The sequence below is a fragment of the Bradyrhizobium sp. CSA112 genome (assembly GCF_029051645.1).
Classification (GTDB): domain Bacteria; phylum Pseudomonadota; class Alphaproteobacteria; order Rhizobiales; family Xanthobacteraceae; genus Bradyrhizobium.
This window is the reverse complement of record NZ_JAACFS010000001.1, coordinates 225,742-335,839: the sequence shown is the minus strand read 5'-3', so window position 1 is coordinate 335,839 and position 110,098 is coordinate 225,742. Positions and strand designations below refer to the sequence as shown.

Genomic DNA, 110,098 nt, shown 5'->3' with positions numbered 1-110,098 from the left:
GGTGATACAAAAGCAGTGTCGGATTTCCTAAAAGGGCCCGACTTTTCCATTGCGGCGTTCAAGGGCCGGCGGTTGACGCTGCGGAACTGGAATCTGCAGCTTCGTCAACCGATCCTGCTGGTCGATGGACGCATGGTGGTCTCGGTTTCGCCGCAGGAGGGATTCCTGCACCAGGTGTCGGAGCTTGACACGCTTGGCGCCGATCGGCCGGAAACCAAATGCAAGCTACGTTGAACGAGGAGAAATTGCGCATGTGGCGGTGGTGCCTGATTTTCGGAATGACTGCCTGGCTTGCGACGGCGACCCCTGCCTTGGCCTTCATCGCCTATGTCTCCAACGAGAAGAGCAACACCGTATCTGTGATCGATACCAACAGTTGGACCGTCACCAAGACGATCAAGGTCGGCCAGCGGCCGCGTGGCATCGAATTCACGAGAGACGGCAAGTTTGTGTTCGTGGCCGTCGGCGACGACGACAGCATTCAGGTCATCGACGTTGCCAAGCAGGAGGTCGTCGACACCCTGCCCTCCGGCCCGGATCCCGAACTGTTCGCCCTCGATGCTGACGGCAAGATCCTCTACGTCGCCAACGAAAACGACAACACGGTGACCATCATCGACGTCGAGAAGCGTACGCGTCTCGGCGAAATTCAGGTCGGCGTCGAGCCGGAGGGCATGGCGATCAGCCCGGATGGCGCAATCCTGATCAATACGTCCGAGACGACCAACATGGCGCATTTTATCGATACCAAGACGCACCAGATCGTCGCCAACGTGCTGGTCGATGCGCGCCCGCGCTTCGCCGAGTTCAAGCGTGACAATTCCGAAGTGTGGGTATCCTCGGAGATCGGCGGCACCGTTTCGGTGATCGATCCGGTCAAGCGGGAGGTGATGAAAAAGATTGAATTCGAGATTCCCGGCTTGCGGAGCGAGGCCATCCAGCCGGTCGGCATCGGCATGACCAAGGACGGCAAGACCGCTTTCGTCGCGCTCGGCCCTGCCAATCGCGTCGCGGTCGTCGATGCCACCAGCCACAAGGTCACCAAATATCTGCTGGTGGGGCAACGGGTGTGGCACATGGCATTCACCCCGGACGAGAAATATCTGATGGTTACCAATGGCGTTTCGAACGACGTCTCGGTGATCGACGTCGCCGCGCAAAAGGTCATCAAGACGATCCAGGTCGGTGAACTGCCCTGGGGTATCACGATTGCACAACCATGACGGCCACTGACGCATTTTCCGCCGGTCAGAACATGCAGGACATCCCTTCCCGGCCCGCAGCCGCGGAGATGCCTGCATTGTCGATCGACGGCGTCAGCCATTCCTATGGCGCGCGGCATGCGCTGATCGACATCGGCTTCACCGTCGCACCGGCAAGTTTCACGGCGCTGCTTGGCCTGAATGGCGCCGGCAAGAGCACCCTCTTCTCGCTGATCACGCGGCTGTTCGGAATCCAGCGCGGACATATCGGAATTTTCGGCCACGACGTCGCGCATGCGCCCGGCGAAGCATTACGGTTGCTCGGCGTGGTGTTTCAGCCCCGCACGCTCGATCTCGATCTTTCGGTGACGCAGAACCTGCTTTATCACGCCGCCTTGCATGGCATCGCCAGGCGCGATGCCCGCGTACGCAGCCGCGAGGTGCTGGCGCGCATCGGCCTTGACGACCGCGCCGGCAGCAAGGTGCGCGACCTCTCCGGCGGCCAGATGCGACGATTGGAAATCGCGCGGGCGCTGCTGCATCGCCCGCGCCTGCTCCTGCTCGACGAGGCGACAGTCGGCCTCGACGTCAAGGCACGCGCCGACATCCTCAACCACGTCCGCCAACTGGTTACCGAACAGGGAATAAGCGTGTTGTGGGCGACGCATCTGTTCGACGAGATCGGCTCGAATGACGATCTGGTGGTTCTGCATCAGGGCCGGGTACTGGCCCAGGGCAAGGTGGCGCAGGTCATCGCCGATGCCGGCGGCAGCGATATCAACACGGCGTTCATGCGGCTGACCGGCTCCACCGCACCAAGCGGGAGCCCAACATCATGACTTCCGCAACCACCATAAGGCCAATCCGAAGCGGCTTCTCGCTCGCCGAATATCTCACCTGCCTGAACGGCATTGTGTGGCGCGAGGCGCTTCGTTTCCTGCATCAGCGTGAACGCTTCGTCTCGGCGCTGGTGCGGCCGTTGGTATGGCTGTTCATCTTCGCCGCCGGCTTCCGTCAGGTGCTCGGCCTTTCCATCATCCCGCCGTACGAGACCTACATTCTGTACGAGGTCTACATCGCGCCCGGCCTGATGGCGATGATCCAGCTCTTCAACGGCATGCAGTCCTCGCTCTCCATGGTCTATGACCGCGAGATGGGCAATATGCGGACCTTGCTTGTCAGCCCGCTGCCGCGATGGTTTCTCTTGTCCTGCAAGCTTCTGGCGGGAACCGCGGTCTCGCTGCTCCAGGTGTATGCTTTTCTGCTGATCGCCTGGTTCTGGGATATCGCGCCGCCGCCGGCCGGCTATCTCACGGTGCTACCGGCGCTGGTCCTGTCCGGCCTGATGCTCGGCGCCTTGGGAATGCTGATCTCTTCCGGCATCAAGCAGCTTGAGAATTTTGCGGGCGTGATGAACTTTGTCATCTTTCCGATGTTCTTTGCTTCCTCAGCGCTCTATCCGCTGTGGCGTATCCTGGAGAGCAGCCCGATGCTCTACTATGTCTGCCTGTTCAATCCATTCACGCACGCCGTGGAGCTGATACGTTTCGCGCTGTACGGACAACTGAACTGGATCGCGCTCGCGGTCGTCGGCGGCTGCACGATCGCCTTCATGATCGGCGCAATTTACGCATACGATCCGTCGCGCGGCTTGATCCGCCGCGGACCGGCTGGAGGCGAGGCATGAAATATCGGGTCGCGATCGCAGCATGGCTTGCCGTTACGGCGACGGCCACGCTCGGCCATGCGGCCGATCCCCGCTATCCGGACTGGCCGTGCACCCAAGCCAAGGTGCCCGAGATTTCCCTTGCCGCGGTGTGGGCAGGCCCGCCGCTCGACGATATCTCCGGCAAATGGAAGGACGATGCCACGGTCAGCGCGCTGGTCGCCAAGTTGGCGGCAAGGCGGACCCCGCTCGAGGAAGCACAAAAGGCGATTGCGGAGTATCTGAGCGGTGCCGCCGACAAGACCGCAAGCGGAAAACTGCTGTTTGCCGGTCTGTTCGAATCCCTCAATGCCCAACGCTCCCAGGTTATGAACGGGCTGGAGCGCGTCACCCGCAAACAGCGCGAGGCGGCGGACAAGATCCGCGCCGACACGCTTGCCTTGCAGGCGTTGCAGAGTGAAACGCCGCCCGACCAGGCGAAAATCGACGACCTCGGCAACCAGCTTGTTTGGCAGACGCGCATCTTCGAAGACCGGCGCAATGTCATCAAATTCGTCTGCGAAGTTCCAACGGCGATCGACCAGCGCCTGTTCGCTCTCGGAAGAACGATTCAGCAAGAGATGGAATAGTTGCTAACGCGGCGATGAAGCCTCCTCGACCGTCCGCGGCTCCGGTAGCGACTCGGCTAAATCCAAGCCGGCGCGCTCCCAGCCATCGGTTCCTTCGGGGTACCACGCCACATTGGAATAGCCGTATGTCAGGATTCGCTTTGCCGCGTTCCAGGACATCCAGCAATCGGCCTGACAGTAAATTACCACCAGCGCGTTATCGTTGCCCGCCGTCGCGCGGACGAGCCCGCGCCGCAGATAATCTTCCGTCGCCGCTGCGAGCTTGCCGTAGCCGGTGTCCGGTAGCCACATGCTGCCGGGAATGTTGAGTCGCGGCTGGTCGCGCCAGACGGTGCCTTGAGGAAGATTTTGCGGCTTCGGCGCGCGAGGCATTACGTCGATAAATACGCCCGCCTTGGCTCGCCAGATCGAGGCGGCCTCCGCGGTCGTCAGAACGCGCGCACCGGCAAGCGTCGCGGGAACCGGCGCGCGGTAATCTTCCATGCGGTACCCGTCGGGCTCGGAAGGCCCTTCCTGCGCTGATGCCGGGACAATGAATGTGAGTGCCGCAAGGACCAGGCCTGCGAGCGCTTCCTTCATGGCGCTTTCGTTGCCGTCTCTGCGCCGATCGGCCGGTCGTTGTCGTCCAGCAAGGGAACGCCGTAGTCCAGCAATATCTTGTTGATGGCGGTCTGGTTCTCCTGGATCACGCGGTTGAGCTGCCGCTTCCAGTTCTGGTCGGCGGCACGCACTCCCATGCCGATACGGTACGCCAATCGTGGGCCTGTCTTTTCCTTCACCAGAGGCGTGACGTGAAGCGGCGGGTTCGCCTTTTTCGCATAGAAGCCCGCCATCGGTCCCCAGAGAATGCCGGCGTCGATCTTGCCGGACATCAGGTCGGCGATCATGGCCTCCGCCGACGAGTCCAGTCGGGTATCGACCATCAACTGATATGGTTTGGCATTCGCCATCAGGCCGTTGACCGCCATGTTCGTGGCAGGCGGCGTGCCGGCCACGATGCCAATATGCTTGCCCTTCAGGCGCTCGTCTTCCAGCGTCGTCACTTCCTCGAGGCCGCTGCCTTTCTTAGCGACCAGCGCGTAGGCGGTGCGGTAATAGGGATTGGTGCCTTGAACCAAGTCGTCGCCCTGCGGGAAGCCCATGATGACGTCGCAACGATGGGCGCCAAGCGTCATCCGGACGAAACCGGTCGCCTGCGGGAAATACATGTAATCGAGCTTTTTGTGCAGCTTCTCGGCGAACAGTTCTGCGACCTTGTTCTCGAATCCCTCACCCTTGTCGTTGGAGAACGGCAAATTGTGCGGGTCGGCGCAGACGCGCAGCACCTTGGGATCGACGAGCTCGATCGACAAATCGCCGCCTTCTTTGATCTGGGCGCGAGCGTCATCTCGCCCGAGGAGTACGGCGATGATCGCCAATGTTGCAATCGCCAGCCAGCGCTTACGTCCGGCATATATCATCGAAAGCTGCTGCACTTCCGGCCCGCCATGGTTGCCAATTCGGAGAAATATCGGCAACCTCGACGAACGGAGTTCCGTTGAAGCCGCAGACAGGCAAAATGCTATGCTTGTCAATTGGAGCGTGCAACAGGAATAATCCCCGGAGCGGACTCGCCGCCTGTGCTGCGACGCAAACGTAGGCGCGATGAAACATGGGATTGCCGATAGCGCTTCTTGGTGAGACGGAGGCCAAAATATGGCTCATCCCGCATTGATCCTTGCCGCGCTGGCGATGCTCGCTCCGGCAATGGCCGCGTTCGCGCAGCAACAGGAGTTGCGCGTCAACTCCGTCGCCGATGGCATATTTGTGCATAACGGCCAAATCGCGCAGATGACGCGCGAGAACGAGGGCGCGATTGCGAATGTCAGTTTCATCGTTGGCGAGGACGCGGTCGCGGTGATCGATACCGGCGGCAGCCTTCGCGAGGGACGACAACTGATGGCAGCTATTCGTGCCCGAACCGACAAGCCGATCCGGTACGTCATCAACACGCACGGCCACCCCGATCACGTTTTCGGCAACGGCGCGTTCGTGCAGGATGGCACGACCTTCATCGGCCACGCGAACCTGCCACGCGCGCTGGCCGCGCGCGGACAATTCTATCTCGATGCATTTCGCCGTACCATGGGCGATCAGTTGATCGACGAGATACGCATCGTGCCGCCAACGCTGCTCGTCAGCGGCACGCTCAATCTGGATCTCGGACGACGGCCCCTCGTCGTGCGGGCATGGCCTGCCGCGCATAGTGATTGCGATCTCACGGTACTTGACGAAAAAACCGGAACTCTGTTCGCGGGCGATCTGGTGTTTCTGGCCCACACGCCCGTGCTGGACGGCAGCCTCCGCGGCTGGCTGGCCGCAATCGGTGAGCTCAGCGCGCTGCCCGCACAGCGCGTGGTTCCTGGTCACGGTCCTGTGAGCGGGTGGCCGGTCGCCCTTGCCGACCAGCGCCGCTATCTCCAAACGCTGGCCTCAGACGTACGTGGGCTCATCGCCCGCGGCCAGCCGATCGCGGCCGCCGGCACGGCAGCGAGCTCCGAGCGATCCCGATGGGAATTGTTCGACGACTTCAACGCCCGCAACGCAACCGCAGCATTTTCGGAAATTGAATGGGAATGACGCGGGCGTTGCCCTATATTGCGTTCGTTTATTGCGTTCGTTGCCTCCATCCGTTGCGAAGGTGGTGCATGCCCGGATATCTTTTTCGCCTGCTCGGCGTCGCTGGCTTGCTGCTGTTCGGCGCGCCGCTGACGCTTGCGGCAACGCCAGACCCCTGGCCCGGCCTGGTCCAGGACATCTTCAACAATCGCCCGATGAACGATGGCAGCGACGTGATCGCCATCGAAATGCCGTCGCGCGCCGAGGATGCCGCAGTTGTGCCGGTGACCTTGCGAACGAAGCTTTCGCCCGGCGACGGCCGCAAGGTGCTGAACATTACGCTCGTCATCGACCAGAACCCTGCGCCGATGGCCGCAAAATTCCAGCTCGGGCCGGACGCCCAAGTGTCTGAGATCTCCACCCGCGTCCGCGTCAACAATTACACCGATGTTCACGCGGTGGCCGAACTCAGCGACGGCAAACTTTACATGACCAAGACCTATGTGAAGGCGTCCGGCGGCTGCTCGGCGCCCGCCGCCAAAAATGCCGACGAAGCCAAGAGCAGATTAGGCCAGATGCGCTACCGGCAGTTCGGGAAAGCCGGTGAAGGCCCCGCCAACGGCGCGCGCGAGGCCCAGATCATGATCGGCCATCCCAACAATTCCGGCCTGCAGATGGACCAGGTCACGCAACTATATGTCCCGGCATTCTTCATCAATGAACTGCGGCTTTGGCAGGACGACAGCCTGGTGTTGACGATGGAGGGCGGCATTTCGATTTCGGAAGATCCCAATATCAGGTTCACCTACGTGTCGAATGGCGCGAAACATTTCCGTGCCGAGGCCAAGGATACCGAAGGACACGTCTTCCAGCGCGAATGGAAGATCGACGATTCCGGAATTTGATCCCGCGGATGGAGTACTTTCCGTATCCCGGACGCGGTGCAGCGCGATAGCGCTGCTCCGCTGAGCCGGGACCCATTTCGGACATCGTGCGCTCTGCTGACATGGGCCCCGGCTCTGCAGCGCGTCACTCGCGTGCCGCGCTGCGTCCGGGGCACGGGGGAAACGGCTGCCGCCTGATAGTCGGCGCCTCCGAAGCGTTGGCGCTCCGCCGTTTCAGAAACAGCGTACTTCCGCTTCGGCCTGGGCCCGCCTGAGCTGTTTGAGCGCATTTGCCGCCTGCTCGGATGTACGGAATGGTCCGCCCATATCTCCCCGGACCTGCGACACGCTGAGCACGGTTTCGGCCGTGACATAGCGCTCATAGGGCACGAGCGAAGCGATAACATCGATCGAACAGGAGCATTGCTCGATCGCCTGCCGCGTCTCGCCATTTGCCTTCAAGCAGCCAAACGCGTATTCGACGCGCGCCGACGTCGGATAATCGTTGATGTCCTGGGCGCGCGCGAGCGCTGCCATCGTCATCAGCGCCGTCAACGCGGCGACAATACGTCGTACCGATCCGACAAGCATCATCGTCTTCCTTCCGCTGCTAACCGTGGAAGCTATGCTATGACTGTCCCGCTGAAAAGCAGACGTTCGAGGAAACGGCTCGAGGCGCCATGAAATTTTTTGTTCGCATGCTGCTTGCTACGATTGTTACTGTCTCGCTCGGCACGTGTTGCAGCGCCGAGGCTTTGCGCGTTGCGGTGCAGAAGACCGGAACATTCGCCTGGGAACTCGCAGTGATCCGCGCGCACGGCCTCGACAAGCAGGCCAACCTTTCGGTCCAGATTCTCGAACTGGCGAGCCCGGAGGCGGGTAAGATAGCGCTTCGCGCCGGGAACGCCGACATTGTGGTCACCGATTGGCTTTGGGTGTCGCGCGAACGCGGGCTTGGCGCCAAACTGACATTCTATCCTTATTCGAGCGCGCTCGGCGCCGTGATGGTGCCTGCCTCATCACCGATTCAGACCTTGGCCGATCTCAAGGGCCGCAAGCTCGCCGTTGCAGGTGGCCCGATCGACAAGAGCTGGCTGCTGCTGCTGGCGTGGTTGAAGCAGAGCGGCATCGACCTGAAGTCGGACGCGACAATCGCCTATGGCGCGCCACCGCTGCTGGCTGCGAAGACGCTCAGCGGGGAGATGGATGCGACCTTGAACTACTGGAATTTCTGCGCCGGACTGGAAGCGAAGGGTTTCCGCCGCATCGCCGGCATTGAGGATCTGCTGCCGAAACTCGGCGCCAAGGGCCGCACCGCGATGATCGGCTACGTCTTCGACGAAAAATGGGCGAACGCAAACCAGGACAAAATTGCCCGCTTCATCGCCATGACCCGCGCCGCAAAGGAGATCCTGTCGACCTCGGACGCGGAGTGGGAGAAAATTGCGCCACTGACCGGCGCCCCCGACGACGCAACGCTGCGCGCCTATCGCGATCGCTATCGGGAGGGAATTCCACGTCGCCCGGTCGCCGACGAAGAAGCCGACGCGCGCATTCTCTACCGCGTGCTGGCTGACATCGGCGGCCGCGAACTTGTCGGGCCGGCGCCTGAACTCGAATCCGGGACATTCTATCACGCGATCCCGGGAGGCTGAGGTGCCGCGCCTGCTGTCATTCGCCGTGCTCCTCGCAACCTGGTGGATCGGCTCGCTGTTTGCCGGTGACGCGAAGCTGCCACCTCCCCCCACCGTGCTCACGGTCATGATTGCGGAAGCGAGGTCAGGTGACTTATTCTTCCATCTCGGCGTGACGTTGGCGCGCGTTACGCTCGCCTTCACGCTGGCGATGTCGCTGGGCGCCGCGATCGGATACCTGATGGGCCGGGTACGGCTTGCCGATCGGCTGGGCGACCCCTGGCTGATCCTGCTGCTCAATCTGCCGGCGCTCGTGGTCATCGTGCTCGCCTACATCTGGGCCGGATTGACCGAAGTCGCCGCAATTGCGGCAATCGCCATCAACAAACTCCCGACAGCCGTCGTCACGCTGCGCGAGGGGACGCGTGCCCTCGAGGCGGCGCTTGACGAGATGGCGACCGTATTTGCGTTGCCGCGCTGGAAGAAGTTCCGCCACGTCATTTTGCCGCAACTGTCGCCCTATATCGCGGCCGCCGCGCGATCAGGACTTTCCCTGGTCTGGAAGATCGTCCTGGTTGCGGAATTGCTCGGACGTCCGAATGGTATTGGCTTCGAGATTGGCGTGGCGTTCCAGTTGTTCGACATTCCGCTATTGCTTGCCTATTCACTGAGCTTCGCGGCAGTCGTGCTCCTCATTGAAACCTTGTTGGTGCAGCCATTTGAGGCCCGGCTATCCCGGTGGCGTCCCCGTGCGGCTTGAGGTCGATATCGCCAGCAAGACGTTCAAAAGCGCGGCGGGCGAACAGCATGACGTGATCGCCGGCGTGGCCTTTACACTTGATGCAGGAGAAGTCGGTGTATTGGTCGGTCCATCCGGCTGCGGCAAGAGCACGATGCTCAGGATTCTCGCCGGCCTCGACCACGACTTTCAGGGCCGCGTCTCACGTCCCGCCGGCGCGCGCATAGGCTTCGTGTTCCAGGAGCCACGGCTGTTGCCCTGGCGGTCGGTCGAAGAAAATGTACGACTCGTCGCGCCTCTGGCCAATGAGGCAAAGCTTTCAGCCCTCTTTGAAATTCTGGAACTGAAAGCACATCTCAACCATTTTCCCGGCGAACTATCACTCGGCCTCGCCCGGCGCGTCGCCCTCGCCCGTGCGTTCGCCATCGAGCCGGAGTTTCTCATTCTCGACGAACCGCTGGCCTCGCTTGATGTAGCCCTCGCCGCCCGTCTGCGCGATGAGATCGCCATGTTGATGGGTGGCCGTTCCGTCATAACCTTGCTGGTCACCCATGACGTGGATGACGCGGTTCGCCTTGGCGACCGCCTGTTCCTGCTATCGCCGCGCCCGGCGCAGATTCTCGCCGACCTGCCTATCCGCACACCGCGCGGCGAGCGCGGCGACGCCGAAATCGCTGCGATCAAGTTGGACATCATGCGGCGGATCAACGGCACGCCCGCCAAGCGGGATGCCTCATAGGCAGCGCTTGAGGCCGGTGCTAAGATACGTCATCGGCGGGGTTGGAGATGAAACGCTCTATCGGAATCGCAACGCTCGGTCTTGCGCTTGTCACCATGACGGCGACGGCGCAGGACATGATGCGCCACGTGGACCTGTCGTCGCCCGATATGGTCTCTGCTGAAATGACCCGTGCCGAGGTCGAGGCCGCGCTCGCCGCGGCGACCGGCGCCGCGCCTGCCGATTTCACGGGAAAACGATTGTCCGGTCTCGATCTCTCCGGGCTCAACCTATCCGGCGCGATTTTTCGCGCGGCACGGCTCAACAAGACAAAGCTCGCCGGTGCCAGACTCGACCGTGCCATCCTCGACCAGGCGTGGCTGCTCGAGGCGGACCTGACCGGCGCAAGCCTGAAGGGCGCGAACCTGTTCGCTGCGCAGATGGCGCGCGCCCGCCTGGACGGCGCCGATCTTTCGGGCGCACGCGTCGCTGCTGATCTCACCGGCGCCAGCCTTGTCGGAGCTTCGATCGCAGGAGCAAATCTGGGCGCCGACATGCGCAACCAATCGATGGGCCTGATGCGCGCGATCCTGAAATCCGCCAAGCTGGAAAGGCTGAACGCGCGCGGCGCCGACCTGTCGCGCGTCGATCTTGAGTTTGCCTCACTGAAAGGCGCCGACCTGACAGGCGCCTCTCTCAAGGGCGCCCAACTCGGAGGGGCCGACCTCACGGGTGTGACGGCCATCAACACCGATTTCGACGGCGCCGATCTCGCTTCGGTGAAATTGACCGATCCAGTTGGCCTCGACCAGGCAAAGAATTTTGACAAGGCGAAAAACAGTGACCGTCTGATAAGGTAGCGACGGCCCCAGGTTCATTTTGGGAGGATTGCGTGATGGGACGGATACTGGCCTTGGTCGCGCTGTTGTTGGCGAGCACCGGCGAACTTGCCGCACAGGGCAAAGGCATCCGGCTCTGGAATCTGACCACCTCGACCGTTTCGGAATTTCAGCTTTCCCCGGTCGGAAAGAACGACTGGGGACCTAACCAAACCCTGAACGACAAGGACAAGGAAGTCGACCACGACGAGCGCCTGCGCATCACGGGCGTGGAGCCGGGACGCTATGACGCCAAGGTCGGCTATCGCGGCGCGAAACACTGCTTCGTTCGCGGCATCGAAATCAAGGCCGACGCCGTGTTTTCGATCGCGGACAAGGATTTGAAAGACTGCAACAAGTAGCCGCGACAGCCTTCCCGCCGACGACAGCTCAGGCTACGGACCACACGGCGTCATGGAATGCCTTTTGGTTGTTACGTGGATACTCGCAACGCCATTTGACCGCGGTCCATTTCGGATGCTCGCTAACCCACTGCGCGATGTAGGGCTGCGCAGCCATGGTGCACTGCCGTAACGAAACATCTGAAGAGAAGACCAGATGGGTTTCCTCGCAGGTGGTCGGCGAGAGCACCGCACAGACGGTCACGATCAAGTCTATTGGAGTCATGCCCGATATCCCTTGAGTTGCTCCCCGATTGATAACGCAAAAAGCTACGGTAACGGGCGTCTTAAAGTTTCACTACCCCGTGAAAAGCCGGAACCGGGCCGCGTACGTGGCCTCCAGCCCCCTAAAAGTTAACGCCAAATACCAGACGTGCCTGGTGACGCTCGAAATTGGCGAGATCAAGGTTGGCCGTTGACCCGGCCGGACGCCCCCATGCCTGAACGCTCCAGCTCGCGGTCAGTCGCGAGCGTTTCGACAGTTGGAAATACGCGGTCGGACCGACAAATAACGCCTGTCCTGCAAGTTCCTCCAAACCGGTCCCGTCATATTTTCGCAAGTAACGCGCTTCACCGCCCAACAGGAAACCCGGGCGCAGCTGCGCCATTACCGCAAGCGCCGCACCTGCGGTGGATTCCAGCTCCATCGCGCCACTACCGATAACGCGCGTCCACTCCGGTTCGTAGATCAGGTTGAACGCCGCGACGACGCGGTTCGGCACGAGCTCCCGGTCGAACGCCAGCCTGAACTCCGTCCCGAAACTGCGGACCCCTTCAGCCGTGGCCTCATCGACACGATGAGCATGCGCTTCCGTCGCAAGCGTGAGCCCGAATAGAGCCGTTTGCCGATCGAGAAAGCGGTAGCGCAGATCGACCGACCCGCCCTGCCACGATAGCCGGCGCTGGTCGTCAAGACCCGGCACGCCACTGATCGGATGTGACGCAAATGTACTGCCGATCTCGATTCGAAAATTCCGGACAGGCACAAACTCCAGTTCGAACTCCTGACCGACGGCCCGATAACGCCCGCCGTTCTTGCCGAACCGCCCGGTCGTCTCGCTCTGAAACTCCCGTTCACCGACATTGCCGATATCGGTGCCGATCATGAAGCCGAACAGATGCTCGGTATCGATGCCCTCGGCGTGGCCGCAGGCCGGCATCAGCGCTGCAAGAGACACGACCGCCGCCTGGAAGGTCTTTGCACGCGTCGACATTCGCATTCAGCGGGTCATGGGGTTGAACCGGCAAGTCCGGCGGAGTCGGCCGAGGACATACCTAGCATGATGCCGGGACCATCGGCGAGCCATGGGAACGCTTGGAATGCAGAACGCTTGGGATGCAGGTCGGAACGGGGAGGATTCTTGACCGGATCGCCTTGCGGTAGCGGTCAGCAAGGGATTCCTGATCACTTTGGCAGGATCCGCGCCCTGCCTTGCTGCAGGCAGTGGAATTTTCTGGGGATCGTAATTTTCTGGGGATCGTACAGTTTGCCCGACCCGCGGCAACAGGCTGTTGCCGGAGCCGGGCAGACCGTTTCGACGCGTCTATTTACGCGCCGCGCAGGCGTACATGTTGATTTCCATGCCCACCGACACTTCCACGATCTTCGGAGTCTTCCAACTCATCAGGGTTTCTCCCAAGCAGTGTTGGCACGACGTTCGTACCGGCATCAAAACTAGGTTGACCTCGAACGTAGCGCAAGCACGGAAGAGCGGATGTTGACGGTATACCGACGCACCCGACACCCGAAACTTCCCTCTTGGACAAACCTACTTCGCTCTTGGACAAAATGAGCGAGGGAAAGCGGCGGATCGACGCATCCGTCGTCGGTCACAATTCGTGAATTCGGTTTGTCTTCGACGACGGACGCTCCGGTCGAGATGCCGACGGGCTCGGCGACTCCGTCACGGCTTCGGCTCCGCGCCTTCAGCAATCCTTGTCTGCCTCTGTGGTCTTGCTGTCAGGTTTGGCGCCTTCGGCCTGCTGTGCGGCCGTCGGCTCGCCTTGCATCTGCCGCTGCGTATCCTGCGAAGATGCCGCAACATCTCCGGTCGATTGATTCATCTTGTCGGTCGGCGGATGTTGACTGGTGCTACTGGCCATACCCGTTGTTTGGCTTTCACCCATCTTCGCCGGTCCCGAGCCAGCGTCTCTGAGTTTGGCCGCACGGCCCGTGTCACACGGACCCGCCAACGCTGCGCCGGTGCTCAAAACCAGGATGGAGCAACCAGCAATCATGAGCTCTTTCAGCTTCACTGCCTCTCCTTTCTCTTGAAGCACGCACAACGTGATGGGAGGCAACTGACCCGTTGCTTGCAGGTTCCGGGTGGCTACGCGAATCCTGACATGTTTAAGCTGGCGCCCGAGTTCTTTTGGCGAGGCCACTATGGAACCGATTCACTTGAGGGTTCACTTGGGTTTGATCAGTTTTCTTTTCGCGATGTGCATCGCGTCGGGCGCTTTTGCGCAGGACAGGCAGCCTGACCAAAACGCAACAAACGCTGAAACGGCTGTACCCGCCAACGGGCCGTCACTCACCGGGAAAGAACGCATGGGCAGGAAGTGGATGGACGAGCAACGGATCGATAATTGCAACGTGCCTATCGACAAGCGCGGGCAGAAGCCGCGGCCGGGCAATTGCCTGCATTCTCCCTCAGGATGACGCGTGGCCACCGACGACGCCGCCGGCCTGATGCCACTAATACGAACTCATCGTCTGCGCAAATTCGAGCACGCATCGCTGAGTAGACACTGGCGCCCTACCACATCGTCTGCCGGGCGCGTTCCGGCCACTCCCGATCGTATTTCTCGCCGCCGACGGTGTTGTCGCTCATCTCGGCAAGGATCTGGCCGGGCGTCGGCAAGCACCTGGGGTCGATGCGCTTGTCGGGATTCCAGAGGTCGGCGCGTACGATGGCGCGCGCGCACTGGAAGTAAACCTCCTCCACCGCCATGACAATGACGGTGCGCGGCGCCTTGCCCTCCATCTCGAACGACGCGAGCAGGTCCGGATCGGCCGAAACATGCGCGCGGCCGTTGATGCGCAGCGTGCTGCCCGAGCCCGGGATGAGAAACAACAGCGCCACCCTCGGATCGCGCACGATGTTGCGCAGCGAGTCGCAGCGGTTGTTGCCGCGGCGATCCGGCATCATCAACGTCTTCTCGTCGTGGATGCGAACAAAGCCCGGCAGGTCGCCGCGCGGCGAGCAGTCCAGCCCCTCCGGCCCGCAGGTCGCGAGCGCAGCAAACGGCGACTTGTCCATCAGCGCCCGATAGGCCGGCGTGACCTTGTCCGCGACCTTCACGGTCGAGGCATCATTCGGAAAGCCGTAGATGGCCTCGAGTTGCTCGATCGTCGCAATAACGGTCATTTCCGGTCTCCTCACGTAGCGTTTTCGAGCGAAGTGGACACCGGTTCGCATTAAGAAAACGCGTAAAAATAAAAACTGGAGGCCGGTTCTGATTCAATCAGAACCGGCCTACTCGTCCCATCTCTCGCCCTTGATCACGCGGACGAGCTGGCGGGCATGGTATTCGGCGCTGCTGATGTTGACGATGGTAACGTCGGGTGCAGTCGAGGCATCCTCCACCGTGCGGCGCAGGCGGTTTTCGACTATGCCGTCGCTGCTTCGTGCGCGCATCGCAATCCGCTCCGCGAGCACGTTCGGCGGCGCCGTGATGGAAATCACCACCACGTCCGCATAGGCGCGGCGCATTGCGCCAATGACCGTACGCGATACGTTGGCGACGATGGTTCGCCCGGCGCGGATTTCGTCGTCGATCGCGCGCGACAGTGCGTAGCGGTGGCCGTGGGCTTCCCAATGCATGGCATATTCGCCACGCGTCACTGCCTCCTGAAACGTGCCGATGCTGACCTCTTCGTTTTCCTCCGATGCCGACGCTTCACGCGTAATCACGCGGCGGGGAAATACAACGTTGCCATCGTCAGCACAGGCCGCCTTTGCAAGGCCGAGCAGCGTATCCTTGCCCGCACCGCTCGGGCCGACCACGAGCACCAAGCGGCCCGGCCCGATTGCAGCGATTTGATCTGCTGTAGTGGTTGTCAGCGTCTCCGTCATGCGACCCGCCACCCTTCCCGCCAGACGCTGCGCACCACCGGAATACCCCGGGCGACATGCACCCGGATCAGATCGGCGCGCTTGCCGGCTGCGATCTCACCACGGTCGGCCAGGCCCACGGCTTCGGCCGGCGTCTTGGTGACGGTGCGAATGGCGGAGGCCAGATCGATCGCAGGAACCTGCTGCGGCAATTGCAGTGCGGCCATCAACAGGCTCGAGGGGATATAGTCGGACGACAGGATATCCAAGAGTCCTTCCCGGGCGAGATCGATGGCGGCGATGTTGCCGGAGTGCGAGCCACCTCGGACCACGTTCGGCGCGCCCATCAAAATGTCGATGCCCGCCCGGTGCAGCCCGCGCGCGGCTTCCATCGTGGTCGGGAATTCCGCCACCGAAACGCGATCCTGTATCGCGTCGGCGACATTTTCCTCGGTCGTGTCGTCGTGGCTGGCGAGCGGAATCTCATATTGATGCGCAAGGGCTACGATTTCGCGCATGTTGCTCGCGGCATACGCCTTCTGATAGTGGAAGCGCTTCTCGAACAGGGCATCGAGTTCGGCGTCGGTCTTGCCGCCACCTTTTCCGCGGTAATAGTCGCGCAACTTGACCTCGTCGCGGAACTGGCGCTGCCCCGGCGTGTGGTCCATCAGCGACATCAGCCGCACGTCCGGCCGGTCGATCAGCTCCTTGGCTTCCTCGACCACGCTTGGCATCGGGATTTCACAGCGCAGATGCAGAAAGTGATCGGCACGGAGCAGCTTCGCCTCGCGCGCGGATGTGATCGCTTCCGCGAGCACGCCTGCCCTGCCGTCCACTTCCTCGGCGCCGTCCTCGCGCCAGACCCGCAGCGAATCCAGCACGGTGGTGATGCCTGAAGTGGCCAACTGCCCGTCATAGGAGACCACCGCCGCGATCGGATCCCAGAATACTTTCGGGCGCGGCACATAGTGCATTTCGAGGTGGTCGGTATGCAGCTCGATCAGGCCGGGCATGATAAGATCGCCGCCGGCGTCTTCGCTGCCTGCGGGCGCGCTTCCCTCGCCGAACTCGGCGATGCGGCCGTCGGCGAAATTGACCCAGCCGCGTTCGATCACGCGATCGGCCAGCACGATGCGGGCGTTACCGAGGACAGTTTCTTGCCTTGTCATCTCACTCTCTTCCTTCAGGCCGCGGCGGCAAATGACGTCACGTCGACGATGCGGTCGGCGATCAGATGGCGTATTTCGTCGTCATGGACAATCGCCACCATCGCGACCCCCTCTCGCTTCTTCTGCCCGATCAGCTCAACGACAACCGCGCGATTAGCCGCATCGAGCGAGGCGGTTGGTTCGTCCAGCAGCAAAATGGGCAGATCGGAAATGAACCCGCGCGCAATGTTGACCCGCTGCTGTTCGCCGCCGGAGAACGTCGACGGCGGCAGCGCCCACAGCCGCTCGGGAATGTTGAGACGGCGCAGCAGCGCGCCTGCCTGCTCGCGGGCTTCCGCGCGTGCCGATCCGTTCGCGATCAGGGGCTCTGCCACCACGTCGATGGTGGCGACCCGCGGCACCGCACGCAGGAACTGGCTGACATATCCGATGGTCGAGCGGCGCACGCTGAGCACCTGCCGCGGTTCGGCCGTGGCAAGATCGATCACCGCGCCTCGGTGCCGGATGCCGATCCGGCCGCCATCGCAGCGGTAATTGCCAAAGATCATTTTCAGGATCGAGGATTTGCCGGCACCTGAAGGGCCCGACAGCACCACGCATTCCCCCGGCTCGACCTGAAACGAGACGCCGCGCACCACCGGCAGCTCGACGCCGCCCTGCAGATGCATGGTGAAGGTCTTTTCGGCGTTGGTGATGTCGATCATCGCAGTCATTGGCGCGCTCATGCCGGCAGGATCGAGGAAACGAGCAATTGGGTGTAGGGCTCGCGGGGGTCGTCGAGCACCTGGTCGGTCAGCCCGGTTTCGATGACGCGGCCGCCCTTCATCACCATCACGCGATGCGACAATAGCCGCGCCACCGCAAGGTCATGGGTGACGACGATGGCGGCAAGGCCGAGCTCGCTGACGAGATTGCGCATCAGATCGAGCAGCCGCGCCTGCACCGATACATCGAGCCCGCCGGTCGGCTCGTCCATGAATGCCAGGCGCGGCTCGGTGACCAGATTGCGCGCAATCTGCAGCCGCTGCCGCATGCCGCCGGAATAGGCCCGTGGCGCATCGTCGATGCGGGCGGTATCGATCTCGACGCGTTCCAGCCAGGACGAGGCGGTATCGCGGATGCGGCCGTAGTGATTCCAACCCACCGCCATCAGCCGTTCGCCGACATTGGCGCCGGCCGAGACCGCCATCCGCAGGCCCTGCGCGGGATCCTGGTGCACATAGCCCCAGTCGGTGCGGAACAGAAAGCGCCGCTCGGCTTCGCCAAGACTTGCGAGGTCGCGCAACACGCCGTCCCGCATGCGGTATGATACGCACCCACCAGTCGGCGCGAGCTGCGCCGACAACAATTGCAGCAGCGTGGACTTTCCTGATCCGGACTCGCCGACGATTGCCAGCACCTCGCCAGGGTAGAGCGCAAAGGATACGTCACGGCAGGCGGTCAACCGGCCGTAATTCTTGCCGAGGTGATCGGCGACCAGAAGCGGCTGGTCGTCCTGCACGAGGGGCTCAGACATGTGCCCTCTCCTTGTGCGGCGCGGCGCTCTCGCTGCCGCGATGGCCGGCCTGCTGACGCTGCTCGCAATAGTCGGTATCCGAACAGACGAACATCCGCCCGCCTTTGTCATCGGTGACGATTTCGTCCAGGTAGCTATCGGCAGCGCCGCACAGCGCGCAGGGCGCGTCGAACCGGTAGCGCGTGAACGGGTGATCCTCGAAGTCGAGCGATACCACGTCGGTGTGCGGCGGGATCGCGTAGATGCGCTTTTCGCGCCCTGCGCCGAACAGTTGCAGCGCCGGGCAATTGTCCATCTTCGGATTGTCGAACTTCGGCGTCGGCGATGGGTCCATTACATAGCGCGCATTCACCTTCACCGGGTAGGCATAGGAGGTCGCGATATGGCCGAAGCGCGCAATATCCTCGTACAGCTTGACGTGCATCAGGCCGTATTCGCCTAGCGCATGCATGCGCCGCGTCTCGGTCTCGCGCGGCTCCAGGAACCGCAACGGCTCGGGGATCGGCACCTGATAGACCAACACCTGTCCTGCATGCAGCGGCGCCTCGGGAATCCGGTGCCGAGTCTGGATCACGGTGGCATCCGTCGTAAACGTGGTGGTCGCGACGCCGGCCGTCTTGCCGAAGAATTTCCGGATCGAGATCGCGTTGGTGGTATCGTCCGAGCCCTGGTCGATCACCTTCAGCACATCATCGGGCCCGAGGATCGCCGCCGTCACCTGAACGCCGCCGGTTCCCCAGCCATAAGGCATCGGCATTTCACGGCTGGCGAACGGCACCTGGTAACCGGGAATCGCGATCGCCTTCAGGATCGCGCGGCGGATCATCCGTTTGGTCTGTTCGTCGAGATAGGCGAAATTGTAAGCCGGCGCGTTCATTCCGCGGCCTCCTGCATTGGCGGCACCTCGTTCGCCTCGGCAAATTCCTTGCGCAGTTTGCGCAGCAGGCCGAGCTCGGATTGGAAATCGACGTAATGCGGCAGCTTGAGATGCTCGACGAAGCCGGTCGCCTGCACATTGTCCGAGTGCGACATTACGAATTCCTCGTCCTGCGCCGGCGCGATCACTTCCTCGCCGAGTTCGCGGGCGCGCAGGGTGCGGTCGACCAGCGCCATCGACATGGTCTTGCGCTCGCTTTGCCCGAACGCCAGACCATAGCCGCGCGTAAAACACGGCGCTTGCGTCGCCGAACCCTTGAACTGGTTGACCATCTGGCATTCGGTCAACGCGACCGAACCCAGCGGAACGGCGAAGCCGGCATCTTCGGCCATGAACTCAACCTCCACCTCGCCGAAGCGGATTTCGCCGGCAAAGGGATGGTTGCGGCCATAGCCGCGCTGCGACGAATAGCCGAGCGCTAGTAGAAAGCCCTCATCGGCGCGCGCCAGGTTTTGCAGGCGCAAGTCACGATCAGCCGGAAAACTCAACGGTTCGCGCGTCAAATCGCCGACCGGAACATCCGCTTCCGCCGGCGGCGACGGCTCGATCAGGCCGTCGCGGCCGAGAATGTCGGTCACACGCGGAGTCGCGCCTGTGGACGCCTCACCGGTCGCGGGCGCATCGGGCGCTGCCCCATCAGCAAGTTGCGGATCCAGCAGGCGATGGGTGTAATCGAAAGTGGGGCCAAGGATCTGGCCGCCTGGAATATCCTTGAACGTCGAGGAAATCCGGCGACGCACCTGCATCGCGCCGGTATCGACCGGTTCGGTCGCACCAAAGCGTGGCAGCGTAGCGCGGAACGCGCGCACCAGGAAGATGGCCTCGATCAGGTCGCCGCGCGCCTGCTTGATGGCCAGCGCCGCAAGTTCGCGGTCGTACAGCGAGCCCTCGGTCATGACGCGGTCGACGCCGAGCGAAAGCTGCTCGGATATCTGAGCCAGCGACAATTCTGGAATGTCGCGGTCGCCGCGCCGCTCATGCGCCAGCAGACGGTGGGCGTTCTCGATGGCGCGCTCGCCTCCCTTGACGGCAACATACATGGTCAGCCTCCCCTCGCCAGGCGCGTCGTGCGCGGTATTGCAACGATGGCGTCATCATGGACCAGCACGACATCGATGCCGCGCGGGAACAGCGCGGCATTGATGGCAAGCCGCTCGAACAGGTCCTGCGGCTGGATCGAGGCGCGCAGCGCCGCCGTGCCGTTGATGCCGGGGCCCTGCAACTCGACAAGGGGGCCATCCGTCAGGCTTTCGACCTGCAGGATCAGCGTCGTCGAACGGTCCGGATATTCATTGCTGCCGAACGCGAAGCGATCGAGCGACGGAAGGTTTTCGGGATCGCCCGCCAGCGCAAAACTGGCGATCGACGAATCCGAGACGACTGGCGCGCTGGTGTGGAACTTGAGCCATTTGGCGACTTCCGGCGTCGCCGACATCCCCCCATCCAGCCAGACCGGCGTATCATGGTCGAACAGGGTCAACGCGATTGCAGCTGTGCCACGCATCATTGCGGACGGCATCCCTGCCGCGGATACAATGCGCTGAACACTGCCCGGTCGCGCCATCGCATCCATGACAGAGCGGAAAGTCGATTGCGCCGACAACACCTTGTCGGCGAAACCCGCGGGCAATTCGGCAACAGTCGTCATGTCAGCCCTCACCACGCACCAATGTGTAGAAGTCAACCCGCGTCGCCGCGGCCTCAGCAGCCTTGCGGCTGCGCTCCTTGATCATCGCCTCACGCAGCGGCGCGATCACCTCGGCCTCAACTGCGGCGGCGAATTCGTCCGACTGCACCATGGCATCGCACAGCGCGATCAGCTTCGCCTTCTCGCGGTCGCGGCCGAGCGTGTAGCCGAAGCCGACCTCGCCGGTCGACAGCCGCACCGCGGCACGCGACACCGTCGCCTCGCCGAGATTGAACGGCGCGCCGTCGCCGCCGACGCGGCCGCGCACCATGACGAGCCCGTTCTCGGGCGCGCGCAGGTTTTCGTGCACCGGCAACGCGACCGTGCCGAGCAGCCCGGCGATATCGGCCGTTGCGGAATGAGCCAGCACCGCCATCACCGCCTTGCGCCGCGCCTGCCCGCCGCTTTCGCCCGCCAGACTTTCGTTACCCGCCATCACATCGACCTTGCCGGAATCAAGTTGTCTATGATACTAGACAACTTGATAACGAAGCGCCATGACTGTTTAGTGACAATGAGGTGATTTTTCCCGATGCCCCGTTTTGTTCCATGAGCGTCCAGGACACGCCCTCTGGCGTCGCGTTGTGGCGGCAAGTCGCCGACGGCATCGAGCGCGGCATTGCCGACGGCCGCTTTGCTGCCGGCGAAAAGCTGCCGGGCGAGATCGAGATCGCCGAGAGCTATCGGGTCAACCGCCACACGGTGCGCCGGGCGCTCGCCACGCTCGCCGAACGCGGCCTGGTGCGCGCCGAGCGCGGCAGCGGCACCTATGTCGAGACCCGGCGCCTCGCCTATCCCCTGCGCTCACGCACGCGGTTTTCCGAAATCGTCGGGGCCGGCGGCCGGGAGCCGCGCGGCCAGTTCATCGACGCAACCGAGGAAGCCGCCACGCGCGAGGTGGCGCGAGAACTCGGGCTAAAGACCGGCGCGCCCCTGATCCGGATCGAATCGGTGCGGCTTGCGGACCGCGCGCCGATCTGCGTCAGCACCACTTGGCTCTCGGCAGAGCGCTTCCCCGACGCGGGGCGCGTCTTTGCCAATGTGCGCTCGATGACCAAGCTGGTCGCGCATTACGGCATCCGGGATTTTCGCCGTGCCTCGACCCGGATCACTGCCGGTATCGTGGATGCGACCGACGCCGCGCGGCTGGACCTCGCGCTCGGACGTCCCGTGCTCGTGGTCGACAGCACCGATGTCGATACCGACGGCAAGCCGCTGACAACCAAACGCTCGCGCTTTGCCGCGGAACGCGTCGAGTTTTTGGTGGAGAATAGTTGATGGTTTGTAGGGCAAAGCGACTTGTCCGCCGTAGCTCAACGAGCGAAGGCGGAAGCGTGCCCACCATCTGCTAGACCTCATCCTGAGGAGCGCGTCTTCGCGCATCTCGAAGGATGAATGGCACCGGCCGGGTCACACGGTTCTCCCGGCGATGCGAAGCATCGTCCGGAGACGGCGCGGAGCCTGTCATCGGGCCGCGCTACGCGCGGACCCGTTGGCGCCTCCTCACCATGAGGGTCCGATAATCGCTACGCAATCATCAAGCGACCGCCCGCTGTCCGATGATGGCAAAGCGCAGCTTGCCCGAGATCCAGTCGATCGCAGCGACCGCGACCAAAATCATCAGGATCAGGAACGAGACTTTCTGCCACTCCAGCACCCGGATTTGTTCGGCAAGCTGCAGGCCGATGCCGCCGGCACCGACGATGCCGATGATGGTGGCCGAGCGGGTATTCGATTCGATGAAATAGAGCACCTGCCCCGCGATAACCGGCAGCACCTGCGGCATCAGGCCAAAGCGTATCTCATGCAGCGCGTTGCCGCCGGAAGCCCTGATGCCCTCGACCTGCTTCCCGTCGGCAGCTTCGATGGCCTCGGAAAACAATTTGCCGAATGCACCGAAATCTGCCACCGCAATCGCCAGCACGCCGGCGAACGGCCCGAGGCCGACGACGTTGATCCACACCAGCGCCCAGATCAGCGTGTCGACGCCACGGATGGAATCGAGGAAGCGACGCACTGGAAAACGAAGAAGCTGCGAAGGAATGATGTTGCGCGCCGCCAGCAGGCTGACGGGCAGCGCCAGAATCGCAGCGATGGTGGTGCCGAGCACTGCGATCGATAGCGTCTCGCCGAGGGCTGCGAGATAAGCGGGCAGCGATGAGCCGGGATCAGGTGGAATCATCATCACCGTGATCCAGCCGAGCTGGCTCAGGCCCGACATCAGTTTGGCCGGCGAAAAACCGAGATCAACTAACCCGAACACGAAGATCGCGAACACAGCCAAAATCATCGCCGGCATGGCGAGGCGCGCCGATGCGGGCCGGTCGAAGACGTCAGGGTATTTGCTCCGGAGCGCGTCTGTATCCGGTTTCGGCAACTGGCTCATGCGCGAGCCTCCTTGCCGAACAGTTTTCCACGCAACCAGCCGGTCGTGATATCGATGGCGAAGACGGTGACGATGATGGTGACGAGGATCGCGCTGACGTCGGAGTAATAGAACTTGCGGATCGCGACGACGAGCTCCTGCCCGATGCCGCCGGCGCCAACAAAACCCATCACCGAGGCCTCGCGAACATTGATCTCAAAGCGCAGCAGCGCGTAGCTGGCATAGCCGGCCGTGACCTGCGGCAACACCGCAAAGCGCATGCAAGAGAGCCAGCTTGCGCCGGTCGAGCGCACACCCTCGAGCGGTTTCATGTCGGCGTTCTCGACGATCTCGGAGAACAACTTTCCTAGCGCGCCCGCGGAATGCACGGCGATTGCCAGTACGCCCGCCATCGGCCCGAGGCCGAAAGCGATGACGAAAATCAGCGCAAAGACGATACCGGGAACGGTGCGCGCGAATTCGAGGAGACGCCGGATGACGAACCGTAGCCATGGCGCGGGCGAAGTGTTTTGCGCGGCGAAGAAATTCAGCACAAAGGCAAGGACCGCGCCGATCAGGGTGCCGACATAGCTGATGAGAATGGTCTCGCCGAGCATCTTGAGCCACTTCTGCCAGCCCCAGAACCATTCACCGAAATTGGTCCATACCCGCGTGCCGTCTTCCAGGGTAAGGATGCGGTCGAAATAGCTGACGAAGTTGCCGAAATAGGTGAAGAGCGTGCGCAGATTCACTTCCGCGCCGATAGCTGCGATAATCAACGCGGCGAAGAATACTACCGCTGCCAAACTCGCCTTCAAGCGCTTGCGCGCGACCGCCTTGCGATAGGTATCGTTGAGTACCGCAAGTTGCTGGTCTGGAAGGATGGATATGGCATTTGCCATCGGGATCACTGTGTCCAGGTGCTTAAACAGAAGGGGTGTTAAACAGGACGGGTGTTAGACAGAAAAAGGCCGGGTCGCTTGGACCCGGCCAGACTCGTCTCGGTATATTGATCAGGACGCCTTCTTTTTACGCAACGCATCGACGAACTTGATCAATTCGATTGTGGCGTCCCAATCCTTGGTCGTGGCCGGGTTAAAGCCCTTCTTCTGACCGTCGGACAGACGGTCGAACGCAGCCTTGTCTTTGGCCGGCGCTTCGGTGAACGCCTTGGCAATTGCGGCCTTCAGATCGGCCGGAAGGTCCGAATTATAGGCGTAGGGTCCGTTGATGATCGGGGCCGATTTGTGGATGATCCGGAAGTCGTCCTTCTTCATCGGCGATCCGTCGGCATTCTTCAGCATGCCCTTGCGCAGCATCTGGGCGAGCCTGGAATCGTCCTCGTTGGTCCATTCATTGGCCGCAACCTCGACGGTGCCCTGCGCCAGCGCCAGCATGGCGTTCTCGTGGCTGCCGGTGAAGACCACCTTGCCGAAATGGCCATCGGCGTCGGAGATGCCGAGCTTGTCGAGCTCGAAGCGCGGTACGTTGTTGCCCGAGGTCGAGTTCGGATCGACCAGGCCAAGGTTCTTGCCCTTCAGTTGATCGATGTTCTTGTAGGGGCTCGACGCCTTGACGAAGAACACCGAATAATAACCGGTCGAGCCGTCGGCGTTGATGTCGTTAGCGAAGGCGTCGGTCTTGACGCCGGTCAGGCGAGCGCGGGCAAACGATGCCGAGCCGTAGCTGGCGATATGGATGTTGCCGGCGCGCTGGCCTTCGATCACGGCGGCGTAGTCATTGGCAATGCGCAGCGTGACCTTCACGCCGAGTTCCTTGGATAGATGGGCGACGAACGGCGTCCAACGCTCGGTCACGCCCGAGGCGTTTTCGGCCGGCACCACCGCAAAAGTCAGTTCCGGATATTTGCTCTTCCAATCCTGCGCTGATGCGGAAGCGGTAAACGCCAGCGCGACCGCGCCGGCCAGAACGATACGACGAGTGATCATGGTGAGCCTCTTGTTGTGGTTACGCCTCTTCGCCGATTGCGGGCTTGCAACGGCGACCCTGTACCGAAGTGAAACTCAGGCTGCGGCAGCCGTGCCGAGTTCAGGCACTGCGGCGCCGCCGGGCACCTGCGCGGGTGCGGTGCCCATAACGTCGTTGGCTTCGAGATCGTAGAGTTCGCGCGCGATCCGATCGGTCAGTGTCTCCGGTGCGCCATCGAACACCACGCGCCCGGCCGCCATGCCGATCAGACGGTCACAGTAGTTCCGCGCCAGGTCGAGCGAATGCAAGTTGCAGATCACGGTGATCCCGAAATGCTTGTTGATGCGCAGCAGCGCATCCATCACGATGCGCGTGTTGCGGGGATCGAGCGAGGCGATCGGCTCGTCGGCCAAAATGATGTCGGGCTCCTGCACCAGCGCGCGCGCGATCGCGACGCGCTGCTGCTGGCCGCCGGAAAGCTGATCGGCGCGCTGGGCCGCGATCGCGGCCATATCGAACTGCTCCAGCGCCGACATCGCCAGCGCCCTGTCCTCTTCGGGCCAGAGCTGCGTCAGCGAGCGCCAGGACGGAATTTCGGCCAGCCTTCCCATCAACACGTTGGTCAGGACGTCGAGCCGGCCGACCAGATTGAACTGCTGGAAGATCATCGCCGAGCGCGCACGCCACTGGCGCAAATCCTTGCCGCGCAGCGCAGTCACGTCGACGCCTTCGAACAGGATGCGCCCCTCGGAAGGTTCGGCGAGACGGTTGATCATCCGAAGCAATGTCGACTTGCCGGCGCCGGAACGGCCGATCACACCGACGAAACTGCCGGGCTGAATCGAGAATGACGCGTTATCTACTGCGGCCTTGGTGCCGAATCGACACGTCAAACCATCTACCACCAGCATGCACTGCTCCAGAGTTCCGGTCGTAGAGCATCGCTAGCGGCTCGATCTTACAGTTGTGTGACACGGGTGCTGCGGTGCGGCGTTCGTCCACAGCGATGGCTCGCGTCACGTATCCGTCATGATCCTGTCATCAGGCGCATCGAAGACGAGCGCACGCCCATGATCTTCCTCGATTGCGGATGGACCCCTACCGATGGCCGGCAAAATGCTTTCCACTGAACCGGCCATGGACCCAACCGCGTCGGTACGAGACTGCCAGCTTGGCGCCTACACCGAAGTCGGCGCCCGGACCATACTGCTTGAGGTTACGATGGCGGATTATTCTTACGTCGTGAACGACTCGCAGATCACCTACACCACGATCGGAAAATTCTGTTCGATCGCGGCAATGACGCGGATCAACCCTGGCAATCATCCGATACATAGGGCTTCGCAGGCGCATTTCACCTACCGCGCCAGCAGTTATTTTCCTGGCGAGAGCGACGATGCCGAATTCTTTGCATGGCGGCGCGAACATCACATCCATATCGGCCATGACGTCTGGATCGGTCATGGCGCAGTCATTCTGCCCGGCCGTTCGATCGGCACCGGCGCGGTGGTCGCTGCCGGCGCCATCGTGACCAGGGATGTGCCCGCCTACACAATCGTTGCGGGTAATCCGGCTCGGCCGATCAAGCGACGGTTTCCGGAATCCATTGCCGGCCGGCTTGCAGAGCTCGCATGGTGGGACTGGGACCACGAAATGCTTCGCCGCGCCCTGCCCGATTTCCGCAAGCTCGATGTCGAGGGCTTTCTCGAGAAGTACGAAGCTACCGCATCGAGCCGTTCCAGTTTCAACCAGAGTGCTGCATCGTGACCGAACTGTTCATTGAAGGTGGCCGGGCCCTGCTCGGCCACGAGATCCTCGAAACCACGTTGCGGATTGCCGGCCGCGAGATCGTTGCCGTGGGTACGGACAACAGCCATAGCTCGCCCAGCATCGACGCCGACGGACTGCTGGTGCTGCCGGGCATTGTCGATCTGCATGGCGATGCCTTCGAGCGACAGATGATGCCGCGCCCCGGGGTTGATTTTCCGATCGACGTAGCGCTGATCGACAGCGACCGGCAGGCGATCAGCAACGGGATCACGACCGTCTGTCACGCCACAACCTGGTCCTGGGAGCCTGGCCTGCGCAGCGCAGACAATGCGCGGAAATTGCTGGAGGCGATCGAGCAGATGCGGCCGCAGCTCGCCGCCGACACCCGCTTCCATTTGCGCCACGAGACCTACAATCTCGATGCAGAAAGCGAAATCATCGACTGGCTGGCGGAAGGCCGCGTCGACCTGTTCGCATTCAACGACCACATGGACTCGACCGTCGCCAGCCTCGCCAACCCGCAGAAGCGCAGCCGAATGGTCGAGCGCACCGGCCTCACCAATGAGGCGTTCGATCGCCTGGTGCAAAGCGTGGTCTCCCGCAGCCACGACGTGCCGGCTTCGATCGCCCGGCTGGCAGAGGCCGCGCGTACGGCGAACATCCGGATGCTCTCGCACGACGACGAAAGCCCGGCGATGCGGCAGGCCTTTCGTGCGCAGGGCGTTGCCATCGCCGAATTTCCCGTCAACGAGGAAACCGCCCGCGAGGCTGCCGAAGCTGGCGACTTCATCGTGTTCGGCGCGCCCAATGTCGTGCGCGGCGGCAGCCACACCGGCTGGACCAAGGCGTCCGACATGATCGCCAAGGGCCTGTGCTCGGTGCTGGCATCGGACTATTATTATCCGGCGCCGCTGCTGGCGGCCTTCCGGCTTGCGGCAGACGATGTGCTGCCGCTGGCAGCAGCGTGGCAATTGATCTCATCGGCGCCGGCGCGCGCGGCCGGCCTCGCCGATCGTGGCCTGCTCGCTGCGGGACAGCGCGCCGACATCATCCTCGTCGATGACACGGTGTCGTCGCGGCCGCGAATCGTCGCTGTCATTGCCGCGGGACGTCTGGTCCATCTGACGGAGGCACACCGTCTCGTCCGTTCGTTCGTCGCTCCCCGCAAGGCAGTTGCAGCCGCGTGAGGCAGCCCTATTCTGGCGCGATGGCAAATTACCCCCGTTACGCAATCTATTACACCTCAGCGCAAGGCAGCGCGCTCGACCGGTTCGGCGCGTCGCTGCTCGGTTACGACGCCTATGGCGGTGACGAACTGCCCTTCCCGGACGGCGTCATGCAGACGGTCCCGGACTGGCGCGACCTGACGCATGATCCCCGCAACTACGGCTTTCACGCCACGCTGAAGGCGCCGATGGCGCTGGCCGACGGCAAGGCCGAGGCGCAGCTCGCCGCGGCATGCGAATTGTTCGCCGATCTGGTCCGGCCTGTGCCGGTGATCCAACCGGTCGTCGATTCGATCAGCGGTTTCATCGCGGTGATTCCGGCCGAGCCGTCGGAAGAGCTCGAACTGCTCGCCGCCGACGCCACCAAGGCGTTCGATTCATTTCGTGCCCCCCTTGGCCCGGAAGATCGTGCGCGGCGAAATCCGGCGGCGCTGACGCCGCGGCAGCGCGATTATCTCGACCGATGGGGCTACCCTTACGTCTTTGAAGAATTTCGCTTCCACATGACGCTGACAGGACGGCTTCCCGCAGAGCGGCGCGAGCAGGTTGTGGCAATGCTGCGCAGCAGGTTTTCAGCGACCGGCATCGGGCCGCTCGCGATCGACGCGATCGCCCTGTGCCATCAGGAAAATCCGAACTCGCGGTTTCGGGTCATCGGCCGCTGGCCATTGCGCGGCTGACGCCGGCCCTCATTCCGCCAGCGCTTCTTTCCGCGTTTTCAGTATTTCCGGCGACAACAGCGCCAGCAACAGAATGGCGACAACGCCGAGGATGACCGCGCTGATCGGCCGCGACAGAAAGACGGTGAAATCGCCGTCCGCGAGCAGCATCGCGCGCCGGAAGTTTTCCTCAAGCTGCGGACCGAGCACGAGACCGAGCAGAAGCGGCGCCGGCTCAACGCCGACCTTGATGAAGAAATAACCGATCAAGGCACAACCCATCATCAACCATACGTTGAACAGGCTGTTGGCGATGCCATAGGTGCCGATGCAGCAGAACAAAACGATCGCAGGAAACAGCAGCCGATAGGGAATTTTCAGCATCGAAACCCAGAGGCCGATCAACGGGAGGTTGATCACCAGCAGCATCAAATTACCGACCCACATGCTGGCGATGACGCCCCAGACGAGCTTGGGTTGCTCGGTCATGATCTGCGGACCGGGCTGGATGCCCTGCATCATCAGCGCGCCGATCATCAGCGCCATCAGCGCGTTGGCGGGAATGCCGAGCGTCAAGAGCGGAATGAAGCTGGTCTGGGCGCCGGCATTGTTGGCAGCCTCCGGACCGGCGACGCCCTCGATGGCGCCCTTGCCGAAGCGCGAGGGATCGCGCGCCAGCTTCTTCTCCAGCGCGTAGGAGGAGAACGGCGGCAGCGCGGCGCCGCCGCCGGGCAGCACGCCGAGTACAGAGCCCAGCGTCGTGCCACGCACCATCGCTGGAAAGGCCGCCCGCAGGTCCTTCCCGCTTGGGATCAAGCTGCGGATCGACTGGCTGACGACGCGGCGCTCTGCAGGTCTCTCCAGATTGGCGATGATTTCGCCGAGCCCGAACAGGCCCATCGCGATCGGCACGAAATCAAGACCATCCGACAAAGCGGGGATGCCGAAGGTCATCCGCGCAACACCCGAGCTGACATCAATGCCGACGAGACCGAGCAGCAGTCCCAGCAGCACCATCGCCAGCGACTTGGCGACCGAGCCGTGCGCGAGGACAACGGCTGCAATCAGGCCGAGCACAAGGAGGCTAAAATATTCGACCGCAGTGAATTTGAGCGCCAGCATCGACAACGGCACGCTGAGGAGCGCGATCACGATCGTCGCCACCGTGCCGGCAAAGAACGAGGCGATGGCGGCGATGGCGAGCGCGGTTCCGGCCTTGCCCTGCTTGGCCATCTCGTGACCATCGATACAGGTGACGACCGACGACGTCTCGCCCGGCACATTGACCAGGATGGCAGTGGTCGAGCCGCCATATTGCGCGCCGTAGAAGATGCCGGCCAGCATGATCATCGCGCTGGCGGGCGACAGGCCGAAGGTGAAAGGCAGCAGCAGCGCCACCGTCGGAATCGGGCCAATGCCGGGAAGCACGCCGATCGCGGTGCCGATGACCACGCCGATCAGGCAGAACATCAGATTGTTGAGTTCGAGGGCCGTCGAAAGACCCATCAGCAGATTGTTGAAGAGTTCCATATGCGTCTGCCTGCGAAGCCCGCCGCCCTAGCGCGGCCAGATCGGGATCGGCAAGCCCAGCAACTTGACGAACAGCAGCGCCGCGGCGCCTGAAAGCACGACGGCAAACGCCACGGTCTCGACCAGCCGCCCTTCCCGCGTGGCGAAGCTCGCAAGGATCACGGCGACGACGGAGGCGATTGCAAGGCCTAGCCGCTCGGCCGTCAGTGCGAAAACACCGACAGAAGCCAGAATCGCAAGCAGCGGCCGCAACTGAACGGGCGCGATGCCGACGCGCATGCGCCAGAGCCCGCGCCCGCTGAAGAAGAGACCGAAGCCCATAAGTGCGAGCGCGACGACGCGGGGCATGTAGCCCGGCCCCATATCGGCCGCGTGGCCGATCACCAGGTTGCGCGTGGCGACGAGCGTACCCGCCGCCACCGCCACCAGAAACAGGCCGAACAGCAGATCCTGCAGGTCGATCCGGGAACGCGTCATCGTCCCGCCCTCAGCTGCCCTTGATGCCGGCCTCGCGGATGATCGTGCCCCAACGTGCCGTCGCATCCTTAAGCCAGTTGCGGAACTCCTCCGGCGATTGGGCCTTCACGACGCCGCCCTGCTCGGCGATCTTCTGCTGAATTTCGGGCATCTCCAGGATCTTGCGGATTTCGGCATTCAATCGCGCGACCATGGCCGGCGGCGTTCCGCCGGTGGTCAGGATGCCTTGCCAGGTCCCCGCATCGCCGCCGGGCAGGCCCGCCTCCTTGAAGGTCGGCAGATCGGGAGCCGACGCAACCCGCTGCTCGCCGGTAACGGCAAGTCCGACGAGTTGCTTGTTCAGCACGAACGGCAATGTCGCGGTGGCGCCGTTGATGATCACGCCGCTCTCCCCGGATACGACGGCGCGCGAGGCCGCTGCCCCGCCCTTGTAAGGAATATTCTTCCACTGAATTCCGAGTTCCTTTGCCATCAGCACGGCCGTGATGTGATTGGCGCCACCGACGCCGGAATTGGCGACGGTGAGCTTGTTCGGATTGGCCTTGGCGTATTCGATCAGCTCCTTCGTTGACTTCGCCGGAACCGATTCGTGGACGGCCAGGACGTAGGGGCCGAACATCACCATGGAAATGGGCGCAAGGTCCTTCTGAACGTCGAACGTGAGATCGGAAAACAGGCTGGGTGCGGTGGCAAGCGAACCGACATCCATCAGCAACAGGGTGTGGCCGTCAGGCTGCGCCTTGGCGACGGCGTCGGCCCCGAGATTGCCCGCTGCGCCGGGCTTGTTCTCGACCACGACCGACTGCCCGATAGCGGCGGATAGCTTTGGGCTGATCAGGCGGGCGAGAATGTCCGAGGTGCCACCGGGGGCGAAAGGCACGATCAGCCGCACGGGCCGCTCGAAATTCTGGGCCCCGGCCCCGCTTGGCGCCAGGGCAAACACCGAAAGCACTGCGGCCGCGATCGCCCGGGCGAGAGATGGCATAGACATCGGTCTTCCTCCGTTTCAAAGCGCACTTCAGCGCGTTCCCGCCGTTTCGCCGGCAGGCTGCAGGCCTTCGAGGCCGCGTTGAGAGAAATGATAGGTCATGGGCAGGGTCGCACATGAACTAGTCTGCGGATAGATCGATACCTTTTTTGGATGGATCGGCCGCGCATCTGCCGGTAGAAGTCGGACATCCGGCCGGTCACCGGCCCCTCGTCTCAAGTTGAAAATACGGGTTTCATGTTTGAGTTGAGCCAGTTGCGCTGCTTCGTTGCAGTTGCAGAAGAGCTGCATTTCGGGCGCGCGGCGCTGCGGCTGAACATGACCCAGCCGCCGCTGAGCCGCCAGATCCAGATTCTCGAACGTGTCCTCGATGTGACGCTGCTGGAGCGCAGCAACCGGGCCGTCAGACTGACGCCCGCGGGGCAGCGATTTCTGACCGACGCGCGGCATCTCCTCAAGCTGGCGGAAAGCGCGGCCGTACTGGCCCGGCGGATGGCGAACGGCAAGGCCGGTTCGATCAATATCGGCTTCACTGCGACATCCGCCTATAGCTACGTGCCGGCGCTGGTAGCGGCCTGCCGGCGCGAACTGCCCGATGTCGAGATCTCGCTGAAGGAAATGGTCTCCAGCGACCAGCTCAAACGGCTCGATTCCGGCGAGATCGATATCGGCCTGCTCCGCCCTCCAATCCCGCGCGGCAATCTTGATGCCTTCCGCGTGACGGCAGAGCCGCTGATCGCGGCGCTACCGAGCAAGCACCCGCTGGTGCAGGCTCCCCAATTGCGTCTGGAGGATCTCACAGGTGAGCCCTTCATCATGTATGAGCCCTACGAAGCGCGCTATTTCCACGATCTCCTGGTCGAGCTGTTTTCACGCGCAAATCTGGTGCCGAACCATGTGCAGCATCTCGCCCAGATCCATTCGATCCTTGCCATGGTGCATTCCGGCGTCGGGGTCGCCCTGGTCCCCGAGGCAGCGCTGAATCTCCATTTCAGCGGCGTGGTGCTGCGTCCCGTCCTGATGCAGTGGCAGCGGCCGGCCGAGTTGTTCTTTGTCCGGCGCGGCGACAATGACAATCCGCTCCTTCCCGTCATTGCCGGCGTCGCGCGAAACCTGGCCGCTCAGGCCGGCTCGATCCAATCAATGGATCGATCGATACAGTGATTGGTCTCCGTCTGTAGCCATCTTGCATTAATCCTTCGGCGTAAGCCGCTGAAGGATCAGAGCATGAGCAGGATGACCCCCAAAGAGATGGCCAGCCGGATCGGCAATGGCCTGCTGTCGTTTCCAGTCACGCCGTTTCGGCCCGACAACGTGTTCGACGAGATCCGCTACCGCTCCAATCTCGACTGGCTGTGCGGCTATGAGGTGGCGGGCCTCTTCGCTGCCGGCGGCACCGGCGAATTCTTCTCACTCAGTCCCGCCGAGGTCGCGAAGGTGGTGGCAACGGCCGTGAGCCAGACCAAGGGACGCGTGCCGGTCCTCGCCGGGATCGGCCACGGCACGACGATGGCGACCCAGCTTGCCATTGCGGTCGAAAGCGCCGGGGCCGATGGGGTGCTGCTGCTGCCGCCCTATCTGGTCTTCTCGGAACAGGAGGGGCTGGCGGCCCATATCGAGGCGGTGTGCAACGCCACAAAGCTCGGCGTCATCGTCTACAACCGCGATAATGCGATCCTGAACGAGGATACGCTCGAGAGACTGTGCCAGCGCTGTCCCAATCTCGTCGGCTACAAGGACGGCATCGGCGACATCGAGCTGATGACGCGTATCCATCTGCGCATGGGCGACCGGCTGACCTATATCGGCGGACTGCCGACGGCCGAGACCTTTGCACTGCCCTATCTGGAAATGGGCGTAACCACCTATTCCTCTGCAGTATTCAACTTCGTTCCGCAGTTCGCGACCAAGTTTTACGCGGCCGTGCGCCGCCGCGACCGCGAGACGGTACAGGCAGGGCTGCGCGACTTCATCCTTCCCCTGATCGCGATCCGCAATCGCAAACGCGGCTATGCCGTCTCGATGATCAAGGCCGGCATGAAGGTGATCGGGCGCGACAGCGGCCATGTCCGTTCGCCGCTGACGGACCTGACGCCGGCCGAGACCGAGGAGCTGGCGGCGCTCGTCGCGCGTCTCGAGACCAGCGAGTTCGCGAAGCGGGAACTGGCGGCGGCCTAGATGTGATCGATCTCGTGTCCCGGACGCAGTGCAGACACCCTTCGGCGGTACACCGCAGGGCCCAGACACAAAATCGCGAAAACAACCCCATGCAAAGTAGAATGGCCCCGGCTCGCAGCACTCACGCCGCTTGCGTCCGGGGCACGAGATGATCCGTCGTCATGGCCCAACCTAATCCTGCTCTAGCCCGCCGCTATCGGCGCTGGTTGTAGACGTCGAGGCAGACGGCGCCGAGCAGCACCAGCCCCTTGATCACCTGCTGGTAGTCGATGCCGATGCCAAGGATGGACATGCCGTTGTTCATGACCCCCATGATCATGGCCCCGATCACGGCCCCGCCAACCTTGCCGACACCGCCATAGGCGGACGCTCCGCCGATAAAACAGGCCGCGATGACGTCGAGCTCGAAACCAGCCCCGGCCTTCGGCGTCGCCGTATTGAGCCGCGCGGCGAATACGAGGCCGGCCAGTGCCGCCAGCACCCCCATGTTGACAAAGGTCAAAAATGTCAGCCGTTCGGTCTTGATGCCGGACAGGCTCGCGGCCCTGGCGTTGCCGCCAATGGCGTAGATGTGGCGGCCAACCACTGTGCGGGTGGTGACGAAAGCATAGAGCCCGATCAGCGCCGTCATGATCACCAGCACGTTGGGCAGGCCGCGATGCGAGGCGATCAGGCCGGCGAAGAACACGATCACGGCGAACAGCAGCGCGCTCTTGGTTACGAAGAATCCAAAGGGCTCCACATCGATGCCGTGCGAGGCCTGCCGCGCCCGGTTCTTCGCACTGGTATAGACCAGGGCCACCGCCAATACCGCACCGATCAATAGCGATGTCGGATAAAGCGTGCCGGCGCCGGGAAACAGTTCGGGGATGAAGCCGGAGGACAATTTCTGGAAGGTCGGCGGAAACGGTCCGACCGACTGGCCCGCCAGGATCGCGAGCGCAAGCCCCTTGAACACCAGCATGCCGGCCAGCGTCACGATAAAGGACGGGATCTTGAAATAGGCAACCCAATAGCCCTGTGCGGCGCCGATCAGCGCGCCCACGAGCAGGCAGGCGAGGAAAGCCAGCGGATAGGCAACGTGATAGCGCACCATCAGCACCGCCGCGACGGCGCCGACGAAGCCCGCGACCGAGCCGACCGACAGGTCGATATGGCCGGTGACGATGATCAGCAGCATGCCGAGCGCCATGATCACGATGTAACTGTTCTGCAGCACCAGATTGGTCAGGTTCAGCGGCTGCAGCAGCGTGCCGTCGGTCATGACCTGAAAGAACAGCATGATCGCAAACAGCGACAGCAGCATGCCGTAATTGCGCAAATTGTTCTTGATGAAGCCGGTGTGCACGGGCAGCGTAACCGTCTTGTCGGTCATGGCCGCAGATCTCCCCGAAGTACCTTCTTGTCTATTTGCTTGTTACGCATGATGGCGCGCATGATCCTTTCCTGCGTGGCCTCGGCGGCGGCGAATTCTCCGACAAAGGCGCCGTCATTCATCACGCAGATGCGGTCGCAGACGCCGAGCAGTTCCGGCATTTCCGACGAGATCATCACCACCCCCTTGCCCGCCTCGGCAAGCTCGTTGATGATACAATAGATTTCATATTTTGCCCCGACATCGATGCCGCGCGTGGGCTCGTCGAGGATTAATACTTTCGGGTCGGTCATCAGCCATTTCGACAGCACCACCTTCTGCTGGTTGCCGCCGGAGAGCTGGCCGGTCTCCTGATAGACGTCGGAACAGCGAATCCGCATCCGGTTGCGGTAGTCGTTCGCAACGCGCAGCTCGGACATGTCATCGATCATGCCTTGCGGCGCCACGCGGCCGAGGCTCGCCAGCGTGATGTTCTTGCGGACGTCGGCATCAAGGATCAAGCCGAGCTGCTTGCGGTCCTCAGTGACGTAAGCGAGACCGGCATCGATCGCCGCCGCTACGCTCGACAGGTTAACTTCCCTGCCATCGAGCCAGATGCGTCCGCTGATCCGCTCTCCCCAGGCGCGACCGAACAGGCTCATGGCGAATTCGGTACGGCCGGCGCCCATCAGCCCGGCGATCCCAACCACCTCGCCGCGCCGGACCTCGAAATCGACGCCCTTGATAACCCGGCGATCTCTGTGCAATGGGTGATGCACCGTCCAGTCCTGCACGGCGAAGACCGGTGCGCCGATGGTTGCGCTGCGTTGCGGAAAGCGATGCGCAAGGTCGCGATTGACCATGCTTCGGATGATCCGGTCCTCTTCCACCGGCTCGGCCCTGCAATCGATGCTGTCGACCGTACGGCCGTCGCGCAGCACCGTGATCCGGTCGGCTACGCGAGCGACCTCCGACAGTTTGTGCGAGATCAGGATCGAGGCGATGCCCTGGGCGCGGAAGGCAAGCAGCCGGTCCAGCAATGCAGCGCTATCGTTTTCGTTCAGGCTGGCGGTCGGCTCGTCGAGGATCAGCAATCGTACCCTCTTGGACAAGGCCTTGGCGATCTCCACCAGTTGCTGCTTGCCGACCCCGAGGTCCGTCACCAGCGTATCGGGCAAATCTGTGAGGCCGACCTGGGCCAGCAGTTCCTGGGTGCGGCGGTAAACCGCGTCGCGGTCGATCACGCCGAGACGCGAGGGCGGATGCGACAGGAAGATGTTCTCCGCGATCGACAGCAGCGGAATCAGCGCCAGTTCCTGGTGGATGATGATGATGCCGAGGGCTTCTGAATCATTGACGTCGCGAAAGCGCCGCTCCTCGCCGTCGAATATGATGCTGCCCTCATAATCGCCGTGGGGGTAGACGCCGCTGAGAACCTTCATCAGGGTCGACTTGCCGGCGCCGTTCTCGCCGACCAGCGCGTGGATCTGCCCCGCCTCCACCGTGAAGTTGACGTCGCGCAGGGCCTGAACCCCGGCAAAACTCTTGCTTACGCCGCGCATTTCGAGAATTGCGGTCATCGCGTCATTACATCCATCATCTGTCCACCCCGCAGCGATCGGATAAGGCAGGTGACGGCGCCGGTCATCGCCGGCGCCGCCGTCCTGCTTAGTCGAACTGCGAACGCTTGTAGTAACCGCCGTCGATCAGCACCTTCTCCCAGTTGCTCTTGTCGACGACGACGGGCTTCAGGAGATAGGACGGTACCACCTTGACGCCATTGTTATAGGTCTTGGTGTCGTTGACGGTCACTTCCTTGCCGCTGAGCGAGGCGTCCACCATGTCGGCGGTGACGCGGGCGAGATCGCGGGTATCCTTGAAGATGGTCGAATACTGCTCGCCGCGTTGCATCGACTTGATCGAGGGCACCTCGGCATCCTGGCCGGAGACGATCGGCATCGGCATGTTGCCGCTGCCATAGCCGACGCCCTTCAGCGACGAAAGAATGCCGATGGAGAGGCCGTCATAGGGAGAGAGCACGGCATCGACCCGCTTGCGGCCGTAGAACGCACTCAACAGGTTATCCATGCGCGCCTGGGCCGTGGCGCCGTCCCAGCGCAGGGTCGAGACCTTGTCCATGCCCTTCTGGCCGCTGCCGATCACCAGCTTGCCGTTGTCGATATAGGGCTGCAGCACCGACATCGAGCCGTTGTAGAAGAAGTAGGCGTTGTTGTCGTCCGGCGAGCCACCGAACAATTCAATGTTGAAAGGCCCCTTGCCTTCCTTCAGCCCGAGCCCCTGCTCGATCGACTGCGCCTGCAGCACGCCGACCTGGAAATTGTCGAAGGTGGCGTAGTAATCGACATTGGGCGTGTCACGGATCAACCGGTCATAGGCAATGACCGTGATCCCCTTGGCCTTGGCCTGCTTCAGCACGTCGGACAGCGTGGTGCCGTCGATCGCCGCAATCACCAGCACCTTGGCGCCTTTGGTCACCATGTTCTCGACCTGCGAGAGCTGGTTCGGAATGTCGTCCTCGGCATATTGCAGATCGGTGCCGTAACCGCGCTCCTTCAAAATCTTCACGATGTTGTTGCCATCGTCGATCCAGCGTGCCGAGGACTTGGTCGGCATGGCGATGCCGACGGTTCCCTTGCTCTGGGCGAAAGCGCCGGTCACGGCCGTTGCGGCCATGGTTGCTGCCAGCGCCAAGGCCGACAAAGTGGTCTTCAGACTAGTCATGCTTCACTCCCTTTGATCATCGAGGATCTATGGTTCCTGGATCGTCAGGCCGCTGAGTGCGGCTCTTGAAACTCAATCATTCTGCGCGTTTGGCTGCTGCGCCTCATCTTCCTCCATCAAGCCATTGCAACTCCATCAAGCCATTGCAAGTTTTACGTCCGGTTCAGGCCGGCCACGCGCTGCAACATCGAGCACGAACGTGCGACCATGATCGGGATCGGCGCGTTTCGCTTCCTCCGCCATCCCTTGCCACGCCGAGGTAACAAGCAGACGTGAGAGATCCTGCCCGATAAAAACAGGACAACTCGCCTGCCGTGCAGGAACGCGGAGGCTGCGCAGGTGCTCGCCTTGCGGGCTGTAGACATCGATGCAGCCGCCGCCCCAGCGCGCATTCCAGATCAGTCCGTCGGCATCGACCACTGCGCCGTCGATGCCGCCGCCTCCCCGCCGGGTGATCAGCGCGGCGGGGGCACCGCGCGGCAGGCCCGTCGCTGCGTCGAGACCGACGCGGAACAGCACATTCTCCCTCGTGTCCGCGAAATAGCCGACGGCTCCGTCCGGCGAGAAGCAGATCGCGTTCGGGATCGTGATGCGATCATAGAGACGCGACAGCTCACCGCGATGCAGCGCATAGATGGCGCCCTGTCCGCGCTCGGCCTGGCGACCCATGGTGCCGATCCAGAAGGTGCCGGACGGATGAACCCGGGCATCGTTCGAACGCGTTGCGGAATTGTCGGCTTCTAGCGGACGGTACAGCGACATCCGTCCATCCGCCGGCTCGCGAATATAGAGGCCGTCATCCGCAACGAGAAGCTGACGATGCGCGTCGATCCGCCCAAGCGCGCTGCCCATCACGTCGAGGGAATGGATCGTGGTGCGCCCGGTGTCGAGCCGCGCCTCGAACAGCCGGCGTTCGAGGATATCGAACCACCAGGCCGTGTCGGTAGCGGCGTCATAGGTCGGGCCCTCGCCAAGATGACACCGCTCGCCGCAGAGAACAGTGGTCGGCACTTCTTCCATCTCGCAGTCACCGCTCATCGCCCTGCTCCCTCAGGCAACTCTACCACGGATTGTGTCTCGATTGCGCCGCGATTTGCATGCGTAAAGCGGTACAGTGTGGTGTGGCGATAGACCTCGCCCGGCGTAAGCCGCGCGGTCGGGAAGTCAGGCCGATTGGGCGTATTGGGCCATGCCTGCGGCTCGAGGCAGATGGCGTCGGACTGCCGATAGAGGCGGCCGCCCTTGCCGGCGGTGGTGCCGTCGAGGAAGTTTCCGGAATAGACCTGCAGGCCGGGCTGGTTGGTAAACAGTTCGAGCACGCGGCCGGACGTCGGCGCTGCGAGCCGCGCCGCAAAGCGGGGCTCGCCGCGTGCCGGCGCGAGGCAGAAATTATGATCGTAGCCGCGGCCTACGCGCAATTGCGGATGGTCGTTGCGGATCCTCGCGCCGATTTCGACGCCGTCACGAAAGTCGAACGGCGTGCCGGCGACCTCGCTAGGTGGCTGCGGCAACGGGATCGCGCCGCTATCAATAGCGAGGAAATGATCCGCCGCCACAGTGAGGTGATGATCGAGAATGTCTCGGCCCGAGCACGCACCGGCCAGATTGAAAAAGCTGTGGTTGGTGAGATTGACCACGGTGGGGCGATCAGTCCGCGCCGTCATGTCGAGCCGGAGCTCCATCGGCCCGGTCAGACGCCAGGTCACCTCCACTTCCAGCGCGCCGGGATACCCCTCCTCGCGATCGGCGCTGGTATGGGCAAGGGTCACGGCCGGCTGATCGCCATTATCGATCCGGACAATACGCCAGTTACGGCGATCGAAGCCCTCCAGCCCGCCATGCAACGCATTGGCCCCGTTATTTGCCGCGAGTTGCACCTTGGCGCCGTCGAGCACAAAGCGCGCGCCGGCAATGCGATTGGCATAGCGCCCGACCGTCGCGCCGAAGAACTGCCGGCGGGCGAGATATCCCTCGAACGCATCATGCCCGAGCACGATGTCGTCACGACGTCCGTCCACATCCGGGACCAGCAATGCCTGCAAGCTTGCGCCATAGGTGATGATGCGGGCTTCCAATCCGTCGGTGCGCTGCAAGACAACGCGCTCGACGTCGGAGCCGTCAGGCAGGACGCCGAAGCGGGAACGCGCCACGGAAGCGACGGACGGAACGTTCATGGCTCGTCCTCGAACGGCTCGACCGTGCGGCGTCGCCCCAGCAGGAACGCGTCGGCTACGAGCTGAAGCGGCGCGAGATCGACGTCGGCCTCGCCGGTCGCGCAGAGTTCGCGGAACCGGCGATAGAGCCCGGCATATTCGGCCTCGGCGGCATCGACGAGCTCAATGCCCCCTGCCCTCAACCTCGCCCCGCCCATAGACAGGGTGACCGGGCCACCATCCGTGTCGAGATCAATGTCCCAGCTCTGCGGGCCGGTCTGGCGGAAGTCGAACTCGGCAGTGATCTTCAGCCCCTGCGCATCGCTCAGCACAAGGTTGGCTGCGATCGGCGCGTCGCGGTTGGCGGGGAACGCGAGATTGGCCGACGTCACGAATAATGGCTGCGGCAAAATGCGCGTCAGGATCGAAAGTGCGTTGATGCCGGGGTCGAACACGCCGAGCCCGCCCGGCTCAAATATCCAGGCCTGTCCCGGATGCCAAACCCGCACGTCTTCCTTCCAGGTAATTTTGACTGATGTGACCTGCCGGCCGGCCAGCAATTGCCGCGCCGGCTCGACGGCCGGAGCGAAGCGGGAGTGCCACGTAGCGAACAGCGTGCGCTGTGCTGCCCGCGCGGCGGTCACGAGCGGATTGATTTCAGCGACCGTCGCGCCCGGCGGCTTTTCCAGCATCACATGCTTGCCGGCGGCAAGCGCCATCGCCGCCTGCGCGTGACGAACCTGCGGCGGAGTACACAGCGCCACCGCGTCGATTTCCGGGCCGTCGCGCAGGAGTTCATCGAGCGTCGCCGCATGCGGCACGCCGGGAAGCGAGGCGTTGCGGCTGGCGACGGCAACCAGTTCCACGCCTTCAGTCGCGGCGATCGCGGGCACATGCTGGTCGCGTGCGATCTTGCCAAAGCCGACGATGGCGACGCGAAGCGGGCTCATGATTGCTCTCCGGACTCAACGGTTGTGGAGATCGCAGGCGCAGCGCCGGACGATGCCGGAGCTTCCTCATGGCGGCGCAATCCATTGTGGATCACCTCGGTCATGGCGGCCGTGGCTGCCTTGGCATCGCCGCTGGCGATCGCATCGACAATACGCTGGTGCCACAACAGCACCGTCTCGCGGTCCTGCGTTTCGACCGGCGCGCTGAGCAGGAACGAGGCGCGCAACGCCGCCTCGATGACGTTGCCGATCGAACGCATGAACAAATTGCCGGAGGCGTTGGCGACGGCCAGGTGCAGGGCAAGATCGCCGTCAGCAAAACCAACGGAGTCGGAGGCCTCCGCCCGCATTCGCGCCATGCTCCGATTGAGTTCGGCGATGTCGGCCTCCGAGCGGCGGCCGGCCGCGAGCGCAGCGGCGCGCGGTTCGACGGCGAGCCGGATTTCGGCAAGGTCGTTAAGAAAGCGCCGGTCGATGCCGGCATCGAGATGCCAGGCCAGCACGTCGGCGTCGAACATGTTCCAGGCGCCGCGCTCGCGCACCACCGTGCCGACCCGCGCTTTGGTCGTGAGCAACCCCTTCGCAACCAGGGTTTTGACGCTCTCGCGCAACACCGGCCGCGAGACGCCGAACATTGCCGTGAGTTCGGCATCGCCCGGCAGGCGGCCACCTTCGGCGTAGCGGCCGGCAATGATGTCGATGCCGATGCTGCGGGCAACCTCGGCGTGGTTGGAATGCGCGCGCCGCGTCGGGATGACGACAAGCCGGGACGTCATGATTTGTGGACTCCTGCCTTGCGAGGGCCGGCGCGGCGGGCGATGCCCAGCATGGCCTGCTGCAGGGCGATGAAAGCGAAAAGCAGGATACCGGTCACGATCTTGGTCCACCAGCTCGACAAGGTTCCATCGAAATTGATGTAGGTCTGGATCAGGCCCTGGATCAGCACGCCGAGCAACGTGCCGACCACCGACCCCTGGCCGCCGGTCAGCAAGGTGCCGCCGATCACCACAGCCGCGATGGAATCGAGTTCGACACCGACGGCCGACAGGGAATAGCCTGCCGCAGTGTAGAAGGAGAACACAATGCCGGCGAGCCCGGCAAGGACGCTCGACAGCATATAAATGCGCACCGTCATGGATCCGACCGGGATGCCCATCAGGGCCGTGGTCGTGCGGCTGCCGCCGAGCGCATAGACGTTGGCCCCGAAGCGGGTGAAATGCAGGAGCACGGCTCCCGCGGCGACGACCGCGAGCATGATAAGGGCAATGGCGGTGAGCCGGCCTCCACCGGGTGGCCGCACGGCGAAATCCGACACCGTCGAATAGAGCGGCGCTGATATCGGCGTCGATTCCGTCGACATCAGGAAGCTTGCGCCGCGGGCGAGGAACATGCCCGCCAGCGTGACGATGAACGGCGGCATGTCGAATACGTGGATGACCGCGCCCATTGCCGCACCGAAGGCAGCGCACAGCAAGAGGATCGCGGCGAAGGCGACGAGCGGTGGCAAGCCGAGGCGCTCGATCGCCAGCGCGACGAACACGGTGGTGAAGCCGATCACCGAGCCAACCGACAGGTCGATGCCCCCGGAAATGATCACGAAGGTCATGCCGGCGGCGACGATGCCGAGAAAGGCGTTGTCGGTCAGCAGATTGGCCGCCACGCGGGTGGAAGCGAAATTAGGAAATTGCACCGTGCAGAGTGCAAACCCGACGACAAAAACCATGGCCGTTATCGCGACCGGCGGCAGCCTCCTCATTGGCGAGCCCTCCCCAGCACGACTCCGACGTTAGCGAAGCGCGGCGACTGCAGCAGCAGAACGACCAGCACAACAGCCGCCTTCACCACGAGATTGAACTCCGGCGGATAGCCCGACAGCAGAATGCCGGTGTTCATGGCCTGGATGATCAGCGCGCCGACCATCGCCAGCACCAGGCTGAAGCGCCCGCCGAACAGCGAGGTGCCGCCGATCACCACCGCAAGAATCGCATCGAGCTCGAGCCAGAGCCCGGCATTGTTGGCATCCGCGCCCATGATATCGGCGGCGGCGATGACGCCGGCGAGCGCCGCGCAGAGGCCGCACCAGACATAGACCGCAAGGATCATGCCGCGCGTACCGATCCCGGCCAGTTCGCTCGCCCGCGCGTTTCCGCCGGTCGCCTCGATCAAGAGGCCGAGCGCAGAGCCTCGGACCACCGCGCCGGTGACGATCAACATGCCGAGCACGACCACGACCGGCGCCGGCACACCGAGCACGGCGCCGTTTCCGAGCCAGACCAGGTCGGGCGCGGTGAAGGTGACGATCCGGCCCTCGGTAATGAGCTGCGCGACGCCCCGCCCCGCCACCATCAGGATCAAGGTGGCGACGATCGGCTGGATGCCGAGCACCGCAACGAGAAAGCCGTTCCACAGCCCGCATAGCAGCCCGGCGCCGAGCGCTGCGGCAAGCGCCAGCGGCAGACCGTGTGCGTCGGCAAGGCTTGCGGCAATCGCGCCTGATATCGCCATCACGGCGCCAACCGACAGGTCGATGCCCCTCGTAGCGATGACCAGCACCATACCGAGCGCAAGCAGCGCGACAGGCGCGCCGCGATTCAAGACGTCGATCAGGCTGCCGAACAGCCGCCCGTCCTGCATCCGCAGATCGAAGAATTGCGGCGAGACGGCCCGGTCGACCGCAAGGATCACCAGCAAGGCGATGATTTGGGCAAGGCCACGGCTTTGCAGCAGTCTTGACATCATGGCTGCCCGGCTTCCGCACCGGCGCTGCCGGCGACAGCGATCGCTGCCAGAATATTGGAGATGTCGATGGCATCCCCTTCCAACTCATCGACATGGGCACGATCGCGCAGCACGACTACCCGGTCCGAATAGGTCACGATCTCGTCGAGCTCGGACGAGATCACCAGCAGCGCCAGGCCGTCGTCGCATAGATCTCGGATCAGGCGGATGATCTCGGCGTGGGCGCCGACATCAATGCCGCGGGTCGGCTCGTCGAGCACCAGCAGGCGCGGCGCCGTGGCGAGCCAGCGGGCGAGCAGCACCTTCTGCTGGTTGCCGCCGGACAATAGCCCGATCGGACGCTCCGGCTCCGGCGGGCGGATGTCGAGCAGCCCAATGAAACGCATCGCGATCCCTTCCTGCTCGGAGCGGGACAGCGGCTTTGCAAGGCCGCGCTTGGCCTGCAGCGCCAGCACGATGTTTTCGCGCACGGTGAGATCGGCAATGATGCCCTCGGTCTTGCGCTCTTCGGGGCAATAGCCGAAGCCATGGGCGACGGCGTCGCGCGGCGATTGCAGCCGGACCGGCTTGCCGTCGACCGTGGCGCTGCCGCTGTCAGCGCGCTCGGCGCCGAACACCAGCCGTGCAGTTTCGGTGCGCCCCGATCCGAGCAGGCCGGCGAGCCCAACCACTTCTCCGCGGCGAAGCGCGAGATTGAACGGCGCAACATAGCCTGCCTTGCCATAGTCCTCGAAGCGCGCGCAGATCTCTCCCACCTGCCGCGCATGCGCCGCCGTGCGCTCGCTGGTCGTCTCGGCGAGTTCGCGGCCGAGCATCATTCGGATCAATTCGATCCGCGGCAGTTCGGCAGTCGTCCGCTCGCCGATCAACCGGCCGTTGCGCAGCACCGTGATGCGGTCGCAGATCTCATAGACCTGGTCGAGAAAATGCGTGACGAAGATGACGCCGATTCCGCGCTGCGCGAGCTTGCGCATGACAGCGAAAAGGATCTCGACCTCATGGCGATCGAGGCTCGCGGTCGGCTCGTCGAGGATCAGCACCTGCGCCGACTGGTCGACGGCGCGCGCGATCGCGGTGATGTGCTGAACCGCAACCGAATAGTTTCCAAGGGGTTCAGCGACGTCGATATGCAGATCGAACTCGGCAAGCAGCGCGGCGGCGCAGCGGCGCATCTCGGCCTCGCGCACCAGACCGAACCGCGTCGGCTGTCTGCCGAGATAGAGGTTCTGCGCCACCGACAGGTTCAGGAGCAGATTGACCTCCTGATAGACGGTCGCAATCCCCGCATCGACTGCTGCCTTGGCCGAGCGCGGCGCGACCTCGACGCCGCCGAGGCGGACGATGCCGGCATCGCGCGGGAAGACCCCGGTCACCGCCTTGATCAGGGTGGACTTGCCCGCGCCGTTCTCGCCGAGCAGCGCGTGAATTTCGCCGGCCCGCAAGGTGAAATCCACCTCCTGCAGGGCGCGCAGCGTGCCAAAACTCTTGCTCAGCCCGCGCACCTCCAAGAGAGCGGGGCCAGGGTCGGAAATTGCATTCATGCCGACATCACTCCCACCGACGTTCGCGTCGAACGCGAATGTCCGGCATGTTCACCTTACGCGTCGGATTCGTCGAGAAGGCTCTCGCCGCCGGGCCGTGCTGGACCCGGCGGCGTGATGCCGGCCGCTCAGTAGCCGAGGCCCTTCTTGCTGTCGTAGATCTTCTGCGGATCATCGGCCGCCGTGTAGAGCTTCGATTCCGTCTGGATCCATTTCGGCGGCACGGTTCCCTTGGCCTTGTAAGCCATGATGGCGTCCAGCGCCGGACCTGCCATGTTCGGCGTCAGCTCGACGGTGGCGTTGGCCTCCCCGGCCGCGATCGCCTTGAAGATGTCGGGCACCGCATCGATCGATACCGTCAGGATGTCCTTGCCCGGCTTGAGGCCGGCTTCCTTCATCGCCTGGATCGCGCCGACCATCATGTCGTCGTTATGGGCGTAGACCGCGCAAATCGTCTTGCCGCCGCCTTCGGCCTTGATGAAGCTTTCCATCACCTCCTTGCCCTTGGCGCGGGTGAAGTCGCCGGTCTGGCTGCGCACCACCTTGAGGTTGGCGTTTTTGGCGACGACGCTGTCAAAACCCTTCTTGCGGTTGGTCGCAACGCTCGCGCCGACCGTGCCTTGTAGCTCGACGACGTTGCATGCCTTGCCGGCCACGGCCTTCGCCAACCATTCGCCGGCGACGGCGCCTTCGTGCACGCTGTCCGAGGTGACGGCGGTGAGATAAAGCTCCTTGCCCGACGGATCGATGTCGCGGTCGAGCAGCACGACCGGAATCTTGGCTTCCTTCGCCTCCTTCAACACCGCGTCCCAGCCGCTCGACACCACAGGCGCGAGGAAGATCGCGTCGACCCCTTGAGCTATGAAAGAACGGATCGCCTTGATTTGGTTCTCCTGCTTCTGCTGGGCGTCGGCGATCTTGAGCGTGACCTTGCGCTTGGCGGCCTCCGATTTGGAGACGGACGTCTCCGCCGCCCGCCAGCCGGATTCGGATCCGATCTGGGAGAAGCCGACGGTGAGTTCAGCGGCGGTTGCCGGAAGTGAAAGCGTGATGGCGACCAGGGCGGTGGCCGCAAGGAGGGCTTTGGAGGTCATGAGGCGCGTTCTCCCAAAATGTTGTTCAGGGTGCCTGCATGCCCGAATTCGGTATCGAGGCACCTTTTGAGCTGTCCATTGGCGGCAGCGTGGGCAATATTTCACGGAAGATCGGCCCTGACTAGTAATATTATTTGACTAATCGGTTCCGGCTGACGCCGTCGCCAAGCCAGGATTAATTCCCCCATACGGCCGGATATCGAGCGCGTAGCCGCCGGCTACTTCCCCGAAGGCCGCTTGATCACAGGCGTGGTTTGACCTTGATTGCCTCGATCATGCAGCGCCGCTACGCGTTGTCTGATGCCGCCAGTGAACAAGGATTCGACATGCAGCCCGTCACCGCGAAACCGCTCTACATCCGCATGCATGCGGACGATAACGTCGCGATCGTCGCGAATCGCGGAGGTCTGCACCCGGGTGCCGAATTTGCCTGCCGGTTGCGGCTGATCGAGCAGATTCCGCAGGGACACAAGGTTGCCCTCACCGACATCAACGAGGGTGAAGTCATTCGCCGTTACGGCGAGGTCATCGGCCATGCCGCAGCGCCGATCGCGAGGGGTAGCTGGGTCAGGGAATCGCTGGTGCAGATGCCCGACGCGCCGTCATTCGAAAATCTGCCGAGGCCGAACGGTGATGCGATCAGGCTGCCGCCGCTGGAAGGCTATACTTTCGAAGGCTATCGCAATGCCGACGGTTCGGTCGGCACCCGCAACATCCTCGCGATCTCGACCAGCGTGCAATGCGTCGCCGGCACGGTCGAGTTCGCACTCGACCGGATCCGCAAGGAGCTGTTGCCGAAATATCCCAACGTCGACGACGTGGTGGCGGTCACGCATGCCTATGGCTGCGGGGTCGCGATCAATGCGCCGGGCGCCGCGGTGCCGATCCGCACGCTGCAGAACCTTGCCCGCAATCCGAATTTCGGCGGCGAGGTGATGATCGTCGGCCTCGGTTGCGAGAAGCTTCAACCTGAACTGTTGCTGCCAGAGGGCATGAGCGCCGACGACGAAATCATGCGCATGCAGGACGAGGGCCTCACCGGCTTCGGCGAAATCGTCGAGAACATCGTGCAGATGGCCGACGCGCGCCTCAAGGTATTGAACCAGCGGCGCCGCGAACCCTGCCCGGCCTCGGCGCTGGTGGTCGGCATGCAATGCGGCGGCAGCGATGCATTCTCCGGGGTAACAGCCAATCCGGCGCTGGGCTTCGCCGCAGATCTTCTGGTCCGCGCCGGCGCCACCGTGATGTTTTCCGAAGTCACGGAAGTGCGCGACGCCATCCATCTCCTGACGCCGCGCGCGGCAAACCAGGAGATTGCGGACGCGCTGGTACGCGAGATGGCCTGGTATGACCGCTACCTCGCCGGCGGCGAGGCCGACCGCAGCGCCAACACCACGCCGGGCAACAAGAAGGGCGGCCTCTCCAACATCGTCGAGAAGGCGATGGGTTCGGTCATCAAGTCCGGCACCAGCCCGATCGCAGGCGTGCTCGCGCCGGGTGAGCGCGTCAGTCAAAAAGGCCTGATTTTCGCGGCAACTCCGGCCAGCGATTTCGTCTGTGGCACGCTGCAACTTGCCTCGGGCATGACGCTGCACGTGTTCACCACCGGCCGCGGAACACCCTATGGGCTTGCCGCCGTGCCAGTTATCAAGGTCTCGACCCGCAGCGAACTCAAGCAACGCTGGCACGACCTGATCGACGTTGACGCCGGCAGTATCGCAACCGGCGATGCGACGATCGAAGACGTGGGCTGGGAAATCTTCCGTCTCATTCTCGACGTCGCGAGCGGTCGCGAAACCTGGGCCGAGCACTGGAAGCTGACCAACGCACTCGCGCTGTTCAATCCGGGCCCGGTAACCTGACTTGATGCAAGCTGGCCGTCGCGGGTTGCTGCAGCGGTAGGCGCTAGGCCGCCATGAGCCTTTCGATATCGGGGATAGGATGGGAAGTTAATGCCTTCGGAATTTCGCCGACGATCCGCTCCGTCACTTCGGCATGAAATGCCTGCCGGAGATTGCCGAGCACTTTCGCAGGCGCAACGACGACCAGCTTGTCGAAGCGGTTGCCATGGGCAAGGCGATAGAGCGCTTCGGCAATGGTGCCGGCGAACCGCTCTTCTGCGATATAGTGCCAGTCGGCCTGCTCCATCGCGCTTCTAGCCGTGCCGACGCTCTGGATGGACCGCCCGGGACGATCAGTTCCCTGTTCGCGTGTTGCCGGGTTGTCCTGCTCGAGGATTTGCTCCACCTGTAGGTTGAGCCGTTGCGGGGTGCCTTTATTGCGTAGAAAGAGAGCCTTTTGTCCATCTCCAATGAGAACGAGCGCGTTGTGAGAAATGCGGGGTTTCGCTTCAGTGGCCATTATTGCTGCTCCATGTGGCCCCCAACGCATGAACTGCGACGAAAGTTGCCTGCGGGACGATGAAAGCTTGCAAGCAGTTCGGCTCCACATCTTTGAATCAAATAGCGGGACTGCAGCCCCCTTCTCCTCACTTCCATAATATCAGTCGTCGATTTCCTCGACGATCCGACGTTCGCCCGGCTTGATAATATAGCTCCGATCGTCACGCTCGATGTAAAGATATTCACGCAGCCGGGGCGATAGACCACGTCAGAAGTGACCTGATCTCGCCGCAGTTCTACAACCAGTGCCCGACGCAAACACAGTGCCGCAACCCGTGGGGCGTCGCTCGGCTCTGTTTGAACTCTGCGCCGTTCCCCGCTCGGGGGACGCGTTTTGTGGAACTTCGTCCTGGCCGCTTTCCAAAACCGGAACCAAAGCGGGTGCGATGCTTTGGCCACGAGGGCAGCATTCGAACCAGGAGGAACTTTATGAGGAAGATTGCAATCGGCCTGTTGGCCGGCGCGGGCGCGCTCCTGACCGGCAGCGCAAATGCGACTGATGTCTACAGTGAGAACGAATATACAAACTCCGACCTGATCCAACAGGTCCGCATGGTCTGTGACGACGATGGACGCTGCTATCGCACGCGCGGCCGCAGCCGCGTGATCGTACGCGACTCCTACGCCTATGCGCCGCGCGAACGATACATCGAGCGTCGCCGCTATCGCGACTGGGATGACGGGCCGCGAGCCGGCGTTGGCTTCCGCGCACCTGGCGTGAGCGTGGGCGTCGGCGTGGACAACGACCGCTGGTAGGACAATTGGGGAGAGACTTCGGCTCAGTCTGAGGTCTCTCCCCCGGAGCCGGGACTATTTCATTTGACTTCGGGAACGGCGATGCGAGACGCCTGTTAGCGGATGAAACAGCCGGCAAACGGAGAGGCTCACATGAAAGTTTCCGATGCGATGACCCCTGAGGTCCAACTCTGCACTCCCGACGATACGTTAAAGGACGCCGCGCAGGCCATGGCGGCGCTCGGTGTCGGGCTGCTGCCAGTGACCGATAATGAACGCCTGGTCGGCATGATCTCCGATCGCGATATCGCCATCCGCGGTATCGGCAAGGGCCGAGGACCGGAAGGACGAGTCGGCGACGTGATGACGGCCGACGTCAAATATTGCTACGAAGATCAGGATCTCGACGAAGTGAGCGCGAACATGGGTGACATTCAAGTCCGTCGCCTGCCGGTGCTCAATCGCGCCAAGCGACTCGTCGGCATCATTGCGCTGGGCGACATCGCGCGGGTGCAAGGCGGCAACGGCACGGGCGCGGCGTTGAGCGGAATTTCACGCCCCGGCGGGCAGCATGCACAAGTTTGATCTGCGGAAAGCCCGGTCGAATGATTCTGTCGTAGATCGGCGGCCATCAAACGCTTTGCCGGCCTGACCCGGACCGGCATGACCTCCGATATGATGGAGGACGAGGAACTGCTGGCAAAGTTCCGGGAGCGAATTCCGCTCGGACGAGTTTGCGAGCCGCATGAAGTCGCGGCCGTCATTGCGTTTCTCGCCAGCGCCGACGCCAGCTTCGTAACCGGCGCAAATGTAGCCGTGGATGGCGGCGTTTCCGCCTCCAACGGTCAGCCGCCGCTGGCCTAGTCCATTTTGTGCGAGGTCTGGGAACCTCGATCATTCGCTCGCCGTTCTAATGCTCATCCCACCACGGACGGGGGGACGCCGACGGAGCGGCGACGAGCGATGACACGAAAGCCAACATTCCCTCGCAACCGAAAGATCTTGCCGTCCCGCAATCCCGAGCGCTATCGGCTTCGCGCGCTCGATGATTTCGGGGATGACTTGCTTGACGACTGGATGGTCGCCTATCCGGCCGTCGATCTGGCCAGATCGGACTAGGATTTCTCCGAACGCTTCTTTGGCACCTTGGCGCCCTCCGGACAGGCCGATCGCGATCGCCTGTTCCCGCTCTTTACTTTCTTGCCGGATCTTCTTCGCCATCTTGCTGATCCGGTATTCAAAGACTCACGTTGCCGCTTCGATCCGAAAGGGCCTGGCCCAGCTCGCTGCGGAGATGTCCCACCGGAAAGCGATGCCCGTTTCGAACTATGTTTCCGGAAGCGATGTGTCAGGGATCGGACAGACGATACCCCGGTTACGAGCTAATTTTTGCAGCGAGGTAAGATGCTTTTTTGTCTTCGAATGTCCGCGCCGGCGTCAGATGCCCGCCCCGAATGCGATTGAGGAACGTCGTCTTGGGCATCGGCCACCCTGTAGCGGGTAACGTCAGGCCACAGGCATGAATCTAACTCTCATTCTGATTGCGATGCGAATCGGAATGTCCTGCGCCCTTATCGCCGTCGGCGCTGCCGGCCTCTTCATGGTCATCAGATATATGGCGTGGGTCGAATGATGCTGCTGCCTGCGATTTTCACTCTGGATATTGGCGGAAGGCCCATCCTTGCCTTCGAAGCCAAGAACTTGCGCGAATCCCAACAACTCTGCCACGAGCATTGGCTGCGCCGTGATATCGCCGGCTTGACGTCGAACGGCGCACCTCTATGGGATGGCAAGGCGCGGCTGCGGGCTCGACGCTCGACCGAGGGCGAAATTGCCGTTTATCGGGAAGCAGTGCGGGATGCCGGGCAACCACAGGAAGACTTGCTGCTGGCCTATCTGGTAAAGCTGGACGCCCTCGAAGCGGTGCCGGACCAGACTTGACGATCATAGACGCCGGTGAAGAAGACGATTTTTTCCATGATCGCAGCGGGGCTCACGTAGAGCTCGAACAGTCGTTGAACCTTCGAGACCTTGTGACGAAGCTCCTCCTGCATCTCTCTCACCGTCGAGCTTGCCGGCGCACGCCTCCACGGTTCGCGCCATGCCGTCCTGCAGGAAAAATCGGCAGCCGTACGCTCAAGGGAACCGCCGTCAGGCCGAGGCCAGCACCGGATGTTCGGACTGCTGCCGCCTGAACTGCTGATAAGCCGCGATTGCCTTGTTGGCCAGCATCAACCGCCGCCGCTCGCCACGACGCACCATCAACTCTATCGTATCGCTGAGGAAGCGGCCGGCCACCATCGCGTCGCCTAGCTCCCCGGTACGCTCGAGATAGTCCCAGGCGATTTCAATCGAGCTCTCTATCAGCAGGGGCAGCGGTTCCGTCATCTTTACGTCCAACCATTTTGGGAAGAACGTCCGGCGGCAATCTCTGTTCCTGATTCAGCCTGGCGGAGGATTTTACGGTCCTCCTGCGACGGCGCCCGCAATCACCATCGCCAGATCGTCCAAATCGATCTTGCCCTTGACGACGAGATCTTCGGAGTCCTCGATGCTAAGCGATTGCGGATCATTCGCGGCCTGCCTCTTCAGCTCCGCAACAATTGCTTCTTTCAGTTTCTCTTCAAGCATCCGCGATATCTCCATCCATCGTGCTGCGCACGGCTAATGGGTGTTGGTCTCATGCCACTTTTCCAGGTCAGGCTTTGAAGGTCCGGACCGCTGCTCCTTCTCCGGATTGCCTTTCCAGGGCTTGTCGGTCTGCTTGTGCGACCCCCAGTCCGTCTTCTGACGCGGATCATCAATGGGCTTTTCGATGGGCTTTTCTTTGCTCATTGGACACCTCCAGAATTGGAAGCGGCCAGCATCCAATTTGGTTCCTGACGAATCGGTGGACTGCGGGTTCCAACGTCTGGCACCGAACAGACAAACGATAATCCCGCCTCCTAGTCTTTTCGGATGGACAGGAAGAATCGCGAAACCCAGCCCAAACGGGATCTGCATATCGAGGCGCTGGCGGCACTCGAGCAAGCGCGGGCCATGCCCCATGGTCCTGCGCGAAGCGAGGCGCTAAAGCGCGCAGGCCTTCTCCAAAACGCGGCTGACATGCAGGGGGTACTGTTCGCCAAACGTGGACGTCCACCGAAAACCTGACTCTATCCGTCCGAGCAGGATCGTCAGCGAATGCAGCGGCACGCGAACGGCCTGCGCCTTACCATGCGGCAGGCCATCGGAACCCGGGAACGGGTTTCAACGTTGCTTTTCCGCGCAGCAAGGAGGCAACGATGGGATTGGCCGAATACATGATCGTTTCCAAGCCGGACGGCTGGACGGTCCTCCATGACGGAAACGCGCAGCACGACTACGACACAAAGGAAGCGGCTTTCGAAGCGGCCGTCGCTGCCGCGTCGCTGGCGATCCGCCAGGGCCATGAGGTCCACGTCAGCGTGCCCGGTCGCGAGGCCGGCAGCAAGACTGCGCTTGGCGCCAAGAATACCTGAAAGCAAGGATACCTGAAAGCGCGCCGCGAGGCATGCACACGCGCCGCGGGCCGGGCGCGGCCCACCGTTCCGAACCTCCAGCAATTGGTTAGCGCAGCATGCTCCTGGCCGCGTCGACGCTGGCAAAGCGATCGAGCACCGCGCGCCTTCCGGCGGTTCTAAGGTCGTCGAAATCGGTCACGCCGCGGCCGGCGCACTCCAGAATACGCGAAGCAACAAATCTGCGGGCTGATATCGACTCCGCGGGGATGTGACTGCAGACTTCGTCGAGCGCGGCTCGCATCGCCACTACCGTGTCAGGATCGAACTTGTTCATGCATTCCTTCCGGCGAGCCTATCGTGAGACTACTGGTTCTTCTGTTGCACAGGACATCGAATTCTTTTGGCTCTCAGCCCTGGTTCTGCCGGTACCGTTCCCGCACGATTTCGTCGCCTGCCCGCGTCGCCGCCTTGTTGCGGTAACGGTAGCTCAGCGTGCCATAGATCAGCGCGGTAAGAAGCACCAGCGCTCCGAAGAAATACACAGCTTCCAGTCCCATCGCATTCTCCCAAACTCACCTGGAGTCAATCGGCCACGGCACCGGCGGTTCCGCTTGATGCTTCAATTTGACCGCTCTGCTGCCGGATGCGGCGGGAACACGGTTCTCCATTTCGCGTTTGCCGAGCGTGCCGATCGATGAATGTCGGGGAGGGAGAATTCATGAACGACTTCAGAGACATTCAGCACGGCGTCAACGATCCCGTTGATGGCGTCGACGTGAAGCGAAGATTCAAGGACAACCAAACTCCACACGAGCGCGCCCAGTTCGCGGCAGATGTCCGCTCCACCGCCCTGCCCGCTTCGGACGAGAAATTCCTGCCGGAAGCGTTAAGGCGCCGGCCAACGGGTCCGCTCAATCCCCGGACCGGTCGTCGTCCCACCCCGTAGCAAATTCGATTCACGTGCGAGATTCGCGCGAGGGCCGGCGCGCTGTTCATTCGACGACGGAACCGACCCGCCTTGTCAAAAACAAGATCGTGATAGGTGACGCAGGCCACATTCGCGCGTGACCGTTGGCCGTAATGCTGTGGTGCTAGCCACACTGCATATTGAGCCAACGGAGTTTTTCATGAAGCGTCTGTTGATTTCCGGATTCGTGGCAGTCGCCCTGCTCGCTGTCGCAACCACATTGCGTTCATACTCAATTTCCGATGAACGCTCTACCGTAACCACTGGCGTGGCGTTGTCGAAGAAATCTTCGGCCTCCGCGGGCGTAACCAGGCTGCCGATCGAAGAGTACGAGGATATGTCGCTGGTCTTCTCGACACCACCCGTGAAGCATTGACGCCATCGGCGTAGTCGCCGCGCCGATCAACCTTATCGCTTTGTCGCCCGCTCGAGGAATTGTACGAGCGCGGCGCGGTCCTGCTCCGAGCCGATGCGTTGCTCCGGCATCTTGGTACCGGGCGTGTAGGCCTGTGGCCCGACCTCGAACAGTTTGGAAACCGTCTCCGGCGTCCAGACGATATCGAGGCGCTTGAGCGCTTCGGAAAAATTGTAGCCCGGTGCGGTGGCGATACGCCGGCCGAAAATGCCGGCGAGCGTCGGGCCTGCCCTGTTGGCCTGGTCCGCGGCGAGCGTGTGGCAGGCGACGCAGGCACGAAAGATTTCCGCACCATGATCGCCGGCATAGGCGGCGAGCGGATCTCCCGCCGTTTCCACGAGAAGTGGATCGATCGGCTCGCCAGTCGCAGCGTTCCAGCGCCGGATGATGTTATCAGCGCCGCCCGTGAGCAGCGAGCGACTGTCCGGCAGGAATGCCACCGACCAGACCGGCAGGCCCGGACCGACCAGCGTGCGCGTGAGCGTGCGCGCCTTGCGGTCGATCACCGCGACCGCGCCCCCGATTCCCGCGGCGGCAACCAGCGCACCGTCAGGCGAAATCGCAAGCGAGATCACCGGCCTTGGCCCCGCCGCAACCTCTCCGGCACGCGCGCCGCCAGCGGTCAGGAAGTAAACCTTGCCGTCGGCACCGCCGACCGCGATCTCGCCATCAGTGCCGGCGGCGACAGCGTTGAGCGGGGTCGGCATCGGAACGACCGTCGGTGTTTGCGCTCCCGACAGCGGCCAGATGCGAACGCTGAGGTCGTAGCTGACGCTGACCAGGGCGCGGCCGTCGGCCGTAAAGGCCACGCCGTTGACGTTCTGCGTATGCTCATCGAGCACACGCGGCGCGCCGCCCGCGAGCGGCCAGAGCCGCACCGTATGATCCCATGAGGCCGATGCGAGCGTCGTGCCATCAGGCGATGCCGCCAGAGCGACGATCGGCGCCGTGTGGCCTTCGAACACGATATCGGGCTCGGTCTTTCCGGAAGTCCAGATCGCAATCCGACCGTCGGCACCTGCGGTCGCCGCACGACCGTCCCTGAGCAGGCCGACTGCATTGACGGCGTCCGAATGGAACCGAAGCACCTGCTCGGCCGCATTGCGCGTGAGAGACCAGCGGATCGCGGTCGAATCAAAGCTGCCGGAGATCGCGCTTTGCCCGTCGGCCGATATCGCCAGCGCCCGCACCGGCCCGCCATGCCCGCGCAGTTGCGCGAAGGCGGCCGTAGTAGCAATCGGCAGAGCGATCAACACCGTCGCCAGCGCCAGAAGCGCCGATCGGCCTCTGTTGCGACGCGCAGCTTTGGCCGAAACCGATTGTACCATTCCCGCCGGCCCTCAGCGTACGCCCGGCCTGTCGCGGTCGAGCCCCTTGGCTTGCAGGTCGTCGAGGTAGTCCTGAAAGCGCCGCTCGGCATTCTCGCCGAGATCGCGCAGAAACGCCCAGGAGTAGATGCCGGTTGAGTGCATATCGTCGAACCCTATTCGGACAGCGTAATTGCCGACAGGATCGACGGAAAGAATGGTCACATTACGTTTGCCGCCAACCGTCTTACGCTCGGCCTCGGAATGCCCCTGCACCTCGGCGGACGGGCTGGTCACCCGAAGCAATTCGGCGGAGAGATCGAATGTGCGGCCGTCGTCAAAGACAACACGCAATGAGCGGCGGTCCTTCGGCAGGCGAATTTCGACCGGCCACGCCAGCATGACGTCAGGCTCGCCCACCGCCTGTGTCAGCTCGGGCCAATCAGATTATGGCCGGGATCGCCGACCCTGGCGCCGCTGGTCGAAAAGGCGACCGAGCTCGACTGCTGAAAGGTGTTAAGCACCATCGCGACGCCGACGGCAGCAATAACCGCGAATGCCAGAGCCGCAACAAACGATTTCATGTCACTTCCTCACATTTGACTTGAGCAGAGCCGGATCATTCGGCCGGCACGGCTCGCGGGCTATCCGGGGGAGCGCTGGCCTTCGCCTGCTCTTCCTCGACCCAGAGTGCGTGATGCTCCTTGGCCCAGTTGAGATCGACCTCACCGGTTCCCATCGCATCAAACGCCCCCTCCATGCCGATCGAACCGATATAGATGTGCGCCAGCATGGCTGCGATGAAGAGCATCGCGATCACGGCGTGGATCACGGTCCAGAACTGGAGTGCAGTGACGTTGCCCGGAAGGTACGGGAACAGCAGGAACCAGCCGGACACCGACATCAGCACGCCGCCAATGATCACGATCCAGAAGATCCCCTTCTGGCCCGCGTTGAAACGCTTGGCCGGCGGATGCTTGTTGTCAGACAGAAGCCCCCCGCCCTGCTTGAGCCATTCCCAATCGAGCTTGCCCGGAATGTTGTCCTTGATCCAGATCAGGAACATGATCGCAAGCCCCAGCATGAAGGGGAATGCCAGGTAGTTGTGCGCAAGCTTGGCCCAGGCCGACATGGTCGCAAAAGCGTCGGGGCCGAACAGCGGCAGGATCAGGGTGCGTCCGAAGCTGACATTCAGGCCCGAGAGCGCCAGGATGATGAAGCAGCTTGCCGTGAGCCAGTGCGTGAACCGCTCGAAGCTCGCGAACCGCAGCATCGTCTTCCCCGAAAATCCCTGATGCACGCGAATCCGGCCGCGCACCATCAGGAAGATCGCGAGCACGGCCAACATGCCGAGGATGGAAATGCCGCCGATCCAGGGCAGTTTGCTGCGCTGGAAGTCGCGCCAGTCGCGCCCTGCGGGCTGGATCAGATTGGCAGCACTCCCGTCGGGGATCGATACGCGCCCGGTGATCTTGTCGCCCTCCTTCAGCGCGTTCAGAAGCTTGTCTTCCTGAACGGCCTCGGCGGTCGGCTTGAAGGAAATCTGCGCGGCCGCGGGCTGTGCGAACACGAACAACAGCGCAAGCGCGGCAAGCAGCGGCTTGAAAACAGCGAATTTGAGATTTGAAAGTGAGCCTGGCATTTGCCAACGCCTTTCGGTTATCGGAATTACCCTGATGCCGCCGCGCCGAAACGCGGCGGCCGTTGCATCAGCCGGTCGGCGAATCGCTGTAGGCCGTCTTCCAGCCCCACATGCCGGAACCATAACCGCGCTTCATCACCCGCTCCTTGTAGATCTCGGCGATGATCGCGCCGTCTCCGGCCAGCAGTGACTTGGTCGAGCACATCTCGGCGCAGATCGGCAGCTTGCCCTCGGCCAGACGGTTGGCGCCGTATTTTGCGTATTCGGCCGGCGTGGAGTCGGCTTCCGGTCCGCCGGCGCAATAGGTGCACTTGTCCATCTTGCCGCGCGAACCGAAGTTGCCGACCTTCGGATATTGCGGGGCGCCGAACGGACAGGCGTAGAAGCAGTAACCGCAGCCGATGCAGAGGTCCTTGGAGTGCAGCACGACGCCGTCGGCCGTGGTGTAGAAGCACGACACCGGGCAGACTGCGGCGCACGGCGCGTCCGTGCAGTGCATGCAGGCCATGGAGACCGAGCGCTCGCCGGGCTTGCCGTCATTGATGGTGACGACACGGCGGCGATTGATGCCCCACGGCACTTCATGTTCGTTCTTGCAGGCCGTCACGCAGGCGTTGCACTCGATGCAACGGTCGGCATCACAAAGAAATTTGACGCGAGCCATGATCTATTCTCCTCTCACGCCGCTTGAATCTGGCACAGGGTCACCTTGCCCTCGTGCATGCCGGTGACCGGGTCGTAGCCGTAGGATGTGATCGTGTTGACGCTTTCGCCCAGCACGATCGGGTCTGAGCCCTTCGGATACTTGCCGCGTTGGTCGACGCCCTGGAACCAGCCGGAGAAGTGGAATGGCATGAACGCCACTCCCTTTCCGACCCGATCCGTGACGAGCGCCTTGACGCGGGCCTTCGAGCTGTTTTCCGGACCGTAGACCCAAACCCAGCCGCCATCCTTGATGCCGCGCTCGGCGGCATCCGAGGTGTTGACCTCGACGAACATGTCCTGCTGCAATTCCGCGAGCCATTTATTGGATCGGGTTTCTTCGCCGCCGCCTTCGTATTCAACGAGGCGTCCCGAGGTCAGGATGATCGGGAATTGCTTGGCGAGCCCTTTCTCGACCGCCGCCTTCTGGATCGAGAAGCCCACATTGGCCATGCGGAACTGACGCCCATCCGGACGCGTCGGATATTTCGCGACCAGATCGGGCCGCGCCGTGTAGATCGGCTCACGATGGACCGGCACGGGATCGGGCAGATTCCACGCCACCGCGCGGGCCTTGCCGTTGCCATATGCCATCACGCCATGTTCGAGCGTGACGCGAATGATGCCGCCGGACAGGTCGACTGCCCAACCGACGCCATCAGGATTGTTGCCGCCGATCTTGTTGATGGTGGCAAGCTCGTCCGCGGTGAGATCCTTGTCCCAGCCGAGCTTCTTGAGCACGCCGTAGGTGAACTCGGGATAGCCGTCGGTGAGCTCCGACCCCTTGCTGTAGGAGCCTTCGGACAGCATGTTGACGTTCTTGACCGAGCCGTCCGGCTGCTTCTCCTCGTAGACCACGCCGAAGCGCGCGCGGAACGTGCCGCCGCCGTCCTTGGCGTGCAGGTTGGTGTTGTAGAGCGTGTGCGTGCCCGGATGCCGGATCTGCGGCGTGCCCCAGCACGGCCACGGCAGGCCGTAATAGTCGCCGCCGATCTCCGGCTCGTCCGCCTTGGCGCGCAGGGTCACCAGGTCGAACTTGCCCTGGTTCTTCATGTGCGCCTTCAACCGTTCCGGCGACTGGCCGGAATAGCCGGTCGAGAAGCCGCCGCGGTTGATTTCCCGCAAGAGGTCCTCGGCAGACGGATGCTTGTTCTCGACCTTGATGTTCTTGAACATCTTGTCGGCGAAGCCGAGCTTTTCCGACAGCAGATAGATGATCTCGTAGTCGTCCTTCGATTCGAAGATCGGCTTGACGATCTGCTCACCCCACTGCAGCGAGCGGTTGGAGGCCGTGCGCGAGCCCGAGGTCTCGAACTGGGTGCAGGCTGGCAACAGATAAGTGCCGTTCTTGCGATCGGAGATCGCCGCGAAGGTCGTCGGATGCGGATCGGCGACCACGAGCAACTCGAGTTTTTCGAGGCCCTTCACCATCTCCGTCATACGCGGCACGGTGTTACCGCCATGGCCCATGATGACCACGCCCTTCACGGCGTCGCGCTGATCGACATCATCGGGGTTGGAGAGCGTCGCATCGAACCAGCGGGTCCACGGGATGCCCGGCAGCTCCATGTTCTGCTTGCGGGTGCGTGCCGGACGGCCCGCCTTCGCCGGGACTTCGTCGAAACGCGACTGCAGGTAGTCGTATTCGACCTCCCAAACGCGCGCCCAATGCTTCCAGGCGCCTTCGACCAGACCGTAGTAGAGCGGCAGCGTCACGATATCGAGCCCGATATCGGTCGCGCCCTGCACGTTGCAGTGGCCGCGGAAAATGTTGGCGCCGCTGCCAAAGGAGCCGACATTGCCGGTCGCGAGCAACAGGTTGCAATAAGCGCGGACGTTGGCGGTGCCGACGGTGTGCTGGGTGCCGCCCATGCACCAGACAATGGTCGATGGCTTTTGCTTTGCGAAGGTCTCGGCAACCTTCTTCAGTTGCTCGCCAGGAATTCCCGTGACGCGCTCGACCTCTTCCGGCGTCCACTTCGCGACTTCGGCGCGGATCTGGTCCATGCCGTAGACGCGTTGCTTGATGAATTCCTTGTCTTCCCAGCCATTGTTAAAGATGTGGTGCAACATGCCCCAGATCACGGCAATATCGGTGCCGCCGCGGAATCTCACATATTCGGTGGCATGCGCCGCCGTGCGCGTGAAGCGCGGATCGAGCACGAACACGTTGGCGCGGTTGAGCTCCTTGCCGCTCAGGATGTGCTGCAACGAAACCGGGTGGGCTTCGGCGGCGTTCGACCCCATGAAGACGATCGTCTTCGAGTTGCGCATGTCGTTGTAGGAATTCGTCATCGCGCCGTAGCCCCAGGTATTGGCGACGCCGGCAACGGTGGTCGAATGACAGATGCGGGCCTGGTGATCGATCGAGTTGGTGCCCCAGAACGCCGCGAACTTGCGGAACAGATATCCGCCCTCGTTGGAGAATTTCGCGGAGCCGAGCAGATAGACCGAGTCGGCGCCCGACTTGGCGCGGATCTCGAGCATCTTGTCGCCGATCTCGTTGATGGCCTGATCCCACGAGATCTTCTGCCACTCCCCGTTGACCAGCTTCATCGGATATTTCAGCCGACGGTCGCCGTGGACGAGTTCGCGTACCGCAGCGCCCTTGGCGCAATGCGAGCCGCGGTTGATCGGGCTGTCCCAGGCCGGCTCCTGGCCGACCCAGACGCCGTTCTGCACTTCGGCAATCACGGTGCATCCGACCGAGCAATGCGTGCAGATGTTCTTCCTGATTTCCGTCGGCGCCCCGACCTTCTCAGGGCCGGCCTGCGCCTTGCGCACCGAGCCGAGCGGCATCAGGCCGATCGCGGCGCCCGCACCGGCCGCCAGACCGGAACGTTGCAGGAACGTCCGGCGGTCGAGAACTCCCGACGCGAGGCCGGCGGCGATACCCTGCAAACGCGCCCTGCCCGCGGATCCATCTCTTCGCTTCATCAACATGTGCGTGGTCCCATCAATAGCGGTTGACGCGATAGAAATTCTTGACGTGATCGGTTTCCTTGTAGCGCGCCTTGACGCGCTCGGCCTGCGACTCGTCCGCGACCGCCTCGCCGCCGGCAAGCGGGACAACGGCCGCCGCAGCGACCGCCGAACCGCCCATCAGAAACAGGCTGCGCCGATCCACCCCTGAGGCCCGTGATTTGCCCTTACTATCAGATGGCTTGCTCATTACGATCTCCCATTTTCGTGTTGCCTATCGCCGTCACTCGGACAGCGTGAAGGCCTCGGATTCCAATTCCATGAAGATACGGCCGGTGCGGCCGACGGCGCGGTAGAAGCGCGCCGATTGCGACATCTCCAGATCGGCGAACATCCGCGCCGCCCACGGCTTCAGATGACGCTCGAAAAAACGCGCCTGCTCGGCGAACTCGGCCTCGAAGTCGCCCCGCGCGAGGCCAGCCATGACCTCGAGCAGGATGGCGATGTGATCTTCCGGCTCCCGCGAAGCGCCCGCGCGCTCGATGCCGAGCGCGCGCAAATCCTCGCGCACCCGCGCCAGCGGACGCTCGTGGAGAAAGCCGGTCAGATAATAGGAGGCGTAGGGAAGCAGTTCGCCGCGGCCGAGGCCGATGAAGAGATCGAAGAATTCCTTGCTGACGGCGCGGTCATCGGTGTCCGCCGCTGCCGCGGCGAGCTCGATATGCGCTACACCGAGATCGGACGCATCGCCTTTCAGCGCGGCAACCCGTTTCAGTGTGTCGCTGTCAGGCGCCTTGCCAAGCAGCAACGACAGCAGGCCATATTCCGCTGCGCGCAGTTGATCGATCTCGTCGATTTCGGGCTTCGATGTCACCTGTTCCTCGGGGTCACCATAGAGATCGGGACGAAGGACAAAGCGATTCACCTGCGTCAGCGATTCGATGGCGAGAACGCGCTCGGCAGGAATGCGCGACCAGGCCGAAACGGATGGCTGCGCAATGCCTAGCCTCCGCGCCAGCGACCCGACGCCACCTGCTGCCTTGATTGCTAGTTCCAGACCGGCGTCACGCATGGTGCAACCGATTTCTCCCCGCCCGCCTTTGCCTCATATTAAGGCATCCAGTTTGGAACTGGAATTATTCCAAGGAGAAATTAGTAGCATAGGCTTCGGCTATGTCCGCAAAAACTTTTGTCTAAACAATCGGTTTTGCGGAGCCATGACGTCGCACTGGTTGCTGCGGCGCAACAGGTCTCGGGTTCTCCGGATCGTCGGCCGGCGAGGGTTCGTCATTACCGCCCCCGGCCTTTGAGACGCCTTCCGCTTCCGCCGCCGGTTGATCAACCCGTCTCAAAGACCCCACGGGGAGATCTTCCTGCGATTTTGTCGCCAGATCGCGCTCGGACGGCCCCTCCGAAGAACCTGCCGTCCCATCTTCGGAATTTGCACCGGAATTTGTCGTTTCGGCTGCGGGTTCGCCCATGATCTGCGACACCAGCCGGGCGACATCGACGCCTGCACCGAGTTCCCCGCCGCCGGGCACCCCGCCCGGGGTATTCCAGTCATAGGCGTATTCGAGCGCTGGATTGACGTAGTTACGAATCGCAGGATCCAGCGCCCAGGATTTTTGCAAGGCCGCATTCCGCAAATGTTCGGGAACGCCTTTGCGAAGAAATGCGGTGATATCGGTGCTTCCGGTCAGCTCCTCGAGCTTTGGCAAGGTCGAGAGATCGAATTCCGGCGTGACGTCTTCGCCTTGCGGTGCGGGCAAGCCTGGCGATTCGACGCGTTCGGCAGCCGGCGCGTCCTGCTTCGGCTCCGGCTGTTTTGCCTCCTGCTTGCGCTGCGACCATCGCGCCAGAAAGCCCTTCTCCCGATCGGCTTCGTCCGGACCACTCATCGGCGTCCCGTTCCCTCATCCGGCCCGCCGCCCGGCACGCGCGGGCGATCGCCGCTCGCGCGGTCCCGCTTGCGCTTGTGGAACACGCGCTCGACATGGAATCGATCGACAAAGGCTGCAATCCATGACGCGATCTCAGGCGGCATCGGCACCGTACCGATCACGTCGCAGCCGCTTTCGAACATCGCCTCCCCTTCGGTCGGGTCCGCGGTCACTTTCGTCAGTTCGAGCTCGGAGCCGCCGTCCTGACGCCGCAACGCAACCCAGATGCGCGGCTCGCCGTCGGCAAGGTTATCGCGATAATTCGCGGTTTCCGAGCTGAAGAGATCGATGCTGGCCGAGCCCGCGTAATAGGTCGTCGTATCGGCCTCGGTGGACAGCACGGTCCACGGCGCGGTCGCCGGCACCTCGTCCAGAATCATCGCCGGCGACCACAACTCGTCGATCCAGGGATTGTCGACCGAGCGACGCCGCACCACCACACCGACCTCGCGGGATGCTTCGCTCATTGCCATGTCCGGCCCTCCCTTCGGTGGATCATGTGACATTCGCGGTTGCCGCAAGCGGCAACCCCGCAACCAGATTTTGCGGCTTTAACCTCACCACCTTGTCCGCACCCATGGCGAGGATGAGGTAGACCGGTCTGTCGCCGACCCGCTCGTCCACCAGCCGCGCATCTTCGAAGCTCAGGCGCATCAAGGCCACGATGCGCTCGGCGACGTTGCTCTCCAGCCGCTCGCCGCGCCACAGCGCGTTGCCGATCCGCGTCGCCTCGCTGTCGAGGCCGACGAACCAGCGCCAGTCGCGATCCTCGATCGAGGCGATCGTCTCGACGCTGACGGTAACGCCGAGCAGGTGGCTGATCCAGCGTTCGATGACCCGGCACAGCCCGGCGCGTGCCTTGGCATTGCCGCCGAGATTCATGACCATCGCGTGCGCGTCCGAACGCGACCAGTAGGTCCAGGCGTTTTCGTCGTCCATGACGTCCATCTCGCCGAACGTCTTCGGCTGCAGCATGGCCGTCAGCGGCGATGAATGCAGGTCGTGCTGGGCATGCTGTTCCGCCTCGATGACTTCAGCGTCTGCGAGCAGCAACGTGCCGTCGTGAAGGGCGGCCAGTTGGCTCCGATAGAACAGCTCCGCCGCGCGCAATACATAAGGGTCGTCGCAGCCTTCGAGTGCGTTGCGCAGGATCAAGTGGCACAATTGCGACAGAAAGATCGGCGGCAGGTCGCCGGGCCCTTTGCGTGCCAGCGCGACGTAGACCGCTTCGAGCGACGGCGCCGCTATCAGCCGGTCGCGGAAATTCATCATGAAGGACCAGTTTTCGCGCGCGTCGGCATCGGCGAGCCGGGCAATGTCCGCGCCCGAGACCGGACGCAGCGGATCGGCCATCAGGCTCGCATGCAAATGGCGCTCGGCCTCGCAGGCATCGGCCGGCGGCATCAACTCAGGCCGTGCCAGATAGGCCATGATGAGTTCGGGCGTCGCGACCAGCCCACCATGATCGGCGCGGCGCGTGAGGTGATGGCCCGAGGCGACCCAGAATTCTCTCATGTACGATCCGTCGTCCTGGCGTCTGTCCTGATCAGCCCGAGAAGATCGACCTCTTCTTCGGGTTCAAGGTCGCCTTCGACTTCATGGAAGGTAAAGGCGCTGGCATGTGCGTGCAACCGGTCGGCATCTGCGGCACCCGGGCGCGGCTTGAGGGTACGAAAGCGTTCGCGGATTTCGCCGTTTTCGACGCTGCGCTGCACGGCGAGCAGGGTCTGCGGCGGATGTTCGCACAGCGAGCCTGCGAATGCGATCTCCTCTTCGGCCGCAAGGCGCGCTGCGTTTGCGTCAGGCGCCCCGAATTTCTCCATCAATTGCCCTGCGAGCCGCTCGATCATCGCCTGCCGCTCCGCTTCCGTCGCTTCGGTGACGATGGCAAGGGTCGACCATCCGAGGCTGTCGATCCCGAGAAAGCCCGAACGCAGTGCCACGCGCTGCTTCTGGCTCAGCGTCGCTGGATCATGGTTCCAGAAAAGGAACGCGCCGGAAACCGCCCACTCACCGGGTTCCGCCGCCCGCTCGAAAACGAACGTATCTGATGGGTCCAGCCTGATGGTTCGCGGAAATTTCAACATGTCCGCCTCATCCGAATTTCGGACCGCGTGCCTGCCGATCATACCAATCAGACCTTGCCAGCGCATCCACCAGACTGCTCCGTGCAGGCGTTCCGGTGCCGGCCGAAAGGCTGACCAGGAGATCACCGTTGACGTCGATGCCCCGGCGCTCGCCCGCCTTGGTTTTGGGAAGCCGCTCCAGATAGTCTCGCGCGATCGCCTCGAAGCCACGCTCTTTCCAGCAATCGAACGCGGTCATGAGGTGGCGACTGAAGCTTTCGATGATCGCATCGGTATCGACCAATTCGAAGCCTTCGCTCAGTAGGGAAACGCCTGAGGCCGCCTGCACCTCCGGAATATGCGCCATGGCGGCAGCGCGCAGGATCACGCCGAAAACGAGCCATTCAGGTATGTCGTCTTCGGTGCATTCGGCCGGCCAACCGAGCCGCCCGCCGCCGAGCAATCCGGCGTCGAACCTGACAGCGTCGGGCCAATCGAACGTGACCTCCCGCTCCGGCGGACAATGGGCGGCAATCGCATCCGCCAGTGCATTCATGCCGGCAAAGAATGCCCGGCGCGCTGACCTGAGCGGCTCATCGGGCTCAAGGACCACCGCGAACTCGACCAGGTCATAACGGCGCACCCATACCAGCGTGCCGGCCCCCGCCTCCGCCGCGATGTCGCAGCCGTGGGCAAACGCGTCGCCGAGCTCGCGCAACGCGACCAAAGTATAACCGGGGGGCAGATCGAGTGTTTGTTCCGTATCCCTTGGATGAGCGATCACGAATGACTATTCCTAATTACTTCACAGGCCGCTTGGGTATGTTATCCCGCGCAGGCCGGCCACGCGAGTGGCCTTCTGTCTTGCAGATATCCGCCCGAGCGGTTACCGCAGAAGCATGGGATGAAGCAACGCCCCGCTTGGCGCATCGGGTTCAAGGTATTTCAAAATGAGTGCGGCGACGTCTCGCCTCCTGATTTGCAGTTGCGAGAAGACCATGCCGCTCGATGCGGAAGCGATCGGTCGTGGCTGCACGGCCAAGCTCACGCAGGCGAACCAGCTTTGCGGCCTCGACCTTGATCGCTTCAAGGAGGCGCTCGCTGGGGGCTCGCCGATTACGGTTGCCTGCACCCAGGAAGCGCCGCTGTTCCGGGAAGTCGCGGAGAATTCGCCGGAGGCCGAGCTTACCTTCGTCAATATCCGCGAGACCGGCGGCTGGTCGAAGGATGCCGCAGCGGCCGGTCCGAAGGCAGCAGCGCTGATCGCCGCCGCGGGCGAAGACATGCCCCCGCTCTCATTGGTGACGCTCGAGAGCAGCGGCGTCGCGCTGATCTATGGCCGCGACGAAATCGCCATCGAGGCGGCGCAACGTCTTGCCGATCGTCTCGACATTACCGTGCTTCTGACCAGGCCGGGCGACGTGACCCCGCGCCGCACGAATGAATTTCCCGTTCTCAAGGGCACGATTCGCAATGCCCGCGGACATCTCGGACAGTTCGAGCTTGCGATCGACGACTACGCGCTGCCGTCTCCCTCCTCGCGCGCGAAGCTCGTGTTCGGCACTTCGCGCGACGGTGCTACTTCCACCTGCGACCTGATCCTCGATCTCTCGGGCGGCGCGCCGCTGTTTCCCGCGCATGAATTGCGCCCGGGCTATCTGCGTGCCGATCCGCGCGACAAGGCGGCCGTCGAGCGCGCGATTGCGGATGCCGGCGGGCTCGTCGGCACCTTCGACAAGCCGCGCTTTGTCAATTTCGAGCCGTCGCTCTGCGCGCATTCGCGCTCTTCGATTACCGGATGCACGCGCTGCCTCGACCTGTGTCCGACCGGCGCGATCACGCCGAACGGCAATTCGGTCGCGATCGATGCCAATGTCTGCGCCGGCTGCGGTGCCTGCGCGTCCGTTTGTCCGACCGGCGCGGCGTCCTATGCGCTGCCGAGCGTGGACGCCCTGATGCGGCGGCTCCGGACGCTGCTGCAGACTTACCGCAAGGCCGGCGGAAGCAACGCCGTGGTATTGTTTCACGACGGCGAGCACGGCGAGGAAATCATTGATGCGCTGGCGCGGTTCGGCGAGGGCCTGCCGGCCAATGTGCTGCCACTGCGCGTCAACGAAGTGACGCAGGTCGGACCGGAAATGATCGCTTCCGTCTTTGCCTATGGCGGCAGCGGCGCCGCGATCGTGACACGCGCAAAGCCCCGGCACGACATTGCCGCGCTTCGCCGCTCAGTCGAAACCTCCGGAACCATCATTTCAGCACTCGGCTTCGGCACTGGCCTCGTCCAGATCATCGAGACCGACGATCCGGATCAGTTGCGGGTCATGCTGGATGCCGCCCCTCGCGGGGTCGCAACGCAGAAGCCGGCCGGCTTTGTGCCGCGGGGAGCGAAACGCGGCGTGCTGGAGACGACGTTCCGCGAGCTTCACCTCGCCGCCCCCGCGCCGGTCGATGTGGTGCCGCTGGCGCCGGGCGCGCCCTTCGGCACCGTGAAGCTTGACGTCGAAGGCTGCACGCTGTGCCATGCCTGCGTCACCGCCTGCCCGACCGGCGCGCTATCAGACAATCCCGATCGCGCGATGCTGCGCTTCACCGAAAGCCTCTGTGTGCAGTGCGGGCTCTGCGAAGCCACCTGCCCCGAGAAGGTCATCACGATCGAGCCGCGCCTCGACTTCCAGGCCTGGAACAGCCCGCAGCGCGTACTGAAGGAAGAAGAGCCGTTCAACTGCATCGCCTGCGGCAAGCCTTTCGGCACCAAGAGTTCGATCGACCGCGTACTTGCAAAACTCGGCGAGAAGCACTGGATGTTCCGGGGCGCGAATGCCGGGCGCCTCGACGTCATCAAGATGTGCGCAGACTGCCGCGTCGAAGCGGTGGTGAACGAAAGCTTCGATCCGCACGCGGCGCCTCAGCGCCCGCCGGTCATGTCGACGGAAGATTATTTGCGCGCGCGCAATGTAAAGAAGGATGATCCGCTTGGATCATAAGCCGTCCGTGTCCGCCACACCTTCAGATCTCAAAGCCCGTGCGACGTCAAAAGCCGTCGGCATTCCCGGCGTCAAGCACATCATCGCGGTCGCCTCTGGCAAGGGCGGCGTCGGTAAATCCACCACCTCCTGCAATCTCGCGCTCGGCTTTGCCGCGCTCGGATTGAAGACCGGCATTCTCGATGCCGACATTTATGGTCCGTCGCAACAAAAACTGTTCGGGCTGCGCGGCAAGCCGCGACAGCTCGGTCCGCGCATGCTTGAGCCGATGGAACGCTTCGGCGTCAAGGTGATGTCGATCGGCTTTCTCGTCGAGGAAGACAACGCCATGATCTGGCGCGGGCCGATGGTGATCTCGGCGATTACGCAGATGCTCCGCGAAGTGGCATGGGATGATCTCGATATCCTCGTGGTCGACCTGCCGCCCGGCACGGGGGACGCGCAGCTCACCATGGCGCAACAGGCGCCGCTCGCCGGTGCGGTCATCGTCTCAACGCCGCAGGATCTTGCCCTGATCGACGCGCGGCGCGGCATCGCGATGTTTCAGAAAGTGAGCATCCCGATCCTGGGCCTGATCGAAAACATGTCGAGCTTCTGCTGCCCGACCTGCAACCATGTCACGCCGATCTTCGGTCATGGCGGCGCGCGGACGGAAGCCGAAGGCCGCGGCATTCCCTATCTCGGCGAGATCCCGCTCGATATCCGGATACGCCAGACCTCCGACGACGGCCGTCCGATCGTCGCGGTCGAACCCGACGGCGTTCATGCCAGGCACTATATCGGTATTGCGCGCGAGATCTGGACCACGATTGTCACCGGCGCGGCGCACCGGCCGCCGCCACGCATCGTCATCGAATAGAAGCGACGCGGCGACTCACGGGCTCATAAAGATCGCACTGATCTGCTCCGCGCCGCCGACAAGCCCAAGCGCGCGCAGTTCATCGCGGTGCAGATCGACAACGAGAATCGCCAGGATCACGAAGAGAGTCGCGGCGACGACCACAAGAAGCCGCGCGGCCGATGTGTCAGTAGCCTCGCTTTGCGCGGCTGTCCGATCCCAGAGCGGTGCCATGAGCGCCAGCAAGGCATAGAGCATTGCGACCTCTTCTCTTGCATCGTGCTCAGGCAGCGTAGTCTGGCCTTTGACCAATGTCGAGAATTGTCCGCTAACGGGCCTCTTCGAAGCCGCCGAGCGCGGCGGTGAGATTGGCGCCGAGAATGTCCGATAGATAACCGCCTTCCTGAACGAAAACGGTAGGAAGGCCCAACCGGGCGATCGCAGCACCAATCCGCCGGAAGCCGGCTGTCGTCACCGCAAGGCCGGCGAGCGGATCGTGCTCCGAGGCATCGAGACCGAGAGCCACCACGAGAGCACCGGGCGCAAATGCGCGGATGGTTTTTTCCGCCTCGCCGATCGCCTTGATGTAGTCGTCATCCCCGGTGCCCTTCGGCAAGGGAATGTTGAGATTGGCGCCAAGACCGGGGCCGGCGCCGCGCTCATGGGCGTAACCCCAGACAAAGGGATAGAAGAAGACCGGATCGGCGTGGATCGACACGGTTAGCACGTCCGGTCGTTCGTAGAAGATGCCCTGCGTGCCGTTGCCGTGATGCACATCGACATCGAGAATCGCCACGCGCTCATGCCGCAGGCGAAGCTGCGCCGCTGCCACCGCGCTGTTGTTGAAGAAACAGAAGCCGCCCGACATGTCGGCATAGGCATGATGACCGGGCGGCCGGCACAGCGCATAAACAGCGTCTTCGCCGTCCATGACGAGTTGCGCCGCAGTCGTGGCGACATCGGTGGCGGCACAGGCGGCCGCGTAAGTGCCCTTACTGATCGGAGCCGCCGTATCCGCCGCGTGCCAGCCGAGGCGGCCAACGATATAGGTTGGATACGTCGCGCCGTAGCGAACGGGATGGATGTTGGCAATCATCTCGGAACCGGAATCGCCGAGCGCGACCCAGCCATCCCAGGCCTCCTCCATAAAACGCAGATATTCCGCGCTGTGAACACGCGCCCGCGGCCCCTGGCCAAAAACCGTCGGCGCGACCAGCTCGTGCTTGCCGGCTTTCAGTCCTGCCAGCAACCGGTCGGCGCGTTCGGGCTGCTCGGTGGTGCGCTTGATAACACCGCGCACCAGGAAGAATTGCGGATCGTGGCTGCGATGCAGTTCGGTGTAGACGGCCTTCACGCGGGTACTCCGTTGGCTGGAAGTAGGATGCCGCCCGGCGGCTCGGTGGCGTTGCCGGCCGGCGGCGTGAGTTCTCGCACCAGTTTGCCGACTTCGCGCCAGGCGTGACCGATATGGTAGTCGACATGCGCGGTGATGCGCTCGGGATGCCCGGCTTCGATGGCAGCCAGCAGCGGCTCATGCGTCCGCGCGATCTCATGCGGGTCGTCGTAGAGGCGGCCGATCAGGCCGATGACCATGCGCAGCTCTGCGGCGAGATCGTCGAACAGCCGCAGCAGGCGGCGATTGTCTGCAATTTCGAATATCAGCCGGTGAAAACGATAGTCCTCTTCCACCTGGCGGGCGGGGTCGTCCAGATCGGCGGTCCTGTGCAGGACATCGATCTGCCGCCGCAAGGCATCGCGCGACTGCGGCGTGAGACGTTGCGCCGCCAGCACACCGGCATGCCGTTCGATGCACAGACGCAAATCGTAGATTTCGTCGATGTTTTTGATTTCGAGCTTGCGAACGAAAAAGCCGCGTCGCGGGTTTGCGACCAGCAGCCCCTGTTTCTCCAGAAGGCGCGCCGCCTCGCGCACCGGGGCGCGACTGACGCCCAGCTCGCGGGCGATCCCTGCCTCCACCACTTTGGAGCCAGGGGGCAGCCGTCCCTGAACTATGGCCTGCATCAGGATGCGGGCGATCTGGCCGACCAGATCGCTGTCCGCAAGGGCCGGTAATCCAACAGGAGAAGACATAGGCCGCATCGGCTAAACCCGCGCCAGTCCGTGCATATTTTTTAATCGTCGATTGTCGACAGTTTAATCTTGCCCAAGTGCTGCGCCGCACGCAAGCTGAAAAAGTTGAAAATGGATTAAAGGCGGAAATGACTAGCGCAGCCCACAGCACCGCAAAAGCATGGCCTCCGGCGGTAGACGACCAGACCCTCCAGATCCGGATCGATCTCGCAGCCGCCTACCGGCTGATTCACCGGCTCGGTCTCGACGACAGCATCTACACCCACATCTCCGTCCGGCTTCCGGGCCGGCAAGACCGCTTCCTCATCAACCCCTACGGCCTGCGCTTTGAGGAAGTCACGGCGTCCAACCTGGTGACGGTCGACCTCGACGGGAACGTCATCGATGACCCCATCGGCCTCGGTATCAACCCGGCCGGCTTCACGATTCACAGTGCGATCCACGCCGCGCGGCATGACGCGATCTGCGTCCTGCACACGCATACGGTGGCCGGCATCGCCGTCGCCTGCCAGAAGCAGGGCCTGCTACCGCTCAATCAATGGTCGCTGCAGTTCACCGGCTGCCTCGCCTATCACGACTATGAAGGCATCGCGCTCGATCTCAATGAACGCGAGCGGCTCGTAGCCGATCTCGGCGACAAGTTCGTGATGGTGCTGCGCAACCACGGCATGCTGACCTGCGGACGATCCGTCGCCGAAGCGTTCAAGCTGATGCACAATCTGGAACGCTCCTGCCGCGCCCAGCTCGCCGTGCAGTCGTCAGGCGCCGAGATTATCCCGCTTTCCGACGCCGTCGCCCGGAAGACCGCACGTCAATACGCCAGCTTCTACGACGCGATCGAAACCAATGGCGTGCCCGACAGCGAATGGACCGCCTTCAAGCGCATGCTCGAACGTACCGACCCCGATTTTGCGAACTGACGAAGCGCAACTCTCAACCCAGCGGCGCGCCGGCCAGCCCTTTTTGAACGAGGTAAGTGATGTCCAAGCGGAAGATACTGATCAGTCTTGCCATGGTTTGCGCGCTAAGCACGGCAGCGGCTGCCGAGGGACCGAAGGCGGGCGGCGTGGTCAATGCCGTGATTCAACCCGAGCCGCCGAGCCTGATGATGGGCCTGGTTCAGAACGGCCCGACGCAGATGATCGCCGGCAACATCTATGAAGGTCTGCTGCGCTACAGCCCCAAACTGGATCCCCTGCCCGGCCTCGCCGAGAGCTGGACGGTCAGCGAGGACGGCAAGATCTACACGTTCAAACTCGTGAAGGGCGCGACCTGGCACGACGGCAAGCCATTCACCTCAGCGGACGTCCTGTTCTCGATCGATTTCCTGAAGCAGACCCACGCGCGTGCGCGCGGCAATCTGGCGCAGCTCGACAAGGTCGAGGCATCAGATCAATCGACGGTCGTTTTCACGTTAAAGCAGCCGTTCGGCCCGTTCATCGGCATCTTCGAAGTCGGCTCGCTGCCGATGATCCCGAAGCACATCTACGAAGGAACAGATTTCAAGACCAATCCCGCCAACAACACGCCTGTTGGCACCGGCCCCTTCATGTTCAAGGAATGGCAGAAGGGCTCGTTCATCCGCCTGGTCAAGAATCCGAACTACCACGTCAAGGGCAAACCCAACATCGACGAGGTCTATTGGCACGTCATTCCGGACGCCGCCGCACGTTCGGTCGCGTACGAAACCGGCAAGGTCGACGTGCTGCCGGGCGGCTCGGTAGAAAATTTCGACGTGCCGCGCCTGAGCAAGCTCAAGAATACCTGCGTCACCGGCGCCGGCTGGGAATTCTTCAGCCCGCATTCCTGGCTCTGGCTCAACAACCGCTCAGGGCCGACCGCGAACAAGAAATTCCGCCAGGCGCTGATGTTTGCGATCGATCGCAACATGGCCAAGGACGTGGTCTGGAACGGCCTCGGAAAGGTCGCCACCGGCCCATCGGGCTCGGCGATCAAGTACTACACCGGCGCGGTGCCGAAATACGACTACGATCCGGCCAAGGCGAAGGCGCTGCTCAAGGAAGCCGGCTACAAGGGCGAGAAAGTCCGCATGCTGCCTTTGCCCTATGGCGAGACGTGGCAGCGCTGGGCCGAGATGGTTCGCCAGAACCTGCAGGACGTCGGCATCAACGTTGAGATGGTCGCGACCGACGTGCCCGGCTGGAATCAGAAAGTCAGCGAGTGGGACTACGACATCGCCTTTACCTATCTCTATCAATACGGCGATCCCGCGCTCGGCGTCGGCCGCAACTACGTCTCCAGCCAGATCGCCAAGGGCTCGCCGTTCAACAATGTCGAGGGATATTCGAACCCCGAGATCGACAAGCTGTTCGCCGACGGCGCGGTCGCCTTCCCCGACGCAGCGCGCGAGGAGATCTATGCCAAGGCGCAGAAGATCCTCGTCGAGGACGTGCCGGTCGCGTGGATGCTTGAACTGCAATTCCCGACCATCACCCGCTGCAGCGTCAAGAACCTGGTCACATCAGGCATCGGCGTGAACGACGGTTTCCGTGACGCCTGGATCGAGAAGTAATCGCCAGTTCGTCGGGCGTCAGACCTCAGGCCTGACGCCCGGATATGACGACTCCAACGCAATCGACAGCCCATGATTTCCTTCATCGCCCAGCGGATCGCGAAGGCCATCGTCGTCCTTCTCGCGCTCGTCGTTCTCAACTTCTTCCTGATCCGGATGGCGCCGGGCGATCCGGCGGTGGTGATGGCGGGCGAAGCCGGAGCGGGCGACCAGCTCTTCATCGCCCAGCTCCGCGAAAAGTTCGGCCTTGACCAGCCGCTGCCGGTGCAACTGTTCCTGTATGTCAAAGGCATCCTCAGCCTCGATCTCGGATTCTCGTTTCGTCAGCAGATGCCGGTCTCGACGCTGATCCTGCAGCGCCTGCCGGCGACACTGTTGCTGACGGGGACCGCGTTTGCGATTTCGCTGGCCTTCGGCATCCTGTTCGGCGCATTGGCGGCGCGCTTTGCCGGGACCTGGGCCGATACCGCGATCACGGTGGCTGCGCTGATCTTCTACGCCACGCCGCTGTTCTGGGTCGCGCTGATGGCGATCCTCTTGTTTTCGGTCACGATGGATTGGCTGCCGAGCTTCGGCTACGAGACGGTCGGCGCGAACTATACCGGGCTCGCGCACGTGCTCGACGTCGCCGCCCACCTCATCCTGCCGGCGACGACCATCGGCCTGTTCTTCATGGCCACCTATGCCCGCATGACGCGCGCCTCGATGCTCGAGGTCGTCAGGCTCGACTTCGTCAAGACCGCGCGCGCCAAGGGCCTGTCCGACACCGTGATCCAGCGCCGTCACGTGCTGCGCAACGCGCTGTTGCCGGTTGTAACCCTCGCGGGCTTACAGGCCGGCACGCTGGTCGGCGGCGCTGTGCTGACCGAGACCGTGTTCGCGTGGCCGGGCATCGGCCGCCTGATGTACGAAGCCCTGCTGCAGCGCGACTACAACCTGCTGCTCGGCGTCTTCGTCGTCTGCTCGGCCATGGTGCTGGCCTTCAACCTGATCACGGACCTTGTCTACCGCTCCGTCGATCCCCGCATCGAGTTCGCCTCATGAGACAGGTCTGGCGAATGCTGTTGCGCAATCCCGGCGGCATGATCGGCGTCGCGATCCTGACTGTTGCGATTGCGGTTGCGCTGTTTGGGCCGCTGCTGTTTCCGACCTCACCCTGGCGCATGGTGCAACGGCCGTTTCTGCCGCCGTTCACGGTTGCCAACCTGCCGCTCGGAACTGACGCGCTCGGCCGCGACGTGATGGCCGGCATCATCTACGGCGCGCGGGTTTCTCTGCTGGTCGGCCTGATCTCGACGCTGGCGTCGCTGGCGGTCGGCATTCCGCTCGGCGCCGCGGCCGGATATTTCGGCGGACGCGTTGACGATGCGCTGATGCGTTTCACCGAGTTCTTCCAGACCGTCCCGAGTTTTGCGCTGGCGATCGTGCTCGTCGCGATCATGCAACCCTCCATCGTATCGATCGTTACAGCGATCGCCATCGTGAGCTGGCCCCCCGTAGCGCGACTGGTGCGCGGCGAAGTGCTGTCGCTGCGCACGCGCGAATATGTCCAGGCGGCCGTCGTGACCGGCCAAACCAACTGGTGGATCATCTGGCGCGAAATCCTGCCCAATGCGCTGTCGCCGGTCATCGTGCTGGCCTCGCTGATGGTTGCGACCGCGATCCTGCTGGAATCCTCGCTCTCCTTCCTCGGGCTCGGCGATCCCAATCTGATGTCCTGGGGCTACATGGTGGGCGCCGGTCGCACCGTAATCCGTCAGGCGTGGTGGATCACAGTATTCCCCGGCATCGCCATTCTGGTCTCGGTGTTGGCGCTGAACCTGATCGGCGAAGGCCTCAACGACGCGCTCAACCCTCGCCTCGCCAAAGGAGGACGATGAGCATGAGCGTCGTCATCAAGAACCTGAAGCTGGCGCTGCCGCCCGGTGGCGACCGCGCTTATGCGGTGGATGGCGTTTCGTTCGATCTCACCGCCGGCAAGATTCTCTGTGTGGTCGGCGAGTCCGGCTCCGGCAAGTCGATGTGCGCCCATGCGCTGATGGGCCTTCTGCCTGATACGGTGACGGCAGAATCGGGCGAGATTCTCTTCGCTGGGAAGAACCTGCTGTCGCTCAGCCCAACGGAATGGCTGGCGCTGCGCGGCCGCGGCATCGCCATGGTATTCCAGGAGCCGATGACGGCACTCAATCCCTTGATGCGGATCGGCGACCAGATCGCCGAGATGTTCGAGGCGCATGATCTCTTGACGCCGAAAGAGCGGCGTCAGAAGGCCCTCGCCTTGATCCGCGAGGTCGGCCTGCCCGACCCCGAACGCGCGGTGCGCGCCTACCCCCATCAACTGTCCGGCGGCCAGCGCCAGCGCGCGATGATCGCCATGGCGCTGGCGCTCGAACCCGCCGTGCTGGTAGCCGACGAACCGACGACGGCGCTCGATGTCACGACGCAGGCGCAGATCCTCAAGCTGATCCGCGACCTGCAGCGCCGCCGCAACATGGCGGTCATGTTCATCACCCATGATTTCGGCGTCGTCGCCGAGATCGCCGATCGTGTGGTCGTGCTTCAGCACGGCAAGGTGGTCGAACAGGGCACAGCCGACGACGTGCTGTTGCGCGCACAGCATCCCTATACCCGCGCATTGCTTGCCGCCGTTCCGACCCTGCAGCCGCCGCAGCGGACGCCCCTGCTCGACCGCCGCAAGGCGGTGGAAGTGATAGGCCTCGGCAAGACCTATGTCAGCGGCGGCGGATGGTTTCGCGCCGAACGGCGCGTGCAGGCGGCCAAGGAAGTCAGCTTCGACATCTTCCGGGGCGAGACACTCGGTCTGGTCGGCGAATCCGGTTCGGGGAAATCCTCGGTGGCGCGGCTGGTCATGCGTCTGATCGAGCCTGACGCCGGCACCGTCCGTATCGGCGACGTCGACCTCACCCGGATCAAGGGAAAGGCGCTGCGCGAACAGCGCCGCCGCATCCAGATGGTGTTCCAGGATCCGTTCGCCTCGCTCAATCCGCGCCGAAAGGTCGGCAACATCATCACCGACGGGCCGATTGCGCATGGCGTCGATCCGGCGGCAGCGCGAAAGCGTGCCGGTGAGTTGCTTGGCCTCGTCGGCCTCAATGCGAGCGCGATGGAGCGATTCCCGCATGAATTCTCCGGCGGGCAGCGGCAGCGCATCGGGATAGCGCGGGCACTGGCGCTCGACCCGGAAATCCTGGTCGCCGACGAAGCGGTCTCCGCGCTCGACGTATCGGTGCAGGCACAGGTTTTGGATTTGCTGGAGGATTTGAAGGCCCGGCTGGACCTGTCGATGCTGTTTATCACCCACGACCTGCGCGTGGCCGCACAGATTTGCGACCGCATCGCCGTGATGCAGCATGGCGCGATCGTCGAACTCAAATCCGCATCCCTGCTGTTCGCGGCCCCCGAGCACGCCTACACGCGCGAGCTGCTTTCCGCCGTGCCTGGCCAGACGTCATCGTCGAAGGCGGCATGAACGGGACCACGAACTATGCGCTGCGTCCTGGTTAGCAAAAGCCTCGATCTTCGCGGTTATCTGGGCGCGCAATTTATGCGCGCCGCCGAAAGCATCGAGATCGTCAATCATCCGCACGAAGGGCCGGCGACGGACATCCGCCTGGCAGTAGCCTGGCATCCGCCGGACGACGCCTTCGAGCGTTATCCCGACCTGAAGGCGGTCTGCTCGATCGGCGCCGGCGTTGACAACATTTTGGCGTGTCCCAGCCTTCGCCCCGAAATCGACGTCATCCGTGTCGTCGACCCGGCGCAGGCGCAGATGATGTCGGGCTTTGTCGCCTGGCATGTGATCGGGCATCAACGGCGCTTTGCGGCCTATCAGGCACAGCAGCGCGAGGAACGCTGGCAGCGTCTCGCCTTGCGCCGGGCGCAGGACGTGCCGGTCGGCATTCTCGGGTTTGGCGCGATCGGCCGCAGGGTCGCCGCCGACCTCGCTTTGCTTGGTTTTCCGGTCATGGCGTGGAGCCGAACCGCAAAGCCGACGCCGCAAGGCGTGCGCGGCTTTCACGGTGCATCCGGCTTGGAGGCTATGCTCGGCCAGACCGAGGTTCTCGTGAACCTCTTGCCGCTGACACCGGAGACCAAGGGCATCCTTAACCGCCAGATATTCGCCCGAATGTATCGTGGCGGCTACCTGATCCAGGTCGGCCGCGGCGAGCATCTGGTCGAAGCCGATCTGCTCGCCGCGCTGGAGAACGGCCAGCTTGCCGGCGCTGCGCTCGATGTGTTCGCGGCCGAACCATTGACACCGCGGCATCCATTCTGGCGACATCCCCGCATTGTCGTCACGCCGCACGATGCCTGCGAGGTGAGCGTAGAAGCGATCGGGGCGACGTTTCGCGCAACGGCGGAAGCGATACGAGCCGGCCGACGTCCACCGCATTCCATCGACCGCGAACGGGGCTACTGAACGACACCCATGGATATTCTAGTGCCGGACTCGTCTCCTGCGACTATTGCCGCTCACCCGATCGACACGCTGCGCGCCGCATCCGCCGTCCCGGAAGCGCTGGCCCAAAGACTGGCGGCCGAGTACTACGGCCTGATATCAGCCGTGCACCGACTCGACAGCGAGCGCGATCAAAACTTTCGGCTGCGCTCGCTGAGCGGCCGCGAATATGTCCTGAAGATTGCCAGCCCTGCGGAAGACCGCGCGGTGACCAACCTGCAGACGGAGGCCCTGCTCCACCTCGCTTCCGCGGACCCTGGCCTGCCGATCCCGCGCATCTTTCCGGCGCGGAACGGCATGACGGAGCTTGATATTGCGTTCGACGACGGCTCGACGCGCGTGGTGCGCCTGTTGTCGTATCTGCCGGGAACCCCGATGCATGCGGTCGCAGGGTCGACGGAGCTGCGGCGCGATCTTGGCCGCTGCGCCGCAAGGCTCGCGCGGGGTCTTAGCGATTTCAGCCATTGCGCCGCCAATCACAAATTTCTTTGGGACCTGCAGCACGCCGCCGAGCTGCGGCAGCTGATTGACGCCGTCCCAGACGAGCGGCGCGGTCTGGTGGAGGACGTTCTCGGCGGCTTCGAAAGCTACGCACTGCCGATGCTTCCGCAGTTGCCGAACCAGCCGGTCCATAACGACCTCAACCCGCATAACGTTGTCGTCGACCCCGAAACCCATGCCGGCGTTGCCGGGATCATCGATTTCGGCGACCTCACCTGCACGGCGCGGGTCAACGACCTTGCGATCACGGCCGCGTATCAGGTTGCCGATGACGACGATCCCCTTGCGCCGGCCTGCGAGATGATCGCGGCCTACCATGCCGTGCTGCCGCTCGAGCCGGCCGAATCTGGCGTGCTGTTCGACCTGATCGCCACGCGCATGGCCATGACGGTCGTGATCAGCAGTTGGCGAGCCGCCCGTTATCCTGCTAACCGGAATTACATTTTGCGCAACAATGCCGCCGCCTGGGCGCGGCTGCGGCGCATGGCGACACTGTCGCAAGACCAGGCCGCATTTCAGATCCAACGCGCCTGCAATGTGGAGTAGAGAGATGTCCGCCGCCGACGAGGCCATTTCGGCACAAGACATGATCGCGCGGCGAAGTCGGCTGCTTGGGCCGGCGTACCGGCTGTTCTACGACCAGCCGGTCCAGTTCGTCCGCGGCGAAGGCGTCTGGCTCTACGACGCTGCCGGACATCGCTATCTGGACGCCTACAATAACGTCGCGTCCGTCGGGCACTGCCACCCGCAAGTCGTGCAGGCCATTGCGCGGCAGGCCAACGTGCTCAACACGCATACGCGCTACCTGCATGAGACCGTGCTCGACTACGCGGAAAAACTGCTCGCAACGTTTCCGTCCGAGATTGGTCACATCATGTTCACCTGCACCGGCAGTGAAGCCAACGATCTCGCTTTGCGCGTCGCGCGAACCTGCACCGGCGGCACCGGCTTCATCGTCACGGCAAACGCCTATCACGGCGTCACCAGCGCGCTGACCGAACTGTCTCCCTCGCTCGGGCTGCCGCTTCCGGAAGGAAGCCACGTGCGGCTAGTGCCGGCGCCCGGTTCAGAGGCGAACGCCAGCGAAGTGTTTGCCCGTCATGTCAGCGCCGCGCTGGAAGACATGAGGAGCTGCGGCATTCGCCCGGCCGCGCTTCTGGTCGACACCATCTTTTCCAGCGATGGCGTGTTCGCCGATCCCCCTGGATTTTTGCGCCTCGCTGTCGAAGCCGTGAAGGCGGAAGGGGCACTGTTCATCGCCGACGAGGTGCAGCCCGGCTTCGGCCGCTGCGGCGGACAGATGTGGGGGTTTGCACGCCATGGCCTCGTGCCTGATCTGGTCACCATGGGCAAGCCGATGGGCAACGGCCATCCCGTCGCCGGCATGGCGGCACGGCCGGAGCTACTCGCGGAGTTCGGCCGGCGGTCGCGCTACTTCAACACCTTCGGCGGCAATCCAGTATCCGCCGCCGCCGGGATTGCAGTTCTCGACGTGATCGAGGACGAAGGGCTGATGGAGAACGCGCAACGCACCGGCGCCTATCTGATCAAGCTGCTCATGGAGCTGCGGGCGCGGCACACGTTGATTGCCGAAGTGCGCGGCGCCGGCCTGTTCGTCGGCGTCGAGCTGCGGCACGATGGATCAACGGGCGCGCCGGCCACAGCAGAGGCCGCGCGGATCGTGAACCTGTTGCGCGAACGGCGCGTGCTGATCAGTTCGGCCGGCCCGCACGGCAATGTGCTCAAGATCAGGCCACCCCTGGTGTTCCGGACGGAACATGCCGATCTGCTCGTCGAGCGCCTCGATCAGGCACTGGCAGAATTAAGCTTGATGGCGGAGGGGTAAAGGACGCGCGCCTTAAGCGCCGGCGACCGGTAGGCTGGCGGCGGCGATGGCGACGATCTGGGCCAGCCGACGTCCGATCCGGGACCGGGCGTTACGCAGCAATGAACGAACCTGTCGCATCTCTTCATCTTCCATGTGCGCCGGGGGCAAAGGCGCACAGGAAAGATGGTCTTACCCGGCTAAGTAGTCGAGATGTCAGGGAAAATAGCAATGCGCGCTTCGTCGGCAGGCCAATCGGCAGTGGATTTATTGCCGCCATCGCCCCCGCAGCGAACGAGATTTTCTCCCGGATTCCGACCTTCAAAGCCCGGTAATGCCGCTATTGACCGCCAGCGTCTGGGCGTTGACGTAGACGCTCTCGTCGGAGATCACCGTCCTTGAGTAGGTTGCGGCGCATCGAGAAACCGCCGCAGCGATGCGAGGACCACATCGAGCCGGTCATGATGGAGCCAGTGTCCGGCGCCCGCGATCTTCTGCAGTTCGACTCCCTTGAAATGCGCGAGCAGCCCTGCGGCCTCGGGGTCGGACAGAAAGCTTTCATCCCCCCACATCAACAGGGGTTGGACAGGTGATCCGCGACCACAGGGCGGCATAGTCGTCCGGCGATAACCGATACGGCGCCCTCGCCCGCTGATAATGATCGAACTTCCAGCGATAGAGACCATCGGAGCCCTGGCGGACGCCATGGCTGGCAAGGTGAAGCGCCAGCGCCGGTGTCAGCCGCCTGTTGCGAGCCGAAAGCCGCCGCGCCGCCTCGTCGATCGTCCGGAAAGCGCTCGGTTGATACTCCGAGATACGGTCGAGCTGGTCGATCCAGCGCGACATCTGTTCGGCGATCGGCGCTGGTTGCGAGCCCGACAGGAAAACACCATCGAGCACGACGAGGCGCGATACCTTCCCCGGATAAGTACCGGCATAGGCCAACGCGACCATGCCTCCCATCGAATGGCCTACGATCGCGGCATCCTGCAGCTCTGCGAAACGCATCAACCGGGTAAGGTCGTAGACATTGTCGGTCAGGCTGTAGCTGCTTCCTTTCGCCCATTCGGAATCGCCATGGCCGCGCAGATCCGGGGCCATAACATGGAAATGCGGCTGCAATTCCCGCGCGATCGCATCCCAGTTGCGGCAATGGTCGAGCCCGCCATGGACCAGGATCAGCGGTGGCGCTGATACGTTGCCCCAATCGACATAGTGCAACCGCAGCCCCTGGGACTCATAAAAGCGACCTGCCGGTTCGGCCATCGTGGGATTGTCCCTTGCGGAGGTGATGGCCTATTTCGGCGCAAATCCAAATGCGCGCTCGAAGCGCTTCACGTAAGCCGACCACACCTCGGGATTGACGATGCGTGGCGGCCGCTTGCCGTCGAGCGCATCGAGGATCTGTTCGGCGGCGATCCTGCCCATGTTCACCCGCGCCTCCTTCGTCACGCCCGCCGTATGCGGGCTGGCCAGCACATTGTCGAACTGCAGCAGCGGATGCTCCGGCGGCGGCGGCTCCTTGTCCCAGACGTCGAGTCCGGCCCCCGCAATACGCTTCTCGCGCAGCGCCTCATAGAGCGCGACCTCATCGTGAATGAAGCCGCGCGCGGTCGTGATGAAAAATGCATGCGGCTGCATCAGCGCGAATTCGCGGGCGCCGATCATACGACGATTGTCCTTGGTCAAGGGACAGGAGATCGAGACGAAGTCCGAGCGGCGCATCAGATCGTGAAGCTCAACCTTTTCGCCACCGCGGGCGGCGATTTCTTCCGCCGTCAGATAAGGATCGTAGGCGATCACCTTCATATGCAGCAAGCCGTTGCAGAGCTCGGCGATACGGCGGCCGACGTTGCCGATGCCAACGATACCGACAGTCTTGCCCTGAACCTCATTGCCGATCAGCGCATTACGATTGACGTTGGCCTCGCGGCGCAGCGCGCGGTCGGATTCGAGGATGCGCTTGGACAGCGTCAGCATCATCCCCAATGCATGCTCCGCGACCGAATTGGCGTTGCCGCCGGATTGATTGACGACGAGCACGCCGGCCGCCGTGCAGGCATCGACGTCCACGGGATCGAAGCCCGCGCCGTTCGAGGACACGATCAGGAGGTTCGGCGCCCGCTGCAACAGGTCCTTGTTGACATGGAAATGCCCGGCGATCTCGTCACGCGCCGCACCGACTTGATAGGCATGCGCCGCCGACAATATCGGCGCTGCGACCTCATCGGGGCTTTCGTTCTCCAGCCGGTCGAGCCGCACGTCGGCGCGCGCTTTCAGGATATCGATATAGATTTCGTGGGCGAGATACTTGACGTAGAACACGCGCTTGTTGTTGACGGTCATGTTTCTTGGCAACTTTCGGTTCGAAGAGCGCAGGGCTTGGCTGGTTGGGCGGAATGGCCGGTGGCGGCCATGATCAGGTGACAGGTCTCAGTGGAAGTGCCCGCGGCGCAGCGGCCGCGGCCAGCGCCGCCGCGTTGGCAGCATTTCGGATATATCCAGCCATTGCCCCTCCCGGTATCTTTTCTTGCTTATCTTACTCGTCGCATCCCGGCTGTAGCGGCGCGCGGCGCAGAGCAGGATACGATCGGAACATGTTGACAATCTCGCCGATGGCGTCAAGTTTCGCCGCTCCAAGAATGAAAGCCGACGAAAAATCGTCGCGGACAAAGGGAGACCGAAATGGCGGTTGCAGAGGAAAAAAACTCGCCAGGTACTTCCGAGAAGAGCACTTCCGAAAGGAGCACTTCCGAAATGAGCTGGCACGACATCGTGCTGCAAACGCTCAAGCGCAACGATATCCGCTTGGTCCCTTACGTGCCCGACCGCGTCCTGACGACGCTGATCAAGAACCTGCACGCCGATCCCTTCTTCACGACCTTTCCAGCGGCGCGCGAGGAGGAAGCGGTCGGGATCGTCTCCGGCGCCTGGATGGGCGGCATGCGCGGCGCAGTGCTGATGCAGACGTCGGGGTTTGCCACGCTCGCGAACGTGCTGGCGTCGCTGGCAATCCCCTACCAGATCCCCCTGATCATGTTCGTCTCCGAGCGCGGCACGCTCGGCGAATTCAACTACGGGCAGTCGCTGGTGTGCCGCACCATGCGCCCGGTGCTGGATTCGCTTGCAATGGAGCATCACACCGCGACGCGGCTCGATGAATTCGAGTTCATCGTCGACCGCTCCATCAAGCAGGCCATCACAACCCAGGCGCCGGTGGCGCTGATCCTCTCGCCGCTGCTCACCGGCGGCAAGGTCTTCGACAAGTGAGCGATCTCATGAACAGCGCCAACGACAACCCGGCCCGCAATACCAAGGTCATGAACCGCTTCGATCTGACCTCGCGGCTGATCGCGAAGTTGAAGAACGAGGAAGCCGTGATCGGCGGTATCGGCAATACCAATTTCGACCTGTGGGCCGCCGGCCACCGGCCGCAGAATTTCTACATGCTCGGCAGCATGGGCCTTGCCTTCCCGATCGCGCTCGGCGTGGCGCTGGCGCAGCCGGATCGCCGCGTGTTTGCACTCGAGGGCGACGGCTCGCTGTTGATGCAACTGGGTTCGCTGACGACGATCGCGACACTGGCGCCGAAGAACCTCACCATGGTGGTGATGGACAACGGCATCTACCAGATCACCGGCGCGCAGCCGACACCGGCTGCCGCCGTCGCCGACATCGTCGCCATCGCTGTCGCGAGCGGGCTCGCCAACAGCACCTGGGCGGCGGACGAAGACGATTTCGAGCGCCTGATCGAACAATCCATATCGGCCGCAGGCCCGACGCTGATCGGCGTGCGTATCGATGACAAGCCGGGCACAGGCACCACCCGCCGCGATCCCGTACAGATACGGGAGCACTTCATGCACGGTATGGGCGTACGGGAGCCACTCTGACAGATTAACCACCGGGCATTGCGTCGTTCGTGCGCATGGACTTACCGTATGGAATGTGTGCTATGCCGGCCCCATGACGATCATCCTTCGACTATTCGCCTGGGGCCTTGCCGCAGCCATTGCCTTCGCGACCCTCGGGCCAGCGGAACGACGACCCCACTTGAACCTGGGGCAGAACGGCGAGCACGCGCTGGCCTTTGTGCTACTGGGGCTCGCCTTCGGGCTGGCCCACGCGCGAAGCCGTTCGCTTACAGCGACCTTTGTCATTGTCTTCACCGGTCTGATCGAAGTCTTGCAGTTCTGGGCGCCCGGCCGGCACGCGCGGATGGCAGATTTCGTGGTCGACGCGCTCGCAGCGTCTCTCGGCCTTGTGATTGCCGCGGCGCTCGACTGGAAGCTCAGGCGAACGCAGCGATCGCTGCCGTAACCCATAAAAAATTCCTCGCGGGGATCACCCGCGAGGATGGCTTGGCGACTGTTGCCTTCGTCAGTCGAGGATCCTGACGACCCTGCGCGTGCGCGGCTCCACGATTACACGGCGATCATTGATGACCGCATAGCGGTATTCGGTGTGCCGCGGCACCGTACGCAGTGCGACGGTCGGCGGCAACGGCTCGCCCACCACCACCCGCTCACGAACCACAACAGAACGTTCGCGCGGAATCGAATTGATCACGGCGTTCGGAATTTCCACGGCTGCGCCGACCGCAGCGCCGACGGTGCCGCCGACAATCGCGCCGACCGGGCCACCGACTTCGGCGCCCGCGGCAGCGCCGTCCGCTGCACCTTGCGCGGTCGTCGATTGAGCGAATGCCGCGCCCGAGGTCAGCAACGAAGCAGCAATCAGTGAAACAGCCAAACGATTATTCATTGCACTCTCCAGTGAATTGACGATGTGGCTCAACCACTGGAGGCGTGGGAGGTTCCGGTTCCAATGTGGACGCAAAAAGGCCGCGCCGAAATTTCGACGCGGTTCCAGTCACAGGGAGCTACTAAGAAATCAAGCTGCAGCGATCTCGTGGCTTGCCATCATTTCCAGCGCGCGCACCATGCCCGAATGGTCCCACGCCTTGCCGCCATGAGCGGTGCACGAGCTGAACAATTGCTGAGCGACCGCCGTGCTCGGCAAGGAAATGCCGAGCGCACGCGCGCCTTCCAGCGCCAGGTTGAGATCCTTCTGGTGCAGCTCGATGCGGAAGCCCGGCTCGAAGTTGCGCTTCACCATGCGCTCGCCGTGCACTTCGAGAATTCGCGACGACGCAAAGCCGCCCATCAGCGCCTTCCGCACCAGCGCCGGATCCGCGCCGGCCTTCGATGCAAACAACAGCGCTTCGCCAACCGCCTCAATCGTCAGCGCCACGATGATCTGGTTGGCGACCTTGGTCGTCTGCCCGTCGCCGTTGGCGCCCACCAGCGTGACGTTCTTGCCCATCTTGTCGAACACCGGCTTCAAGGCGTTGAACGCGCGCTCCGGCCCACCGACCATGATGGTGAGGCTCGCCGCCTTGGCCCCGACTTCGCCGCCGGAGACGGGCGCATCGAGATAGTCGGCGCCGAGCGCCTCGATCTTCTTGGCAAACTCCTTGGTGGCGAGCGGCGAGATCGAACTCATGTCGACGACGATCTTGCCTTTCGACAGCCCGGCCGCGACGCCGTCCGGCCCGAACAGGACCGCTTCCACATGCGGCGTATCAGGCACCATGACGATCACGACGTCGGCCTGCTCGGCGACTTCCTTGCCCGACTTGCAGACCACGCCGCCCGCGGCGACCAGCTCCGGTGCAATGGGCCCAACATCGTGCAGGAACAGGCGGTGGCCGGCGGCCTGGAGATGGCCTGCCATCGGGCGCCCCATGGTGCCGAGGCCAATAAAGCCGATATCGATCATTTCAAACTCCCCTTTGTCTTTTCTTGGTTCTTGGTCAGGTATCGGCCGTCAACGCGGCGTGCCAGCCGAGGCCCTCGACCGTCGTCGTCCTCGGCTTGTATTCGCACCCGATCCAGCCGCGATAACCAATAGCGTCGAGATGCCGGAACAGGAAGGGATAGTTGATCTCGCCGGTGCCGGGTTCGTTGCGCCCGGGATTGTCGGCGAGCTGAACATGCGCGATGCGCGGCAGGTGCTTTTGCAAGGTGCGCGCAATGTCGCCTTCCATCACCTGCATGTGGTAGATGTCGTACTGCACGAACAAATTGCTCGAGCGCACGTCGGCGATGATCTGCAGCGCCTGTTCGGTCCTGTTCAGAAAGAAGCCGGGAATATCGATCGTATTGATCGGCTCGATCAAGAGCCTGATCCCTTCCCTGGCGAGCGCATCCGCTGCGAAGCGCAGATTTCCCACCAGCACCTCGTTCAGCTCGACCTTATCTACGCCATTGGGTGCGATGCCGACGAGGCAGTTGAGCTGCCGGCAATCGAGCGCCTTGGCGTAGTCGATGGCGCGCGCGACACCATCGCGAAACTCTTCCACTCTGTCGGGCAGGATGGCGATGCCGCGCTCGCCGGCTCCCCAGTCCCCCGCGGGAAGGTTGTGCAGCACCTGCGTCAGCCCGTGCTGGTGCAACTGCTCGCGCAGCTCGGCCTTGTCGAAATCATACGGGAATAGATATTCCACCCCGCTGAATCCTGCGGCCTTGGCGGCGGCGAAGCGATCGAGGAACGGCTGCTCGCCGAACAGCATGGTGAGATTGGCGGCAAATTTCGGCACGATCTACTCTCCTCGATTTATGCCGGCAGCAGCTTGCCGGATTGCGGCGCGCTCGATTTGGCCGGCGTGTCATCCAGCGGCAGATCGAGCACCTCCTCGAATTCGATGATGTTGTCGATCTCGGTGCCCATCGAGATATTGGTAACCCGTTCGAGAATGAACTCGACGACAACGGGCACCTTGAATTCGGCCATCCATTCGCGCGCGGTTGCGAAGGCTTCCTGCGCATGGTTCGGATCGGTGACGCGGATCGCCTTGCAGCCCAGCCCTTCGGCGACTGCGACGTGGTCCACGCCATAGACCCCAAGCTCGGGCGCGTTGATGTTCTCGAAGGAAAGCTGGACATGGTAATCCATGTCGAAGCCGCGCTGCGCCTGGCGGATCAACCCGAGATAGGAGTTGTTCACGACGACGTGGAGATAGGGCAGCTTGAACTGGGCGCCTACCGCGAGCTCCTCGATCAGGAACTGGAAGTCATAATCGCCCGACAGCGCGACGATCTCGCGGCTCGGATCGGCCGCGCGCACGCCGAGCGCCGCCGGCAATGTCCAGCCGAGCGGACCGGCCTGCCCTGCATTGATCCAGTTGCGCGGACTGTAGACACCCAGAAACTGCGCGCCGGCGATCTGCGACAGTCCGATCACGCTGACATAGCAGGTGTCGCGCCCGAATGCCCTGTTCATCTCCTCGTAAACACGCTGCGGCTTGATCGGCATGTCGTCGAAATGGCTCTTGCGCAGCATCGAGCGCTTGCGGTCCTGGCACGCCGCCGGCCACGCCTGCCGCTCGCGCAGTTTGCCGGCCTTCCGCCACTCCCTGGCGACCGCAACGAACAGCTCCAGCGCCGCCTTGGCGTCGGACACGATGCCGAAATCGGGATTGAAGACGCGCCCGATTTGCGTCGGCTCGATATCAACATGCACAAACGTCCGGCCCTTGGTGTAGGTCTCGATCGAACCAGTGTGCCGGTTGGCCCAGCGGTTGCCGATGCCGAGCACGAAGTCGGATTGCAGCATGGTGGCATTGCCGTAACGGTGGCTGGTCTGCAGGCCGACCATGCCCGCCATCAGCACGTGATCGTCGGGAATGGCGCCCCACCCCATCAGGGTCGGCACTACAGGAACATTGACGGTCTCAGCGAACTGCACCAGCAACCCGGACGCATCGGCGTTGATCACGCCGCCGCCCGCGACGATCAGCGGCCGCTCCGCGACGTTGAGCATCTCGAGCGCTTTCTCGATCTGCTTGCGGGTCGCCGCAGGCTTGTAGACCGGCAGCGGCTCATAGGTCTCGTCGTCGAATTCAATTTCGGCAAGCTGCACGTCGAGCGGCAGGTCGATCAGCACAGGTCCGGGACGCCCGGAACGCATGATGTGAAACGCCTGGCTGAACACGCGCGGCACCAGCGCCGGCTCCCGCACCGTGACCGCCCATTTCGTCACGGGTTTTGCGATGGATTCGATATCGATGGCCTGAAAGTCTTCCTTGTAGAGCCGCGCGCGCGGCGCCTGGCCGGTAATGCAGAGGATCGGGATCGAGTCCGCGATCGCCGAATAAAGCCCTGTGATCATGTCCGTGCCGGCCGGCCCCGATGTGCCGATGCAGACGCCGATATTGCCGGCCTTGGCCCGGGTGTAGCCCTCCGCCATGTGGGAAGCGCCCTCGACATGGCGCGCCAGGATGTGGCCGATCGAGCCGCGCTTCTTCAGCGCGGAGTAAAGCGGGTTGATCGCCGCGCCGGGAACCCCGAAGGCGATGGTTACTCCCTCCTTTTCCAGGATCCGTACGGCCGCATCGATTGCACGCATCCTTGCCATTTCGCACCTCGCTTGACCGTGTTGCTCTGATGCGATCATCACGGCTGCTGTCAGCGATCTCAACGAACTCGAATTTGTTTCCCGCGATGTGGAATGATCGCTGAAAAGGGAAGTCAGATCAGATGGTTGGGGAAGCCGTCAGGTGAAAAACGACGGCGCCGTTTTCTCTTGAAGCCGTCATTGCCTGCGACAAGCGCAAAGCGTTTGCGGGCGCAGGGAACGCCGGTGCCCGGAGGAACCCGCAGCCCATGTCACCGACCCCTTCCGGTATAGCGATCTGAGCTGCTATAATGACCTTTCGGGGAGGGGCGAGCATGAAGCGTCGCGAGTTCATTTGTGTTCTCGGCAGTATCGCTTCGGGATCTTGGCCCCGCCGCCGCACCATCATCGCCGCGATGGCCGCAATGGTGCTTCTGCCGATCGAGGTCAGCGATGCCGGCTGGCTGTCGGACCTCTTCAAAGGCTCGTCAAAGCAAGCCAAATCGGCCAAACAAGCCAAATCGCCAAGGCACGTCGCTTCACGCAAGCCTGCCACTTCGGCGAAGCCTGCCGCCTCGCCAAAGCGCCGCAACGTGAAACTTGCCGCCCTGGGACCCGTCGCCTTGCCCCCTGCCGCTTTGAAACCGGTCGCAGCCGCGTGCGATCCCTCAAAGTTCCGGATTGTTCTGGACGTGGGGCATACCGCTGAATCAGAAGGCGCAATCAGCGCCCGCAACGTCACCGAATTTGTCTTCAATCTGCGCCTTGCGAAGCGGATCGAGGAGAAGTTGAAGGCTGAAGGCTTTGCCGAGACCAGATTGCTCCTGACCGAGGGCAAGGCCAGGCGCAGCCTCTTCAAACGCGTCGCCGCCGCCAACAATCTGCAGGCGGATCTCTTCCTGTCGATCCACCATGACTCCGTGCCCAACAAATTCCTCGAGGACTGGGAATTCGAGGGAAAGAAAAGCCATTTCAGCGACCGCTTCAGCGGCTATTCCGTCTTCGTCTCCCGCAACAATCCGGACTTCAAGACGAGCCTCTCGTTCGCCGAACTGATCGGCAAGGAGATGAAGGCCCAGGGCCTTGATTATGCCAAGCAATATTCCCAGCCCATCATGGGCCGGCACCAGCGTCCGCTGCTCAACAAGGAAACCGGCGTCTATCGCTACGATGAGCTCATCGTGCTGAGAAAGACCCAGATGCCCGCCGTTCTGCTGGAGGCAGGCTCGATCATCAACCGGGACGAAGAGCTCATGATGAATTCGCCTGAACGCCGGGAAATCATCAGCAGCAGCGTCACGGCGGCCGTGAAGGAATTCTGCGAGCCCCGATGGGCCATGCTCGGTCCGCTCTGACAGCGGGAGGCGGCGCCACCTCGCATCGGTCCCGAGCTGCCGACTTCAACCTTTTGACTGCGCCTTGATCTCGTCGAATTTGGAAAGCGCTCGTTCGAACTTTTCGTTGAAGAGCCACATCGCATCAAGAATTTCGCGGAAGGTTGCAGATGTCTTGGCCCTGTCAGCTTGTCCAAAGGTGAAAACGCTGTTGTTTCGCAGATATGCCATGATCTGCGGGTCGGATATTCGGTAGCCGGTCAGGTTGCGTGAGCCGAGTGCGGACCTGGTCGGACTGGGAATAATCTGGATGAGTTCAAAGAGCTTCATCTGATCGATCGGATCAGGCAGTGTTTTCACGATCGCCGGTATTTGCGGGAAAACATCCGCGTGCGCGTTCATCAGGCCATCGCGCACGGCGGTCCAGTGGTTGAACCGATGATCCTGATTGCCGACCCGCGCCTCTTCCCTGTCGTCGCGATCGTTCAGTGCAGGATCGAAGGCTGCAATCGACTTCTTGATCACCGCCCACTTCTTTCGACCATTTTGATCTTCGGGTATGCCGGTCTGCAAACTGCCCTTGTATTTGTTCGAGCGCGCATTCCCGATGTTTTGATTGCCATTTGTCTCGGCAAAGAAGAGCCCCAGGCTGATACGGCCTGCCGCTTCGGCATTGACCGCATCAAGGCCCCTGGCTCGCGCAATGGCAGTGCCCAGATCGACAACATCCTTGAATGGCGTATCTGATTTTTGCGCGTTGACGGGCGGCGCCTGCATGACGTCGAAGAGTCTCCTGTACTCATCGAGCAGCGGCTCATTGTCGGCGCTAAAGTACGCCGGAGGGATTCCGTATTTATTGGGCCCGCCGATTTTGGATGGAAGAGCGTCGGTGAGGTCCTTGTATGCGCTCATCATGCTGTTGCGCGCTAGGTAGAGTGCCTGTCCCGGCAAGTTCGGCAGCGGTTGCTTCGAATTGATCTGCGCGCGCCGCTGGCTCAGGATCGCCTCAAACTGACTTCGTGAGTTATTGTATGTATTGAGCGCGTCCGATTGCTTCTTCGTGAGTACCGCCGGCTCACCCATTGCAGGCGAGGTGAAGCCGAGATTCCCGATGACGGCCGCGATCAGCGATGCGACCGTGCAGAGTCCGAGAGCAAGAGCTGCCGTGGGCTTAGCAGTATGGCTTTTTGTCCCCATGGCGATTTCTCAGCTCAGTTCAGCCGCAGTTCCGTGATGTGCCGCGGATCCGGGTTCAGATCGCCGCGCTCCACGCGCTTGACGATATCCGTCAGCGCTGCATTTGCGACGCAGGAAATGCCGATCTTCTCGCCCTCGCGCACCACAAAGCCGTTGAGGAACTCGATCTCCGTGCGCCGGCCCTTCTGCATGTCCTGCCCCATGGAGGGGCGCTGTTGCGAAGAGGTGCGCTTGCCGTCCTTGAAGCGCTGCTCGTCGCAGACGCGCATCGCCGCCTCGTCGCCTTCGCCGGCACGCGCGATCATGTCGGGCGGCAGATGCAGGATCTCCTCCAGTTGATAGCCCTGCGCCTGTCCGACTCGGATCGCTTCGCTGCCGAGCTTTGTAGAGAAACGGCGAAGCGACTCGCTTTGCAGGATGTCTGCACCCGGCAGACCGGTGCAGGCGGAGAGCCCGTTGCCCATGACGTTGGCGACCAGTTTCGACCAGCGCTCGCCCCAGAGGTTCTCCGTCACCTTGGCGCTGTCGGAGTAGGCGACCAGGCGGCAGACCTCTTCCGCTCGCGGCGTGATGCGGCCATGCACTTCGCCGGCGCGAAACACCGTGTGCGCCGCCCCGCCCTTGCCGGCGCCGCGGTGGATATGGCCAGGCTCCGGCAGGTTCACCGTGATGCTGCTGGCAATGCAGCCGAGCGTCTTGCCCCAGCCGACAATGCCGGCAATCGTCTCCTCGTTCATGCAGTTCTGCAGCGACACGACATAACCGTCCGGCGCCAGATACTGCTGGATCAGCATGGTGGCCCAGGCCGTATCGTAGGATTTCATGCAGACAAAGGCGATTTCGACCGGCTTCTCCTTGGCGAGCTGCTGTGCGTCCGTGACGTGGAGCGCGCGCACCGGAACCGAGAATTCCGCGACATCCATGGCGTGGGTGACGCGCAGCCCGTGCTTTCGCATGTGCTCGACATGCTCGGGCCAGGGATCGATGAACGTGACGTCCTCCCCTGCCTGCGCAATATGGGCACCGGCATAGCCGCCGACGGCGCCCGCTCCGACGATCGCGATCTTCCGGCCCATGCTTCTCCCTCGCATCTTCTTGCAGCAGACGACGCAACCGCGTCCGCTCATCCGTTGCGGGACACTCTAGCGGATCGAGAGGCCCTGCCAACCGTCTGCTTTGCACAGAAGCGGACATGGTACATAGCCAACTTCTTGCATTCGATAAGTATCAAACAACCAGACGATTTCAGAGCCAAGGCAGACTTCACGTCAGGTCACGCCAGCTCGCCTCCAGGATGCGAGTAGCGCCGGCACACCCCTTGATTTTGCGCGATCTCCGTGGTAACTACGCTTCATGATCAAAACGTCGTGCGCATCGTGGACCCGTAAAAACGTAACCCGCTCTCGCTGGGCCGTGGAAGGAGTCGTGCGCTAGGAATTTGACGACGCGATCTTTGCACCAGGCCCCGCCGGCATCGGACGGGGCCTTTTGTTTGGTCACGCTCCCTGCTGGCACAACAGCAGGAGCATCCGATGTCACCCCAACAGACGAACCTCACATCCGAGACCGGGCGCGATGCCGCAGGGCTCCGCCTCGACCTCGCCATCGCTTTGGTGAAAGACGCCTCGGGCAATGCTTTGGCCGAGGCGTGCCCCGATGCCTCCATCGCAGCGCTGAGAGACGCTTCCTCGGAAAAGGAAGCGGCTGGACCACCAGTCGCATGGACGCGGAGCGTCTTGAGTTTGCTCCAGGGATATTGGCGTGCGTTCAGAAAACGGCGCCAAGCCGAGAGTTTGTACGACCTGAATGACAGAGAGCTGATGGATATCGGCCTGACACCCAGTGACATCGACCACGTCGTCGCTCGCCGAGCTATTGAAAGGCTCAGAGATGGCACGACTTATCTATGGCTGTCTCGTGGTGTGTGATGGTAAGTCACCGCCTGTTCTGCACTTTTACCGGCAGGCAGTCTAGCGGATCAGCGAAGCGTGATCCGCCACCTTTCTTCGATCGTCGTGACATGGCGGATTACACTAACGCCGATCCGCCATCGAGCCTCACCCCGCAGGTTTTCGAGCGGTTCGCGTCTTCGGAGGTGATCCGGCGGTGGACTTGATCCGAATTCGCATGGATCCGCCCTTGGGCTGATCGATCTCGAAAGAATTTGTCTTTCGCACGAGGTCGCTCAGCTTGCGGGAGCCGAAGGTCCTCGAATCGAAATCGGGGGCCAGGTTGGTAATCCGTTTTCCGACCTCCCCAAGATCGACCCACCCGTCTTCGCTTTCCATCTGGGCGATGACCTTCTTGATGATCGAGGTGGCTTCATCAGGGGATTGGAGCGGCGGCGACTTCGAGGCGGCATCCAGAGTGTTCGCCGTGCCGCCAAGCAGGTTCTCGGTATAGAAGAATCTTCGGCAGGCCTGCCTGAAGCTTTCCGGTGTCTTCTGCGCGCCGAACCCAAACACATCGACGCCGTGCTCCCGGATGCGGGCGGCAAGACGCGTAAAATCGCTATCTGACGACACCAGGCAGAATCCGTCGAAACGACCGCTATGAAGCAGGTCCATGGCGTCGATGACCAGGGTTATATCGGACGCATTCTTCCCAGTCGTATAGGCGAACTGCTGTTGGGGTATGATGGCGTGCTTCGATAGAATATCGGCCCAGGCCTTGGACCGGGCATTGGAGAAATCGCCGTAGATGCGGCGAACACTGGCCTCGCCGATCTTGGCGATCTCCTCGAACAGACCGTCCGCAATCTTTGCAGACGCATTGTCGGCATCGATCAGAACCGCGAGACGGGGCGAGCGGGTTTCAGAAGGCATGAATTTCCCCAATCGCTAAATCGAAAGACATTGTCCCTCGAAGCCGCGCCATGGACAGCGATGGATGGATATAGCGATGTCGGGCCTCGCGCCGCCAGACCTAATTTCCCTTGGGCGGGCAATGACAGACCGCAAAGCCGGCTCAGGCCGTTTTCGCCGCCTCCGGCATCACGCCACCGAGCGCCACCGTCAGCTCCGCCGCCACTTCCCGCACCGTCTGGCCGAGCATCGGCAGCCGTTCATCGGTCAGGCGGCTGGTCATGCCCGAGACAGAAATCGCCGCCAAGGGCTCGGCGCAATCATTGTAGACGACGGCGGCGATGCAGCGCAGGCCCATGCAGGCCTCCTCGTCGTCGATGGCGTAGCCCTGGCGGCGGATCTTCTCGAGCTCCCTGAACAGCTCGCCCGGCCGCACGATCGACTTTTCCGTCAGCCGGGGCATGCCGTGATGACGGATGATCGCGCTGACGTCCTCGTTGGAATAGGTCGCGAGCACCGCCTTGCCGACGCCGGAGGCGACCATGGCGACGCGGCCGCCGACCTTGGTCAGCGAGCGCATGATCTCGCGGCTTTCCATGCGGGTCAGCACGATGATGAATTCGTCATCGACGACGGCGAGATTCGCCGTCTCGCGCGTCAGGTCGCGCAGCTTGCGCAAGTATGGCACCGCCTGCGCCGAGAAATTGCGGCGGCGGGCAAACGTCGCGCCAACCGTGAAGCAGCGCGCGCCGACATGCCATTTCGATTCGGTGCGGTCGAACTGTACGAAGCGGCGGTTCTCCAGCGTCCCCAGCAGGCGATGCACGGTCGAGGTCGAGAGCCCGGTGCGAATGGCGAGATCGCTCAAGCGATAGCCTTCGTCGTCTTCAGCCAGCGTTTCGATGATCGAGAGCGCCCGATCGACGGACTGGACGCCGCTGTCGCGCGCGTCGGTCTCATGGTCCGTACTGGGTTTCGGCTCAATAGCCTTGCGCCGGATCACGTCTTTCTTCATCGCGACCTGCATCCATCCGTACTGCGCCGTAGGATGGGTAGAGCGAAGCGAAACCCATCATCACATGACCAGCGCTACCGGCGTTGATGGGTATCGCTTCGCTCCACCCATCCTACGGGCTCTCCCTGCCTGCGGGGCGAGGTTTACCGAACGTCGTCAATTGAAAATGCCGCTTCGGATGGCTTTCCGAAGCGGCATTTGTTGTTGATAGGCTCAGAGCAGACCCGCGCCGCGCGCCCACTTGTACTTGGCGCCCAGCACTTCGACCGGCAGTTCGGTCGAGTACGCATAGGCCGGGATGCCGTTCTGGTAGAGATATTCGGCGGCCTCCTCGACCTCGACGTCGCCGGCGAGCGAGGCGACGATCGGCTTGACGAAGCCCTTGGCCTCCATCTCCTTCTTCACCTCGACCATGTTGCGGGCGAACACCATCGGCGGCGTCACGATCGTGTGCCAGTAGCCGAGGATCAGCGAGTGGATGCGCTCGTCCGACAGGCCGAGCTTCACCGTGTTGACGTAGGTGATCGGCGGCTCGCCGCCGGTGATATCCACAGGATTTCCGGCCGCGCCGAACGGCGGGATGAACTTGCGGAACGCGGCATCGAGATCCGGCGGCATGGTCATCAGCGACAGGCCGTTATCCACAACCGAGTCCGACAGCAGCACGCCCGAGCCGCCCGCACCGGTGATGATCAGCACGTTCTCGCCCTTCGGCGTCGGCAGCACCGGCACGCCGCGCGCGAATTCGAGCAATTGCCGCAAGGACCGGGCGCGGATCACGCCGGATTGAGCGAGCACGTCCTCATAGATCTTGTCGTTACCGGCGAGCGCACCGGTGTGCGACGAAGCCGCCCTCGCGCCGGCCGAGGTGCGGCCTGCCTTGAGCACGATGACCGGCTTCTTCTTGGAGACGCGCTTGGCGGCCTCCGCAAAGGCGCGGCCGTCCTTGAGGTCTTCGCAGTGCTGAGCAATGAGGTTGGTGTTGGGGTCCTGCTCGAAGAAGGCCAGCAGATCGTCCTCATCGATATCGGACTTGTTGCCGAGGCCGACGATCGCGGAGACACCCATCTTGGCCGAACGCGAGAAGCCGATGATCGCCATGCCGATGCCGCCGGACTGCGACGACAGCGCCGCATGGCCTTTGACGTCGTAGGCGGTGCAGAACGTGGCGCAGAGATTGGCCGGCGTATAATAGAAGCCGTAGATGTTCGGCCCCATCAGGCGGATGTTGTACTTCTTGCCGACCTCGACGATCTCGGCCTGCAATTCAGGGGCGCCCGCTTCGGCAAAGCCCGACGGAATCAGGACAGCGCCTGGAATTTTCTTCTCGCCGCATTCGGCCAGCGCGCCGGCGACGAACTTCGCAGGGATCGCGAACACCGCGGTGTCGATCACGCCGGGCACGTCCTTGACGCTCTTGTAGGCCTTGTAGCCCAGAATATCGGCGGCCTTCGGGTGGATCGGATAGATCTCGCCCTTGTAGCCGCCATTGATCAGGTTCTTCATCACGGAGTTGCCGATCTTGCCGTCCTCGGCGGAGGCGCCGATCACGGCGACGCCCTTCGGCTGCATGATCCGGTTCATGGCCGCCACGATTTCTTCGGTCGGACGCGGCGCGGGGCGCGGCTTGTAGTCGAAGTCGACAACGATGCGCACGTCGGCGGCAATCGCGTCCTTCTTGGTGGCGAACACCGGATTGAGATCGAGTTCGACGATTTCGGGAAAATCGCTGACGAGCTGCGACACCTTGACGATGACGTCCGCCAGCGCATCGCGGCTGACCGGATCACCGCCGCGCACACCCTTCAGCATGTCGTGGGCCTGGATGCCGTCGAGCATCGACAGGGCATCGTCCTTGGTCGCGGGCGCGAGGCGGAAGGTAATGTCTTTCAGCACCTCGACCAGCACGCCGCCGAGGCCGAACGCCACCAGCTTGCCGAATGAGCCGTCGGTGATGGAGCCGACGATGACCTCGGTGCCGCCGGCCAGCATCTGCTGGACCTGGATGCCCTCGATCTTGGCGTCAGCCTTATATTTCTTGGCGTTGCCGAGAATGGTGTCATAGGCCTTTTCTGCATCGGCCGCGGTCTTGAGGCCGACCATGACGCCGCCGGCTTCCGTCTTGTGGAGAATGTCCGGCGAGACGATCTTCATCACCACCGGGAAGCCCATGGTGGACGCGAGCTTGGCGGCCTCAGCGGCGGACTTCGCCACGCCTTCCTTCGGAACCGGGATGCCGTAGGCATCGCACACCAGCTTGCCTTCGGGCGCGGTGAGGCTGGTGCGCTTCTCGGCTTTCACCGTATCGAGCACCCGGCGGACAGCCTCGTGGGCGCTGGGCTCGGCGATCTTGCGGGCCGCATCTGCAGAATTTGACATAGGCTTCCTCCTGGGGGCTAGTTTTATGGCATTTGGTATGCCAGAGTTCAGATTGTCAAGACAAACTATCGCGCAGAATCCCCGAAAACACGGGCACCTTGACATCCTGGTATTTGGTATGCCAAAAATATTCGAGCATTTCTTCTGCTAAGAAGACGTCTCCAAAAACAGGGAGGAGACGAGTCGTGCCCGCACGTAAACAAACCAAGGCGCCGCCTGTCATGGCTGAGGCAGATATCGCAATCGTCCGGATTGCGCCCGAGACGAGCTTCAAGAACAAGGCCTACGAGGCCTTGAAGGAAGCCATTCTCAAGATGGACATATATGCGACGCCTGAGCAGGTGATGCTCGACGAGCGCGCGCTGTCCGAACGCCTCGGCGTTAGCCGTACTCCCATTCGCGAAGCCATCGCGATGCTGGAGCAGGATGGCTTCGTCAAAACCGTGCCGCGTCGCGGCATCGTCGTGGTCCGCCGCACCAAGACCGAGATCGTCGACATGATCCGCGCGTGGGCCGCGCTCGAGAGCATGGCCGCACGCCTGATCACGACGACAGCGCGCAAGAAGGACATCACGGCGCTGCGCGATTTCTTCAAGGATTTTGGCAAGGACCGGCTGCCGCAGGATCATGTCGAGGAATACTCCAAGGCCAACATTGCGTTCCATCAGGCGCTGATCTCGCTTTCGGAATCGCCGGTGCTTGTCGATTTGACCAACGATCTCCTGCTGCATGTGCGCGGCTACCGGCAACTGACTATCGGGCGGAAGGATCGCACCGCGACCTCGCTGCCGGAACATCTCGGCATCATCGAAGCGCTGGAAGCGCGCGACACTGAACTAGCCGAAAAGCGCGCGCGCGACCACACGCTGGGCCTCGCCGCCTATGTCGAAGCGCATGGACAGGAACTTTTTAGCTAGACGCACCTTCGCACCAGAAGACGACGAAAAATCGTCCGAAAACTAACGATCAGGGAGATGAAGCCCATGCTGAATACCGCGACCAAGTCCGTAGCACCGGGCACCGAGCAAGAGCTGACGGATGGCTTTCATCTCGTCATCGATGCGCTCAAGCTCAACGGCATCAACACCATCTATGGTGTGCCGGGCATCCCGATCACCGACCTCGGCCGCATGATGCAGGCCGAGGGCATTCGCGTATTGTCGTTCCGTCACGAGCAGAATGCCGGCTACGCAGCCTCGATCGCCGGCTACCTGACCAAGAAACCGGGCGTCTGCCTCACCGTTTCGGCGCCCGGCTTCCTCAACGGCCTCACTGCCCTCGCGCACGCCACCACCAACTGCTTCCCGATGATCCTGATTTCGGGCTCCTCGGAACGCGAGATCGTCGACCTGCAGCAGGGCGACTATGAAGAGATGGACCAGCTTGCGATCGCCAAGCCGCTCTGCAAGGCGGCGTTCCGCGTCCTGCACGCGGCCGACATCGGCATCGGTCTGGCGCGCGCGATCCGTGCCGCCGTCTCGGGCCGTCCAGGCGGAGTCTATCTCGATCTTCCGGCAAAACTTTTCGGCCAAGTCATGAACGCAGATGCCGGCGCGAAGTCGCTGGTGAAGGTGATCGACGCAGCGCCTGCCCAGATCCCTGCCCCGTCATCCGTCAAGCGCGCGCTCGACGTGCTCAAGGGTGCAAAGCGTCCCCTCATCATCCTCGGCAAGGGCGCAGCCTATGCGCAGGCCGACGACGAGATCCGCGCCTTCGTCGAAAAGACCGGCGCACCGTTCCTGCAGATGAGCATGGCCAAGGGCCTGTTGCCGGACACGCATGCGCAGTCCGCGGGCGCCGCGCGCTCGACCGTGCTGAAGGACGCCGACGTCGTCATGCTGATCGGCGCCCGCCTCAACTGGCTGCTGTCGCACGGCAAGGGCAAGACCTGGGGCGATGCACCGAAGAAATTCATCCAGATCGACATCGAGCCGAAGGAAATGGATTCCAACGTCGAGATCGTCGCCCCCGTGGTCGGCGATATCGGCTCCTGCGTCTCCTCGCTGCTCGAGGGCATGGGCGGGAGCTGGCCGGCTGCACCCGCCGACTGGGTCAACACCGTCAACAAGAAGCGTGACGACAACGTCGCCAAGATGGCGCCGAAGCTGATGAGCAACGCTTCGCCGATGGACTATCACGGCGCGCTCGGCGCACTGCGCACGATCATCAAGGAGCGGCCCGACGCCATCCTCGTCAACGAAGGCGCCAACACGCTCGACCTCGCCCGCGGCGTCATCGACATGTACAAGCCGCGCAAGCGGCTCGACGTCGGCACCTGGGGCGTGATGGGCATCGGCATGGGCTATTCGATCGCCGCCGCTGTCGAGACCGGCAAGCCGGTGCTCGCGATCGAAGGCGATTCGGCCTTCGGTTTCTCCGGCATGGAGATCGAGACCATCTGCCGCTACCAGCTTCCGGTCTGCATCGTCGTCTTCAACAATGACGGCATCTATCGCGGCACCGACGTCAATGCGGGCGGTTCCGATCCGGCGACGACGGTGTTCGTCAAGGGCTCGCGCTACGACAAGATGATGGAAGCGTTCGGCGGCGTCGGCATCAACGCCACCTCGCCCGACGAGCTGAAGCGCGCCGTCAACGAGGCGATGGATTCCGGCAAGCCGACGCTCATCAACGCGGTGATCGATCCGGCGGCCGGTTCCGAAAGCGGCCGCATCGGCAACCTCAACCCGCAAAGCGTTTTGAAGAAGAAATAGCCGACCTTCACCCATTCATCCGGCACACGCAGCACAGATACAGATACAGTACGGAGCAAAGACGATGACAAAGGCGCTTACGGGCGTTCGCATTCTTGATTTCACCCACGTTCAGTCGGGCCCGACCTGCACGCAATTGCTGGCCTGGTTCGGCGCAGACGTGATCAAGGTCGAGCGCCCCGGCGTCGGCGACATCACCCGTGGCCAGTTGCAGGACATTCCCAATGTGGACAGCCTGTATTTCACCATGCTGAACCACAACAAGCGCTCGATCACGCTCGACACAAAGAACCCGAAGGGCAAGGAAGTCCTGACCGCGCTGATCAAGAACTGCGACGTGCTGGTGGAAAACTTCGGCCCCGGCGTGCTCGACCGCATGGGCTTCCCCTGGGAGAAGATCCACAGCATCAACCCGAAGATGATCGTGGCCTCGATCAAGGGTTTTGGCCCCGGCCCCTATGAAGACTGCAAGGTCTATGAGAACGTTGCGCAGTGCACCGGCGGCGCCGCCTCGACCACCGGCTTCCGCGACGGGCTGCCGCTCGTCACCGGCGCGCAGATCGGCGACAGCGGCACCGGCCTGCATCTGGCGCTCGGCATCGTCGCCGCGCTCTACCAGCGCACCATGACCGGCAAGGGCCAGAAGGTTACGGCTGCGATGCAGGACGGCGTGCTCAATCTCGCGCGCGTCAAACTGCGCGACCAGCAGCGCCTCGCCCATGGCCCGCTGAAGGAATACAGCCAGTACGGCGAAGGCATTCCGTTCGGCGACGCCGTGCCGCGCGCCGGCAACGATTCCGGCGGCGGCCAGCCCGGCCGCATCGTCAAGTGCAAGGGCTGGGAGACCGATCCCAACGCCTACCTCTATTTCATCACCCAGGCGCCGGTGTGGGAGAAGATCTGCGACGTGATCGGCGAACCCGGCTGGAAGACCCATCCCGACTACGCTAAGCCCCCTGCCCGGCTGTCACGCCTCAACGAAATCTTCGCGCGCATCGAACAGTGGACCATGACCAAGACCAAGTTCGAGGCGATGGAGATCCTCAACAAGGACGACATTCCCTGCGGCCCGATCCTGTCGATGAAGGAAATCATCGAAGACCAGTCGCTGCGCGCCACCGGCACCGTCGTCGAGGTCGATCATCCGACCCGCGGCAAGTACATTTCGGTCGGCAATCCGATCAAGCTGTCGGACTCACCGAGCGAGGTGACAAGGTCGCCGCTGCTCGGCGAGCATACCGACGAGATTCTGCGTCAGGTGCTCGGCTTCTCAGACCACCAGGTAGCCGAAATCCACGATTCCGGCGCGCTCGACCCGCCGCGCAAGCAGGCGGCGGAATAAGCGCTGCGCGCTCAGACGATCTTCAGAATGCATGGCCGCTGATGATGGCGGCCATGCGGTTTCTTACGATGCCGCTTCGTTGAGGTATCGCTTCCACTCTTGATCGATCGCCGACTAATTGCCGTCACCGGCGTCCGCGTCGCGAACCTCTTCACCCTCGACATATCCGAGAATATCTCCGGGCTGGCAATCCAGCTCGCGGCAGATCGCAGCGAGTGTCGAAAAGCGCATCGCTTTTGCTTTTCCAGTCTTCAGGATCGACAGGTTCTGAATGGAAATGCCAATGGCCTCAGCGACGTCTCCGAGGCGACGCTTCCGTTTTGCGAGCATGACATCGAGGTTCACCACGATGGGCACAAGCGTTCACCCTCAAATCGTCAGATCGTTTTCGGACTGCAGGAGGATGGCGTGCTCGATGACGAATTTCAGCGCCATCAGAAAAACGCCGCCAGCGATCGTGCCGACATCAACGGTGTAGAACGGCAGATAGAACTTGGTGTCGCCGATCGCATGTAACGCAAACGCAACCGCGTTGCTCGCAATCGCATCGAGGAATGGCCAAAACACCAGGATGATCCCCATCCACCACACGCCTTGTAGCGTCTCGGACACAAAGATTCGGCCGTGCGCGAATCGATGCACCATCCGGTGAAGGATGCCGATCAATACCGCGAAGAACGAGAGCTGAAGCCCGAACAGCGTCCAGAACAGAAGCTTGCCCGGACCTGACATGTTGAGCGGGTTGGCAATGAGGCCGGCGCACTTCGCCTGCTCGGCGTCCAGACTCTGTGCGATTGCGAGCGAGGCAGTGGTGTTGGCCCGATAGGCCATCCAGGCCGTCACCGGAAAGGCGACCCAGATGGCCCAGAACGCCCAGTCTAGACGGCGAAACCAGCATTGCCGTCCGTCACGAATTGAATCCCACACTATGGCCATCCGAGGCACCCCACGTTCCTGTCGTTGCGACGATGATTTCATAATGCACGTTTCTCACGCTTGACTCAATGGTATTCGCGATTTATTGATTGTTTATCATGAAATTATTCATGATGATCGGGCGCATCGCTTCGATGCGCAATAGCAGCACCTCAGGGCCAAGGAGCATTCCCGTGCGTTCTCACCTCACGCGCCATCTGATCGCAGCACTGTTCTGCATTCCAATTTTTGCAGGCGCCCACGCCGCCAGGACCAACGATCCCGCCGGCGTTTGGCTCACCCAGTCCGGAGACGCCAAGATCAAGGTCAGCCGCTGCGGCAATGCGCTTTGCGGTCGCGTTGTCTGGCTGAAGGAGGCCATCGACAAGGCAACAGGAAAGCCGCAATTGGACGACAGGAATGCCGATCCCTCCCTGCGTAGCCGGCCGGTAATAGGCATATCCCTCTTCGTCGGCATGCAGGAAGCCGGCCCAAACAAGTGGTCCGGAAAGATCTATAATGCGGACGACGGCCAGACCTATGCGAGTTCCGTCACCTTGCTGCCTTCAGGCAACCTGAACGTGCGAGGTTGCGTAGGAACGCTATGCGCGGGCGAAGAATGGACGCGGTGAATTGAGACGCGCCGGTGGACGTTACAGACAACGAAAGACCGCCCGAGATCAGGCGGTCTACCATCTGGAAATGCCGTATCCTTAATTTTTGCTGCATTGCAAACAATCAGATGCTGCTAAGCAAACAAGTCCATTGTTGATTGGTATCTGGTATACATAAATTACCCCTGATCATGAAGCGGGACTGCTCCGCCACTTCGAAAAAAGGGGACTTCCATGTCCAAGACTGCATCCATCGGCCTCCTTCCCTCTAGCACCCTGTTCGGCCGCCTGATGGCCTCAATCGACCGCCTTTTGACCGCGAGCAGCCGCATCGCCGTCCGCAACGGCGACCTCCCCTATTTTGGCCTCTGACGCTTTATTTAGCAGCATCTGACGCGCGGATCCGCGCACGCTGCCTGAGCGACCTTCACCAATGGTTCGATCAATGGCCCCGATTTCCGGGGCCATTTTCATTGCCGCAAACCGATTGCTGGGAAACTGCGTATCTGCGACAAATTGGCTAGTGCGGCAAACCAAAGCAAAAACCATTTGCACTGTGGCATATCATATACAAGAATGCCCAAAATGCTCATGCCAAGAAGCGTGGGCGCACATTGGGGGGATAAGCCGTGCTGCAGTCCGCAAGGGACAGCGAAAAGCGATGTAGCGGAGGACGGGCAGTGCATGCATGCTTCCCTTTTCTTGCGCATCGCAATTTAGCATTGGCCGAAAGGAGCGGATGCCGCTCCAACGGGACCCTCGTACAATTCAAGCTTGGAACTGACTGCGATGGGCAAACCATTGCAGCGCGACGATCATGAGTGCATGAAGCGATCATGAGTGCATGAAGGCCCGACAAGGTTGATCGGGATGAAATTAAAAGCCGGCAAAGACCGGCGTAACCATAGTTCGACGGGAGTGAAACCAAATGAAGCGTTCTGCATATCTTGCGTTCGGGACGATTGCTGCATTGTGCGCCAGCGGAATCGTAGCTCCCGCGACTGCCGCATGGGAGCCGGTGCGCCCCGTTGAATTCATCATTCCCGCCGGCACCGGCGGCGGCGCCGACCAAATGGCGCGCACCATCCAGGGCATCGTCACCAAGCACAATCTGATGAAGCAGCCGCTGGTTGTCATCAACAAGTCGGGCGGCGCCGGCGGCGAAGGTTTCCTCGACGTCAAGGGATCGGCCGGCAATCCGCACAAGATCATCATCACGCTCTCCAACCTCTTCACCACCCCCCTCGCCACCGGAATTCCGTTCAACTGGAAAGACCTCACGCCGGTCGCCATGCTGGCGCTCGACGAATTCGTGCTCTGGGTGAATGCCGACAAGCCGTACAAGACGGTGAAGGACTACGTCGATGCGGTAAAGGCCGCTCCCGCCGGCACCATCAAGATGGGCGGCACCGGTTCGAAACAGGAAGACCAGATCATTACGGTTGCCGTCGAAAAGGCCACCGGCGCCCGCTTCACCTACATCCCGTACAAGGGCGGCGGAGAAGTCGCCGTTCAGCTCGTCGGCAATCACGTCGATTCGACCGTCAACAATCCGATCGAGGCGGTCGCGCAATGGCGTGGCGGCAAGCTGCGCCCGCTCTGCGTGTTCGACGCACAGCGCATGGCCTACGACGAGCCGATCGCCGACGGCAAGGCCTGGAAGGACATTCCGACCTGCAAGTCGGAAGGTCTCGACATGGAATACCTGATGCTGCGCGGCATCTTCATGTCGCCCAGGGCCACCAAGGATCAGGTCGAATACTACATCGAGCTGTTCAAGAAGGTTCGCGCCACTCCGGAGTGGCAGGAATTCATGAAAAGCGGCGCGTTCAACACGACCTTCCTGACCGGCGCCGACTACGCCAAGTGGCTCGAGGTCGAGGAAAAGCGTCACCAGGCCTTGATGAAAGACGCCGGTTTCCTCGCGTCGGGAAACTGACCGAGAAGCATTGATCGACTGAATCTGGATTGGCAACGCAGACGGCGGGCTCTGGTACCGCAGGCTCGATTCCGCACGGAGTTTCGATGACAACAGGAAGTTCGAGCAATACCGGCCCGACCCACAAACTCGTGGAAGCAGGCGTCACGCTGGCGATCGCTCTGTTCGGAGTGATCGTGATCCTGGGCAGCCTCAAGGCAGGAATCAACTGGGGTCCCGAAGGACCCCGCGCCGGGTTCTTTCCGTTCTATATCGGACTCTTCATCCTCGCTTCCAGCGCGATCAATCTGTGGCACGGGCTGCGCGAAGACAATGACGGGCTGTTCGCGGAATGGGGACAGCTTCGTCAGGTTCTGAGCGTCGTTATTCCCACGGCCATCTACGTCGGCTCCATGCCGTTCATTGGCCTCTACGTCGCCTCGATCGTCTTCATCGCATGGTTCATGCGATGGCTGGGCAAATACAACTGGATCATCGTCCTGGCGGTAGCGTTCGGTATGCCCATCGTCACCTACTTCATTTTCGAGCGCTGGTTCATGGTCCCGCTTCCCAAGGGACCGATCGAAGAGTGGCTCGGTCTGTAAACAACGACGCACAGTCAGGATTGGATTATCGGGATGGAAGAACTCGTCAATCTGTTTCACGGCTTTGCGGTCGCGCTGCAGCCGTACAACATCATGCTGATGGTTCTCGGCATCGTGCTCGGTGTCATCATCGGCGTGCTCCCGGGACTGGGCGGCGCCAACGGCGTTGCCATCCTGCTGCCGCTGACATTCAGCATGTCGCCGACGTCGGCCATCATCATGTTGTCGTGCATCTATTGGGGTGCGCTGTTCGGCGGCGCGATCACCTCGATTCTCTTCAACATACCCGGAGAACCGTGGTCGGTAGCCACGACGTTCGACGGCTATCCGATGGCGCAGCAGGGCAAGGCCGGCGAAGCGCTGACCGCCGCCTTCACCTCATCCTTCGTCGGCGCTCTGTTCGCCGTGATCATGATCACGCTGGTCGCTCCCCTGGTCGCCAGCTTTGCGCTGCAATTTGGCCCGGCGGAAAAATTCGCGGTGTATTTCCTCGCATTCTGCAGCTTCGTGGGCCTAAGCAAGGAGCCGCCGTTCAAGACCATTGCGGCGATGATGATCGGCTTTGCGCTCGCCGCTGTCGGGCTTGATTCCATCACCGGGCAGTTGCGGCTGACGTTCGGCGTCACCCATCTGCTCAACGGCTTCGACTTCCTCATTGCCGTGATCGGGCTGTTCGGCATCGGTGAAATCCTTCTGACCATGGAGGAAGGGCTCGCCTTCCGCGGCGGCAAGGCCAAGATCGATTTGCGGGTCGTGCTGCAGACCTGGAAGGAATTGCCGAAATACTGGATGACCTCGTTGCGCTCATGCTTCATCGGCTGCTGGATGGGAATCACGCCGGCGGGTGCTACTCCGGCCTCGTTCATGAGTTACGGCATCGCCAAGCGCGTGGCGAAGAACGGCAAGAACTTCGGCAAAGGCGAGATCGAAGGTGTGGTCGCGCCGGAAACCGCGGCGCATGCCGCCGGCACCGCGGCCTTGCTGCCGATGCTCTCGCTCGGCGTGCCCGGCTCGCCGACGGCAGCGGTGTTGCTGGGCGGCCTGTTGATCTGGGGTCTGCAACCCGGACCCATGCTGTTTGTCGAACAGAAGGAATTCGTCTGGGGCCTGATCGCCTCGATGTATCTCGGCAATCTCGTCGGCCTGATCGTCGTGCTGACCTGCGTGCCGATCTTCGCGGCAATCCTGCGCGTGCCCTTCAGCATCATTGCGCCGCTTATCCTGGTGCTGTGCGCGATCGGCGCCTATTCCGTCCACAGCAGCACGTTTGACGTCATGCTGATGCTGGTGTTCGGCGCGATCGGCTATCTGCTCAAGAAGTGTAATTATCCCCTCGCCCCGTTGGTGCTGGCCATCGTGCTCGGCGACAAGGCGGAAGAGGCCTTCCGGCAGTCGCTTCTGGGATCCCAGGGTTCGTTTGGCATATTCCTTTCCAACCCGCTCGTCAGCACGATCATGATCCTCGGCTTGATCGCACTGTTCTGGTCGGTCATCCAGGAAGGCTATACCCGCTTGCGAGGTACGGTCGCAGGCCCGGGCAGCCGTGCCGCTTAACAGCGGCGAAACAACACCTTAGTTAGGCTCCTGGAGAAAAAGCCGCGCAGACTGCGCGGCTTTTTTGTGCTCGCAGCACGTCTGTGGAAATTCGAAATTTTCACGGCTTGCGCAAAATTTTCTCTTGTCTACTGGCATAACATATACCAGACTTCCACAGAGCTGTCGGGGTTATCGATAGAACAGCCCATTGGAGGAAAAATGACGGACACAGTGCACGGAGCAGCCCCCGTCGCGGCGGCCCGAGTCAGCGATGCGTATCGCTGGACCCAATTAGCCATCGGCGTCGCCGCGATGGTCATGATTGCCAACTACCAATATGGTTGGACGTTCTTCGTCCCGGACATCCAGAAAAAATTCGGATGGGATCGTGCTTCGATCCAGTGGGCATTCACGCTCTTCGTGCTGTTCGAGACCTGGCTGGTGCCGGTCGAGGGATGGTTCGTCGATAAATACGGCCCGCGCATCGTCGTGCTCGTCGGCGGCATCCTCTGCGCCATCGGATGGGCCATCAACGCCCAGGCGACCACCCTCAACGGCTTCTATCTCGGCATGATCATCGCAGGCATCGGCGCCGGTGGCGTGTACGGCACCTGCGTCGGCAACGCGCTGAAGTGGTTTCCGGACAAGCGCGGCCTCGCCGCCGGCATCACCGCCGCCGGATTCGGCGCAGGCTCGGCGCTGACGGTCGCGCCGATCCAGGCGATGATCAAGGACTCCGGCTTCCAGACTACCTTCCTCTATTTCGGTCTCGGGCAAGGCATCATCATCGTGATCCTCGCCTTCCTGATGTTCGCACCGAAGACAGGACAGGTTCCTGCGGTGACGCAGAACGCGAACGTGATCCAGAGCCGGCGCAACTATCAGCCGACCGAGGTGATCCGGCAGCCGATCTTCTGGTTGATGTATTTCATGTTCGTGATCGTCGGCGCCGGCGGATTGATGGTGACCGCCAATCTGAAGCCGATCGCCGTCGACTGGAAGGTCGACAGCGTGCCGGTCACGCTGATGGCGGTGACGATGACGGCAGTGACGTTCGCGGCGACCATCGATCGCGTCCTCAACGGCCTCACCCGTCCCTTCTTCGGCTGGATCTCCGACATGATTGGCCGCGAGAACACCATGTTCATCGCGTTCGGCATGGAAGGCATCGGCATCTGGGGCCTCTACATGCTGGGCCACGATCCGGTGTGGTTCGTGCTGCTGTCGGGCTTCGTGTTCTTCGCCTGGGGCGAGATTTATTCCCTCTTCCCGTCGACCTGCACTGACACCTTCGGCGCGAAGTTCGCGACCACCAATGCCGGCCTGCTCTACACGGCAAAGGGCACCGCGGCGCTGCTGGTGCCGGTAGCGAACTACATGCAGCAGTCTTCGGGCACTTGGGACTCGGTGTTCATCATCGCGGCCGGTGCGAATATTCTGGCCTCGCTGCTGGCGATAGCTGTGCTCAAGCCCTGGCGTAAGATGGTGGTCGCCAAGTCGCAGCTTGCCGCCTGATCCGAACCGGACTGGTTGTTAGGAGATGCGCGCTCATCCTCCGGGATGGGCGCGTTTTTCTTTGCGCGTCGGCGGCTCTGGTATACCTGAGCGCATTCAGATCTCTGTACGGGGCACCGCCACCCACTCTTTGACTGGGATGACTTTCCAAAAACGTCAGTAATGCTGCCTATTTATCTTCCTCTTTCGCGAGAGAGTTCCATCGCCAATTATGTTGACAATTGGCATTATGTATACCAGACTTGAGGTAGTAATTCACCCCAAGGAGGTTGCCATGCAAGTCGGAGATATCCTGCGCAAGAAAGCCCCCCGTGTCGCAACGGTCCGCATGAACGAGACCGTCGCCATTGCCGCGCAACTGATGCGCTCCAGCAATATCAGCGCGCTTGTCGTCAAGGACGTCGTCCGCACCGAAGGCAACACCGCCGTCGGCATGTTCACGGAACGCGACGTGGTGCGCGCCATTGCCGAGCACGGCGCGGCCGGCGTGAATATGCGCGTTTCGCAATTCATTTCGGTACAGCAGCTCGTCTCCTGCACGTCGACGGATACGCTCGAGCATGTCCGTCACCTCATGAGCAAACATCACATCCGCCACGTGCCTGTCATCGACAATTACAGCCTGATCGGCGTCATCAGCATTCGCGACATCTTCAACGCGTTTGACGACGAAGCAACGCCCTACAAGCTGGCCGCGTCGGCCTGACGGTCGCTGCAAACTGCGCCGGCATTTTTTGGGTCGCACTCCCAGGGAAGACGGTATCGCACCGCGCTATTCGGCTTAACTCCTGTCGCAAGCAGGCGCTCGCAAATCTGCGCCGGAGTAGTGGCGCCGGAAAACATCATCTGTGGGAGGGCGCATGGCGCGTAACATTCTGATCCTTGGGGCCTCGTATGGCTCGTTGCTGGCGACGAAGCTTTTGATGGCGGGTCACAACGTGACCCTGGTTTGCCGGAAGCAGACGGCAGAACTCATCAATCGCGACGGCACTGAAGTTCGCATCAAGCTGCGCGACGAGGCGGCCCACCGGCCGATCTTCTCGCGCGACCTGCCTGGCATCTTGGACGCGGTCGAGCCCGCCGACGTCGATCCTTCGCGTTATGATCTGGTTGGTCTGGCGATGCAGGAACCGCAATACACCAATCACACGATCCAGATTCTGATGATCAAAATCGCCGACGCGAAACTGCCTTGTCTTTCGATCATGAACATGCCGCCTTTGCCCTATCTCAAACGGATCCCGGCCCTCGCGAAAATGGAACTGGAGGAGGCCTACACCAACGCCGCGGTATGGAAACGGTTCGAGCCGGGCCTGGTGTCGCTGTGCTCCCCTGATCCGCAAGCCTTCCGTCCACCGGAAGAGGCGGCGAATGTTCTTCATGTCGGGCTGCCAACAAATTTCAAGGCCGCGCCATTTGCGGATGAGAAACATAACTTGCTGCTTCGGGAGCTGGAAGCCGACATCGATGCGGTGAAGCTGGATGGCCAGGACGTTCCGGTGAAGCTCAAAGTGTTCGATTCGATGTTCGTCCCTCTCGCCAAATGGTCGATGCTGTTGACCGGGAA

122 protein-coding genes and 1 pseudogene (2 of these 123 running past the window's edge) are annotated in these 110,098 nt (G+C 62.5%); 53 read left to right on the top strand and 70 right to left on the bottom strand.

Features of this window, described 5'->3' with window-relative positions:
• From GWE18_RS01795 to GWE18_RS01775, 5 genes are all read left to right on the top strand, one after another.
• Positions 1-234 carry the final stretch of an ABC transporter substrate-binding protein gene (locus GWE18_RS01795; RefSeq protein WP_275184090.1) on the top strand. It extends 948 nt beyond the left edge of the window, so the window shows 234 of its 1,182 coding nt (coding positions 949-1,182); the start codon falls outside the window, past its left edge; its stop codon occupies positions 232-234.
• Between the two features lie 44 nt (positions 235-278).
• On the top strand, positions 279-1,223 hold the full coding sequence (locus GWE18_RS01790) for a YVTN family beta-propeller repeat protein (protein ID WP_275184089.1): 945 nt from the start codon (positions 279-281) through the stop codon (positions 1,221-1,223).
• Positions 1,224-1,291: 68 nt separating this feature from the next.
• A complete protein-coding gene (locus tag GWE18_RS01785; protein WP_275184642.1) occupies positions 1,292-2,041 on the top strand; it encodes an ABC transporter ATP-binding protein in 750 nt (249 codons plus the stop codon).
• Positions 2,038-2,889: an ABC transporter permease gene (locus GWE18_RS01780; RefSeq protein WP_275184088.1), complete on the top strand. Its 852-nt coding sequence runs from the start codon at positions 2,038-2,040 to the stop codon at positions 2,887-2,889. Before GWE18_RS01785 ends, GWE18_RS01780 begins: the two co-directional genes overlap by 4 nt.
• Positions 2,886-3,497, top strand: coding sequence for a hypothetical protein (locus GWE18_RS01775; RefSeq protein ID WP_275184087.1), 612 nt, complete (start codon positions 2,886-2,888; stop codon positions 3,495-3,497). The genes GWE18_RS01780 and GWE18_RS01775 overlap by 4 nt, the downstream gene beginning before the upstream one ends.
• A gap of 3 nt (positions 3,498-3,500) precedes the next feature.
• Here GWE18_RS01775 and GWE18_RS01770 read toward each other — a convergent pair whose 3' ends face one another.
• A complete protein-coding gene (locus tag GWE18_RS01770; RefSeq protein ID WP_275184086.1) occupies positions 3,501-4,076 on the bottom strand; it encodes a PQQ-dependent catabolism-associated CXXCW motif protein in 576 nt (191 codons plus the stop codon).
• Positions 4,073-4,957 carry a substrate-binding domain-containing protein gene (locus GWE18_RS01765; RefSeq protein WP_275184085.1) on the bottom strand — a complete coding sequence of 295 codons (885 nt, stop codon included), beginning with the start codon at positions 4,955-4,957 and terminating at the stop codon, positions 4,073-4,075. The genes GWE18_RS01770 and GWE18_RS01765 overlap by 4 nt, the downstream gene beginning before the upstream one ends.
• Before the next feature lie 235 nt (positions 4,958-5,192).
• On the opposite strand from GWE18_RS01765, the gene GWE18_RS01760 reads away from it, so the two are divergent.
• The gene (locus tag GWE18_RS01760; RefSeq protein ID WP_275184084.1) at positions 5,193-6,116 is read left to right on the top strand and encodes a quinoprotein relay system zinc metallohydrolase 2; all 924 of its coding nucleotides are present in this window, start codon (positions 5,193-5,195) and stop codon (positions 6,114-6,116) included.
• Positions 6,117-6,184: 68 nt separating this feature from the next.
• Positions 6,185-7,000 carry a quinoprotein dehydrogenase-associated SoxYZ-like carrier gene (locus GWE18_RS01755; RefSeq protein WP_275184083.1) on the top strand — a complete coding sequence of 272 codons (816 nt, stop codon included), beginning with the start codon at positions 6,185-6,187 and terminating at the stop codon, positions 6,998-7,000.
• 213 nt (positions 7,001-7,213) lie between these two features.
• Here the strand turns inward: GWE18_RS01755 and GWE18_RS01750 are convergent, their stop codons facing one another.
• Positions 7,214-7,573, bottom strand: coding sequence for a hypothetical protein (locus GWE18_RS01750; protein ID WP_275184082.1), 360 nt, complete (start codon positions 7,571-7,573; stop codon positions 7,214-7,216).
• A 104-nt stretch (positions 7,574-7,677) separates the two neighbouring features.
• Between GWE18_RS01750 and GWE18_RS01745 the strand changes: the two genes are divergently transcribed.
• Genes GWE18_RS01745 through GWE18_RS01725 form a run of 5 tightly spaced genes read left to right on the top strand, consistent with a single transcriptional unit; the run spans position 7,678 to position 11,310 of the window.
• Positions 7,678-8,634 (top strand): ABC transporter substrate-binding protein, encoded by a 957-nt coding sequence (locus GWE18_RS01745; RefSeq protein ID WP_275184641.1) that lies wholly within the window; start codon positions 7,678-7,680, stop codon positions 8,632-8,634.
• Between the two features lies 1 nt (position 8,635).
• Positions 8,636-9,373, top strand: coding sequence for an ABC transporter permease subunit (locus GWE18_RS01740; RefSeq protein ID WP_275184081.1), 738 nt, complete (start codon positions 8,636-8,638; stop codon positions 9,371-9,373).
• A complete protein-coding gene (locus GWE18_RS01735) occupies positions 9,363-10,091 on the top strand; it encodes an ABC transporter ATP-binding protein (protein ID WP_275184080.1) in 729 nt (242 codons plus the stop codon). The genes GWE18_RS01740 and GWE18_RS01735 overlap by 11 nt, the downstream gene beginning before the upstream one ends.
• 47 nt (positions 10,092-10,138) lie before the next feature.
• Positions 10,139-10,930: a pentapeptide repeat-containing protein gene (locus GWE18_RS01730; protein ID WP_275184079.1), complete on the top strand. Its 792-nt coding sequence runs from the start codon at positions 10,139-10,141 to the stop codon at positions 10,928-10,930.
• 35 nt (positions 10,931-10,965) lie between these two features.
• The gene (locus GWE18_RS01725; protein ID WP_275184078.1) at positions 10,966-11,310 is read left to right on the top strand and encodes a hypothetical protein; all 345 of its coding nucleotides are present in this window, start codon (positions 10,966-10,968) and stop codon (positions 11,308-11,310) included.
• Positions 11,311-11,338: 28 nt separating this feature from the next.
• Here the strand turns inward: GWE18_RS01725 and GWE18_RS01720 are convergent, their stop codons facing one another.
• From GWE18_RS01720 to GWE18_RS01705, 4 genes are all read right to left on the bottom strand, one after another.
• Positions 11,339-11,575 (bottom strand): hypothetical protein, encoded by a 237-nt coding sequence (locus GWE18_RS01720; protein WP_275184077.1) that lies wholly within the window; start codon positions 11,573-11,575, stop codon positions 11,339-11,341.
• Between the two features lie 121 nt (positions 11,576-11,696).
• Positions 11,697-12,509 (bottom strand): hypothetical protein, encoded by an 813-nt coding sequence (locus GWE18_RS01715; protein ID WP_275184076.1) that lies wholly within the window; start codon positions 12,507-12,509, stop codon positions 11,697-11,699.
• A gap of 384 nt (positions 12,510-12,893) precedes the next feature.
• A complete protein-coding gene (pqqA, locus tag GWE18_RS01710) occupies positions 12,894-12,974 on the bottom strand; it encodes a pyrroloquinoline quinone precursor peptide PqqA (RefSeq protein ID WP_035728097.1) in 81 nt (26 codons plus the stop codon).
• Between the two features lie 301 nt (positions 12,975-13,275).
• Positions 13,276-13,605, bottom strand: a complete 330-nt coding sequence (locus tag GWE18_RS01705) for a hypothetical protein (RefSeq protein ID WP_275184075.1) — start codon at positions 13,603-13,605, stop codon at positions 13,276-13,278.
• Between the two features lie 157 nt (positions 13,606-13,762).
• Between GWE18_RS01705 and GWE18_RS01700 the strand changes: the two genes are divergently transcribed.
• Positions 13,763-14,011, top strand: coding sequence for a hypothetical protein (locus tag GWE18_RS01700; RefSeq protein ID WP_275184074.1), 249 nt, complete (start codon positions 13,763-13,765; stop codon positions 14,009-14,011).
• Positions 14,012-14,108: 97 nt separating this feature from the next.
• On the opposite strand, the gene GWE18_RS01695 is transcribed toward GWE18_RS01700, so the two are convergent.
• The 9 genes from GWE18_RS01695 to phnG all read right to left on the bottom strand — a co-directional run bounded on the left by GWE18_RS01695 (position 14,109) and on the right by phnG (position 21,152).
• Positions 14,109-14,720, bottom strand: coding sequence for a pyridoxamine 5'-phosphate oxidase family protein (locus tag GWE18_RS01695; protein ID WP_275184073.1), 612 nt, complete (start codon positions 14,718-14,720; stop codon positions 14,109-14,111).
• A gap of 108 nt (positions 14,721-14,828) precedes the next feature.
• On the bottom strand, positions 14,829-15,428 hold the full coding sequence (gene phnN, locus GWE18_RS01690) for a phosphonate metabolism protein/1,5-bisphosphokinase (PRPP-forming) PhnN (RefSeq protein WP_275184072.1): 600 nt from the start codon (positions 15,426-15,428) through the stop codon (positions 14,829-14,831).
• Complete coding sequence (locus GWE18_RS01685) at positions 15,425-16,576, bottom strand: alpha-D-ribose 1-methylphosphonate 5-triphosphate diphosphatase (RefSeq protein WP_275184071.1); 1,152 nt, start codon at positions 16,574-16,576, stop codon at positions 15,425-15,427. The genes phnN and GWE18_RS01685 overlap by 4 nt, the downstream gene beginning before the upstream one ends.
• Positions 16,577-16,590: 14 nt before the next feature.
• Complete coding sequence (gene phnL / locus GWE18_RS01680) at positions 16,591-17,289, bottom strand: phosphonate C-P lyase system protein PhnL (protein ID WP_275184070.1); 699 nt, start codon at positions 17,287-17,289, stop codon at positions 16,591-16,593.
• Positions 17,290-17,297: 8 nt separating this feature from the next.
• Positions 17,298-18,092, bottom strand: coding sequence for a phosphonate C-P lyase system protein PhnK (gene phnK / locus GWE18_RS01675; protein WP_275184069.1), 795 nt, complete (start codon positions 18,090-18,092; stop codon positions 17,298-17,300).
• The gene (locus tag GWE18_RS01670) at positions 18,085-18,969 is read right to left on the bottom strand and encodes an alpha-D-ribose 1-methylphosphonate 5-phosphate C-P-lyase PhnJ (RefSeq protein WP_275184068.1); all 885 of its coding nucleotides are present in this window, start codon (positions 18,967-18,969) and stop codon (positions 18,085-18,087) included. The genes phnK and GWE18_RS01670 overlap by 8 nt, the downstream gene beginning before the upstream one ends.
• The gene (locus GWE18_RS01665) at positions 18,966-20,069 is read right to left on the bottom strand and encodes a carbon-phosphorus lyase complex subunit PhnI (RefSeq protein WP_275184067.1); all 1,104 of its coding nucleotides are present in this window, start codon (positions 20,067-20,069) and stop codon (positions 18,966-18,968) included. Before GWE18_RS01665 ends, GWE18_RS01670 begins: the two co-directional genes overlap by 4 nt.
• A gap of 2 nt (positions 20,070-20,071) precedes the next feature.
• Positions 20,072-20,677 carry a phosphonate C-P lyase system protein PhnH gene (gene phnH, locus GWE18_RS01660; protein ID WP_275184066.1) on the bottom strand — a complete coding sequence of 202 codons (606 nt, stop codon included), beginning with the start codon at positions 20,675-20,677 and terminating at the stop codon, positions 20,072-20,074.
• A gap of 1 nt (position 20,678) precedes the next feature.
• Positions 20,679-21,152, bottom strand: coding sequence for a phosphonate C-P lyase system protein PhnG (gene phnG / locus GWE18_RS01655; protein ID WP_275184065.1), 474 nt, complete (start codon positions 21,150-21,152; stop codon positions 20,679-20,681).
• Positions 21,153-21,265: 113 nt separating this feature from the next.
• On the opposite strand from phnG, the gene phnF reads away from it, so the two are divergent.
• Positions 21,266-21,994: a phosphonate metabolism transcriptional regulator PhnF gene (phnF, locus tag GWE18_RS01650; RefSeq protein WP_275184064.1), complete on the top strand. Its 729-nt coding sequence runs from the start codon at positions 21,266-21,268 to the stop codon at positions 21,992-21,994.
• Positions 21,995-22,253: 259 nt separating this feature from the next.
• Here the strand turns inward: phnF and phnE (GWE18_RS01645) are convergent, their stop codons facing one another.
• The 4 genes from phnE (GWE18_RS01645) to phnC all read right to left on the bottom strand — a co-directional run bounded on the left by phnE (GWE18_RS01645) (position 22,254) and on the right by phnC (position 25,921).
• Positions 22,254-23,102: a phosphonate ABC transporter, permease protein PhnE gene (gene phnE / locus GWE18_RS01645; protein WP_275184063.1), complete on the bottom strand. Its 849-nt coding sequence runs from the start codon at positions 23,100-23,102 to the stop codon at positions 22,254-22,256.
• Positions 23,099-23,983 (bottom strand): phosphonate ABC transporter, permease protein PhnE, encoded by an 885-nt coding sequence (gene phnE / locus GWE18_RS01640; protein ID WP_275184062.1) that lies wholly within the window; start codon positions 23,981-23,983, stop codon positions 23,099-23,101. Before phnE (GWE18_RS01640) ends, phnE (GWE18_RS01645) begins: the two co-directional genes overlap by 4 nt.
• A 111-nt stretch (positions 23,984-24,094) precedes the next feature.
• A complete protein-coding gene (gene phnD, locus GWE18_RS01635) occupies positions 24,095-25,030 on the bottom strand; it encodes a phosphonate ABC transporter substrate-binding protein (protein ID WP_275184061.1) in 936 nt (311 codons plus the stop codon).
• Between the two features lie 75 nt (positions 25,031-25,105).
• On the bottom strand, positions 25,106-25,921 hold the full coding sequence (phnC, locus tag GWE18_RS01630) for a phosphonate ABC transporter ATP-binding protein (protein ID WP_275184060.1): 816 nt from the start codon (positions 25,919-25,921) through the stop codon (positions 25,106-25,108).
• A gap of 193 nt (positions 25,922-26,114) precedes the next feature.
• On the opposite strand from phnC, the gene GWE18_RS01625 reads away from it, so the two are divergent.
• The 3 genes from GWE18_RS01625 to GWE18_RS01615 are packed head-to-tail and all read left to right on the top strand — an operon-like array spanning position 26,115 to position 28,686.
• Complete coding sequence (locus GWE18_RS01625; protein ID WP_275184059.1) at positions 26,115-26,777, top strand: DapH/DapD/GlmU-related protein; 663 nt, start codon at positions 26,115-26,117, stop codon at positions 26,775-26,777.
• Positions 26,774-27,967, top strand: coding sequence for an alpha-D-ribose 1-methylphosphonate 5-triphosphate diphosphatase (locus GWE18_RS01620; RefSeq protein ID WP_275184058.1), 1,194 nt, complete (start codon positions 26,774-26,776; stop codon positions 27,965-27,967). The genes GWE18_RS01625 and GWE18_RS01620 overlap by 4 nt, the downstream gene beginning before the upstream one ends.
• A gap of 20 nt (positions 27,968-27,987) precedes the next feature.
• Positions 27,988-28,686 carry a DUF1045 domain-containing protein gene (locus GWE18_RS01615; protein ID WP_275184057.1) on the top strand — a complete coding sequence of 233 codons (699 nt, stop codon included), beginning with the start codon at positions 27,988-27,990 and terminating at the stop codon, positions 28,684-28,686.
• A gap of 9 nt (positions 28,687-28,695) precedes the next feature.
• On the opposite strand, the gene GWE18_RS01610 is transcribed toward GWE18_RS01615, so the two are convergent.
• From GWE18_RS01610 to GWE18_RS01600, 3 genes are read right to left on the bottom strand one after another with little or no spacing between them, the layout of a single operon-like run.
• Positions 28,696-30,195 (bottom strand): tripartite tricarboxylate transporter permease, encoded by a 1,500-nt coding sequence (locus GWE18_RS01610; RefSeq protein ID WP_275184056.1) that lies wholly within the window; start codon positions 30,193-30,195, stop codon positions 28,696-28,698.
• A gap of 27 nt (positions 30,196-30,222) precedes the next feature.
• Positions 30,223-30,672: a tripartite tricarboxylate transporter TctB family protein gene (locus tag GWE18_RS01605; protein WP_275184055.1), complete on the bottom strand. Its 450-nt coding sequence runs from the start codon at positions 30,670-30,672 to the stop codon at positions 30,223-30,225.
• Between the two features lie 10 nt (positions 30,673-30,682).
• Positions 30,683-31,663 carry a tripartite tricarboxylate transporter substrate binding protein gene (locus GWE18_RS01600; protein ID WP_057902055.1) on the bottom strand — a complete coding sequence of 327 codons (981 nt, stop codon included), beginning with the start codon at positions 31,661-31,663 and terminating at the stop codon, positions 30,683-30,685.
• 234 nt (positions 31,664-31,897) lie between these two features.
• Between GWE18_RS01600 and GWE18_RS01595 the strand changes: the two genes are divergently transcribed.
• Both GWE18_RS01595 and kdgD read left to right on the top strand, forming a co-directional pair.
• Positions 31,898-32,824 (top strand): LysR family transcriptional regulator, encoded by a 927-nt coding sequence (locus GWE18_RS01595; RefSeq protein WP_275184054.1) that lies wholly within the window; start codon positions 31,898-31,900, stop codon positions 32,822-32,824.
• A 63-nt stretch (positions 32,825-32,887) separates the two neighbouring features.
• Positions 32,888-33,838: a 5-dehydro-4-deoxyglucarate dehydratase gene (gene kdgD / locus GWE18_RS01590; RefSeq protein ID WP_275184053.1), complete on the top strand. Its 951-nt coding sequence runs from the start codon at positions 32,888-32,890 to the stop codon at positions 33,836-33,838.
• Between the two features lie 193 nt (positions 33,839-34,031).
• On the opposite strand, the gene mmsB is transcribed toward kdgD, so the two are convergent.
• The 11 genes from mmsB to ytfQ form a co-directional block, all read right to left on the bottom strand.
• On the bottom strand, positions 34,032-35,213 hold the full coding sequence (gene mmsB / locus GWE18_RS01585) for a multiple monosaccharide ABC transporter permease (RefSeq protein WP_275184052.1): 1,182 nt from the start codon (positions 35,211-35,213) through the stop codon (positions 34,032-34,034).
• Positions 35,210-36,772: a multiple monosaccharide ABC transporter ATP-binding protein gene (gene mmsA / locus GWE18_RS01580; protein ID WP_275184051.1), complete on the bottom strand. Its 1,563-nt coding sequence runs from the start codon at positions 36,770-36,772 to the stop codon at positions 35,210-35,212. Before mmsA ends, mmsB begins: the two co-directional genes overlap by 4 nt.
• Before the next feature lie 88 nt (positions 36,773-36,860).
• Positions 36,861-37,934: a multiple monosaccharide ABC transporter substrate-binding protein gene (gene chvE / locus GWE18_RS01575; RefSeq protein WP_275184050.1), complete on the bottom strand. Its 1,074-nt coding sequence runs from the start codon at positions 37,932-37,934 to the stop codon at positions 36,861-36,863.
• Between the two features lie 135 nt (positions 37,935-38,069).
• Entirely contained in the window at positions 38,070-38,954 is an 885-nt protein-coding gene (locus GWE18_RS01570; protein ID WP_275184640.1) for an SMP-30/gluconolactonase/LRE family protein, read from the bottom strand.
• A gap of 14 nt (positions 38,955-38,968) precedes the next feature.
• Entirely contained in the window at positions 38,969-40,108 is a 1,140-nt protein-coding gene (locus GWE18_RS01565) for an aldose epimerase family protein (RefSeq protein ID WP_275184049.1), read from the bottom strand.
• The gene (locus tag GWE18_RS01560; RefSeq protein ID WP_275184048.1) at positions 40,105-41,037 is read right to left on the bottom strand and encodes a Gfo/Idh/MocA family oxidoreductase; all 933 of its coding nucleotides are present in this window, start codon (positions 41,035-41,037) and stop codon (positions 40,105-40,107) included. Before GWE18_RS01560 ends, GWE18_RS01565 begins: the two co-directional genes overlap by 4 nt.
• Entirely contained in the window at positions 41,034-41,813 is a 780-nt protein-coding gene (locus tag GWE18_RS01555; protein ID WP_275184047.1) for a FadR/GntR family transcriptional regulator, read from the bottom strand. Before GWE18_RS01555 ends, GWE18_RS01560 begins: the two co-directional genes overlap by 4 nt.
• Positions 41,810-42,793: a galactofuranose ABC transporter, permease protein YjfF gene (gene yjfF / locus GWE18_RS01550; protein WP_275184046.1), complete on the bottom strand. Its 984-nt coding sequence runs from the start codon at positions 42,791-42,793 to the stop codon at positions 41,810-41,812. The genes GWE18_RS01555 and yjfF overlap by 4 nt, the downstream gene beginning before the upstream one ends.
• Positions 42,790-43,773, bottom strand: coding sequence for an ABC transporter permease (locus GWE18_RS01545; protein WP_275184639.1), 984 nt, complete (start codon positions 43,771-43,773; stop codon positions 42,790-42,792). Before GWE18_RS01545 ends, yjfF begins: the two co-directional genes overlap by 4 nt.
• Entirely contained in the window at positions 43,773-45,317 is a 1,545-nt protein-coding gene (locus GWE18_RS01540; RefSeq protein WP_275184045.1) for a sugar ABC transporter ATP-binding protein, read from the bottom strand. Before GWE18_RS01540 ends, GWE18_RS01545 begins: the two co-directional genes overlap by 1 nt.
• Before the next feature lie 128 nt (positions 45,318-45,445).
• Positions 45,446-46,411, bottom strand: coding sequence for a galactofuranose ABC transporter, galactofuranose-binding protein YtfQ (ytfQ, locus tag GWE18_RS01535; protein WP_275184044.1), 966 nt, complete (start codon positions 46,409-46,411; stop codon positions 45,446-45,448).
• 326 nt (positions 46,412-46,737) lie between these two features.
• On the opposite strand from ytfQ, the gene garD reads away from it, so the two are divergent.
• Entirely contained in the window at positions 46,738-48,273 is a 1,536-nt protein-coding gene (garD, locus tag GWE18_RS01530) for a galactarate dehydratase (RefSeq protein WP_275184043.1), read from the top strand.
• A gap of 43 nt (positions 48,274-48,316) precedes the next feature.
• Here garD and GWE18_RS01525 read toward each other — a convergent pair whose 3' ends face one another.
• Positions 48,317-48,772, bottom strand: a complete 456-nt coding sequence (locus GWE18_RS01525; protein WP_275184042.1) for a host attachment family protein — start codon at positions 48,770-48,772, stop codon at positions 48,317-48,319.
• Between the two features lie 470 nt (positions 48,773-49,242).
• Here GWE18_RS01525 and GWE18_RS01520 point away from each other — a divergent pair, with 470 nt between their 5' ends.
• From GWE18_RS01520 to GWE18_RS01510, 3 genes are all read left to right on the top strand, one after another.
• A complete protein-coding gene (locus tag GWE18_RS01520; protein WP_275184041.1) occupies positions 49,243-49,569 on the top strand; it encodes a hypothetical protein in 327 nt (108 codons plus the stop codon).
• Between the two features lie 132 nt (positions 49,570-49,701).
• Positions 49,702-50,133 carry a CBS domain-containing protein gene (locus tag GWE18_RS01515; protein ID WP_275184040.1) on the top strand — a complete coding sequence of 144 codons (432 nt, stop codon included), beginning with the start codon at positions 49,702-49,704 and terminating at the stop codon, positions 50,131-50,133.
• 45 nt (positions 50,134-50,178) lie between these two features.
• Positions 50,179-50,412, top strand: a complete 234-nt coding sequence (locus GWE18_RS01510; RefSeq protein ID WP_342804222.1) for an SDR family oxidoreductase — start codon at positions 50,179-50,181, stop codon at positions 50,410-50,412.
• A 30-nt stretch (positions 50,413-50,442) separates the two neighbouring features.
• On the opposite strand, the gene GWE18_RS01505 is transcribed toward GWE18_RS01510, so the two are convergent.
• The gene (locus tag GWE18_RS01505) at positions 50,443-50,769 is read right to left on the bottom strand and encodes a hypothetical protein (protein WP_275184039.1); all 327 of its coding nucleotides are present in this window, start codon (positions 50,767-50,769) and stop codon (positions 50,443-50,445) included.
• A 408-nt stretch (positions 50,770-51,177) separates the two neighbouring features.
• Here GWE18_RS01505 and GWE18_RS01500 point away from each other — a divergent pair, with 408 nt between their 5' ends.
• Entirely contained in the window at positions 51,178-51,489 is a 312-nt protein-coding gene (locus tag GWE18_RS01500; RefSeq protein ID WP_275184038.1) for a hypothetical protein, read from the top strand.
• Between the two features lie 210 nt (positions 51,490-51,699).
• Here the strand turns inward: GWE18_RS01500 and GWE18_RS01495 are convergent, their stop codons facing one another.
• The 3 genes from GWE18_RS01495 to GWE18_RS01485 all read right to left on the bottom strand — a co-directional run bounded on the left by GWE18_RS01495 (position 51,700) and on the right by GWE18_RS01485 (position 52,383).
• The gene (locus tag GWE18_RS01495; RefSeq protein ID WP_057847844.1) at positions 51,700-51,936 is read right to left on the bottom strand and encodes a hypothetical protein; all 237 of its coding nucleotides are present in this window, start codon (positions 51,934-51,936) and stop codon (positions 51,700-51,702) included.
• A 72-nt stretch (positions 51,937-52,008) separates the two neighbouring features.
• A complete protein-coding gene (locus GWE18_RS01490; protein ID WP_275184037.1) occupies positions 52,009-52,179 on the bottom strand; it encodes a hypothetical protein in 171 nt (56 codons plus the stop codon).
• 33 nt (positions 52,180-52,212) lie between these two features.
• Positions 52,213-52,383 (bottom strand): hypothetical protein, encoded by a 171-nt coding sequence (locus GWE18_RS01485; RefSeq protein ID WP_275184036.1) that lies wholly within the window; start codon positions 52,381-52,383, stop codon positions 52,213-52,215.
• 449 nt (positions 52,384-52,832) lie between these two features.
• Here GWE18_RS01485 and GWE18_RS01480 point away from each other — a divergent pair, with 449 nt between their 5' ends.
• Positions 52,833-53,048, top strand: coding sequence for a DUF2188 domain-containing protein (locus GWE18_RS01480; protein ID WP_275184035.1), 216 nt, complete (start codon positions 52,833-52,835; stop codon positions 53,046-53,048).
• 88 nt (positions 53,049-53,136) lie between these two features.
• On the opposite strand, the gene GWE18_RS01475 is transcribed toward GWE18_RS01480, so the two are convergent.
• Positions 53,137-53,364, bottom strand: coding sequence for a hypothetical protein (locus GWE18_RS01475; protein WP_245310701.1), 228 nt, complete (start codon positions 53,362-53,364; stop codon positions 53,137-53,139).
• A gap of 73 nt (positions 53,365-53,437) precedes the next feature.
• The gene (locus tag GWE18_RS01470) at positions 53,438-53,587 is read right to left on the bottom strand and encodes a hypothetical protein (RefSeq protein ID WP_275184034.1); all 150 of its coding nucleotides are present in this window, start codon (positions 53,585-53,587) and stop codon (positions 53,438-53,440) included.
• Positions 53,588-53,748: 161 nt separating this feature from the next.
• Here GWE18_RS01470 and GWE18_RS01465 point away from each other — a divergent pair, with 161 nt between their 5' ends.
• Both GWE18_RS01465 and GWE18_RS01460 read left to right on the top strand, forming a co-directional pair.
• A complete protein-coding gene (locus GWE18_RS01465; RefSeq protein WP_275184033.1) occupies positions 53,749-53,976 on the top strand; it encodes a hypothetical protein in 228 nt (75 codons plus the stop codon).
• Positions 53,977-54,157: 181 nt separating this feature from the next.
• Positions 54,158-54,373 (top strand): hypothetical protein, encoded by a 216-nt coding sequence (locus GWE18_RS01460; RefSeq protein ID WP_275184032.1) that lies wholly within the window; start codon positions 54,158-54,160, stop codon positions 54,371-54,373.
• A gap of 32 nt (positions 54,374-54,405) precedes the next feature.
• Here GWE18_RS01460 and GWE18_RS01455 read toward each other — a convergent pair whose 3' ends face one another.
• From GWE18_RS01455 to GWE18_RS01395, 13 genes are all read right to left on the bottom strand, one after another.
• Positions 54,406-55,740 (bottom strand): c-type cytochrome, encoded by a 1,335-nt coding sequence (locus GWE18_RS01455; RefSeq protein WP_275184031.1) that lies wholly within the window; start codon positions 55,738-55,740, stop codon positions 54,406-54,408.
• A gap of 12 nt (positions 55,741-55,752) precedes the next feature.
• Positions 55,753-56,121 carry a DUF971 domain-containing protein gene (locus tag GWE18_RS01450; protein ID WP_275184637.1) on the bottom strand — a complete coding sequence of 123 codons (369 nt, stop codon included), beginning with the start codon at positions 56,119-56,121 and terminating at the stop codon, positions 55,753-55,755.
• A 26-nt stretch (positions 56,122-56,147) separates the two neighbouring features.
• Positions 56,148-56,303 carry a hypothetical protein gene (locus GWE18_RS01445; protein WP_275184030.1) on the bottom strand — a complete coding sequence of 52 codons (156 nt, stop codon included), beginning with the start codon at positions 56,301-56,303 and terminating at the stop codon, positions 56,148-56,150.
• A 35-nt stretch (positions 56,304-56,338) separates the two neighbouring features.
• The gene (locus GWE18_RS01440) at positions 56,339-57,361 is read right to left on the bottom strand and encodes a formate dehydrogenase subunit gamma (RefSeq protein WP_275184029.1); all 1,023 of its coding nucleotides are present in this window, start codon (positions 57,359-57,361) and stop codon (positions 56,339-56,341) included.
• Positions 57,362-57,428: 67 nt separating this feature from the next.
• Entirely contained in the window at positions 57,429-58,025 is a 597-nt protein-coding gene (fdh3B, locus tag GWE18_RS01435; RefSeq protein WP_028348819.1) for a formate dehydrogenase FDH3 subunit beta, read from the bottom strand.
• A 14-nt stretch (positions 58,026-58,039) separates the two neighbouring features.
• Positions 58,040-61,006, bottom strand: a complete 2,967-nt coding sequence (locus GWE18_RS01430; protein WP_275184028.1) for a formate dehydrogenase subunit alpha — start codon at positions 61,004-61,006, stop codon at positions 58,040-58,042.
• 13 nt (positions 61,007-61,019) lie between these two features.
• Complete coding sequence (locus GWE18_RS01425) at positions 61,020-61,235, bottom strand: hypothetical protein (protein WP_275184027.1); 216 nt, start codon at positions 61,233-61,235, stop codon at positions 61,020-61,022.
• A gap of 33 nt (positions 61,236-61,268) precedes the next feature.
• Complete coding sequence (locus GWE18_RS01420) at positions 61,269-62,057, bottom strand: molecular chaperone TorD family protein (RefSeq protein ID WP_275184026.1); 789 nt, start codon at positions 62,055-62,057, stop codon at positions 61,269-61,271.
• A 121-nt stretch (positions 62,058-62,178) separates the two neighbouring features.
• Positions 62,179-62,883 carry a DUF3306 domain-containing protein gene (locus GWE18_RS01415; RefSeq protein WP_275184025.1) on the bottom strand — a complete coding sequence of 235 codons (705 nt, stop codon included), beginning with the start codon at positions 62,881-62,883 and terminating at the stop codon, positions 62,179-62,181.
• Positions 62,880-63,392 carry a DUF3305 domain-containing protein gene (locus GWE18_RS01410; protein WP_275184024.1) on the bottom strand — a complete coding sequence of 171 codons (513 nt, stop codon included), beginning with the start codon at positions 63,390-63,392 and terminating at the stop codon, positions 62,880-62,882. Before GWE18_RS01410 ends, GWE18_RS01415 begins: the two co-directional genes overlap by 4 nt.
• Positions 63,393-63,420: 28 nt before the next feature.
• Positions 63,421-64,440 (bottom strand): DUF6352 family protein, encoded by a 1,020-nt coding sequence (locus GWE18_RS01405; RefSeq protein ID WP_275184023.1) that lies wholly within the window; start codon positions 64,438-64,440, stop codon positions 63,421-63,423.
• A complete protein-coding gene (locus tag GWE18_RS01400; protein ID WP_275184022.1) occupies positions 64,437-65,012 on the bottom strand; it encodes a DUF6505 family protein in 576 nt (191 codons plus the stop codon). The genes GWE18_RS01405 and GWE18_RS01400 overlap by 4 nt, the downstream gene beginning before the upstream one ends.
• A 7-nt stretch (positions 65,013-65,019) precedes the next feature.
• Positions 65,020-65,775: a biotin/lipoate--protein ligase family protein gene (locus GWE18_RS01395; protein ID WP_275184021.1), complete on the bottom strand. Its 756-nt coding sequence runs from the start codon at positions 65,773-65,775 to the stop codon at positions 65,020-65,022.
• 166 nt (positions 65,776-65,941) lie between these two features.
• On the opposite strand from GWE18_RS01395, the gene GWE18_RS01390 reads away from it, so the two are divergent.
• Positions 65,942-67,978, top strand: coding sequence for a 4Fe-4S binding protein (locus GWE18_RS01390; RefSeq protein ID WP_275184020.1), 2,037 nt, complete (start codon positions 65,942-65,944; stop codon positions 67,976-67,978).
• A gap of 61 nt (positions 67,979-68,039) precedes the next feature.
• Positions 68,040-68,837 (top strand): annotated as a pseudogene (locus tag GWE18_RS01385) (Mrp/NBP35 family ATP-binding protein); the annotation flags it as partial.
• Between the two features lie 15 nt (positions 68,838-68,852).
• On the opposite strand, the gene GWE18_RS01380 reads toward GWE18_RS01385, so the two are convergent.
• The 3 genes from GWE18_RS01380 to GWE18_RS01370 all read right to left on the bottom strand — a co-directional run bounded on the left by GWE18_RS01380 (position 68,853) and on the right by GWE18_RS01370 (position 70,907).
• Positions 68,853-69,074: a hypothetical protein gene (locus GWE18_RS01380; protein ID WP_275184019.1), complete on the bottom strand. Its 222-nt coding sequence runs from the start codon at positions 69,072-69,074 to the stop codon at positions 68,853-68,855.
• Positions 69,075-69,144: 70 nt separating this feature from the next.
• Entirely contained in the window at positions 69,145-70,170 is a 1,026-nt protein-coding gene (locus GWE18_RS01375) for a histone deacetylase family protein (RefSeq protein WP_275184018.1), read from the bottom strand.
• Entirely contained in the window at positions 70,167-70,907 is a 741-nt protein-coding gene (locus GWE18_RS01370; protein ID WP_275184017.1) for a GntR family transcriptional regulator, read from the bottom strand. Before GWE18_RS01370 ends, GWE18_RS01375 begins: the two co-directional genes overlap by 4 nt.
• Before the next feature lie 128 nt (positions 70,908-71,035).
• Between GWE18_RS01370 and GWE18_RS01365 the strand changes: the two genes are divergently transcribed.
• From GWE18_RS01365 to GWE18_RS01330, 8 genes are all read left to right on the top strand, one after another.
• Complete coding sequence (locus tag GWE18_RS01365; RefSeq protein ID WP_275184016.1) at positions 71,036-71,827, top strand: class II aldolase/adducin family protein; 792 nt, start codon at positions 71,036-71,038, stop codon at positions 71,825-71,827.
• 59 nt (positions 71,828-71,886) lie between these two features.
• Positions 71,887-73,440, top strand: a complete 1,554-nt coding sequence (locus tag GWE18_RS01360) for an ABC transporter substrate-binding protein (protein ID WP_275184015.1) — start codon at positions 71,887-71,889, stop codon at positions 73,438-73,440.
• A 72-nt stretch (positions 73,441-73,512) separates the two neighbouring features.
• Positions 73,513-74,484, top strand: coding sequence for an ABC transporter permease (locus GWE18_RS01355; protein ID WP_275184014.1), 972 nt, complete (start codon positions 73,513-73,515; stop codon positions 74,482-74,484).
• A complete protein-coding gene (locus GWE18_RS01350) occupies positions 74,481-75,320 on the top strand; it encodes an ABC transporter permease (RefSeq protein ID WP_275184013.1) in 840 nt (279 codons plus the stop codon). Before GWE18_RS01355 ends, GWE18_RS01350 begins: the two co-directional genes overlap by 4 nt.
• Positions 75,317-76,930, top strand: coding sequence for an ABC transporter ATP-binding protein (locus GWE18_RS01345; RefSeq protein WP_275184012.1), 1,614 nt, complete (start codon positions 75,317-75,319; stop codon positions 76,928-76,930). The genes GWE18_RS01350 and GWE18_RS01345 overlap by 4 nt, the downstream gene beginning before the upstream one ends.
• Positions 76,931-77,005: 75 nt before the next feature.
• The gene (locus tag GWE18_RS01340; RefSeq protein ID WP_275184011.1) at positions 77,006-77,881 is read left to right on the top strand and encodes a glyoxylate/hydroxypyruvate reductase A; all 876 of its coding nucleotides are present in this window, start codon (positions 77,006-77,008) and stop codon (positions 77,879-77,881) included.
• 9 nt (positions 77,882-77,890) lie between these two features.
• A complete protein-coding gene (locus tag GWE18_RS01335) occupies positions 77,891-78,967 on the top strand; it encodes a phosphotransferase (protein WP_275184010.1) in 1,077 nt (358 codons plus the stop codon).
• Between the two features lie 4 nt (positions 78,968-78,971).
• Complete coding sequence (locus tag GWE18_RS01330; RefSeq protein ID WP_275184009.1) at positions 78,972-80,267, top strand: aminotransferase class III-fold pyridoxal phosphate-dependent enzyme; 1,296 nt, start codon at positions 78,972-78,974, stop codon at positions 80,265-80,267.
• A 537-nt stretch (positions 80,268-80,804) separates the two neighbouring features.
• Here GWE18_RS01330 and GWE18_RS01325 read toward each other — a convergent pair.
• Positions 80,805-81,512, bottom strand: a complete 708-nt coding sequence (locus GWE18_RS01325) for an alpha/beta hydrolase (protein WP_342804216.1) — start codon at positions 81,510-81,512, stop codon at positions 80,805-80,807.
• A gap of 30 nt (positions 81,513-81,542) precedes the next feature.
• The gene (locus GWE18_RS01320) at positions 81,543-82,592 is read right to left on the bottom strand and encodes a hydroxyacid dehydrogenase (protein WP_275184008.1); all 1,050 of its coding nucleotides are present in this window, start codon (positions 82,590-82,592) and stop codon (positions 81,543-81,545) included.
• Between the two features lie 339 nt (positions 82,593-82,931).
• Between GWE18_RS01320 and GWE18_RS01315 the strand changes: the two genes are divergently transcribed.
• From GWE18_RS01315 to GWE18_RS01305, 3 genes are all read left to right on the top strand, one after another.
• Positions 82,932-83,516, top strand: coding sequence for a thiamine pyrophosphate-binding protein (locus tag GWE18_RS01315; RefSeq protein ID WP_275184007.1), 585 nt, complete (start codon positions 82,932-82,934; stop codon positions 83,514-83,516).
• A gap of 8 nt (positions 83,517-83,524) precedes the next feature.
• Positions 83,525-84,139 (top strand): thiamine pyrophosphate-dependent enzyme, encoded by a 615-nt coding sequence (locus GWE18_RS01310; protein ID WP_275184006.1) that lies wholly within the window; start codon positions 83,525-83,527, stop codon positions 84,137-84,139.
• Positions 84,140-84,212: 73 nt separating this feature from the next.
• Positions 84,213-84,566, top strand: coding sequence for a VanZ family protein (locus GWE18_RS01305; RefSeq protein WP_275184005.1), 354 nt, complete (start codon positions 84,213-84,215; stop codon positions 84,564-84,566).
• Positions 84,567-84,626: 60 nt separating this feature from the next.
• On the opposite strand, the gene GWE18_RS01300 is transcribed toward GWE18_RS01305, so the two are convergent.
• From GWE18_RS01300 to gcl, 4 genes are all read right to left on the bottom strand, one after another.
• Positions 84,627-85,010, bottom strand: a complete 384-nt coding sequence (locus GWE18_RS01300; protein WP_275184636.1) for a DUF1236 domain-containing protein — start codon at positions 85,008-85,010, stop codon at positions 84,627-84,629.
• Between the two features lie 129 nt (positions 85,011-85,139).
• Complete coding sequence (locus tag GWE18_RS01295; RefSeq protein WP_275184004.1) at positions 85,140-86,027, bottom strand: 2-hydroxy-3-oxopropionate reductase; 888 nt, start codon at positions 86,025-86,027, stop codon at positions 85,140-85,142.
• Between the two features lie 34 nt (positions 86,028-86,061).
• The gene (gene hyi, locus GWE18_RS01290) at positions 86,062-86,847 is read right to left on the bottom strand and encodes a hydroxypyruvate isomerase (protein ID WP_275184003.1); all 786 of its coding nucleotides are present in this window, start codon (positions 86,845-86,847) and stop codon (positions 86,062-86,064) included.
• A 17-nt stretch (positions 86,848-86,864) separates the two neighbouring features.
• On the bottom strand, positions 86,865-88,664 hold the full coding sequence (gene gcl, locus GWE18_RS01285; RefSeq protein ID WP_275184002.1) for a glyoxylate carboligase: 1,800 nt from the start codon (positions 88,662-88,664) through the stop codon (positions 86,865-86,867).
• A gap of 314 nt (positions 88,665-88,978) precedes the next feature.
• On the opposite strand from gcl, the gene GWE18_RS01280 reads away from it, so the two are divergent.
• A complete protein-coding gene (locus GWE18_RS01280) occupies positions 88,979-89,998 on the top strand; it encodes an N-acetylmuramoyl-L-alanine amidase (RefSeq protein WP_342804215.1) in 1,020 nt (339 codons plus the stop codon).
• A gap of 45 nt (positions 89,999-90,043) precedes the next feature.
• On the opposite strand, the gene GWE18_RS01275 is transcribed toward GWE18_RS01280, so the two are convergent.
• Positions 90,044-91,060, bottom strand: a complete 1,017-nt coding sequence (locus GWE18_RS01275) for a hypothetical protein (RefSeq protein ID WP_275184634.1) — start codon at positions 91,058-91,060, stop codon at positions 90,044-90,046.
• A gap of 128 nt (positions 91,061-91,188) precedes the next feature.
• Complete coding sequence (locus tag GWE18_RS01270; protein ID WP_275184001.1) at positions 91,189-92,250, bottom strand: 2-dehydropantoate 2-reductase; 1,062 nt, start codon at positions 92,248-92,250, stop codon at positions 91,189-91,191.
• Positions 92,251-92,706: 456 nt separating this feature from the next.
• Between GWE18_RS01270 and GWE18_RS01265 the strand changes: the two genes are divergently transcribed.
• Entirely contained in the window at positions 92,707-93,102 is a 396-nt protein-coding gene (locus tag GWE18_RS01265; RefSeq protein WP_275184000.1) for a DUF1127 domain-containing protein, read from the top strand.
• Between the two features lie 129 nt (positions 93,103-93,231).
• On the opposite strand, the gene GWE18_RS01260 is transcribed toward GWE18_RS01265, so the two are convergent.
• The 3 genes from GWE18_RS01260 to GWE18_RS01250 all read right to left on the bottom strand — a co-directional run bounded on the left by GWE18_RS01260 (position 93,232) and on the right by GWE18_RS01250 (position 97,372).
• Positions 93,232-93,999, bottom strand: a complete 768-nt coding sequence (locus GWE18_RS01260) for an NYN domain-containing protein (protein ID WP_275183999.1) — start codon at positions 93,997-93,999, stop codon at positions 93,232-93,234.
• Between the two features lie 142 nt (positions 94,000-94,141).
• Positions 94,142-94,993, bottom strand: a complete 852-nt coding sequence (locus tag GWE18_RS01255) for an IclR family transcriptional regulator (RefSeq protein ID WP_275183998.1) — start codon at positions 94,991-94,993, stop codon at positions 94,142-94,144.
• Positions 94,994-95,206: 213 nt separating this feature from the next.
• Positions 95,207-97,372 carry an acetate--CoA ligase family protein gene (locus tag GWE18_RS01250; protein WP_275183997.1) on the bottom strand — a complete coding sequence of 722 codons (2,166 nt, stop codon included), beginning with the start codon at positions 97,370-97,372 and terminating at the stop codon, positions 95,207-95,209.
• Positions 97,373-97,557: 185 nt separating this feature from the next.
• Between GWE18_RS01250 and GWE18_RS01245 the strand changes: the two genes are divergently transcribed.
• The 3 genes from GWE18_RS01245 (at position 97,558) to frc (ending at position 101,428) form a co-directional block, all read left to right on the top strand.
• Positions 97,558-98,289 carry a GntR family transcriptional regulator gene (locus tag GWE18_RS01245; protein ID WP_028348850.1) on the top strand — a complete coding sequence of 244 codons (732 nt, stop codon included), beginning with the start codon at positions 97,558-97,560 and terminating at the stop codon, positions 98,287-98,289.
• A 66-nt stretch (positions 98,290-98,355) separates the two neighbouring features.
• A complete protein-coding gene (gene oxc / locus GWE18_RS01240; protein WP_275183996.1) occupies positions 98,356-100,086 on the top strand; it encodes an oxalyl-CoA decarboxylase in 1,731 nt (576 codons plus the stop codon).
• Between the two features lie 64 nt (positions 100,087-100,150).
• The gene (gene frc / locus GWE18_RS01235) at positions 100,151-101,428 is read left to right on the top strand and encodes a formyl-CoA transferase (protein ID WP_275183995.1); all 1,278 of its coding nucleotides are present in this window, start codon (positions 100,151-100,153) and stop codon (positions 101,426-101,428) included.
• A gap of 114 nt (positions 101,429-101,542) precedes the next feature.
• Here frc and GWE18_RS01230 read toward each other — a convergent pair whose 3' ends face one another.
• The gene (locus tag GWE18_RS01230) at positions 101,543-101,785 is read right to left on the bottom strand and encodes a helix-turn-helix transcriptional regulator (protein WP_275183994.1); all 243 of its coding nucleotides are present in this window, start codon (positions 101,783-101,785) and stop codon (positions 101,543-101,545) included.
• Between the two features lie 12 nt (positions 101,786-101,797).
• Positions 101,798-102,355 (bottom strand): DUF2975 domain-containing protein, encoded by a 558-nt coding sequence (locus tag GWE18_RS01225; RefSeq protein WP_275183993.1) that lies wholly within the window; start codon positions 102,353-102,355, stop codon positions 101,798-101,800.
• Positions 102,356-102,537: 182 nt separating this feature from the next.
• Here GWE18_RS01225 and GWE18_RS01220 point away from each other — a divergent pair, with 182 nt between their 5' ends.
• From GWE18_RS01220 to GWE18_RS01185, 8 genes are all read left to right on the top strand, one after another.
• A complete protein-coding gene (locus GWE18_RS01220) occupies positions 102,538-102,975 on the top strand; it encodes a DUF2147 domain-containing protein (protein WP_275183992.1) in 438 nt (145 codons plus the stop codon).
• Positions 102,976-103,191: 216 nt separating this feature from the next.
• Positions 103,192-103,329, top strand: a complete 138-nt coding sequence (locus GWE18_RS01215; protein ID WP_197423117.1) for a hypothetical protein — start codon at positions 103,192-103,194, stop codon at positions 103,327-103,329.
• A gap of 556 nt (positions 103,330-103,885) precedes the next feature.
• Positions 103,886-104,896, top strand: a complete 1,011-nt coding sequence (locus GWE18_RS01210) for a tripartite tricarboxylate transporter substrate-binding protein (RefSeq protein ID WP_275183991.1) — start codon at positions 103,886-103,888, stop codon at positions 104,894-104,896.
• An 86-nt stretch (positions 104,897-104,982) separates the two neighbouring features.
• Entirely contained in the window at positions 104,983-105,480 is a 498-nt protein-coding gene (locus GWE18_RS01205) for a tripartite tricarboxylate transporter TctB family protein (RefSeq protein WP_275183990.1), read from the top strand.
• 33 nt (positions 105,481-105,513) lie between these two features.
• Complete coding sequence (locus GWE18_RS01200) at positions 105,514-107,034, top strand: tripartite tricarboxylate transporter permease (protein ID WP_275183989.1); 1,521 nt, start codon at positions 105,514-105,516, stop codon at positions 107,032-107,034.
• Between the two features lie 201 nt (positions 107,035-107,235).
• Positions 107,236-108,531 (top strand): oxalate/formate MFS antiporter, encoded by a 1,296-nt coding sequence (gene oxlT, locus GWE18_RS01195; RefSeq protein ID WP_275183988.1) that lies wholly within the window; start codon positions 107,236-107,238, stop codon positions 108,529-108,531.
• A 274-nt stretch (positions 108,532-108,805) separates the two neighbouring features.
• A complete protein-coding gene (locus tag GWE18_RS01190; RefSeq protein WP_275183987.1) occupies positions 108,806-109,237 on the top strand; it encodes a CBS domain-containing protein in 432 nt (143 codons plus the stop codon).
• Positions 109,238-109,391: 154 nt separating this feature from the next.
• Positions 109,392-110,098: the 5' portion of a 2-dehydropantoate 2-reductase N-terminal domain-containing protein gene (locus GWE18_RS01185; RefSeq protein WP_275183986.1), read on the top strand. It continues 382 nt past the right edge of the window; only the first 707 of its 1,089 coding nucleotides appear in the window; its start codon is at positions 109,392-109,394; its stop codon lies beyond the right edge, outside the window.

Excerpts from the sequence above, each read along its gene's own strand:
- GWE18_RS01790 (WP_275184089.1), top strand. The coding sequence starts at position 279 with ATGACTGCCTGGCTTGCGACGGCGACCCCTGCCTTGGCCTTCATCGCC.
- GWE18_RS01785 (WP_275184642.1), top strand. The coding sequence starts at position 1,292 with ATGCCTGCATTGTCGATCGACGGCGTCAGCCATTCCTATGGCGCGCGG.
- GWE18_RS01780 (WP_275184088.1), top strand. The coding sequence starts at position 2,038 with ATGACTTCCGCAACCACCATAAGGCCAATCCGAAGCGGCTTCTCGCTC.
- GWE18_RS01775 (WP_275184087.1), top strand. The coding sequence starts at position 2,886 with ATGAAATATCGGGTCGCGATCGCAGCATGGCTTGCCGTTACGGCGACG.
- GWE18_RS01770 (WP_275184086.1), bottom strand. The coding sequence starts at position 4,076 with ATGAAGGAAGCGCTCGCAGGCCTGGTCCTTGCGGCACTCACATTCATT.
- GWE18_RS01765 (WP_275184085.1), bottom strand. The coding sequence starts at position 4,957 with ATGATATATGCCGGACGTAAGCGCTGGCTGGCGATTGCAACATTGGCG.
- GWE18_RS01760 (WP_275184084.1), top strand. The coding sequence starts at position 5,193 with ATGGCTCATCCCGCATTGATCCTTGCCGCGCTGGCGATGCTCGCTCCG.
- GWE18_RS01755 (WP_275184083.1), top strand. The coding sequence starts at position 6,185 with ATGCCCGGATATCTTTTTCGCCTGCTCGGCGTCGCTGGCTTGCTGCTG.
- GWE18_RS01750 (WP_275184082.1), bottom strand. The coding sequence starts at position 7,573 with ATGATGCTTGTCGGATCGGTACGACGTATTGTCGCCGCGTTGACGGCG.
- GWE18_RS01745 (WP_275184641.1), top strand. The coding sequence starts at position 7,678 with ATGCTGCTTGCTACGATTGTTACTGTCTCGCTCGGCACGTGTTGCAGC.
- GWE18_RS01730 (WP_275184079.1), top strand. The coding sequence starts at position 10,139 with ATGAAACGCTCTATCGGAATCGCAACGCTCGGTCTTGCGCTTGTCACC.
- GWE18_RS01725 (WP_275184078.1), top strand. The coding sequence starts at position 10,966 with ATGGGACGGATACTGGCCTTGGTCGCGCTGTTGTTGGCGAGCACCGGC.
- GWE18_RS01720 (WP_275184077.1), bottom strand. The coding sequence starts at position 11,575 with ATGACTCCAATAGACTTGATCGTGACCGTCTGTGCGGTGCTCTCGCCG.
- GWE18_RS01715 (WP_275184076.1), bottom strand. The coding sequence starts at position 12,509 with ATGCCGGCCTGCGGCCACGCCGAGGGCATCGATACCGAGCATCTGTTC.
- pqqA (WP_035728097.1), bottom strand. The coding sequence starts at position 12,974 with ATGAGTTGGAAGACTCCGAAGATCGTGGAAGTGTCGGTGGGCATGGAA.
- GWE18_RS01695 (WP_275184073.1), bottom strand. The coding sequence starts at position 14,720 with ATGACCGTTATTGCGACGATCGAGCAACTCGAGGCCATCTACGGCTTT.
- phnN (WP_275184072.1), bottom strand. The coding sequence starts at position 15,428 with ATGACGGAGACGCTGACAACCACTACAGCAGATCAAATCGCTGCAATC.
- GWE18_RS01685 (WP_275184071.1), bottom strand. The coding sequence starts at position 16,576 with ATGACAAGGCAAGAAACTGTCCTCGGTAACGCCCGCATCGTGCTGGCC.
- phnL (WP_275184070.1), bottom strand. The coding sequence starts at position 17,289 with ATGACTGCGATGATCGACATCACCAACGCCGAAAAGACCTTCACCATG.
- phnK (WP_275184069.1), bottom strand. The coding sequence starts at position 18,092 with ATGTCTGAGCCCCTCGTGCAGGACGACCAGCCGCTTCTGGTCGCCGAT.
- GWE18_RS01670 (WP_275184068.1), bottom strand. The coding sequence starts at position 18,969 with ATGAACGCGCCGGCTTACAATTTCGCCTATCTCGACGAACAGACCAAA.
- GWE18_RS01665 (WP_275184067.1), bottom strand. The coding sequence starts at position 20,069 with ATGTATGTTGCCGTCAAGGGAGGCGAGCGCGCCATCGAGAACGCCCAC.
- phnH (WP_275184066.1), bottom strand. The coding sequence starts at position 20,677 with ATGACGACTGTTGCCGAATTGCCCGCGGGTTTCGCCGACAAGGTGTTG.
- phnG (WP_275184065.1), bottom strand. The coding sequence starts at position 21,152 with ATGGCGGGTAACGAAAGTCTGGCGGGCGAAAGCGGCGGGCAGGCGCGG.
- phnF (WP_275184064.1), top strand. The coding sequence starts at position 21,266 with ATGAGCGTCCAGGACACGCCCTCTGGCGTCGCGTTGTGGCGGCAAGTC.
- phnE (WP_275184063.1), bottom strand. The coding sequence starts at position 23,102 with ATGAGCCAGTTGCCGAAACCGGATACAGACGCGCTCCGGAGCAAATAC.
- phnE (WP_275184062.1), bottom strand. The coding sequence starts at position 23,983 with ATGGCAAATGCCATATCCATCCTTCCAGACCAGCAACTTGCGGTACTC.
- phnD (WP_275184061.1), bottom strand. The coding sequence starts at position 25,030 with ATGATCACTCGTCGTATCGTTCTGGCCGGCGCGGTCGCGCTGGCGTTT.
- phnC (WP_275184060.1), bottom strand. The coding sequence starts at position 25,921 with ATGCTGGTGGTAGATGGTTTGACGTGTCGATTCGGCACCAAGGCCGCA.
- GWE18_RS01625 (WP_275184059.1), top strand. The coding sequence starts at position 26,115 with ATGGCCGGCAAAATGCTTTCCACTGAACCGGCCATGGACCCAACCGCG.
- GWE18_RS01615 (WP_275184057.1), top strand. The coding sequence starts at position 27,988 with ATGGCAAATTACCCCCGTTACGCAATCTATTACACCTCAGCGCAAGGC.
- GWE18_RS01610 (WP_275184056.1), bottom strand. The coding sequence starts at position 30,195 with ATGGAACTCTTCAACAATCTGCTGATGGGTCTTTCGACGGCCCTCGAA.
- GWE18_RS01605 (WP_275184055.1), bottom strand. The coding sequence starts at position 30,672 with ATGACGCGTTCCCGGATCGACCTGCAGGATCTGCTGTTCGGCCTGTTT.
- GWE18_RS01600 (WP_057902055.1), bottom strand. The coding sequence starts at position 31,663 with ATGTCTATGCCATCTCTCGCCCGGGCGATCGCGGCCGCAGTGCTTTCG.
- GWE18_RS01595 (WP_275184054.1), top strand. The coding sequence starts at position 31,898 with ATGTTTGAGTTGAGCCAGTTGCGCTGCTTCGTTGCAGTTGCAGAAGAG.
- kdgD (WP_275184053.1), top strand. The coding sequence starts at position 32,888 with ATGAGCAGGATGACCCCCAAAGAGATGGCCAGCCGGATCGGCAATGGC.
- mmsB (WP_275184052.1), bottom strand. The coding sequence starts at position 35,213 with ATGACCGACAAGACGGTTACGCTGCCCGTGCACACCGGCTTCATCAAG.
- mmsA (WP_275184051.1), bottom strand. The coding sequence starts at position 36,772 with ATGACCGCAATTCTCGAAATGCGCGGCGTAAGCAAGAGTTTTGCCGGG.
- chvE (WP_275184050.1), bottom strand. The coding sequence starts at position 37,934 with ATGACTAGTCTGAAGACCACTTTGTCGGCCTTGGCGCTGGCAGCAACC.
- GWE18_RS01570 (WP_275184640.1), bottom strand. The coding sequence starts at position 38,954 with ATGGAAGAAGTGCCGACCACTGTTCTCTGCGGCGAGCGGTGTCATCTT.
- GWE18_RS01565 (WP_275184049.1), bottom strand. The coding sequence starts at position 40,108 with ATGAACGTTCCGTCCGTCGCTTCCGTGGCGCGTTCCCGCTTCGGCGTC.
- GWE18_RS01560 (WP_275184048.1), bottom strand. The coding sequence starts at position 41,037 with ATGAGCCCGCTTCGCGTCGCCATCGTCGGCTTTGGCAAGATCGCACGC.
- GWE18_RS01555 (WP_275184047.1), bottom strand. The coding sequence starts at position 41,813 with ATGACGTCCCGGCTTGTCGTCATCCCGACGCGGCGCGCGCATTCCAAC.
- yjfF (WP_275184046.1), bottom strand. The coding sequence starts at position 42,793 with ATGAGGAGGCTGCCGCCGGTCGCGATAACGGCCATGGTTTTTGTCGTC.
- GWE18_RS01545 (WP_275184639.1), bottom strand. The coding sequence starts at position 43,773 with ATGTCAAGACTGCTGCAAAGCCGTGGCCTTGCCCAAATCATCGCCTTG.
- GWE18_RS01540 (WP_275184045.1), bottom strand. The coding sequence starts at position 45,317 with ATGAATGCAATTTCCGACCCTGGCCCCGCTCTCTTGGAGGTGCGCGGG.
- ytfQ (WP_275184044.1), bottom strand. The coding sequence starts at position 46,411 with ATGACCTCCAAAGCCCTCCTTGCGGCCACCGCCCTGGTCGCCATCACG.
- garD (WP_275184043.1), top strand. The coding sequence starts at position 46,738 with ATGCAGCCCGTCACCGCGAAACCGCTCTACATCCGCATGCATGCGGAC.
- GWE18_RS01525 (WP_275184042.1), bottom strand. The coding sequence starts at position 48,772 with ATGGCCACTGAAGCGAAACCCCGCATTTCTCACAACGCGCTCGTTCTC.
- GWE18_RS01520 (WP_275184041.1), top strand. The coding sequence starts at position 49,243 with ATGAGGAAGATTGCAATCGGCCTGTTGGCCGGCGCGGGCGCGCTCCTG.
- GWE18_RS01515 (WP_275184040.1), top strand. The coding sequence starts at position 49,702 with ATGAAAGTTTCCGATGCGATGACCCCTGAGGTCCAACTCTGCACTCCC.
- GWE18_RS01505 (WP_275184039.1), bottom strand. The coding sequence starts at position 50,769 with ATGGCGAAGAAGATCCGGCAAGAAAGTAAAGAGCGGGAACAGGCGATC.
- GWE18_RS01500 (WP_275184038.1), top strand. The coding sequence starts at position 51,178 with ATGATGCTGCTGCCTGCGATTTTCACTCTGGATATTGGCGGAAGGCCC.
- GWE18_RS01495 (WP_057847844.1), bottom strand. The coding sequence starts at position 51,936 with ATGACGGAACCGCTGCCCCTGCTGATAGAGAGCTCGATTGAAATCGCC.
- GWE18_RS01490 (WP_275184037.1), bottom strand. The coding sequence starts at position 52,179 with ATGCTTGAAGAGAAACTGAAAGAAGCAATTGTTGCGGAGCTGAAGAGG.
- GWE18_RS01485 (WP_275184036.1), bottom strand. The coding sequence starts at position 52,383 with ATGAGCAAAGAAAAGCCCATCGAAAAGCCCATTGATGATCCGCGTCAG.
- GWE18_RS01480 (WP_275184035.1), top strand. The coding sequence starts at position 52,833 with ATGGGATTGGCCGAATACATGATCGTTTCCAAGCCGGACGGCTGGACG.
- GWE18_RS01475 (WP_245310701.1), bottom strand. The coding sequence starts at position 53,364 with ATGAACAAGTTCGATCCTGACACGGTAGTGGCGATGCGAGCCGCGCTC.
- GWE18_RS01470 (WP_275184034.1), bottom strand. The coding sequence starts at position 53,587 with ATGGGACTGGAAGCTGTGTATTTCTTCGGAGCGCTGGTGCTTCTTACC.
- GWE18_RS01465 (WP_275184033.1), top strand. The coding sequence starts at position 53,749 with ATGAACGACTTCAGAGACATTCAGCACGGCGTCAACGATCCCGTTGAT.
- GWE18_RS01460 (WP_275184032.1), top strand. The coding sequence starts at position 54,158 with ATGAAGCGTCTGTTGATTTCCGGATTCGTGGCAGTCGCCCTGCTCGCT.
- GWE18_RS01455 (WP_275184031.1), bottom strand. The coding sequence starts at position 55,740 with ATGGTACAATCGGTTTCGGCCAAAGCTGCGCGTCGCAACAGAGGCCGA.
- GWE18_RS01450 (WP_275184637.1), bottom strand. The coding sequence starts at position 56,121 with ATGCTGGCGTGGCCGGTCGAAATTCGCCTGCCGAAGGACCGCCGCTCA.
- GWE18_RS01445 (WP_275184030.1), bottom strand. The coding sequence starts at position 56,303 with ATGAAATCGTTTGTTGCGGCTCTGGCATTCGCGGTTATTGCTGCCGTC.
- GWE18_RS01440 (WP_275184029.1), bottom strand. The coding sequence starts at position 57,361 with ATGCCAGGCTCACTTTCAAATCTCAAATTCGCTGTTTTCAAGCCGCTG.
- fdh3B (WP_028348819.1), bottom strand. The coding sequence starts at position 58,025 with ATGGCTCGCGTCAAATTTCTTTGTGATGCCGACCGTTGCATCGAGTGC.
- GWE18_RS01430 (WP_275184028.1), bottom strand. The coding sequence starts at position 61,006 with ATGTTGATGAAGCGAAGAGATGGATCCGCGGGCAGGGCGCGTTTGCAG.
- GWE18_RS01425 (WP_275184027.1), bottom strand. The coding sequence starts at position 61,235 with ATGAGCAAGCCATCTGATAGTAAGGGCAAATCACGGGCCTCAGGGGTG.
- GWE18_RS01420 (WP_275184026.1), bottom strand. The coding sequence starts at position 62,057 with ATGCGTGACGCCGGTCTGGAACTAGCAATCAAGGCAGCAGGTGGCGTC.
- GWE18_RS01415 (WP_275184025.1), bottom strand. The coding sequence starts at position 62,883 with ATGAGTGGTCCGGACGAAGCCGATCGGGAGAAGGGCTTTCTGGCGCGA.
- GWE18_RS01410 (WP_275184024.1), bottom strand. The coding sequence starts at position 63,392 with ATGAGCGAAGCATCCCGCGAGGTCGGTGTGGTGGTGCGGCGTCGCTCG.
- GWE18_RS01405 (WP_275184023.1), bottom strand. The coding sequence starts at position 64,440 with ATGAGAGAATTCTGGGTCGCCTCGGGCCATCACCTCACGCGCCGCGCC.
- GWE18_RS01400 (WP_275184022.1), bottom strand. The coding sequence starts at position 65,012 with ATGTTGAAATTTCCGCGAACCATCAGGCTGGACCCATCAGATACGTTC.
- GWE18_RS01390 (WP_275184020.1), top strand. The coding sequence starts at position 65,942 with ATGAGTGCGGCGACGTCTCGCCTCCTGATTTGCAGTTGCGAGAAGACC.
- GWE18_RS01380 (WP_275184019.1), bottom strand. The coding sequence starts at position 69,074 with ATGCTCTATGCCTTGCTGGCGCTCATGGCACCGCTCTGGGATCGGACA.
- GWE18_RS01370 (WP_275184017.1), bottom strand. The coding sequence starts at position 70,907 with ATGTCTTCTCCTGTTGGATTACCGGCCCTTGCGGACAGCGATCTGGTC.
- GWE18_RS01365 (WP_275184016.1), top strand. The coding sequence starts at position 71,036 with ATGACTAGCGCAGCCCACAGCACCGCAAAAGCATGGCCTCCGGCGGTA.
- GWE18_RS01360 (WP_275184015.1), top strand. The coding sequence starts at position 71,887 with ATGTCCAAGCGGAAGATACTGATCAGTCTTGCCATGGTTTGCGCGCTA.
- GWE18_RS01355 (WP_275184014.1), top strand. The coding sequence starts at position 73,513 with ATGATTTCCTTCATCGCCCAGCGGATCGCGAAGGCCATCGTCGTCCTT.
- GWE18_RS01350 (WP_275184013.1), top strand. The coding sequence starts at position 74,481 with ATGAGACAGGTCTGGCGAATGCTGTTGCGCAATCCCGGCGGCATGATC.
- GWE18_RS01345 (WP_275184012.1), top strand. The coding sequence starts at position 75,317 with ATGAGCATGAGCGTCGTCATCAAGAACCTGAAGCTGGCGCTGCCGCCC.
- GWE18_RS01340 (WP_275184011.1), top strand. The coding sequence starts at position 77,006 with ATGCGCGCCGCCGAAAGCATCGAGATCGTCAATCATCCGCACGAAGGG.
- GWE18_RS01335 (WP_275184010.1), top strand. The coding sequence starts at position 77,891 with ATGGATATTCTAGTGCCGGACTCGTCTCCTGCGACTATTGCCGCTCAC.
- GWE18_RS01330 (WP_275184009.1), top strand. The coding sequence starts at position 78,972 with ATGTCCGCCGCCGACGAGGCCATTTCGGCACAAGACATGATCGCGCGG.
- GWE18_RS01325 (WP_342804216.1), bottom strand. The coding sequence starts at position 81,512 with ATGGCCGAACCGGCAGGTCGCTTTTATGAGTCCCAGGGGCTGCGGTTG.
- GWE18_RS01320 (WP_275184008.1), bottom strand. The coding sequence starts at position 82,592 with ATGACCGTCAACAACAAGCGCGTGTTCTACGTCAAGTATCTCGCCCAC.
- GWE18_RS01315 (WP_275184007.1), top strand. The coding sequence starts at position 82,932 with ATGGCGGTTGCAGAGGAAAAAAACTCGCCAGGTACTTCCGAGAAGAGC.
- GWE18_RS01310 (WP_275184006.1), top strand. The coding sequence starts at position 83,525 with ATGAACAGCGCCAACGACAACCCGGCCCGCAATACCAAGGTCATGAAC.
- GWE18_RS01305 (WP_275184005.1), top strand. The coding sequence starts at position 84,213 with ATGACGATCATCCTTCGACTATTCGCCTGGGGCCTTGCCGCAGCCATT.
- GWE18_RS01300 (WP_275184636.1), bottom strand. The coding sequence starts at position 85,010 with ATGAATAATCGTTTGGCTGTTTCACTGATTGCTGCTTCGTTGCTGACC.
- GWE18_RS01295 (WP_275184004.1), bottom strand. The coding sequence starts at position 86,027 with ATGATCGATATCGGCTTTATTGGCCTCGGCACCATGGGGCGCCCGATG.
- gcl (WP_275184002.1), bottom strand. The coding sequence starts at position 88,664 with ATGGCAAGGATGCGTGCAATCGATGCGGCCGTACGGATCCTGGAAAAG.
- GWE18_RS01280 (WP_342804215.1), top strand. The coding sequence starts at position 88,979 with ATGAAGCGTCGCGAGTTCATTTGTGTTCTCGGCAGTATCGCTTCGGGA.
- GWE18_RS01275 (WP_275184634.1), bottom strand. The coding sequence starts at position 91,060 with ATGGGTGAGCCGGCGGTACTCACGAAGAAGCAATCGGACGCGCTCAAT.
- GWE18_RS01270 (WP_275184001.1), bottom strand. The coding sequence starts at position 92,250 with ATGGGCCGGAAGATCGCGATCGTCGGAGCGGGCGCCGTCGGCGGCTAT.
- GWE18_RS01265 (WP_275184000.1), top strand. The coding sequence starts at position 92,707 with ATGTCACCCCAACAGACGAACCTCACATCCGAGACCGGGCGCGATGCC.
- GWE18_RS01260 (WP_275183999.1), bottom strand. The coding sequence starts at position 93,999 with ATGCCTTCTGAAACCCGCTCGCCCCGTCTCGCGGTTCTGATCGATGCC.
- GWE18_RS01255 (WP_275183998.1), bottom strand. The coding sequence starts at position 94,993 with ATGAAGAAAGACGTGATCCGGCGCAAGGCTATTGAGCCGAAACCCAGT.
- GWE18_RS01250 (WP_275183997.1), bottom strand. The coding sequence starts at position 97,372 with ATGTCAAATTCTGCAGATGCGGCCCGCAAGATCGCCGAGCCCAGCGCC.
- oxc (WP_275183996.1), top strand. The coding sequence starts at position 98,356 with ATGCTGAATACCGCGACCAAGTCCGTAGCACCGGGCACCGAGCAAGAG.
- frc (WP_275183995.1), top strand. The coding sequence starts at position 100,151 with ATGACAAAGGCGCTTACGGGCGTTCGCATTCTTGATTTCACCCACGTT.
- GWE18_RS01215 (WP_197423117.1), top strand. The coding sequence starts at position 103,192 with ATGTCCAAGACTGCATCCATCGGCCTCCTTCCCTCTAGCACCCTGTTC.
- GWE18_RS01210 (WP_275183991.1), top strand. The coding sequence starts at position 103,886 with ATGAAGCGTTCTGCATATCTTGCGTTCGGGACGATTGCTGCATTGTGC.
- GWE18_RS01205 (WP_275183990.1), top strand. The coding sequence starts at position 104,983 with ATGACAACAGGAAGTTCGAGCAATACCGGCCCGACCCACAAACTCGTG.
- GWE18_RS01200 (WP_275183989.1), top strand. The coding sequence starts at position 105,514 with ATGGAAGAACTCGTCAATCTGTTTCACGGCTTTGCGGTCGCGCTGCAG.
- oxlT (WP_275183988.1), top strand. The coding sequence starts at position 107,236 with ATGACGGACACAGTGCACGGAGCAGCCCCCGTCGCGGCGGCCCGAGTC.
- GWE18_RS01190 (WP_275183987.1), top strand. The coding sequence starts at position 108,806 with ATGCAAGTCGGAGATATCCTGCGCAAGAAAGCCCCCCGTGTCGCAACG.